This window comes from Methylobacter tundripaludum (assembly GCF_002934365.1).
GTDB classification, from domain to species: domain Bacteria; phylum Pseudomonadota; class Gammaproteobacteria; order Methylococcales; family Methylomonadaceae; genus Methylobacter_A; species Methylobacter_A tundripaludum_A.
Genome location: NZ_PTIY01000003.1, coordinates 169,868 through 283,284, shown reverse-complemented (window position 1 = coordinate 283,284; position 113,417 = coordinate 169,868). Strand labels below are relative to the sequence as shown.

General features: G+C 49.7%; 114 protein-coding genes, 1 tRNA gene and 1 CRISPR repeat array (2 of these 116 running past the window's edge). Of the genes, 62 read left to right on the top strand and 53 right to left on the bottom strand.

Annotated elements, in window-relative coordinates; genetic code table 11:
• The 6 genes from B0F88_RS05585 to B0F88_RS05565 form a co-directional block, all read left to right on the top strand.
• Positions 1-3,532, top strand: the 3' portion of a protein-coding gene (locus B0F88_RS05585) for an AAA family ATPase (RefSeq protein ID WP_104422948.1). Its footprint begins 197 nt before the window's first position; the window shows 3,532 of its 3,729 coding nt (coding positions 198-3,729); its start codon lies beyond the left edge, outside the window; its stop codon occupies positions 3,530-3,532.
• A 373-nt stretch (positions 3,533-3,905) separates the two neighbouring features.
• On the top strand, positions 3,906-4,112 hold the full coding sequence (locus B0F88_RS05580) for a 2-oxoisovalerate dehydrogenase (protein WP_104422947.1): 207 nt from the start codon (positions 3,906-3,908) through the stop codon (positions 4,110-4,112).
• Positions 4,109-4,351: a type II toxin-antitoxin system HicA family toxin gene (locus tag B0F88_RS05575; RefSeq protein WP_104422946.1), complete on the top strand. Its 243-nt coding sequence runs from the start codon at positions 4,109-4,111 to the stop codon at positions 4,349-4,351. Before B0F88_RS05580 ends, B0F88_RS05575 begins: the two co-directional genes overlap by 4 nt.
• A 140-nt stretch (positions 4,352-4,491) precedes the next feature.
• A complete protein-coding gene (locus B0F88_RS05570) occupies positions 4,492-4,866 on the top strand; it encodes a TolC family protein (protein WP_258076565.1) in 375 nt (124 codons plus the stop codon).
• Between the two features lie 138 nt (positions 4,867-5,004).
• Positions 5,005-5,130 carry a hypothetical protein gene (locus tag B0F88_RS19640; RefSeq protein WP_258076564.1) on the top strand — a complete coding sequence of 42 codons (126 nt, stop codon included), beginning with the start codon at positions 5,005-5,007 and terminating at the stop codon, positions 5,128-5,130.
• 72 nt (positions 5,131-5,202) lie between these two features.
• Positions 5,203-5,517 (top strand): helix-turn-helix domain-containing protein, encoded by a 315-nt coding sequence (locus B0F88_RS05565; RefSeq protein ID WP_104422945.1) that lies wholly within the window; start codon positions 5,203-5,205, stop codon positions 5,515-5,517.
• Here B0F88_RS05565 and B0F88_RS05560 read toward each other — a convergent pair.
• Both B0F88_RS05560 and B0F88_RS05555 read right to left on the bottom strand, forming a co-directional pair.
• Positions 5,511-5,858, bottom strand: a complete 348-nt coding sequence (locus tag B0F88_RS05560; protein ID WP_104422944.1) for a type II toxin-antitoxin system RelE/ParE family toxin — start codon at positions 5,856-5,858, stop codon at positions 5,511-5,513. The genes B0F88_RS05565 and B0F88_RS05560 overlap by 7 nt on opposite strands.
• Positions 5,855-6,070: a hypothetical protein gene (locus tag B0F88_RS05555; protein ID WP_104422943.1), complete on the bottom strand. Its 216-nt coding sequence runs from the start codon at positions 6,068-6,070 to the stop codon at positions 5,855-5,857. The genes B0F88_RS05560 and B0F88_RS05555 overlap by 4 nt, the downstream gene beginning before the upstream one ends.
• Before the next feature lie 545 nt (positions 6,071-6,615).
• On the opposite strand from B0F88_RS05555, the gene B0F88_RS05550 reads away from it, so the two are divergent.
• The 8 genes from B0F88_RS05550 (at position 6,616) to B0F88_RS05515 (ending at position 12,914) form a co-directional block, all read left to right on the top strand.
• Complete coding sequence (locus tag B0F88_RS05550) at positions 6,616-6,996, top strand: type II toxin-antitoxin system RelE/ParE family toxin (RefSeq protein ID WP_104423010.1); 381 nt, start codon at positions 6,616-6,618, stop codon at positions 6,994-6,996.
• Positions 6,993-7,292 carry a helix-turn-helix domain-containing protein gene (locus tag B0F88_RS05545; RefSeq protein WP_104422942.1) on the top strand — a complete coding sequence of 100 codons (300 nt, stop codon included), beginning with the start codon at positions 6,993-6,995 and terminating at the stop codon, positions 7,290-7,292. Before B0F88_RS05550 ends, B0F88_RS05545 begins: the two co-directional genes overlap by 4 nt.
• Before the next feature lie 211 nt (positions 7,293-7,503).
• Entirely contained in the window at positions 7,504-7,998 is a 495-nt protein-coding gene (locus B0F88_RS05540) for a HugZ family pyridoxamine 5'-phosphate oxidase (protein WP_104422941.1), read from the top strand.
• A gap of 335 nt (positions 7,999-8,333) precedes the next feature.
• Positions 8,334-9,143 carry an NAD(+)--dinitrogen-reductase ADP-D-ribosyltransferase gene (locus tag B0F88_RS05535; RefSeq protein ID WP_104422940.1) on the top strand — a complete coding sequence of 270 codons (810 nt, stop codon included), beginning with the start codon at positions 8,334-8,336 and terminating at the stop codon, positions 9,141-9,143.
• An 8-nt stretch (positions 9,144-9,151) separates the two neighbouring features.
• Positions 9,152-10,036 (top strand): ADP-ribosyl-[dinitrogen reductase] hydrolase, encoded by an 885-nt coding sequence (gene draG, locus B0F88_RS05530; protein WP_104422939.1) that lies wholly within the window; start codon positions 9,152-9,154, stop codon positions 10,034-10,036.
• Between the two features lie 197 nt (positions 10,037-10,233).
• The gene (locus B0F88_RS05525) at positions 10,234-10,956 is read left to right on the top strand and encodes a hypothetical protein (protein WP_104422938.1); all 723 of its coding nucleotides are present in this window, start codon (positions 10,234-10,236) and stop codon (positions 10,954-10,956) included.
• 15 nt (positions 10,957-10,971) lie between these two features.
• Positions 10,972-11,562: a DUF502 domain-containing protein gene (locus B0F88_RS05520; protein WP_104422937.1), complete on the top strand. Its 591-nt coding sequence runs from the start codon at positions 10,972-10,974 to the stop codon at positions 11,560-11,562.
• A 551-nt stretch (positions 11,563-12,113) separates the two neighbouring features.
• Positions 12,114-12,914, top strand: a complete 801-nt coding sequence (locus B0F88_RS05515; protein ID WP_104422936.1) for a hypothetical protein — start codon at positions 12,114-12,116, stop codon at positions 12,912-12,914.
• Positions 12,915-12,977: 63 nt separating this feature from the next.
• Here B0F88_RS05515 and B0F88_RS05510 read toward each other — a convergent pair whose 3' ends face one another.
• The 3 genes from B0F88_RS05510 to B0F88_RS05500 form a co-directional block, all read right to left on the bottom strand.
• A complete protein-coding gene (locus B0F88_RS05510) occupies positions 12,978-14,105 on the bottom strand; it encodes a sodium ion-translocating decarboxylase subunit beta (RefSeq protein WP_104422935.1) in 1,128 nt (375 codons plus the stop codon).
• A gap of 123 nt (positions 14,106-14,228) precedes the next feature.
• A complete protein-coding gene (oadA, locus tag B0F88_RS05505; protein ID WP_104422934.1) occupies positions 14,229-16,034 on the bottom strand; it encodes a sodium-extruding oxaloacetate decarboxylase subunit alpha in 1,806 nt (601 codons plus the stop codon).
• A 61-nt stretch (positions 16,035-16,095) separates the two neighbouring features.
• On the bottom strand, positions 16,096-16,329 hold the full coding sequence (locus B0F88_RS05500) for an OadG family protein (protein ID WP_104422933.1): 234 nt from the start codon (positions 16,327-16,329) through the stop codon (positions 16,096-16,098).
• A gap of 165 nt (positions 16,330-16,494) precedes the next feature.
• Here B0F88_RS05500 and msrB point away from each other — a divergent pair, with 165 nt between their 5' ends.
• From msrB to B0F88_RS05470, 7 genes are all read left to right on the top strand, one after another.
• Positions 16,495-16,893, top strand: a complete 399-nt coding sequence (msrB, locus tag B0F88_RS05495; RefSeq protein ID WP_104422932.1) for a peptide-methionine (R)-S-oxide reductase MsrB — start codon at positions 16,495-16,497, stop codon at positions 16,891-16,893.
• Positions 16,890-18,200 (top strand): M18 family aminopeptidase, encoded by a 1,311-nt coding sequence (locus tag B0F88_RS05490; RefSeq protein ID WP_104422931.1) that lies wholly within the window; start codon positions 16,890-16,892, stop codon positions 18,198-18,200. Before msrB ends, B0F88_RS05490 begins: the two co-directional genes overlap by 4 nt.
• On the top strand, positions 18,201-18,785 hold the full coding sequence (locus B0F88_RS05485; protein WP_104422930.1) for an alpha-ketoglutarate-dependent dioxygenase AlkB family protein: 585 nt from the start codon (positions 18,201-18,203) through the stop codon (positions 18,783-18,785).
• Positions 18,786-18,865: 80 nt separating this feature from the next.
• A complete protein-coding gene (locus tag B0F88_RS05480; RefSeq protein WP_104422929.1) occupies positions 18,866-19,780 on the top strand; it encodes a hypothetical protein in 915 nt (304 codons plus the stop codon).
• Positions 19,781-19,921: 141 nt separating this feature from the next.
• Entirely contained in the window at positions 19,922-20,209 is a 288-nt protein-coding gene (locus tag B0F88_RS05475; RefSeq protein WP_104422928.1) for a type II toxin-antitoxin system Phd/YefM family antitoxin, read from the top strand.
• 6 nt (positions 20,210-20,215) lie between these two features.
• Entirely contained in the window at positions 20,216-20,341 is a 126-nt protein-coding gene (locus tag B0F88_RS19520; RefSeq protein ID WP_219820788.1) for a type II toxin-antitoxin system RelE/ParE family toxin, read from the top strand.
• Between the two features lie 405 nt (positions 20,342-20,746).
• Complete coding sequence (locus tag B0F88_RS05470) at positions 20,747-21,463, top strand: hypothetical protein (RefSeq protein WP_146083318.1); 717 nt, start codon at positions 20,747-20,749, stop codon at positions 21,461-21,463.
• A 145-nt stretch (positions 21,464-21,608) separates the two neighbouring features.
• Here the strand turns inward: B0F88_RS05470 and purD are convergent, their stop codons facing one another.
• From purD to aroQ, 11 genes are all read right to left on the bottom strand, one after another.
• Complete coding sequence (gene purD, locus B0F88_RS05465) at positions 21,609-22,889, bottom strand: phosphoribosylamine--glycine ligase (protein ID WP_104422926.1); 1,281 nt, start codon at positions 22,887-22,889, stop codon at positions 21,609-21,611.
• Positions 22,890-22,996: 107 nt separating this feature from the next.
• Positions 22,997-24,577, bottom strand: a complete 1,581-nt coding sequence (gene purH / locus B0F88_RS05460) for a bifunctional phosphoribosylaminoimidazolecarboxamide formyltransferase/IMP cyclohydrolase (RefSeq protein ID WP_104422925.1) — start codon at positions 24,575-24,577, stop codon at positions 22,997-22,999.
• Between the two features lie 100 nt (positions 24,578-24,677).
• Entirely contained in the window at positions 24,678-24,962 is a 285-nt protein-coding gene (locus B0F88_RS05455; RefSeq protein ID WP_104422924.1) for a helix-turn-helix domain-containing protein, read from the bottom strand.
• 1 nt (position 24,963) lies between these two features.
• Positions 24,964-25,947 carry a tRNA dihydrouridine synthase DusB gene (gene dusB / locus B0F88_RS05450; RefSeq protein WP_104422923.1) on the bottom strand — a complete coding sequence of 328 codons (984 nt, stop codon included), beginning with the start codon at positions 25,945-25,947 and terminating at the stop codon, positions 24,964-24,966.
• Between the two features lie 90 nt (positions 25,948-26,037).
• Complete coding sequence (locus B0F88_RS05445; protein WP_104422922.1) at positions 26,038-26,565, bottom strand: hypothetical protein; 528 nt, start codon at positions 26,563-26,565, stop codon at positions 26,038-26,040.
• 13 nt (positions 26,566-26,578) lie between these two features.
• Positions 26,579-26,764 carry a heavy metal translocating P-type ATPase metal-binding domain-containing protein gene (locus tag B0F88_RS05440; protein WP_104422921.1) on the bottom strand — a complete coding sequence of 62 codons (186 nt, stop codon included), beginning with the start codon at positions 26,762-26,764 and terminating at the stop codon, positions 26,579-26,581.
• A 16-nt stretch (positions 26,765-26,780) separates the two neighbouring features.
• Complete coding sequence (locus tag B0F88_RS05435; RefSeq protein ID WP_104422920.1) at positions 26,781-27,977, bottom strand: class I SAM-dependent rRNA methyltransferase; 1,197 nt, start codon at positions 27,975-27,977, stop codon at positions 26,781-26,783.
• A 184-nt stretch (positions 27,978-28,161) separates the two neighbouring features.
• On the bottom strand, positions 28,162-29,040 hold the full coding sequence (gene prmA / locus B0F88_RS05430) for a 50S ribosomal protein L11 methyltransferase (protein WP_104422919.1): 879 nt from the start codon (positions 29,038-29,040) through the stop codon (positions 28,162-28,164).
• Between the two features lie 118 nt (positions 29,041-29,158).
• Positions 29,159-30,502 carry an acetyl-CoA carboxylase biotin carboxylase subunit gene (gene accC, locus B0F88_RS05425; RefSeq protein WP_104423009.1) on the bottom strand — a complete coding sequence of 448 codons (1,344 nt, stop codon included), beginning with the start codon at positions 30,500-30,502 and terminating at the stop codon, positions 29,159-29,161.
• 19 nt (positions 30,503-30,521) lie between these two features.
• Positions 30,522-30,959 (bottom strand): acetyl-CoA carboxylase biotin carboxyl carrier protein, encoded by a 438-nt coding sequence (gene accB / locus B0F88_RS05420; protein ID WP_104422918.1) that lies wholly within the window; start codon positions 30,957-30,959, stop codon positions 30,522-30,524.
• A gap of 5 nt (positions 30,960-30,964) precedes the next feature.
• Positions 30,965-31,411 carry a type II 3-dehydroquinate dehydratase gene (gene aroQ / locus B0F88_RS05415; protein WP_104422917.1) on the bottom strand — a complete coding sequence of 149 codons (447 nt, stop codon included), beginning with the start codon at positions 31,409-31,411 and terminating at the stop codon, positions 30,965-30,967.
• Between the two features lie 302 nt (positions 31,412-31,713).
• Between aroQ and B0F88_RS05410 the strand changes: the two genes are divergently transcribed.
• Positions 31,714-32,055 (top strand): hypothetical protein, encoded by a 342-nt coding sequence (locus B0F88_RS05410; RefSeq protein WP_104422916.1) that lies wholly within the window; start codon positions 31,714-31,716, stop codon positions 32,053-32,055.
• 40 nt (positions 32,056-32,095) lie between these two features.
• Here B0F88_RS05410 and B0F88_RS05405 read toward each other — a convergent pair whose 3' ends face one another.
• The 3 genes from B0F88_RS05405 to cutA are packed head-to-tail and all read right to left on the bottom strand — an operon-like array spanning position 32,096 to position 35,129.
• Complete coding sequence (locus B0F88_RS05405) at positions 32,096-32,611, bottom strand: TlpA family protein disulfide reductase (RefSeq protein WP_104422915.1); 516 nt, start codon at positions 32,609-32,611, stop codon at positions 32,096-32,098.
• Complete coding sequence (gene dsbD / locus B0F88_RS05400; RefSeq protein WP_104422914.1) at positions 32,608-34,809, bottom strand: protein-disulfide reductase DsbD; 2,202 nt, start codon at positions 34,807-34,809, stop codon at positions 32,608-32,610. Before dsbD ends, B0F88_RS05405 begins: the two co-directional genes overlap by 4 nt.
• Positions 34,791-35,129, bottom strand: a complete 339-nt coding sequence (cutA, locus tag B0F88_RS05395; RefSeq protein ID WP_104422913.1) for a divalent-cation tolerance protein CutA — start codon at positions 35,127-35,129, stop codon at positions 34,791-34,793. The genes dsbD and cutA overlap by 19 nt, the downstream gene beginning before the upstream one ends.
• A gap of 87 nt (positions 35,130-35,216) precedes the next feature.
• Here cutA and B0F88_RS05390 point away from each other — a divergent pair, with 87 nt between their 5' ends.
• Positions 35,217-35,654, top strand: a complete 438-nt coding sequence (locus B0F88_RS05390) for an FxsA family protein (RefSeq protein WP_104422912.1) — start codon at positions 35,217-35,219, stop codon at positions 35,652-35,654.
• A 57-nt stretch (positions 35,655-35,711) separates the two neighbouring features.
• Here the strand turns inward: B0F88_RS05390 and B0F88_RS05385 are convergent, their stop codons facing one another.
• Entirely contained in the window at positions 35,712-35,969 is a 258-nt protein-coding gene (locus B0F88_RS05385; protein ID WP_104422911.1) for a YgaP family membrane protein, read from the bottom strand.
• Positions 35,970-36,081: 112 nt separating this feature from the next.
• Here B0F88_RS05385 and uvrD point away from each other — a divergent pair, with 112 nt between their 5' ends.
• From uvrD to B0F88_RS05355, 6 genes are all read left to right on the top strand, one after another.
• On the top strand, positions 36,082-38,283 hold the full coding sequence (uvrD, locus tag B0F88_RS05380; protein WP_104422910.1) for a DNA helicase II: 2,202 nt from the start codon (positions 36,082-36,084) through the stop codon (positions 38,281-38,283).
• A gap of 264 nt (positions 38,284-38,547) precedes the next feature.
• Entirely contained in the window at positions 38,548-39,609 is a 1,062-nt protein-coding gene (locus tag B0F88_RS05375; protein WP_308471996.1) for a helix-turn-helix transcriptional regulator, read from the top strand.
• Positions 39,610-39,727: 118 nt separating this feature from the next.
• Positions 39,728-40,942, top strand: coding sequence for a type I-G CRISPR-associated RAMP protein Csb1/Cas7g (cas7g, locus tag B0F88_RS05370; RefSeq protein WP_104422909.1), 1,215 nt, complete (start codon positions 39,728-39,730; stop codon positions 40,940-40,942).
• Positions 40,943-40,945: 3 nt separating this feature from the next.
• Positions 40,946-42,391, top strand: a complete 1,446-nt coding sequence (csb2, locus tag B0F88_RS05365; RefSeq protein WP_104422908.1) for a type I-G CRISPR-associated protein Csb2 — start codon at positions 40,946-40,948, stop codon at positions 42,389-42,391.
• Positions 42,378-45,290 carry a type I-G CRISPR-associated helicase/endonuclease Cas3g gene (gene cas3g, locus B0F88_RS05360; RefSeq protein WP_104422907.1) on the top strand — a complete coding sequence of 971 codons (2,913 nt, stop codon included), beginning with the start codon at positions 42,378-42,380 and terminating at the stop codon, positions 45,288-45,290. The genes csb2 and cas3g overlap by 14 nt, the downstream gene beginning before the upstream one ends.
• Positions 45,274-46,191: a type I-G CRISPR-associated protein, Cas3-extension family gene (locus tag B0F88_RS05355; RefSeq protein WP_104422906.1), complete on the top strand. Its 918-nt coding sequence runs from the start codon at positions 45,274-45,276 to the stop codon at positions 46,189-46,191. Before cas3g ends, B0F88_RS05355 begins: the two co-directional genes overlap by 17 nt.
• 87 nt (positions 46,192-46,278) lie before the next feature.
• Here the strand turns inward: B0F88_RS05355 and B0F88_RS05350 are convergent, their stop codons facing one another.
• Positions 46,279-46,620, bottom strand: a complete 342-nt coding sequence (locus B0F88_RS05350) for a type II toxin-antitoxin system PemK/MazF family toxin (protein ID WP_181049838.1) — start codon at positions 46,618-46,620, stop codon at positions 46,279-46,281.
• Positions 46,620-46,922: a ribbon-helix-helix protein, CopG family gene (locus tag B0F88_RS05345; protein WP_104422904.1), complete on the bottom strand. Its 303-nt coding sequence runs from the start codon at positions 46,920-46,922 to the stop codon at positions 46,620-46,622. Before B0F88_RS05345 ends, B0F88_RS05350 begins: the two co-directional genes overlap by 1 nt.
• A 397-nt stretch (positions 46,923-47,319) precedes the next feature.
• Here B0F88_RS05345 and B0F88_RS05340 point away from each other — a divergent pair, with 397 nt between their 5' ends.
• The 13 genes from B0F88_RS05340 to B0F88_RS19515 all read left to right on the top strand — a co-directional run bounded on the left by B0F88_RS05340 (position 47,320) and on the right by B0F88_RS19515 (position 65,151).
• Complete coding sequence (locus tag B0F88_RS05340; RefSeq protein ID WP_104422903.1) at positions 47,320-49,038, top strand: CRISPR-associated endonuclease Cas4/Cas1; 1,719 nt, start codon at positions 47,320-47,322, stop codon at positions 49,036-49,038.
• A 94-nt stretch (positions 49,039-49,132) separates the two neighbouring features.
• Positions 49,133-49,429 carry a CRISPR-associated endonuclease Cas2 gene (cas2, locus tag B0F88_RS05335; RefSeq protein ID WP_104422902.1) on the top strand — a complete coding sequence of 99 codons (297 nt, stop codon included), beginning with the start codon at positions 49,133-49,135 and terminating at the stop codon, positions 49,427-49,429.
• A 209-nt stretch (positions 49,430-49,638) separates the two neighbouring features.
• Positions 49,639-51,403: direct repeats of the CRISPR family, unit length 36 nt; unit sequence GCATTCTCCGGCATATAGCCGGAGCCTCATTGAAGC.
• A gap of 298 nt (positions 51,404-51,701) precedes the next feature.
• Positions 51,702-52,781 (top strand): class II fructose-bisphosphate aldolase, encoded by a 1,080-nt coding sequence (gene fbaA / locus B0F88_RS05330; RefSeq protein WP_104422901.1) that lies wholly within the window; start codon positions 51,702-51,704, stop codon positions 52,779-52,781.
• A gap of 225 nt (positions 52,782-53,006) precedes the next feature.
• Entirely contained in the window at positions 53,007-53,714 is a 708-nt protein-coding gene (ubiG, locus tag B0F88_RS05325; protein WP_104423007.1) for a bifunctional 2-polyprenyl-6-hydroxyphenol methylase/3-demethylubiquinol 3-O-methyltransferase UbiG, read from the top strand.
• A gap of 3 nt (positions 53,715-53,717) precedes the next feature.
• On the top strand, positions 53,718-54,395 hold the full coding sequence (locus B0F88_RS05320) for an HAD family hydrolase (protein ID WP_104422900.1): 678 nt from the start codon (positions 53,718-53,720) through the stop codon (positions 54,393-54,395).
• Positions 54,386-55,114, top strand: a complete 729-nt coding sequence (locus B0F88_RS05315) for an SDR family NAD(P)-dependent oxidoreductase (RefSeq protein ID WP_104422899.1) — start codon at positions 54,386-54,388, stop codon at positions 55,112-55,114. The genes B0F88_RS05320 and B0F88_RS05315 overlap by 10 nt, the downstream gene beginning before the upstream one ends.
• Before the next feature lie 10 nt (positions 55,115-55,124).
• Complete coding sequence (sufT, locus tag B0F88_RS05310) at positions 55,125-55,673, top strand: putative Fe-S cluster assembly protein SufT (RefSeq protein ID WP_104422898.1); 549 nt, start codon at positions 55,125-55,127, stop codon at positions 55,671-55,673.
• 858 nt (positions 55,674-56,531) lie between these two features.
• Positions 56,532-57,185, top strand: a complete 654-nt coding sequence (locus B0F88_RS05300; protein WP_104422896.1) for a flagellar brake protein — start codon at positions 56,532-56,534, stop codon at positions 57,183-57,185.
• A gap of 769 nt (positions 57,186-57,954) precedes the next feature.
• Complete coding sequence (locus tag B0F88_RS05290; protein WP_104422894.1) at positions 57,955-59,097, top strand: efflux RND transporter periplasmic adaptor subunit; 1,143 nt, start codon at positions 57,955-57,957, stop codon at positions 59,095-59,097.
• 9 nt (positions 59,098-59,106) lie between these two features.
• Positions 59,107-62,217: an efflux RND transporter permease subunit gene (locus B0F88_RS05285; RefSeq protein ID WP_104422893.1), complete on the top strand. Its 3,111-nt coding sequence runs from the start codon at positions 59,107-59,109 to the stop codon at positions 62,215-62,217.
• A complete protein-coding gene (locus B0F88_RS05280; protein WP_258076563.1) occupies positions 62,214-63,545 on the top strand; it encodes a TolC family protein in 1,332 nt (443 codons plus the stop codon). The genes B0F88_RS05285 and B0F88_RS05280 overlap by 4 nt, the downstream gene beginning before the upstream one ends.
• Positions 63,546-63,727: 182 nt before the next feature.
• On the top strand, positions 63,728-64,597 hold the full coding sequence (locus B0F88_RS05275; protein WP_104422891.1) for a class I SAM-dependent methyltransferase: 870 nt from the start codon (positions 63,728-63,730) through the stop codon (positions 64,595-64,597).
• A 341-nt stretch (positions 64,598-64,938) separates the two neighbouring features.
• Positions 64,939-65,151, top strand: a complete 213-nt coding sequence (locus B0F88_RS19515) for a PIN domain-containing protein (RefSeq protein ID WP_219820786.1) — start codon at positions 64,939-64,941, stop codon at positions 65,149-65,151.
• 112 nt (positions 65,152-65,263) lie between these two features.
• Here B0F88_RS19515 and B0F88_RS05260 read toward each other — a convergent pair whose 3' ends face one another.
• The 14 genes from B0F88_RS05260 to B0F88_RS05195 form a co-directional block, all read right to left on the bottom strand.
• Positions 65,264-65,512, bottom strand: a complete 249-nt coding sequence (locus B0F88_RS05260; protein WP_104422889.1) for a type II toxin-antitoxin system RelE family toxin — start codon at positions 65,510-65,512, stop codon at positions 65,264-65,266.
• Positions 65,496-65,708 (bottom strand): CopG family transcriptional regulator, encoded by a 213-nt coding sequence (locus tag B0F88_RS05255; RefSeq protein ID WP_104422888.1) that lies wholly within the window; start codon positions 65,706-65,708, stop codon positions 65,496-65,498. The genes B0F88_RS05260 and B0F88_RS05255 overlap by 17 nt, the downstream gene beginning before the upstream one ends.
• 146 nt (positions 65,709-65,854) lie before the next feature.
• Positions 65,855-66,823 (bottom strand): lipoyl synthase, encoded by a 969-nt coding sequence (gene lipA, locus B0F88_RS05250; protein WP_104422887.1) that lies wholly within the window; start codon positions 66,821-66,823, stop codon positions 65,855-65,857.
• A gap of 26 nt (positions 66,824-66,849) precedes the next feature.
• Complete coding sequence (gene lipB / locus B0F88_RS05245; protein WP_104422886.1) at positions 66,850-67,527, bottom strand: lipoyl(octanoyl) transferase LipB; 678 nt, start codon at positions 67,525-67,527, stop codon at positions 66,850-66,852.
• A 256-nt stretch (positions 67,528-67,783) separates the two neighbouring features.
• Positions 67,784-68,047, bottom strand: a complete 264-nt coding sequence (locus B0F88_RS05240; protein ID WP_104422885.1) for a YbeD family protein — start codon at positions 68,045-68,047, stop codon at positions 67,784-67,786.
• On the bottom strand, positions 68,044-68,883 hold the full coding sequence (locus B0F88_RS05235; protein WP_104422884.1) for a D-amino acid aminotransferase: 840 nt from the start codon (positions 68,881-68,883) through the stop codon (positions 68,044-68,046). Before B0F88_RS05235 ends, B0F88_RS05240 begins: the two co-directional genes overlap by 4 nt.
• Positions 68,873-70,042, bottom strand: a complete 1,170-nt coding sequence (locus B0F88_RS05230) for a D-alanyl-D-alanine carboxypeptidase family protein (RefSeq protein WP_104422883.1) — start codon at positions 70,040-70,042, stop codon at positions 68,873-68,875. Before B0F88_RS05230 ends, B0F88_RS05235 begins: the two co-directional genes overlap by 11 nt.
• Before the next feature lie 35 nt (positions 70,043-70,077).
• Positions 70,078-70,794, bottom strand: a complete 717-nt coding sequence (locus B0F88_RS05225) for a septal ring lytic transglycosylase RlpA family protein (RefSeq protein ID WP_258076562.1) — start codon at positions 70,792-70,794, stop codon at positions 70,078-70,080.
• A gap of 56 nt (positions 70,795-70,850) precedes the next feature.
• Positions 70,851-71,732 carry a lytic murein transglycosylase B gene (mltB, locus tag B0F88_RS05220; protein ID WP_258076561.1) on the bottom strand — a complete coding sequence of 294 codons (882 nt, stop codon included), beginning with the start codon at positions 71,730-71,732 and terminating at the stop codon, positions 70,851-70,853.
• 293 nt (positions 71,733-72,025) lie between these two features.
• A complete protein-coding gene (gene rodA, locus B0F88_RS05215; RefSeq protein WP_104422880.1) occupies positions 72,026-73,159 on the bottom strand; it encodes a rod shape-determining protein RodA in 1,134 nt (377 codons plus the stop codon).
• Positions 73,149-74,981: a penicillin-binding protein 2 gene (mrdA, locus tag B0F88_RS05210; protein ID WP_104422879.1), complete on the bottom strand. Its 1,833-nt coding sequence runs from the start codon at positions 74,979-74,981 to the stop codon at positions 73,149-73,151. The genes rodA and mrdA overlap by 11 nt, the downstream gene beginning before the upstream one ends.
• A 17-nt stretch (positions 74,982-74,998) precedes the next feature.
• Positions 74,999-75,481 carry a rod shape-determining protein MreD gene (mreD, locus tag B0F88_RS05205; RefSeq protein WP_181049843.1) on the bottom strand — a complete coding sequence of 161 codons (483 nt, stop codon included), beginning with the start codon at positions 75,479-75,481 and terminating at the stop codon, positions 74,999-75,001.
• A complete protein-coding gene (gene mreC / locus B0F88_RS05200) occupies positions 75,474-76,466 on the bottom strand; it encodes a rod shape-determining protein MreC (protein ID WP_374953571.1) in 993 nt (330 codons plus the stop codon). The genes mreD and mreC overlap by 8 nt, the downstream gene beginning before the upstream one ends.
• Positions 76,467-76,748: 282 nt before the next feature.
• Positions 76,749-77,792: a rod shape-determining protein gene (locus B0F88_RS05195; protein WP_104422876.1), complete on the bottom strand. Its 1,044-nt coding sequence runs from the start codon at positions 77,790-77,792 to the stop codon at positions 76,749-76,751.
• Between the two features lie 129 nt (positions 77,793-77,921).
• Here B0F88_RS05195 and gatC point away from each other — a divergent pair, with 129 nt between their 5' ends.
• The 4 genes from gatC to gatB are packed head-to-tail and all read left to right on the top strand — an operon-like array spanning position 77,922 to position 81,748.
• Positions 77,922-78,209, top strand: a complete 288-nt coding sequence (gene gatC, locus B0F88_RS05190; protein WP_104422875.1) for an Asp-tRNA(Asn)/Glu-tRNA(Gln) amidotransferase subunit GatC — start codon at positions 77,922-77,924, stop codon at positions 78,207-78,209.
• An 18-nt stretch (positions 78,210-78,227) separates the two neighbouring features.
• The gene (gene gatA, locus B0F88_RS05185) at positions 78,228-79,679 is read left to right on the top strand and encodes an Asp-tRNA(Asn)/Glu-tRNA(Gln) amidotransferase subunit GatA (RefSeq protein ID WP_104422874.1); all 1,452 of its coding nucleotides are present in this window, start codon (positions 78,228-78,230) and stop codon (positions 79,677-79,679) included.
• A gap of 12 nt (positions 79,680-79,691) precedes the next feature.
• Entirely contained in the window at positions 79,692-80,297 is a 606-nt protein-coding gene (locus tag B0F88_RS05180) for a Uma2 family endonuclease (protein ID WP_104422873.1), read from the top strand.
• A gap of 14 nt (positions 80,298-80,311) precedes the next feature.
• Positions 80,312-81,748, top strand: a complete 1,437-nt coding sequence (gene gatB, locus B0F88_RS05175) for an Asp-tRNA(Asn)/Glu-tRNA(Gln) amidotransferase subunit GatB (protein ID WP_104422872.1) — start codon at positions 80,312-80,314, stop codon at positions 81,746-81,748.
• A 193-nt stretch (positions 81,749-81,941) separates the two neighbouring features.
• Here gatB and B0F88_RS05165 read toward each other — a convergent pair whose 3' ends face one another.
• Positions 81,942-82,397 (bottom strand): tetratricopeptide repeat protein, encoded by a 456-nt coding sequence (locus B0F88_RS05165; protein ID WP_104422871.1) that lies wholly within the window; start codon positions 82,395-82,397, stop codon positions 81,942-81,944.
• Between the two features lie 335 nt (positions 82,398-82,732).
• Here B0F88_RS05165 and B0F88_RS05160 point away from each other — a divergent pair, with 335 nt between their 5' ends.
• Both B0F88_RS05160 and B0F88_RS05155 read left to right on the top strand, forming a co-directional pair.
• A complete protein-coding gene (locus tag B0F88_RS05160; RefSeq protein WP_104422870.1) occupies positions 82,733-83,164 on the top strand; it encodes a pilin in 432 nt (143 codons plus the stop codon).
• Between the two features lie 288 nt (positions 83,165-83,452).
• On the top strand, positions 83,453-85,150 hold the full coding sequence (locus tag B0F88_RS05155) for a tetratricopeptide repeat protein (protein ID WP_146083317.1): 1,698 nt from the start codon (positions 83,453-83,455) through the stop codon (positions 85,148-85,150).
• 57 nt (positions 85,151-85,207) lie between these two features.
• On the opposite strand, the gene B0F88_RS05150 is transcribed toward B0F88_RS05155, so the two are convergent.
• From B0F88_RS05150 to lexA, 3 genes are all read right to left on the bottom strand, one after another.
• Positions 85,208-85,972, bottom strand: a complete 765-nt coding sequence (locus B0F88_RS05150) for an inositol monophosphatase family protein (RefSeq protein WP_104422868.1) — start codon at positions 85,970-85,972, stop codon at positions 85,208-85,210.
• Between the two features lie 526 nt (positions 85,973-86,498).
• Positions 86,499-86,651: a hypothetical protein gene (locus B0F88_RS19315; protein WP_181049837.1), complete on the bottom strand. Its 153-nt coding sequence runs from the start codon at positions 86,649-86,651 to the stop codon at positions 86,499-86,501.
• Between the two features lie 10 nt (positions 86,652-86,661).
• Positions 86,662-87,297, bottom strand: a complete 636-nt coding sequence (lexA, locus tag B0F88_RS05145; RefSeq protein ID WP_104422867.1) for a transcriptional repressor LexA — start codon at positions 87,295-87,297, stop codon at positions 86,662-86,664.
• A 173-nt stretch (positions 87,298-87,470) separates the two neighbouring features.
• On the opposite strand from lexA, the gene dhaL reads away from it, so the two are divergent.
• The gene (gene dhaL, locus B0F88_RS05140; protein ID WP_104422866.1) at positions 87,471-88,145 is read left to right on the top strand and encodes a dihydroxyacetone kinase subunit DhaL; all 675 of its coding nucleotides are present in this window, start codon (positions 87,471-87,473) and stop codon (positions 88,143-88,145) included.
• On the opposite strand, the gene dhaK is transcribed toward dhaL, so the two are convergent.
• Together dhaK and B0F88_RS05130 are read right to left on the bottom strand one after the other, a co-directional pair.
• A complete protein-coding gene (gene dhaK / locus B0F88_RS05135; RefSeq protein WP_104422865.1) occupies positions 88,128-89,117 on the bottom strand; it encodes a dihydroxyacetone kinase subunit DhaK in 990 nt (329 codons plus the stop codon). The two genes, dhaL and dhaK, sit on opposite strands and share 18 nt — an antisense overlap.
• Before the next feature lie 132 nt (positions 89,118-89,249).
• Positions 89,250-90,077 (bottom strand): HAD-IIA family hydrolase, encoded by an 828-nt coding sequence (locus tag B0F88_RS05130; RefSeq protein WP_104422864.1) that lies wholly within the window; start codon positions 90,075-90,077, stop codon positions 89,250-89,252.
• A 505-nt stretch (positions 90,078-90,582) separates the two neighbouring features.
• Between B0F88_RS05130 and hxlA the strand changes: the two genes are divergently transcribed.
• The 6 genes from hxlA (at position 90,583) to B0F88_RS05100 (ending at position 97,232) form a co-directional block, all read left to right on the top strand.
• Entirely contained in the window at positions 90,583-91,224 is a 642-nt protein-coding gene (hxlA, locus tag B0F88_RS05125) for a 3-hexulose-6-phosphate synthase (protein WP_104422863.1), read from the top strand.
• A gap of 2 nt (positions 91,225-91,226) precedes the next feature.
• A complete protein-coding gene (hxlB, locus tag B0F88_RS05120; RefSeq protein ID WP_104422862.1) occupies positions 91,227-91,760 on the top strand; it encodes a 6-phospho-3-hexuloisomerase in 534 nt (177 codons plus the stop codon).
• A 132-nt stretch (positions 91,761-91,892) separates the two neighbouring features.
• A complete protein-coding gene (gene tkt / locus B0F88_RS05115; protein WP_104422861.1) occupies positions 91,893-93,878 on the top strand; it encodes a transketolase in 1,986 nt (661 codons plus the stop codon).
• A gap of 141 nt (positions 93,879-94,019) precedes the next feature.
• On the top strand, positions 94,020-94,706 hold the full coding sequence (locus B0F88_RS05110; protein WP_104422860.1) for a hypothetical protein: 687 nt from the start codon (positions 94,020-94,022) through the stop codon (positions 94,704-94,706).
• Positions 94,707-94,709: 3 nt separating this feature from the next.
• On the top strand, positions 94,710-95,849 hold the full coding sequence (locus B0F88_RS05105; RefSeq protein ID WP_104422859.1) for a hypothetical protein: 1,140 nt from the start codon (positions 94,710-94,712) through the stop codon (positions 95,847-95,849).
• A 396-nt stretch (positions 95,850-96,245) separates the two neighbouring features.
• Entirely contained in the window at positions 96,246-97,232 is a 987-nt protein-coding gene (locus tag B0F88_RS05100; protein ID WP_104422858.1) for a transaldolase, read from the top strand.
• A 590-nt stretch (positions 97,233-97,822) separates the two neighbouring features.
• On the opposite strand, the gene B0F88_RS05090 is transcribed toward B0F88_RS05100, so the two are convergent.
• The 11 genes from B0F88_RS05090 to hemA all read right to left on the bottom strand — a co-directional run bounded on the left by B0F88_RS05090 (position 97,823) and on the right by hemA (position 108,207).
• Positions 97,823-98,890 (bottom strand): tetratricopeptide repeat protein, encoded by a 1,068-nt coding sequence (locus tag B0F88_RS05090; protein WP_104422856.1) that lies wholly within the window; start codon positions 98,888-98,890, stop codon positions 97,823-97,825.
• Positions 98,887-99,801 carry an ExeA family protein gene (locus B0F88_RS05085; protein WP_104422855.1) on the bottom strand — a complete coding sequence of 305 codons (915 nt, stop codon included), beginning with the start codon at positions 99,799-99,801 and terminating at the stop codon, positions 98,887-98,889. The genes B0F88_RS05090 and B0F88_RS05085 overlap by 4 nt, the downstream gene beginning before the upstream one ends.
• Positions 99,802-99,907: 106 nt before the next feature.
• Positions 99,908-101,578: a secretin N-terminal domain-containing protein gene (locus B0F88_RS05080; RefSeq protein ID WP_104422854.1), complete on the bottom strand. Its 1,671-nt coding sequence runs from the start codon at positions 101,576-101,578 to the stop codon at positions 99,908-99,910.
• A 19-nt stretch (positions 101,579-101,597) separates the two neighbouring features.
• Complete coding sequence (locus tag B0F88_RS05075; RefSeq protein WP_104422853.1) at positions 101,598-102,200, bottom strand: hypothetical protein; 603 nt, start codon at positions 102,198-102,200, stop codon at positions 101,598-101,600.
• On the bottom strand, positions 102,193-102,831 hold the full coding sequence (locus tag B0F88_RS05070; RefSeq protein WP_104422852.1) for a hypothetical protein: 639 nt from the start codon (positions 102,829-102,831) through the stop codon (positions 102,193-102,195). Before B0F88_RS05070 ends, B0F88_RS05075 begins: the two co-directional genes overlap by 8 nt.
• Complete coding sequence (locus tag B0F88_RS05065; protein WP_104422851.1) at positions 102,821-103,444, bottom strand: PilN domain-containing protein; 624 nt, start codon at positions 103,442-103,444, stop codon at positions 102,821-102,823. The genes B0F88_RS05070 and B0F88_RS05065 overlap by 11 nt, the downstream gene beginning before the upstream one ends.
• Positions 103,441-104,340 (bottom strand): hypothetical protein, encoded by a 900-nt coding sequence (locus tag B0F88_RS05060; RefSeq protein ID WP_146083316.1) that lies wholly within the window; start codon positions 104,338-104,340, stop codon positions 103,441-103,443. The genes B0F88_RS05065 and B0F88_RS05060 overlap by 4 nt, the downstream gene beginning before the upstream one ends.
• A 182-nt stretch (positions 104,341-104,522) precedes the next feature.
• Complete coding sequence (locus B0F88_RS05055; protein WP_104422849.1) at positions 104,523-104,945, bottom strand: Mov34/MPN/PAD-1 family protein; 423 nt, start codon at positions 104,943-104,945, stop codon at positions 104,523-104,525.
• Between the two features lie 75 nt (positions 104,946-105,020).
• A complete protein-coding gene (gene prmC / locus B0F88_RS05050; protein WP_104422848.1) occupies positions 105,021-105,860 on the bottom strand; it encodes a peptide chain release factor N(5)-glutamine methyltransferase in 840 nt (279 codons plus the stop codon).
• Between the two features lie 5 nt (positions 105,861-105,865).
• Positions 105,866-106,951 (bottom strand): peptide chain release factor 1, encoded by a 1,086-nt coding sequence (gene prfA, locus B0F88_RS05045; RefSeq protein WP_104422847.1) that lies wholly within the window; start codon positions 106,949-106,951, stop codon positions 105,866-105,868.
• Positions 106,948-108,207: a glutamyl-tRNA reductase gene (gene hemA / locus B0F88_RS05040; protein WP_104422846.1), complete on the bottom strand. Its 1,260-nt coding sequence runs from the start codon at positions 108,205-108,207 to the stop codon at positions 106,948-106,950. Before hemA ends, prfA begins: the two co-directional genes overlap by 4 nt.
• 241 nt (positions 108,208-108,448) lie before the next feature.
• Between hemA and B0F88_RS05035 the strand changes: the two genes are divergently transcribed.
• The 7 genes from B0F88_RS05035 to pth all read left to right on the top strand — a co-directional run.
• A complete protein-coding gene (locus tag B0F88_RS05035; protein WP_308471994.1) occupies positions 108,449-110,170 on the top strand; it encodes a tetratricopeptide repeat protein in 1,722 nt (573 codons plus the stop codon).
• Position 110,171: 1 nt separating this feature from the next.
• A complete protein-coding gene (gene lolB / locus B0F88_RS05030) occupies positions 110,172-110,765 on the top strand; it encodes a lipoprotein insertase outer membrane protein LolB (RefSeq protein WP_258076560.1) in 594 nt (197 codons plus the stop codon).
• Complete coding sequence (gene ispE / locus B0F88_RS05025) at positions 110,746-111,627, top strand: 4-(cytidine 5'-diphospho)-2-C-methyl-D-erythritol kinase (protein ID WP_104422844.1); 882 nt, start codon at positions 110,746-110,748, stop codon at positions 111,625-111,627. Before lolB ends, ispE begins: the two co-directional genes overlap by 20 nt.
• Positions 111,628-111,630: 3 nt before the next feature.
• Positions 111,631-111,705 (top strand) — tRNA-Gln (locus tag B0F88_RS05020).
• Positions 111,706-111,744: 39 nt separating this feature from the next.
• The gene (locus tag B0F88_RS05015) at positions 111,745-112,698 is read left to right on the top strand and encodes a ribose-phosphate diphosphokinase (protein ID WP_104422843.1); all 954 of its coding nucleotides are present in this window, start codon (positions 111,745-111,747) and stop codon (positions 112,696-112,698) included.
• A gap of 58 nt (positions 112,699-112,756) precedes the next feature.
• Positions 112,757-113,359 (top strand): 50S ribosomal protein L25/general stress protein Ctc, encoded by a 603-nt coding sequence (locus B0F88_RS05010; RefSeq protein WP_104422842.1) that lies wholly within the window; start codon positions 112,757-112,759, stop codon positions 113,357-113,359.
• 18 nt (positions 113,360-113,377) lie between these two features.
• Positions 113,378-113,417 carry the 5' portion of an aminoacyl-tRNA hydrolase gene (pth, locus tag B0F88_RS05005; RefSeq protein ID WP_104422841.1) on the top strand. The gene runs 530 nt beyond the window's last position, so the window shows 40 of its 570 coding nt (coding positions 1-40); the start codon lies at positions 113,378-113,380; the stop codon falls past the right edge of the window.

Sequence of the window (113,417 nt, the reverse complement as noted above, 5' to 3'; positions counted from 1 at the left end):
TTTTGCGGTAGGCCATAAAGATGAAGATGAAAATCTGCGCGTGACCAGTAACGACGTGCGCTCGATACTGCGCCGGGGTACCGGCAACGCGTATGCCGAAGTGGATTTCATCGGCAAGGACAAACATCACTACCGGGCGCGTTGGGAAGTCAGCAAAGCCCGCGGCAAAGCGGATGGCCGCTTGCAAGCGCAAGAAGTCACATTAAGTAAAATAGACGACGGCCAGCGCATCGGACAGGGCAAGAAAAACACCCTGGAAATAATTAGCGAATTGATCGATCTTAACTTCGACCAGTTCCGCCGCTCGGTGTTACTGGCTCAGGGCGACTTTGCCGCATTTTTAAAAGCCAAAAAAGACGAGCGTTCCAGTTTGCTGGAGCGTATCACCGGCACCGAACTTTATTCCGAGCTGTCGATGGCCGCATTCGAGCGGGCCAGACAGGAAAAAGACGCGCTAAGCCAAATTGCAAACAGGATGCAGGATCAAATCCCGCTGGATGCAGAAGCCCGTCAACTACTGGAACAGCAACGGGATCAATTCATCAGCCAGTTGGACGAGCTGGATCAGCAAATCGCAGCCAACCAAAAAATCATCGGTTGGCATGCCGAACTGAAAAAACTGCGACAAGCCGAACAGGATGCGCGTGACAATCTTGCCGGTAGTCAACAGGCGTGGGATGCGGCCGAAGCCGATCGTCAGCTGATACGGCAAGTCGAAGCCGCGCAGCCGTTAAGACCGCTGTTAAGCCATTACCAAACCGCAAACATCGAACACCGCGATGCCGAACAGAAACTTAAAGACAGCGGCAATCAGCAAATAACCGCTGAAATAAAACTGCAAAGCGCAAAGGAACAGTTAGCCGCACAGGCAGAAGCATTAGCTGAAGCCGAACAGCGGCAACAGCAGGCGCAACCACTATTAATTAAAGCGCGGGCTTTGGATACCCGCATCGATGTGATCCGGCAGGCTGTCGGTGCTTTGGCTGCTGAAGAAAGCCAATTGCTTAAAGCGTTGGACAGCGCCGAAAAAGACCATCAATCCTTATTAATTCAACAAGCCGAACAAGCTACCGCACTGCAACAGCTTGCTATCTGGCTGGAACAAAATCAGGCGATCAAACCCATTGCAACAGAATGGAGCCGATGGGATGCCGAGCTGGAACGCTACCAGACAGTGAATACTCGAAAAGCAGATGCCGAACATAATTCTGAACAGCTGCGGCTGGCGGTTACCAAGGATGAGCTTAGTTTGGCGGAATTAAAACAGGCGATTGATGACGCTCACAAAAAACTGGAACTGCATCAACAGGCACTGGCGCAACTGAAAACACAGGACAGCCAAAAATCTCTTGAAGACCTGCATCGGTCTAAAGACGAGCTTGAAATCAAGCGCGAGCAGGCCAACCTGGCATTGAGTCTGGCAAATAATGCACAGGCTTTGCAACAGGGTATCAAACAGGACACGGATAAGTTGGCCGCTACCGAGCAAGCGATTAATGATAATACGCGGCAACTGCAAATCTTAAGTCAGCAACAGATGGCTAATGGTGTCGCTCTAACTGAAGCCAAAAAAGCCTTGGAACTGATACAAGCGGCAACGCATAAAAACGCCGAGCAATTCCGTGCTTTGTTACAAGATGGTCAGCCGTGCCCGGTTTGCGGAGCGCTTGAACATCCGTGGAAAGAACATGCCGGCATCGGCAATGAACATGCCGCAGCGCAGGCAGCACGAGTCGCCGAACTGGAAAATCAAAATGAAACGCTGATTAAAACTGTCGCCGAACTGACCAAAAGCGCCAGCCAAGGCAAGGAGCAACAAACAGCGCTGGCAGACAAGCTGGCGGAGGCGCAGACAACATTGATTCAATGCGGCAACGATTGGGCCGCTTTGACTATGGACGATAAGGTCGATTTTGCTGTCACCGATGTTCAGCTTTTGCCTGTACTTAAAAACCACGGCGAACAGATCAATTCCGCATTGGCGTTAATCAAGCAGCAGGAAAAATCGGCTCTGGAATTACAAAAGCAGCTTAAAGCGGCACAGGATTTATTCGATGCGGCCAAGCTGAACAAAGATAGCTTAGCTGACCAACACGTCGTGCTGGATAAGCAGTACGCCAAAAATAAAGCCGAGCTGGAACATGTCTCAGCCGGAATTCTGGAGTTGGAAAAGCAACTGAAAGCGATTGTCGAGTTACTGGCGATACCCTTCCAACATTTGGAAAATTGGCAATTTCGCTTGCAGGCTTCTACAGTAGAGTTCAGGCAGGATTGCGCGGCAATAGCGCAACAATTCCAGCGCACCGAAGGTCAGATTGACGCCGCCGAAAAATCCCTGGAAAAAATCAACAATGATGAAAAGCTTGCCGGGCAATCGCTAAAACAATGCCTGCACCAACACGGAATTAAACAGGCCGAGTTAAAGGCCCGGACGGATGAACAGCAAAAATTATCGGTCGAGCGCGAGGCGGTATTGCCCAATGCGACTGCCGACATTTATCAGCAAACTATTAACCAAAACGTACAGACCGCAAGAGCTGGCCACCTGCTGGCCGTTAATACAGTTAACCAAGCGGAAACGGAGTTGGCAGCCCATAAGCAAAATCAGCAGCATTGGCAAGCCGAGACCGGCAGGCGCTACAGCAACCTGGAAAAAGCTCTAACTGAGTTGAACCTGTCGCTGGAAAAGCAGGCCATCGATCTTGACCAACTAAGCCGACTACTGGAAAAAGACGAGCACTGGCTATCTGAACGGAAAAACCAAATGGCAGTGCTGGAGCGCGCTTTGCAAGAGTCTGCGGCCTTATTAAAAGTTAAAATCGACGATTGCGTTAAGCACAAAAGCCACGCTGTCGAAATAGTTGAAGAAGACGCCAATAAACTCTTGGCCGAATTGCAACAGCAAAGACAGATCGCGCATAGCCAAAAAGAAGAGCAAGTCATATTGCTGCGGGAAGACGATAAAAAAATCGAAACCGGGCATGTTTTAAAAGCGGAACTGGACAGCCAACAAAACCGCTGGGAGCAATGGGAGAGCCTGAATGACTTAATCGGCTCGAAAAACGGCGCCAAGTTCCGTACCTTTGCCCAAAGCCTGACCCTGGAAGCGTTGCTGGCGCACAGCAACCAGCATCTTGAAGACTTCGCCAAACGCTACGCCCTGCAACGCGTACCGGGCAGCGACCTGGAGCTGCAAATCATCGACCGCGACATGGCCGACGACGTGCGCAGCGTACACAGCCTGTCCGGCGGCGAAAGCTTTCTGGTGTCGCTGGCGCTTGCCTTGGGCTTGGCGTCGCTGTCATCGAATAAAACCCAGGTCGAATCGCTGTTTATCGACGAAGGTTTCGGCAGCCTGGACCCGGAAACGCTGGACATCGCTATTGCCAGCCTGGACACCCTGCAAGCCTTGGGCAGGAAAGTCGGTGTTATCTCGCATGTGCCGATTTTGGTGGAGCGGATTGGGGCGAAGGTGGTGGTTGAAAAGCAGGGCGGGGGGCGGAGTAGTGTTTTTATTGTTGGGGGGTATTGAAATGCACACTCGCAAGTGGTGTGATGGATTGAGTTAATCCTAACAAAATCAGTTGGAACAAGTGAAATCCGTTCGTGCTGAGCCCTTCGGCTACACTCAGGAGAGCCTTGTCGAAGCATGAGCGGATTTCACGCTCCACCCATTTGGTGAGCATTCCAAACCCCGCTCACCCTTCGACTGGGCTCAGGGCGAACGGGGTTTGGAATGCTCAACTGATTTTTCTAGGTTAATTCATACATAGGCGGAGAAGATAACGGTCATCGCCGCGACTGAAGTCGCGGCTCCAAATGTCCTGAATGAAATTGCGATTTTTGTTGGTTTTTGCATGATTACCGATACTTTGTTAGTATCCGTAGCAGACAAAGGAGCAGATATGAACGAAATTTTCTTTATTGTAGAAGATGCCCCGGAAGGCGGTTATACGGCCAAGGCGCTCGGCGAATCGATTTATACAGACGCGGACAATCTTGAAGAACTCCATGCCAATGTCCAAGATGCGGTTCGCTGCCATTTTGATGAAGACAAAAAACCCAAGATGATCCGCCTGCATTTCGTTCGCGAAGAAGTCATCGCAGTTTGAAACTCCCCCGCGACATTAATGGAATCCAGCTTGCAAAAGCGCTTGCCGGACTCGGATACCAAATCACCCGCCAGACCGGAAGCCACATTCGCCTGACAACTTTTGAGAACGGCGAGCATCACCTAACTATTCCGGTTCATAATCCTTTAAAAATCGGTACATTGGCTTCGATTTTTAGCGGTATCGAATCGCACTTCAAGCTTACGCGAGATGAATTGTTGAAACGGCTCTTTTCTTGATTATTTATACGGCAGTTCCTACTGGCTAGAATGTGTCCGATTGGCCGTATTCATCTTTTTGCCAGTATGTTCGTTTGGGTATATTGCCCGTGGATTGGGCAGGGATTGGCAATTGTGAGTTCGGATCTGATTTGAAGTTGATGGGTTTCGCTACCGCTCTCGGCAACTGCTCCTGCGTTGCTCTACCTCCTGCATCCATCCAGTCGTACCCATCCTACGCGCTGGACGAAGAGACGCAGGTGCAGGATAAAGCGGTCGCCGCAGCCAATCAGGCGCTGGCGCTGATGATTAATCAGTATAAGGCGGGAGCCGTCAGTTACCTGAATGTGATGACAGCGCAGACGACGGCCTTGTCCAATCGGCAGACCGCCGTGCAGCTGCACAGCAACCGGATGTCAGCCTCGGTGCAGCTGGTCAAAGCCTTGGGCGGCTGGAATGTGGCAATGCTGCCCAGCCCCGACCAAGCGGGCGGCGAAGTTAAGTGGACGGATTATTTGATATTTCCGGTGGATTGATTTGTCTCGTTCCCACGCGTTGCCCTCATCGTTATGCACAAGTATTTTAAAGCACGTCATCCCGGCAGGGATTGCCGGGATCCACGACTGCAAGGATGCAGGAGGTAGAGCAATGCACGGAGCAATTACCGAGAAGCCATGGATGGCGATACCGAAACAGACGGCAAGTATCACCACAGGAGATTGCTCAGTTTGGGTGGTGTTTGCCGGAAACGCCTGTTCTCGCTATCGCTCGAACCGGCTTATTTCGGCCTACAGAGCTAATCACTTAAACGCAATTATCTAAAATTATATATAATTAAAACACAGATTCTTAGCCACTACCGGACATTGATCATGGCATTAAAATTTTATGACAGCCCGTTTCACGTTAATCACGATGCGGAAACGGCAAGCAAAATGGTCATGAAAATGGATTTATCTATCATGCTCAGCCGTTTAATCGAGAGCAAACAATGGACGCAGGCGCAGGCGGCTGAACAGCTTGGCGTCAAGCAATCGCGCATATCCGATTTGGTAAACGCCAAAATTGAAAAATTCACCATCGATGCTTTATTCGATATGCTCGATAAGCTCGGCTTTCAGGTAAGCTGGTCTATGCCATCATTGCAACAAGCCACTATGGTTATAAAAGCTAAAACGACTCAGTGAATTTTCTTTAGCTCTGCCAGCAACTCTTTTAATCGTTGCTCGGCCACGTTCATGGCTTGCCGATCAACGCCGTTCGTGGTTTTGGCAAAAGCATGTAGCACAACAACCGCATCCTGATACTTTGCCACATAGATACAACGAAAAGCCGGGCTACCGTTTTTTCTCAATTCAATAACGCCAGCTCCAATACTATCCAAATGGGTGATTGGTAATTTTGGCTCTTCGTCAAATTGAATCCGTCTTAAATCTTTACCAAACTCATCCTGAATTTTATCGGGTAGATCTTTATATTCTCTTTCGGCCGCATCGTTTACAAAGGCGAATTTCTTCGACTTTTTCATCGGTTAATTCCATTCGTAATAATCAGATTGATAATCCACCTCGCAAGGATAACCGCAAATATACTAATAATGACGAAAAATACCTGTGCCGATATACCGGCGTTTACGAACTGAATACCTCCGTATATTAGCAGCGCAGGAATAACCAGAGCAAAGATAAGAGGATCTTTCGCTAAATAAGAAATTATTGCGGTAATATTTTTATCAATCACGATTTTTTATCCAGTTGTTTATAATATTTCCGGCGAGTATAGTAGAGGCAGTGCTGTTGCAGCAAGCTTAATTATAAAAATTTATAACAAATTTAATTTTATTATATAAATCAATTTGTTGTATTTATTGAAAAAGGCGTTTTCAATGTATTTTTATCTATATATGCATCTATATATTGTCTATTTGTGATGACTGTCTAATATACATTCTACTTATAGAGAATAATCTAATGTATCTTTTTTTCCTGTATAAATATTACTCATTAATATACTAACTATGAAAGATTGTTTGCTTAAGCACTATCTACAGAAATATTGTTTACTTAAGTGCTATCTATAGAAAGATCGTTTACTTAAATTCTATCTATAGAAAGATTGTTTACTTAAATACTATCTATAGAAAGATTGTTTGCTTAAATACTAACTACAGAAAGATTGTTTACTTAAATGCTATTTATAGAAAGATTGTTTACTTAAATACTAACTACAGAAAGATTATCTTATTCAGAATGTTTCATGTACAATTCCATAGGAGTGCACCAGAAATGATACACAAACAACTAGCTGAAGCAATCAAGAGCAGCCCAAAACTTTCGGTTAAGTTTTTCCAGCAAGAAGCTTCCAGGTCTGAGCCTGTTCGTGATTGGCTTAAGTCTTTACCGGAAGATGAAAGAAAAGCTATAGGTGAAGACATTAAAGCTGCTCAATATGGTTGGCCGTTGGGTTTGCCCTTGGTAGGTCATATTGATGGCGACATTTGGGAAGTTCGCACAAAACTGGCAAACCGAATTGCTCGTGTATTGTTTGTGGTCGAGGGTGAATCGCTGGTGCTTCTGCATGGGTTTATCAAGAAAACCCAAAAAACACCGAAGCAGGAACTAGAGCTTGCCAAGGGTAGATTAAAAATATTGAGGGGTACGAAATGAACCAACATATTGGCTCTGACTTTAATGATTTTCTTCAGGAACAAGGTATTTTTGAAGAGGTGGAAGCAGCGGCAATAAAAAAAGTGATTGCCTGCATGATTGCGCAGGCGATGGCTGAAACGCATATCAGCAAAAGTGAAATGGCTAAACGCATGAAAACCAGCCGCGCTCAATTGGATAGATTACTCGATCCTAATTGCCATTCCGTTACCTTGGCAACGCTGACCAAAGCCGCCGCCGCTATCGGTAAAAAAATTTATATCAGCTTTGAAGATAGCGACACGCAAACGGTTTGATATTCTCGGAACTAACGCTGTAAGACTGATTAACTCTGTAGGGATGATTCGCCGATAGGCAATTCACCGCAACTTCGGTACGCTGTGCGTGTGCGATGATTGCTAATTTCCGCCTCGCTTGAAAAACTGTCGTTGTTCATATTCCATACAATTCGCTGGTTCACACTCTCTCCAGCTTGGGAGCTAGTACCGCGCTTGCCGGAGATTACCAATGAGCGAAATAAGCAAACAAGAGCTTGAAGACATTACCCAACGTTATCAGGAGCTGATGGCGTCGCAGCAAACGCTATTACTCTCGACGGCGTCAGCAAACGGCGTTCCAGACATCAGTTACGCGCCTTTTGTGCGGGACGATGAAGGAGTCTTTTATATCTATGTCAGCGAGATGGCTTGCCACACGGTTAATCTGCTGAATAACCCGCAGGCATCGATATTGTTTATCCGCCCGGAATCCGAATCGCCTAACCTTTTTGCCCGAGAACGGGCGGTGTTAAGTTGCAGTGTCTCGGAAATAAGCCGGGATGATGTAATTTACGCAGACCGGATACAGGCCTTGCAGGATAAGTTTGGCGAGGTTGTTAGTGTGCTGGGCTCGTTACCGGATTTTCATTTGTTTGCATTGCGACCGGAAAATGGGCGATACATTATTGGTTTCGGTCGCGCCTTCAGTATTAATATGAACGATGGTTCCTTGCGTCATATTTAGCTGAATACACAAGAAAGCTGAGAACGTGAGTATCTTGGCATATTAAACAATTGTTTTTGCTTATTAGCCGATGAGCCGGATTTAGGTGTGGCTTGTGATGAAATCCGAAAATGTTGCCGTAAGTTTGGTATTGAACGGTGGTAACTTAGGACGGGGTAAATTGGAGTACAGGCTTCGCCTGTTTCGCAAGCAAAGCTTGCACTCCTAGTGACGCAGGTAGGCCATAATGCCCCGTTTAAAATGCCCGATTTTCGAACACATTCTGGCTAAACCAACCATTTGATGCAAAAATTGTTTCACCCGCTCATAGCCAGAAGATTTTCCCTAATTAACCAATGCCCGATATTTCCCAATACGGCCACAGCACCAACTTAATCGGTTTGGCGACGGCTTGCATGGCCAGTCATGCCTTTAACGAAAATCCCATACCGTTGCATATTGCAGGCACCCGCGAATCGGCTTCAGGTTTGTTTGAGCAATTGCTCAGGCAGCCGACACGCGATGATTGCGGCCGGATATTTCAAGACTATATGTGCATCGTTTTCGGCTTTGAAACCGAGCAACGATTAGGCAACGATCATTCGGGAAGGCGGCGTTACCGTAACAGTTATCTCCGGTTAATCCAGGATTGGGGGCTGGATTCAAACAATGCTCAGGGCGCGGTTTTTAAAGGCTGGGTCGAAAGCCGCTTCGGACTGTTTCCCACTTATCATAAACAGCGCATAGCCAGTTTCATCAGCAAGGACTGGGTCATGTATATCGAAGAAAAGATGAACAGCCGTTATCACAACAACTGCATTTACATGCAGCTGGATCTTCTTTACGAATATTGCCAGTGGGTTATTGAACGTTTTCAGTTTCCGGCGGCGACGCATAAAACCCTTTATCGCGGCGTCAATTCACTGGATGATGATTGGCTGGTTCTGGATGAAGATAAAACCCATAAAATCGTGCGATTCAATAATATTGTTTCCTTTACCGACCGCCGCAGCATTGCCAGTGAATTCGGTGCTTATATTCTGGAGGTTGAAGTGCCGATGGTTAAACTGGTTTTTTTCAGTGAACTGCTGCCGCACCATGCCTTGCATGGCGAAGCCGAATATCTGGTGATCGGCGGCGATTACCGGGTTAAAGTGCGGCGTTAGGGGGAAGTATGTCTACAGAGAAGATATTAAACAAGGCCTTGGGCGCTTATTTGGGTTTTGCCTGCGGCGATGCGCTCGGGGCGACGGTCGAGTTTATGTCGCCGAAACAAATCCAAAAACGCTACGGCGTGCATCGGGATATGATCGGCGGCGGCTGGCTGGGCCTGGAAGCGGGCCAAGTTACCGACGACACGCAAATGTCGCTTGCACTAGGACAGGCCATTATCGAGCATCAGGGCTGGAACATTCGGGCTGTCGCCGATAATTTTGTCGCCTGGTTGGAAAGCGGTCCGCCGGATATAGGCGATACCTGCCAGCGCGGTATCATCCGTTATCGGGATAGCGGCGAACTGTTCGGTTTGCCTCGCGATGGCGATGCGGGAAACGGCGCGTGTATGCGTAACCTGCCGGTGGTGCTGGCGACCTTAAACCGGCCTGACTGTTTTAGCGAATGGAGTTTGCAACAAAGCCATATTACCCATAACCATCCGTTGTCCAATGCGGCCACGTTAACGCTGGGACGGATCGTCAATTGTTTAATCAACGGGCAGGAGATGGATGCTTGCAAACAGGAAGCCGAGCGGTTGATCGGTCAATACGGCGAATTTGCCTATAGTCCTTATCCGGGCAAAGCCTCGGGCTATATTGTCGATACCGTGCAGACGGTTTTGCATTATTTTTTCAGCACCGACAGTTTCGAATCTTGTCTGATTGCAACCGTTAATCAGGGCGGGGATGCCGACACCACAGGTGCGTTGGCCGGCATGCTGGCAGGCGCTAAATACGGCATTGGGCAGATTCCAGGGCGTTGGTTGCAGCAGATGGATCAACAGGTTGTCGCCCAAATACGTCAACAAACGACAGAACTTATACGGCTTGCGGGAGCGCTGTGAAACCTATTCTGTTTGATCGGCATTGCGCCGTTTAATCGCAATTAGCTTGACGGGCCTTTTGGAATCCGGGGCTGTTAAAGATTAATAAAACGGATTTTCTTAAGTTAACGTAAACGGCAATCATAAATTTGCCTGCCGGCGCTCTCGGGTATAATGAAACACCGGAATAACAACAATAATAATGAAGGAGGAGTTCAATGCCGGTCGATATTTTACTGACGGTTGTCGCCACGTCTGTCATTCAGTCTGTTTTTGGGGTAGGCGTATTATTATTCGGCACGCCCCTGCTGCTTTTACTCGGTTACGGCTTTGTCGATACGCTGGGCGTGTTGCTGCCGGTTTCTATCGCGATAAGCGCTTTGCAAGTGCTAAGGCACTATCAAGATATTGATATCGGGTTTTATAAAAATGTGCTGGTCTACAGCATTCCTTTGGTGGTGCTGTTTTTACTGGCGGTTACCACGGTCAAAATCAATCTTAGTCTGGTGATCGGCGGATTGCTGATTTTGGTGGCGTTGAAAAGTTCCTCGACGGCTATTGAAAGAGCGCTACAGTCCATAGTCAAGTACGAAAAGATTTATCTGATGGCGATGGGCCTGGTTCACGGTGTCAGCAATTTAGGCGGTTCGATGTTAACCTCGATCATTTTCAGCAAGCATTACCCAAAAAACAAAACACGCGTAACTGCTGCGGCGAGCTATGCGACGCTGGCCCTGTGCCAGTTGGCGACGTTATTGATGATCGGCAGTGAGTTTGCAGTATCGTTTGCAGATAGAATAAGTTTTATTCAGGTGGCTGTGGTGATGTTTCTATTGACGGAAGAAATGCTTTATAAAGGAATCGATAATGAAAAATACGGCAAGTTGTTTGCCTTGTTCCTGTTGGCCTCAGGTATCCTTTTAATAACAAAATCCTTATAAAAATTGGAGAGAACAATGAAAGAGTTGATTAAAAAGCTGTTGAATTATTTCCTGATCGGTGTTTTTGCGGTTATTCCTATTGTTATTATTTTGCAAATTATGATTTTTGTAAAAGACCGGGTTTCCGATCTGTTTCAATTGGTTTACGGCTATTCGGATAATTATCTCTATACGCTTCTGTTTTTTGCGCTCAGTTTTAGCATTCTGATCTATATCGGCCACAAATTAGTCCAGGAAGGCCGCTCCTGGGTTATTGCCGCGTTCGACCATGTTATCGACCGGATTCCATTAATCAATACGCTGTACCGGGTGCTTAAAAAGGTTATCAATATGTTTTCAAGCCATGACCGGACTATTGCGAAGGAAGTGGTTTATGTCGAGTATCCCAAAGACGACATGTGGATGACGGCTTATGTGACCAACCGGCACGAAGATAAATACGTGCTGTTTATTCCTACATCACCTAACCCGACTTCCGGTTTTACGGTGATCGTCGATAAATCGAAAGTCATTAAATCAACGATGAATATCGAAGAAGCCAGTAGCTTTATCATCAGTGTCGGGGTTGATTACGGCAAGGTTTCGGAAATGACTAAATTACCCTGAGTTTGATCTAGGGTGGCGCTGAACAAATCGCTTCCGCTCATGGTTCGACAAGCTCACCACGAACGGAAGCGGCAATTCACTACGAACGGAATCGACAATTCACCGCGAAAGAAATCAATAACTTACCATTCATCCTGAACTTGTCGAAGGATTTAATCAGCGTTTTCTAGGGCAAGCGGTTCGGATGCCGTTCAAGCAACAGCATTAAAAAATAGAGGACGGCGCCCAATAATTTTCATCCCACCCATACCAATCTCCTTTTCGTTGTTCCGGCACGGATTCGCTTCGTGATCTAACCGGAACCAAGAAGCCAAGGATGGCTTGCCGATACACAAGGCTGTCTTCCCATCTAAAAATTTTTAGTTGATCGGGAAATTATAGTTTGCCGGTCAATGCCGATGTCAGATGTAAACAAAATCCGGTATACAAGCGGTCGCAAGCAATTTGATTGGGTTTTGTTGACTTTAAGGAGCTTGTTTGTTATCAATGCTTTTGCCTATCGGCAAAAATAATAATAAATATAAACAATTACATGAGAGAGGAGGACGGGTATGGGATCTGATAATGGCGCTAAAACCGGCAGGTTAGCTAAATTAACCCAGTTGGAAAAAGAGGTGGCTAAGCTTTCCGAGCAGCTGAAAGAGAATAAGAAAACGATCAGTATGCTGAAAAAATCGTTAGCTGAGCGGGATTTAAGAATTCACGAATTGGAATCGAAACTGATATACGCTCAACAATCGCTGTTGAAAAAAACGATATTTACAATTCACCAGTGCAGGGATCAAATCAAGAACGGAATTGACGAAAAAATAATCAATCCGGCTTTAACGCAAATCCAGCAGCAGATTGAAGTCATTCAGGGCATCGTCTATGAGGCCAAGGATCTGATCAGCAAAAAGAAAGTATTGATTCACGAAAACATCCAAACGACTTCGAACATCGTTCACCAATGTCCCGATCACGCGATAAGGTATTTTGAAAAATGGGTCGTTGAGCCGTCCAGACGAATTGTTGAGTTGGCTGATGGCAATGTAAAAAACAGCCAGGCGCTGGTCGAGCAAAAAATCATTTATCCGGGCAAGCTGTGGTACGACAAAGCTGTTGCAACGGCATCGTCGCTGCCGACGGAGGGTCAGGTTATTTTTCAGGTTTGGGTGGCGGAACCGGCCATGCACAAACTGGAGGCTTTATTGGGCATAAGAAAGGAGCTTCGGGCCAATGCGGACGCATTGCTGAAGGGCTTGATCGGGCGGTTGAAATCCAGGGCTGAACAGGGTTTGGAAAATGCCGTCGAAGCCGTAAAAAAATCGCAGTTTTGGGACGGGAAGGGCAAGATGGAAGCTGCGCAATAGGCGGCAAAATTGCGTTTAAAAACGACGAGGCGACCGGGGCGGTCGCCTGTCTTTATCATTGCCTTACTTCACCAAGCTCAACAAAATCCCCGCCGCAACCGCGGAACCAATCACCCCGGCCACATTAGGCCCCATCGCATGCATCAGCAGGAAGTTATGCGGGTTGCTTTCCAGCCCCAGTTTATTGGCTACCCGCGCGGCCATCGGCACTGCGGAGACGCCGGCTGCGCCGATCAGCGGATTGATAGGCGTGCTGCTGAATTTATTCATGATTTTCGCCATGATGACGCCGGCCGCCGTGCCGATGCTGAACGCAATCGCTCCCAAACCCAGGATGCCCAGTGTTTTGACTTGCAAAAAGGCTTCGGCGCTGAGCTTGGAACCTACCGCTAACCCTAAGAAAATAGTAACAATATTGATCAGTTCGTTTTGTGCGGTTTGACTCAGGCGCTCAACGACGCCGCAGGCGTTCATCAGATTGCCCAGCGCGAACATGCCGATTAAAGGCGCAGCCGAGGGCAGCAGCAAGGCGCAAATAACCAGCAGCATTAACGGGAAGACGATTTTTTCGGTTTTGCCGACTACGCGCAGCTGCTGCATTTCAATTCTGCGTTCATCTTCGGTGGTTAAGGCGCGCATGATCGGCGGCTGTATCAGCGGCACTAAAGCCATGTAGGAGTAGGCGGCGACTGCGATGGCCCCCAACAGGTCGGGCGCCAGTTTCGAGGCTACATAAATCGCGGTCGGGCCGTCGGCGCCGCCGATAATGCCGATCGCGGCGGCGTCTTTTAAGCTGAATTCAAGACCCGGTATGACGTTCAGCGCCAGCGCTCCCAGCAGTGAGGCAAAGATGCCGAACTGCGCCGCAGCGCCCAGTAACAAGGTCTTGGGATTAGCCAGCATCGGCCCGAAATCGGTCATTGCACCTACGCCCATAAAGATCAGCAGGGGAAATATGCCGAGCTTAATGCCGTAATACAGGTAATACAAAATGCCGCCTTCTTCGGCGATACCGGCAACCGGGATATTGCTGAGTATAGCGCCAAAACCTATCGGCAATAACAGCAAGGGCTCAAAGCCTTTTTTGATCGCCAGGAACAGCAGCAAAAAGCCGATCAGCATCATGAAGGCCTGGCCGCCGGAAAAGTTGTAAATACCGGTGCTTTGCCAGAGTGAAATGAGATTTTCCATGAGAGGTCTCTTTATTAAATCATGTAGGGGCGGCCGGATGGCCGCCCTTGTGCAGATTTACGAAGTGTAAGGCGATCGGAACCGGGCGCCTTACGGTTATTCGTGTTCTCTGTAGTTGTCCTTTTATAAAGAAATCAATACATCGCCGCCGGCAACCGCACTACCTTCTTTGACATAGACGGCGCTGACGATACCGGTCGTTTTGGAGCGTACTTCGGTTTCCATTTTCATTGCTTCCATAATCACCACGACATCGCCTTCGGCAACGATGCTACCCACATCGACCAGGATTTTCAAGATATTACCGGCCATCGGCGATTCAATCGGAACGCCGCTGCTGGCTATCAGTGCGGTATGGGGAGCTGTGATTGCAGGCTCGATCATCATGGCTGAGGCGTTGGCGCCGACGATGACGCTGAAGTTCCTGCCATCGACGTTAACCGTGTAAGCTTCCGTCGGCGGTTGGGCGGCTGCATTGCCGACATTGGCTACGGCTACTGGAGCCGCATTGGCGGCGGCAAAGGCTTGCGCATCCGGCGCCGCTTCAAAGGCGGCCGGATTGCCCCGGTTAGCCAGGAACTTCCAGCCGACCTGCGCAAACAGGCCGTTGATCAACGCATCTTCTTCGATGTTGGCGGCCAGGGTTACGCCTTCGGCTTGAGCTTTCTCCTGTACTTCGGCAACCAGCTTATCCATCTCCGGCGCAATCAGGTCGGCCGGACGGCAGGTAATCGCTTGCTCGCCGTTCAACACCTTGTCTTGCAGCGCTTTGTTGACCGGCGCGGGCGTGGCGCCGTATTCGCCTTTTAAAACCCCGGCGGTTTCCTTGGTGATGTTTTTGTAGCGTTCGCCGTTCATCACGTTGATGACGGCTTGGGTGCCGACGATTTGCGAAGTCGGCGTGACCAGCGGAATAAAGCCCAGGTCTTCACGGACGCGGGGAATTTCCAGCATAACCTCGTCGAACTTGTCGGCGGCGCCTTGCTCTTTCAGCTGGCTTTCCATATTGGTCAGCATGCCGCCCGGCACTTGGGAAATCAGGATGCGGCTATCGACGCCTTTCAAACTGCCTTCGAATTGCGCATATTTTTTGCGTATATCTCGGAAATAGGTCGCGATATGTTCCAGTTTGACCAGATCCAGGCCGGTATCGCGCCCGGTGCCTTCCAGGCTGGAGACGATGGTTTCGGTGGGGCTGTGGCCGTAAGTCATGCTCATCGATGAAATCGCGGTATCGACATTGTCCACGCCCGCTTCGGCAGCCTTGATCAATGTGGCGACACTCAGGCCGGTGGTTGCATGGCAATGTAAATGAATCGGAATTTTGGTGCTTTTTTTCAGGCGCTTGACCAGTTCAAAGGCATCGTAAGGTTTCAGCAGTCCGGCCATGTCTTTGATGCAAATGGAATGCGCGCCCATGTCTTCGATCTGTTTGCCCAGGTCCACCCATAAATCCAGGGTGTGCACGGGGCTGGTAGTGTAGGATATGGTGCCTTGCGCATGAGCGTCGGTGCGGAGTACGGCTTTGACCGCATGCTCGATGTTGCGCATGTCATTCATCGCATCAAAAATGCGGAACACGTCGATACCGTTGACCACGCAACGCTCAACAAACTTGTCAACCACGTCGTCAGCATAATGGCGGTAGCCCAGGATATTCTGGCCGCGGAACAGCATTTGCTGCGGGGTTTTGGGCATCGCGGCTTTCAGCAGGCGCAGTCTTTCCCAGGGGTCTTCGCCCAGATAACGGATACAGGCGTCAAAGGTAGCGCCGCCCCAGGACTCAATAGACCAGTAACCGACTTGGTCCAGTTGCTCACAAATCGGCAGCAAGTCTTCAATGCGCAAGCGGGTTGCCAAAATAGATTGATGAGCATCACGCAGAACGACTTCGGTGATACCTAAGGGCTGCTTTTTAACGGTGGCCATGCTTGTTGTTTCTCCTGAAACCTTGGTAAATTGTTTAATCGTTGACCTTTGTTGGAGGCCGTTAGTTATGCTTTTTCCGATACTGATGCACGGCGGCGGTGATCGCGGCAACAACGCTTTTATCAATGTCGACGGTAATGCCGGGAACCGCTTTTGATGCGGGCGTTTCCGGGAAATAGCGTTGCACCAGCGCCGACATGATGTTGATAGCGACTACCAGCATGGCTAAAAACAGGAACACGATGCCCATCCCGACAAACATTAATTCGATTCCGCTAGTCATTTGTTCTGTCATGGTTGATCACTTATTTAAATTCAATAACTATTGCATTGTAGCATAGGCAAAATTCAGAGCTAATCGATGTTTTTCATATCGGCGCGACCGGCTGTCCTTTTGGCTATGCCGTCTTGAACGCGTACAATAAGCATCATTATAAATGGTTGTTACGGGTGTAAAAATATGACGGATAAAGAACACGACGAAAACGGGCAGTGGCAACAAAAGTTAACGCCCGAGCAATTTAATATTTGCCGCCTGAAGGCTACCGAGCCGCCTTTTACCGGCAAATACGCCGATTGCAAAAAAGACGGCGTTTATCATTGCATTTGCTGCGGCAATCCGTTGTTCGATTCGACGACTAAATACGATTCAGGCTCCGGCTGGCCGAGTTTTTGGGATGTGTCGTCCGAGCACAGCGTGGCGGCGCATGCCGACTCCAGTCACGGCATGCGCCGGGTTGAAGTGGTTTGCAAATCCTGCGATGCGCATTTAGGCCATGTCTTTGAGGACGGCCCGCAACCGACAGGGCTGCGTTACTGCATCAATTCCGCGGCATTAGACCTGAAAGAAAGATCATGAGCGCCAAGCGGCAGGTTCAAAACTTACTCGATTTTATCGACGCCAGCCCCAGCCCCTGGCATGTGGTTAAAACCGTCGAGGCCCAGCTTGCGGCGCAAACGCCGCCGTGGCAGCGCCTCGACGAAACGGCCAAATGGACATTGCAGCCGGGCGGGCGTTATTACGTGGTGCGCGACGATTCGTCCATCATCCTGTTTGTGCAGGGCCAAAAACCGCTGACTGAAACCGGGTTTAAAATTGTCGGCGCACATACCGACTCCCCCGGATTGAGAATAAAGCCGAATGCGGCCAGCAGCGCGGACGGCTTGGTAAGGCTGGGCGTCGAGGTTTATGGAGGCCCGATACTGGCGACCTTTGCCGACAGGGATTTGAGCCTTGCCGGACGTATCGCTTATAAAGACGATCAAGGCCGGATAACCGGTAAGCTGGTCAAGTTCGATCAGCCGCTGCTGCGCTTGCCCAATCTGGCAATACACATGAACAGGACGGTTAATGAAGAAGGCCTAAAGCTGCAAAAACAGACCGAATTGCCGTTGATCCTGTCGGTATTGACCGAGGAACAACTGCCGAAAGCTTATTTTTCTGCGCTGCTGCAACAGCAATCAGGCATAGCCGCAGAGCGTATCTTGTCCTGGGATTTGGCCGTGTACGACACGCAAAAAGGCGTGTTCTGGGGTAAGGACAGCGAGTTTTATGCCAACAGCCAATTGGATAATCTGGCTTCCTGCCATGCCGCGTTACAGGCGCTGCTTGATCCGGCCGCTATACAGTCGGATGCCACGCGGGTATGCGCGCTGTTCGACCATGAAGAAATCGGCAGCCAAAGCAACAAAGGCGCGGACGGCAGTTTTCTGCCCGATGTGCTCGGGCGCATCGCTTTGGCGAACGCAACCGGCAGCGAGGATTATGCCAGGGCATTGGCGAAGAGCTTCATGATCAGCGCGGACATGGCGCATGCGTATCAGCCCAATTTTCCCAATGCCTACGATCCCGGACATAAAGTTGCCGTCAACAAAGGCCCGGTGATTAAAGTAAACGCCAACCACAATTACAGCTCGGAAAGCGTCTCGGCGGCGATGTTCGCCGACTGGTGCGAACAGGCCGGAGCGCCGTACCAGAAATATTCGCACCGCTGCGATATGCCTTGCGGCAGCACCATCGGGCCGATTACGTCGGCAAAACTGGGCATACGCTCAATCGATGTCGGCAGCCCGATGTGGGCGATGCACAGCATCAGGGAAAGCGCCGGGGTGCTGGATCATGATTACATGATCAGAGTATTGAAACGGTTTTTTGCCGCGCGGTAAATGGCTCCCAATCTGGTCCCTTTTGACGGCGAGCTTTATTTAATTAAGCAGTTTTACAGCTTGCCGGAGTCCGACCGGCTGTTTGAGCAACTCAAATCTGATCTGGCCTGGCAGGAAGAGGCTATTTTCATCTACGGTCGCTGGGTTAAGGTGCCCCGCCTGATGTGCTGGTACGGCGATAGCGATGCCTGGTACCGTTACTCGGGCGTTAACCATCAGCCGATGCCGTGGACGCCGGTGTTGCAGGCAATCAGGGAGAAAGTGGAACAACAATGCCAATGCAGCTTTAACAGCGTACTGGCCAATTTGTACCGTGACAGTAACGACTCGATGGGCTGCCATGCCGACGATGAAAAAGAATTGGGGCCAAACCCGGTGATTGCGTCATTGAGCCTGGGCGATGAGCGCTTATTCAGGCTGCATCATAAAAAGACCAACGACAAACTGGATATAGTGCTAGGCCACGGCGATTTGTTGGTGATGGCCGGAACCTTGCAATACCACTGGATGCATTCAGTGCCGAAAACCAAAAAATTGAAAACGTCGCGGATCAATCTGACGTTCCGGGCAATCAGGGCGGCTTGATTAAAATCGCAATTGGCTCGTGTGGAATCGGCCAATATGATATTAAACCTTCCACCTTAGACCTATAGGGGAAACCGGTCATGAACGACGATAGACGATCGCACGAAGCCTCTACTCTTAGGGCATTTTTCGACGACCAATTACAGCATCTGCACCAGCTCGTCAGCAATCTGACTAGCCACATTCACGACACGGAGTTACAGGCGAGAGAAGACAGGCAGATCGTCGAAAGTTTCGTCGATGCCTCAAACAGCAAGATGCGGGCCGTAAGCGATTATTCCGACAAGCTAAGGGTGCATGTACGGGCGCTGTACAGGCATGTACTCCAAGTCGCCGATCAGATTCCTCCACCCGTCAACTTGAACCTGGATGCCTTTGAGATGGATCCACTCGTCAACGCTCTGTTCGTCAACAGCAAAGACATCGATAAGCTGTTTACGACCGATCACGATGTGACTGTCTATTTACGATCCCATTGTAAAACTGAAGTTCCGGTGCTGTATGCACTGTTAACGGCCGACAAGAGCGAAAAACGGACGCTGGGCATGGGTGTACAGGGAGGCATGCTGATTCGCGAAGTGCCTCAGGAAGTGGTCAATTTTTCTTCGCACAAAATCCATACGCCTTGCGCCGAGAGTGCAGAGCTAAGCACCGCACTCAAAGAGTATCTGTTCGGCCGCGTGGTGGAAGATATTAAACGTGAGATGATGTCTCAGATGACAATCGACAACCCTTTCAAGCCCGGCGGCGAATCTTACGAGGCGAGAGTAAAGAGCTTGGCCAACCCGGATGTTTACCTGGATACGTTGCTAGGGCATCTCGAAGTTCCCGCCAAGCTGTTAAGTATCGATAAAAGTCATTTTAAGCTCAGCAAACTGGGCGTTAAATTAGAGGGCGGCGACGACAGCCAGCGTGCAAACGAGTTCGACATTCATGAGCTGAGCTGGAGCGATAACACCCGAAACGTGGTATTGCAAGTTGCTTATGCCCGTTAAGCCAAATGCTTTTTGTTTTTTCGTTGGTGGGGGGGCAGAAAGGATGGGCTCTACTACGTTTAACGCATCCTAAAGTCGGCTTGTTTTTTAAAAATGGCTATAATGGCTGCCACGTAATTCTTATCCATTGGAACTATGAACATGAAAACCATCTCGGCTAAAGAAGCAAAAAATGCATTCGGCAGTTTTTTGGATTCGGCACAAAGAGAGCCGGTAATGATTACTGAAAAAGACCGCCCTATCGGGATCTTTTTTTCAATGCATGATGTTGAAGCGTTGATTCAAGTAAGCGAGGCCTTTAAAAAAGACATCCATGCTGGAATTCTTTCAGGAATCGCCGATGCCGAAGCGGGACGTGTAACTGAATGCAACCAAGACCATATAAACGAGTTGAAGACAAAATTAAGAGCTAGATTAGCCGCTAGTTAATTTTGAATGAAAGCCCATAAAGTCGTATTCACTGCAACCGCTAATGAAGGCTTGCTTAACATCGCCGAATATATAGCCTTGGATAACCCGGCGAGAGCGGAAACATTTATCGAGGAAGTTGTAGTCATGTAGGCCGGAATAAGACCACCCAAGCGTTAGCGCGAGGTGGCGTTTCCGGCAGATTCTCGCGGTGAGTGCCGGAAACACCTGTTTTTACTATCGTTCAAACAGGCTTATTCCGGCCTACAGGGCTGACAACCTTTGAAAACGGCGAGCATCACATAACCATTCCTGCTCACAATCCTTTGAAAATTGGTACATTGGCAGCGACATCGAGTCGCATTTTAAGCTTACGCGTGGCGAATTGCTGAAACAACTCTTTCCTTAATTTTTCTCCGTTTATGACGGTTTGCTAGCGCGAAACCGTCTTACGGGTTCGGTGGTGCGCCGGAAACGTCAGTTCTTGCTGTCGCTCGAACCGGCTTATTTCGGTCTACAGGCCTCGCGTTTTATAACTATATTTTAGGCATGAACAAAATGACGACAACTTTAACTACCAGAAAATCACAGTTCGCACTTCATTTGACCAACAAAGTTGGTGAGCTGAGTTATTTTCTGGAGCAGATCTCGAATATATGCGAACAGTCTAGACAGCGGTTTGAGTCAAAGGAGGGGCAAATTGATGGACAAGGACAACTGTTGAACTACCAGTTTTCCGCTTTCACAGCCCTAGCTCAGACACTCAAAGATATTCTTCCAGTATTGACAGACAACTCAGTAAGTTGGGGAGGTTTGGCGCATATTAGGCACATCGATTTCATCAAGCAGGCTCGAAACGCAATTACCCATGATGGAAATTCAATTATCACACTTTGGTCTGACGGTCGCTATTACGTTCCCTGCGACATATATAGAATAGATGACAAGGGTAATGCTCAGATTGTACGCGCACCCACTTTGGATATCGGCTTGATCTGTTCCGAATTTACATTCGATCTATCGGTAGAACTACTGAGAATCATAGAGCCATTGATTGATCAGTCGGAATTCTCAATTCCACCATTTGGTTTTGAATTTTTTGATCAGGCCATAATGCATCCGGCCGTTTCGGCTGAGGTGCGCCAGATTTATCTCTCATCCATAGCACCAAACCGACAAATACCGACTTCAAGCAGTATCAGTAATACGTGCGACGCGCTAGAAAAACTGAAAGTCGAAAGCACAACGCGAATAGCGAATCAAACGGCACATTGATGCCTGACCCGCTAATCAACCGAATTTTGCTCGGCAAGCCGGTCAAAGCCGGTTATCAGCAACGCTACCAAAATAAATTTTGCATCAGAACACCATCCGCTGTGGGCCGATTACGGGCAGTCATGTAGGGTGCGCTGTGCGTACCCTACGAGGATTTTATAGCCTTAAAGCCAATATCGGTGCGGTAATAGACATTATCCCAGTGGATGCTGTTAGCCAACGCGTAGGCTTTGCTTTGGGCTTCCTTAATATCACGCCCTAAAGCGCAAGCGCATAATACCCTGCCGCCAGCCGTAACCAAGTCGTTGCCGACTTGTTTGGTGGCTGCATGAAACACTTTGCGGTCTTCGTGTTCATCGGTAGGCAAGCCGGAAATGACATCGCCGCTTCGGGAGGCGTCGGGATAGCCGCCCGCTGCCAAAACCACGCCTAATGCGGCGCGTTCGTCCCAGTCGCTGTCGGTTTTGTCGAGATTTCCGGCCAGCGCGGCTTCGCAAAGCTCTACCAGATCGCTTTTCAGGCGCATCATGATCGGCTGGGTTTCAGGGTCGCCGAAGCGGCAGTTGTATTCCAATACTTTAACGGAGCCGTCGGCGCTGATCATCAAGCCTGCGTACAGAAAGCCGGTGTAAGGCAGTCCGTCTTCGGCCATGCCTTTTAAGGTCGGCTCGATGACTTCGCGCATGACCCGCTGGTGTATTTCAGGGGTGACGACCGGTGCGGGGGAATACGCGCCCATGCCGCCGGTGTTGGGGCCTTTGTCGCCGTTGTCGCGGGCCTTGTGATCCTGGGACGTCGCCATAGGCAACGCGTGCTTGCCGTCGGCAATCACGATAAAGCTGGCTTCTTCGCCGGTCAGGAATTCTTCGACGACGACGCGGTTGCCCGCTTCGCCGAACACATTGCCGGATAGCATGTCCTCAACGGCTGCGATGGCTTCCTGTTCGGTTTGGGCGACGATAACGCCTTTGCCTGCCGCCAAGCCGTCGGCTTTGACCACAATCGGCGCGCCTTGTTGCTTTATGTAAGCGATGGCTTGCTGCTGGTCGGTAAAGGATTTGAAAGCGGCGGTCGGAATGTTGTGGCGGATCATGAAGTCTTTGCAGAAAGTCTTCGAGCCTTCCAGTTGCGCGGCTTTCGCGGTCGGGCCAAAGCATTTGAGACCCGCTTGCTGGAAACGGTCAACGATGCCCAAAACCAGCGGCACTTCGGGGCCGATGATGGTCAGGCCGATCGCTTCTTTCTGTGCGAAGGCCAGCAGTGCGTCAATGTCGCTGACGGCGATGTCCACGTTTTCAATAGACGGTTCCAGCGCGGTACCGGCATTGCCGGGCGCGACAAACACTTTTTCGACTTTGGTTGAGTGCTTGGCTTTCCAGGCGAGGGCGTGTTCACGGCCGCCGCTGCCGACGATGAGGATTTTCATAATTAAAAGGCTAAGGGCTAAGGGCTAAGGGCTAAGGGCTAAGGGCTAAGGGCTAAGGGCTAAGGGGGAGGCTTTTTTGCCTTTCGCCCTTTGCCCTTCGTCTAAAATTAATGCCGGAAATGACGCATGCCGGTAAAGACCATCGCGATATTATGCTCGTCGGCTGCGGCGATGACTTCATTGTCCCGCATCGAGCCGCCGGGCTGGATGACTGCGGTGATGCCCGCTTCGGCGGCGGAATCGATGCCGTCCCTGAACGGGAAAAACGCGTCTGAAGCCATTGCCGAACCCGGAACATCCAAGCCCGCATCGGCGGCTTTGATACCGGCGATTTTGGCCGAATAGACCCGGCTCATCTGTCCTGCGCCGACACCGATAGTTTGGCCGTTCTTGCAGTATACAATCGCGTTGGATTTAACGAATTTGGCGACTTTCCAGGCAAACAGCAAATCGTCCATTTCCTGTTCGGTCGGAACGCGTTTGCTGACTACTTTTAGGCCTGCCCTGAGCTTGTCGAAGTGGTCGGCGGCGCTGATTTTGCCGATGTCCTTGTCCTGAACCAGCAGACCGCCGGCAACGCGTTTGAAATCGAGAGCAGCCTGGTTGTCGCTGCTCCAGCCACCGCATTCCAGTACGCGGACATTTTGTTTTTCAGCCAAAACGGTTTGTGCGGCTGCGCTGATCGACGGCGCAATAATCACTTCGACAAACTGGCGCTTGACGATTTCAGCGGCGGTTGCTTCGTCCAGTTCCCGGTTAAACGCGATAATGCCCCCGAATGCCGAAGTCGGGTCGGTTGCATAGGCCTTGTCGTAAGCGTCGAGAAGGTTGCCTGCCTGGGCTACGCCGCAAGGGTTTGCATGCTTGACGATGACGCAGGTGGGTTGGTCGTCAAACGATTTGACGCATTCCAGCGCCGCGTCGGCGTCGGCGATATTGTTGTAGGACAGTTCCTTGCCTTGCAGTTGTTTGGCCGCGGCAATCGTGCCGTTAGCCGGCGTTTTCTCACGGTAGAACGCGGCGTTTTGGTGCGGGTTTTCGCCGTAACGCATGGTCTGGTTGCGGTAAAACTGCAAGTTCAGCGTTTCGGGGAACTGGACGCCGTTAATATTGCCCAGGTAAGCCGAAATCGCGGTGTCGTAACGCGCCGTGTGTTCGAAGCTTTTTAGCGCCAGATTGAAGCGGGTTTGATGCGAAAGCCCGTTGCTGCTTTTCAGTTCGGCAATAACCGATGCGTAATCGGCCGGATCGACGATCACCGCGACATCGGCATGATTCTTGGCGGCGGCGCGGATCATGGTCGGGCCGCCGATGTCGATGTTTTCAATGGCCGTGTCCAAGTCGCAGTCGGGGTTGGCGATGGTTTGCTCGAAGGGGTACAGGTTGACCACGACCATATCGATCGCATTAATGCCGTTTGCGGCCATTACGGCATCGTCGATGCCCCGGCGCGCCAAAATGCCGCCGTGGACTTTGGGATGCAGGGTTTTAACCCGGCCGTCCATCATTTCCGGGAAACCGGTGTAATCGGAAACCTCGGTCGCAGGGATGTCATGTTCAGCCAGCGTTTTGGCGGTGCCGCCGGTAGACAGGATTTCGATGCCCAGTTGGTTCAGTTCCCGGCAAAAATCCACGATACCGGATTTATCGGATACGCTGACCAGCGCGCGAGTGACTTTTTTGTTCATGCAGATCTCGGAATGAAAGAGGTGGTTTGAGAAGAAGGTTGCGGGTGCATGGTTGCAGGCCCAGCGTAGCGGCGCGCCGAAAACCAACCTTGGTTGGGCATTAGGACAGGCCGTAATACTCCAGTTTTTTGCGTAAGGTGCTGCGGCTCAGGCCCAGCGCCTTGGCTGCTTTGGTTTGGTTATAGCCCGAATGTTCCAGCGTCGCCTGCAATAATGGTTTTTCGACTTCGCCGATGACCATTGCATGCAGGTCCACCGCATCATGTCCGTTCAGGTGCAAAAAATATTGCTCCACGGTTTGTTTGACATGCGCGGATAAGGGAATGGCCGGGTTTTTTTTGCTGTCTATGTTAATGACTTCAGCACTTTTTTGGGATGCGTTCATATTATGCAGCACGGTCGGTGGTTAAAAGATTAAAGGCCGAATTAATCAGCGCTATTTGGTGCGACGGACATTGCGCCTGATTGATATTGCTTTGCGCATCCTGCGCTACGGAGCCAAGATGTTTAAAATACCAAGCGATATGTTTTCGGGCTATTCTAACACCGCTTGCATTGCCGTAGAAGCCATATAGTTTGTCCAGATGGCTCATCAGTGTGCCGTGTATGTCTGTAACTGTAGGTTTTTCAATATGTTTACCGTGGTTGATAAAGTGACTTATTTGGCTAAACAGCCACGGATTTCCCTGAGCGGCCCGGCCGATCATAATCGCGTCGGCGCCGGTCGAATCAAGCACGAATCGGGCCTGTTCGGGGCTATCAATATCGCCGTTGGCGATAACCGGGATGCTGACGGATTGTTTCACTTTTTTAACGGTTTCATGTTCGGCCCGGCCTTCAAATTTGCAGGCGCGCGTCCGGCCGTGAACTGTCAACGCGGCAATGCCCGCATTTTCGGCTATTTGGGCTATTTCAACCGCATTACGGCTGCGCATATCCCAGCCGGTGCGGATTTTTAAGGTGACCGGAATATCGACCGCGTTAACGACGGCATCCAATATCCGCTTGACCAGCGCTTCATCCCGCAACAGCGCAGAACCTGCGGCGACCGAGCACACTTTTTTGGCCGGGCAACCCATATTAATATCGATGATCTGAGCGCCCCGTTGGGCGTTGAGTTTTGCCGCATCGGCCATAAGCCGAGGGTCGGTGCCCAGAATCTGTACCGAGCGTATGCCGGTGTCGCCGTTATGATCTGTCTTTAGCAGCGTTGTTTTATGCCGGGTTAAAGCGGGATTGGACGCGACCATTTCAGACACGGCCAAACCTGCGCCGAACTGTACGCACAATTCCCTGAACGGGCGGTCGGTGATACCGGCCATCGGCGCCAGAATCAGGTTGTTTTTAAGTTGGTAAGAACCGATTTGCATGAGAGATCAAAAGGCGAAAGACAAAAGGCGAAGGGCTAAAGGCGCAGCGGAGAGTTTTTTTCGCCCTTCGCCTTTCGCCCTTCGTCTGACTCACTTATCCCCGTCTTCATTCCAGATCGGGTTGTCGCGGTCTTCAGGTTCCAGTTTGACAATGTCTTCAGGATAGATATGCCAGAAAGACTTGTCGATCTTGGCGTTGTCGTAGCCTTCTTTTTTGTCGTGGCCGAACGGACACCACCAGTTCTCAACGATCTTGACCATATAAGCGTGCCATTCGAACAGGGCGACGCTGTAAGGGCAGTACCAGGTGCAGTTCAGGATCCAGAACAGTTTCGACTGGGATGTGCTGGCTTTGAACGAGCCTTTCATCGTGATCTGGTTTTTTAAGGTATAGCGATGGCTGGCCCGGTCAGGCAGGAAATCCGAGTAAGTCTTGAGATTTTTGGCGCCAATCATCAGCAAATGCCAGTAAGTCATATAGGCGCTGGCGAACACAAACGGAAGAGTCGCTATGGGCAGGTAAACCAAGACCATGCCGATGGCCCTTTGCACTACCGGTACTTTTTGATGGTTTTTGCCGATGTCAACGCGGCCGGAACAGGAATCGCAAGCTTTCATTGTTTATATACCCTCATTTTTTAGTTGTTATAGGTGTTATGGTTGGTTTTGTATCGTCTTGATAGAGAAGTTGGTAAATACTCAGGCAGCCGGCACAGCAAAATTTCTGCATGCCGTCATTGGTAGTCAGAGAAAATCCGCTAATTTCAACTGGTTGTCCGCAAAGAACGCAGGGTTCCTTATCTTTTCCATTGAGCATAAAAAGACCTTACATTTTACAAGCTTGAAGCGACAGAACAAAAAAAAGTTTTCAAATATTCGGTCTCGGGAGCGGCCGGGTCGATCGGGTGGTCGGGGCCTTGTCCTCCGCCCGCAAAGAACACCAGATGACGGTCGATGTGCCGTCCTGACGAACGTAAAATCTCATGCAGGTTTTCGCGGCTCAGGTGATGCGAGCAGGATGCCGAGACCAGTATGCCGTTCTTGGACAGGACCTGTAGAGCCAGATGATTCAGACGGCGATAAGCTTCATAGCCTTGTTTGAAGTCTTTTTTGCGTTTAATTAAAGCCGGTGGATCCAGTACGATAATATCATAGAGCCGGTTGTCCAGGCGGGCTTGCTTCAGGAATTCGAACACATCGTTACGCACAAAGTGCATTTTATCCTGAACCTGATTGAGCTTGGCGTTTTCTAAAGCCAGCGTCAACGCGCCTTCCGATGCGTCAACACAAGTGACCTCGGAGGCTCCGCCTATGGCGGCAGGGATGCCCCATGCCCCGGTATAGGAAAATAAATCGAGCACTCGCTGGTTTTTTGCAATACCCGCTAGCCGGGCTCGGCTGTTGCGGTGATCGTAAAACCAGCCGGTTTTTTGTCCTTCCAGGATGTCGATTTTAAATTTTGCGCCGTTTTCTTCAATGATCAGCGGGTCGGGGAGCTTGCCGTAAGCCAGTTCGGATTCCAGGCTTAGGCCTTCCAGTTGTCGTTGGCCGTTATCGTTTTTCAGGATAATGGCCTCGGGACTCAGCAATTCGTGAAGGGCGGCAAACAGGGATTCCTTGAGTTGTTCTATGCCTGCGGTGGTTATCTGCACCGACAACACCGGGCCGAAACGGTCGATAACCAAGCCCGGCAAACCGTCGCTTTCGCCGAAAACCAGGCGGTAGTAAGGTTTGTCGAACAGTTTTTCCCGTAGCGCCAGCGCGGTCGTCAGGCGTTCTTTAAAGAAGTTGGCGCCGCATTTCAGGTTGGGTTTTCTGGACAGAAGCCTGGCGCAGATCAGGGCTTGCGGGTTGATGTAGGCGGTGCCCAGCGCCTTGCCGTCGTCGCTTTTCACTTGCACCAGATCGCCCGCGTTGAACTGTTCAAGCGGCGAGCGCTTGGTGTCGACTTCGTTGCTGAAAACCCATAGATGGCCTTTGCGCAGACGTTTGTCTTCGTTCTTTTTTAAATAAATTTCTGGATGAGCCATGTTAATCAATGAGTTTAAATGTGTAACCGCCGACTTGGTTTGTAGGTTGGGTTAGCGATAGCGTAACCCGACATTCTCGGTTAAACGCGGAATAAGCGAAAGGCCTTTAATTCACCACGAAGACACGAAGATCACGAAGAAAAAAACTTCGTGATCTTCGTGGTGATGCTTTTTTATGGTTAAATCAACACCTGATGCCGTCAAGCCTGATCCAGTCTTCCTGTTGTACCGGCGCGTTGAGCATTATGTATTGCCGGTAAGCGTTCATCACCGATTCGGCCTGTTCATGCAAGATGCCGGATAAAACCAGTTGTCCGCCCGGAGCAACCAGATTGCAAATCTGCTCGGACATGTCGATCAATGGCTTCGCCAGTATATTGGCCAGCACGATGTCGGCCTGAAACGGTGTAAACTGTTCGGGCAGATAGCAGGCGATTTTGTTCTGCACCTTGTTCTTTAGCGCGTTGCTTTGTGTTGCGGTGATTGCCTGCGGGTCAATGTCCACCGCGTGAGCTTCCTTAGCGCCTAACAAAATCGCCGCAACGGCCAGTATGCCCGAACCGCAGCCGTAATCGATGACGGTTTTACCGGTCAAGTCGTGGCTTGCCAGCCATTCCAGACACAAAGCGGTGGTCGGATGAGTGCCGGTGCCGAAAGCGAGCCCCGGATCGAGAGTCAGGCAAACCGTGCCGGGTTCATATTGTTCCTGGTCGGTCGGGCAGACCCAGAGCTTATCGGCGAATTTCATCGGCTGGTAGTATTCCATCCAGGCGCGTTCCCACTCCTGATCGGCAATTTCTTCATGCAGCCAGTTGTGCAGCTGGTCCGGCTTAAACTGGGCGTAAACCATCGTCTTGATCAGCTCGGGTTCGGCGTCCAGTTCATAAAGCGCAATGACTTCGGTATTGCTCCATATTTTGGTTTCGCCGATAGCCGGTTCGTACACCGGCTCGTCTTCGGCGTCCATATAGGTGACCGACACGGCGCCCAGCTTGTCGAAAAAGTCGGCAAGGCGCGGCGCAAGGTCTTCATCGGTGATAACGGAAATTTGGTGCCAGGCCATAGTAGAAGACTTTGCAAAAGGATAAAGAGAAACCGGCCACGGATGACTGGGATTTAAACGGTAGATAGCATGTAAACTCGTTTAAACCCGCGTCATCCGTGGCCTGATTTTTGCCGGTTTAATAAATCCCCAGCTTTTTTTCCAGGTAATGGATGTTTTGTCCACCGGCTGCAAAGGCGCTGTCCATCATGATGTCGTGCTGTAGTGGGATATTGGTCTTAATGCCGTCGATGATGATTTCGCTTAACGCGGTGTTCATCCGGGCGATCGCGCTCTTGCGGTCTTCTCCGTGGGCAATCAGTTTGCCGATCATCGAGTCGTAATAAGGCGGAACTTTATAGCCGTTGTAGATGTGGGTCTCGCAACGGATGCCGGGGCCGCCGGGCATATGGAACTGGTCTATCGTGCCGGGACAGGGCATGAAGGTCTTAGGATCTTCGGCATTTAACCGGCACTCAATCGCATGGCCCTGGATTTTGACCTGATCCTGGGTAATAGACAGCCGCTCGCCCGCAGCAATGCGCAGTTGTTCCTTGACGATGTCAAAGCCGGTCACCATTTCGGTGACAGGATGTTCAACCTGCACGCGGGTGTTCATTTCAATGAAATAGAACTCGCCTTTTTCATACAAAAACTCGAACGTGCCTGCGCCTAGGTAGCCGATATCGACACAGGCTTTGGCGCAACGCTCGCCTATCATTTTGCGTTGCGCTTCGGTGATGCCGGGCGCCGGCGCTTCTTCAACCACTTTTTGATGGCGGCGTTGCATCGAGCAGTCGCGCTCGCCCAAATGGATCGCGTTGCCGTGCGAGTCGGCCATGACCTGGAATTCGATGTGCCTTGGATCTTCCAGGAATTTTTCCATGTACACCGTGGGATTGCCGAACGCAGTGCCCGCCTCGGCTTTGGTCATTGCGATAGCATTGAGTAACGCCGCTTCGGTATGCACGGTGCGCATGCCCCGGCCGCCGCCGCCGCCGGCAGCCTTGATGATAACCGGATAGCCGATTTCCTGAGCCAGCTTCAGGTTCTTTTTGTTGTCGTCCGACAGCGGGTCGTTGTTGCCGGGAACGCAGGGAATCCCGGCTGCCAGCATCGCATTCTTGGCGGAAATCTTGTCGCCCATCATGCGGATGGTTTCTGCATTCGGGCCGATAAACACAAAGCCGCTTTGCTTTACCTTTTCGGAAAAATCGGCGTTTTCAGACAAAAATCCGTAGCCGGGATGAATGGCTTCGGCATCGGTCACTTCAGCGGCGCTGATAATAGCCGGAATATTCAAATAGCTGTCAGCCGATGCGGCAGGGCCGATGCAAACAGATTCATCGGCCAAGCGGACATGTTTCAGGTCCCGATCCGCCTCGGAATGCACGGCGACAACCTTGACGCCCAGTTCCCGGCAGGCGCGCAAAATACGCAGTGCTATTTCGCCGCGATTGGCGATAACGATTTTATCGAACATGAGTTTTCCGTCCCTGGTGTTATTCAATGATGAATAATGGTTGGCCATATTCGACAGGTTCGGCGTTTTCAACCAGGACTTTAGTAATGGTGCCGCTCTTATCCGCCTCAATCTGATTAAGGATCTTCATCGCCTCAATGATGCACAAGGTATCGCCGATCTGGACGGATTGGCCGACTTCGACGAAAACCTTGGTGCCCGGCGAAGCGGAGCGGTAAAAGGTGCCGACCATCGGCGATTTAACGACATGGCCGGTAATTTTTTCTTCCGCCGGCGCGGCGGCAACGGGTGCGGCTACGGCTGCCGCGGGAGCAGGTGCGGGCGTATAAGCGACAGTAGCGGGAGCGGCCGAATAACGGTTAATGCGAATGGATTCTTCGCCTTCTTTGATTTCCAGTTCGGCAATGTCGGATTCTTCGATAATTTCGATGAGTTTTTTTATTTTTCTAATATCCATGGTTTTTAGTGTCTCTCGGCTAATATCTGATGAGCGGCCAGTAAGGCCAGTTCGTATCCTGTTGCGCCTAATCCGCAGATAACGCCTTTGGCTATATCCGAGAAATAGGAGTGTTGTCTAAAAGATTCACGTGCGTGAACGTTTGATAAATGAACCTCTATAAATGGGATCTTGGTTGCCAGCAGCGCATCGCGAATGGCGACGCTGGTATGGGTGAATGCTGCCGGGTTAATAATGATGAAATCGACATGGGCATGGTAAGCCTCATGTATCAGTTCTACAATCTGGTGCTCTGCGTTGTTTTGATGGAAGTTAAGCTGATGATTGAGTTCGCCGGCTTTTTGTTCGAGTCTATGCTTAATGTCGGCGAGAGTTTGATTTCCGTAAAGACCGGGTTCGCGTATGCCCAACAGGTTTAAATTCGGCCCATTTAAAACGGTAATAGTCGCCATCAATTTGCAAGTCAGTCAGGGTTAAAAAGCATTGTTAACGGCTAATTTTGCCCAATTTATGGGGTTTTGTCCAGATATTCTCTTTTTAGCAAAAGATAGCAGCAGGATTCGAACTATTTGAAGTCATTGTCATAAATCGGCTAATTTTGAAAGCTGTTTATGGGCTGGTTTCGGCCGGCGTTCGGGAAAGCATTATTCATCCATTTGTCAGCCGAGAACTACGCATTGACACGGTTTTTTACCGGCCTATAAAATCAGGCATCCGTAGCATGCCGTTACGGGCTAACCTAAAGAGAAAATATATGAAGATTCACAAATTTGCCGCTACGTCGATGGTCATGTTGTTGTCCGCGGGAGCAATTCTTAATAATGCGGCTGCCGCGGAATCGGAGTATTCGTTTAAAGTGACCAACAAGACCAAGGTCAAGATTACCAAGCTGCTGGTGTCCGAGGATAAGAAAGAGTGGGGTTATTTCGATATTGGAAAGGGTATCGCAGCGGGCGAGAACATGACGCTGGTTTGGGATTCAAGCACCAATAACGAGGGATGCGATCAGTATGTCAAAGCGGCTTATGCCGACGGCTCGGAATCCGAAGAGGCCAAGTTTAATTTTTGCGAAGCTAATCTGGAACTGGAGTTTTAAGGACGCTTGCCGGTAACTGTTTGTCCTTAAGCCGGTGCTGCTAATTCAGTATCGGCGTAACCACTTCCATTATTTGCTGTTTGGATAGTTCGCCCGGATGCCGGAATATGATTTGCCCCTGCGGGTCAACAATAAGGGTGTAGGGAACGGCTCCGACAGCGTTGCCCAGTTGCTGGGACAAGGCGATGCCGTTGTCGCCGCCCAATAAAATCGGATAATTGATTTGAGTTGCGGCAGTGTATTCGGCTACCGGCTCCCTATCTTCCAGCGCAATACCGATAAATTGCAGGCCTTTGTCCGCATATTGCGCCTGCAAGGCGACAAAATCGGGGATTTCCTTGAGGCAGGGCGGACACCAGGTCGCCCAGAAATTGATCACCAATGCCTTGCCCCGCCATTCGGAAATGTTGTGCTGACGGCCGGACAGATCGGGCAGGTTGAATTCGGGTAAAACGCTAATGCCGGTTTTTTCTGCGGACGGAAAAAAATACCGGGCGGAGATGCCAAGACCCAGCGCAATAATGGCGGCGACAATAATCAGGCTTGTTTGTTTCATGATTTAACGCGTTGCAGTGATTTAATAAAAGTTTCGGCATCCTGATAACCAATGACCCGGTTTGCGGTTTTTTCTTGGGCGTCCAGGCCGAAAAACAAAATGGCCGGCGGGCCGATCAGGTCGAATTTTGCCAGAAGGGCTTTATCGTCATCGGTATTGTTCGTCACATCGACTTGCAGCAGTACATAGCCTTTGAGCGTCTGTTTAACGCGCGGGTCGGCAAAGGTATACGCTTCCATTTCCTTGCACGAGATGCACCAATCGGCGTAAAAATCGACCATGACCGCTTGATGATTGGCGGCGGCCTGATTGATCCGGGCTTCCAGCGCCGCTGATGCGACACGTTCAAAAACAATGCCCGGTTCCGCGGCTTGCGTTGTGTTCACGCCGAGTCCTTGCAGCGGTTTTAGCGGATTGCTGTTGCCCAGGCTAAAGCCGATCAACAATAGCAGGCCGTAAGCCAGCATCGTCAGGCCCAAGCCTTTCCACAATTTGCGCCAGCCGGAACTGTTTTCAGGCAGCGGATCGACGGCGCTGAGATAAACGGCCGGAAATATCAGCAGCATCGCCCACAACAGCATAATCACGTTGCCGGGCAAAATGCGGCTGAGCATCCACACCGCGACCGCCAGCATGATCACGCCGAACACCGCCTTGGTGGAATTCAGCCAGTTTCCGGCTTTAGGCAACAGTTTTCCGGCGGATGCGCCGAGCAACAGTAACGGTACGCCCATGCCCAGACCTAAAGCAAACAACGCGCTGCCGCCTAACACCGCATCGCCGGTCTGGCCGATAAAAATCAATGCCCCAGCCAGTGGGGCCGCGACGCAAGGGCCGACGATCAGCGAGGACAGCGCGCCCATGATCGCAGCACCCAACAGCGAGCCGTCGCGGTGTATTTCGCTGGAATTATGCAGTTTGACCTGAAATGATTTGGGTAGCTCCAGATTATAAAAGCCGAACATGGACAGGGACAGCGCCACAAAAACGCCACTGAACAGGCCGATAATCCAAGGTTGTTGAAAAGCGCTTTGCAGGTTGCCGCCGAATAATGCGGCGAGTATGCCGAACACCGTGTAAGTCAGCGCCGAGGCGACCACGTAACTTAAGGACAGCAAAAAGGCCCTGCCTGTGGTAATCCGGTGGCCGTGGCCGACGATAATGCCCGATAAAATCGGGATCATCGGGAAAATGCACGGGGTCAGCGATAACAGCAAGCCGAAGCCGAAGAAACTGAGCAAGGTTACCGCGAAGCTGTCCTTGTGCAGGGATTGTACGATTTGATCCTGTTCGGAAAGTTGTTCCGGTGCGGAGGCAAGTTGCTGTGCGACGGGCAGGGCCAAGTCGATTTTTTTGCTCATCGGCGGATAGCACACGCCGCGGTCGGCGCAGCCCTGATATTTCGCCTGTAGGGTAACGGTTTGCGCCGACTGGGTGGAACGGCTTATCGGCAGGTCGAAGCCGAGTTCGTTGTGGAAGGTTTCAACCTGGCCGAAGGCTTCATCCTGCTTGGGGATGCCTCTGGGGATGTCATAAGTCCCCAGCGTTACGCCGTCGGCGTTAACCAGCTCAAGTTGGACTTTTTCCCGGTAAAGGTAATAGCCCTCTGCGATATTCCAGTTAACATGCAGGGTGTGATCGTCTTTGACCGAGGCGAAAAACTCGAAAGCCTGGTCCGGCGGCAGCAACTCGTCTTCAAACAGATTGAGCTTTAAGCTTTGAGTTCCTTTCAGCAGTTGCTTAACCGGGTCGGCTGTGGCGGCAGGCGCGGGCAGCTTCAGGTCGAAAGTGGTTTTTTGCGGCGGATAGCAAATGCCGCGGTCGGCGCAGCCCTGGTATTGCACCAGCAATTGCAGTGAGGACGCGCCGTTTTCTACGCTTAAAGTAACCGGGACGTTCAGGGTGTTGCGGTAAATGACCACATCGCCGAAGTTTTCATCATGGTGGGTTTCCCCGGCCGGAAAAACAGGCTCGCCTAAGCGTATTTGTCCGGTCTTGGACTCAAAGCGCATTTTATTGCGGTAAAGATAATAGCCTTCCGCGATGTCCCAGGAAATTTCAATCCGGTCGGCGGCCAGTGCTTTAGCTGAAACTTTAAAGGCTTGGTCGGGCGGCAGAACTTCGCCAGCGCCCAGGGCAAAGGCCGATTGGCCGAGAATCGACAGGAAACAGAGAAAAATTACTTTGAAGAATGGCATGAATCTATCCAATGCAGGTATTCAGGTAAGCCCCGTTCAATGGGGACGGCGATTATTTCAGGCAGTTCGTAAGGGTGATTGTCGCGCAGGGCCGTCTCGATAGCCTGATAGCGATCTTTATGGGCCTTAATCAGCAGCAGATGCTCCTGGGCGGATTCAATCCGCCCTTCCCATGAGTAAACAGACGTGATGCCGGGCAAAATGTTCACGCAGGCTGCCTTATTGTCTGCGACCAATAACCGGGCTATTTTTTCAGCGGTGTCTTTATCGGGGCAAGTGCAGAAAATTATTTGATGGTTGGCAGGCATGTTACGCGTCATAAAAACTGGATCGCGGATATTATCCTAGAAATTAACCGGAATTGCCCTTATATTGTAACGACGGTGATTACAACAAGAGTGCTTTAGATGAAAATTTTTCAAATACTATTTCTGGTCGTGCTGATTATCCCTTTTGCAGAAATTTATTTGCTGATACAGGTGGGCGGAATCATTGGCGCGTTTCCGACCATTTTGCTGGTGGTGTTTACCGCGGTGCTGGGCGCTTGGTTGTTGAGACAGCAAGGTTTCTCAACGTTTCAGCGGTTCCAGGAAAGTTTGGCGCAAGGCGTGATCCCCGCTTATGAAATGATTGAAGGCCCCATTATCCTGGTAGGGGGAGCATTATTGCTAACGCCGGGTTTTATTACCGATATAATCGGTTTTGCCTGCTTGATCCCGTCATTACGCAGAAAAATCGCCCAATATGTGATTGAAAATTATCTTATTCAGGGTGGCGCGCATTTTCAGCAAGCTAAAGCGGCTGAAAATAACGTGCTGGAAGGTGAGTTTAGTAAAGAAGAGTAAAGAAAAGGTAGGCACAAGGCTAAATCCTGGTTTTTGTCTCGTGCCTTTCTTGATGGCTTAGCCTTCTGAAGAGTCGCCCTCGCCAGCGCCGCTTTCAGTTTCGCAGGTATTCTTGTTAAGCCCTGAATAGACCGGGCACCAGCCTGAATAGCCGGTTGCAACAAGAACCAGTCCCACTAATAATAAAAGAACTTCTCCGCCTGGGACGAAAAGTGAAATAACCAGAAGGGCCGCGCCCGCGTATAAACGGTATTTCTTTTCCTTCTCGCCAACATTGTGTTCAAATTTAAGCATACGTTTAAAATCAAAATTCATCTTAAAATCCTCTGTGTGTCGTTATTATTATTAACAAAGCAACGGTTCGGTCTGTCATTATCGAACCCAAGCAATATACACAGCTTCGAAAAATGTGCAAGCGAAAAAACCAATGGATGTAACTTCAATAATAGACCCCTTAAATGATGCCCAGCGTCAGGCAGTTACCGCGCCGTCCCAAGCCATGCTGGTTTTGGCCGGCGCCGGCAGCGGCAAAACCCGTGTTTTAGTGCATCGCATCGCCTGGCAGATCCAGGTCGAGGGCGTGTCTGCGCACAGTATTCTGGCGGTCACTTTTACCAATAAAGCGGCCAAGGAAATGCGCGGCAGGATCGAGGATTTGCTTCAGATGTCCGCGCAATCGATGTGGATAGGGACTTTTCACGGCGTGGCGCACCGCTTGTTAAGACGTCACGCCAAGCAGGCCAAATTGCCGGAAACGTTTCAGGTGATGGATTCCGCCGACCAGTTGCGGCTTATCAAGCGCCTGCTGGCTACGCTGAATCTCGATGCCGACAAGTGGCCGCCGCGCCAGGCGCAATGGTTTATCAATGCGCAAAAAGACGAGGGCAAGCGGGCCCGGCATATGCTGGAGACCGGCGACCTCTATCAGCGCCAAATGGTGATCATCTATAAAGCCTACGAAGAGCTGTGCGACCGCTCCGGTCTGGTGGATTTTGCCGAATTGCTGCTGCGTGCGCATGAATTGCTGCGCGACAACCCCGATGTGTTGGAACATTATCAGCAGCGCTTCCGGCAGGTGCATGTCGACGAGTTTCAGGATACCAACACCATACAATACGCCTGGTTGCGGCTGTTGACCGACGGCAGGGACAATATTTTCGTCGTCGGCGACGACGATCAGTCCATTTACGGCTGGCGCGGCGCGAAAATCGAGAATATCTATAACTTCCAAAAGCATTACCCGAATCATCAGGTCATCAAGCTGGAGCAAAACTACCGCTCGACCGGCAATATCCTGAAAGCCGCGAACAAGGTCATCAGCGTCAATGACGGCCGAATGGGCAAGGAGCTGTGGACCGATGCCGGCGACGGCGATTTGATTTCCCTGTACGCGGCCTTCAACGAACAGGATGAAGCCCATTTCGTGGTCGAGCGGATCAGGGCTTGGGTCAACGAGGGTGGCCTGCGCAAGGATGTCGCGATACTGTACCGGTCCAACGCCCAATCTCGCCAGTTTGAAGAACGCTTGATGACCACCAACACGCCGTACCGGGTTTACGGCGGCTTGCGCTTTTTCGAGCGGGCGGAAATCAAGAACGCGCTGGCTTATTTGCGGCTGATGTCCAACCGCAATGACGACGCTTCGTTCGAGCGGGTGATCAATACCCCGACGCGCGGCATCGGCGCCAAAACCATCGACGATATTCGCGGCATTGCCAGGGATCAAGACCTTTCGTTATGGGCGGCGGCGAGCGCGCTGATTAACCAGCGCACCCCTTCGACAAACTCAGGACAGGCTCTGTCGGCAAGGGCGACCAATGCGCTGATCGGCTTTTTGGAATTGATCAAGCGGTTTGAAGCAGAGGCCGAAGGCCTTGAGCTTTATGAGAAGGTCAAACTGGTCGTCGAAAAAAGCGGCTTGATCGAACTCTATCAAAAGGACAAGGCCGACAAAGGCGAAGAAAAAGTAGAAAACCTGGAGGAGCTGGTTAACGCGGCGCGGCTGTTCGATCCCGATACGATTGGCGACCAGGAAAGCGAAGAAAACCTCGGCGAGCTGGATATGTTCCTGGCCCATGCGGCATTGGAAGCCGGCGAGATGCAAGGCGACGAGTTCGACGATTGCGTGCAGTTGATGACCCTGCACTCGGCCAAAGGCCTGGAGTTCAAGCAGGTGTTCCTGGTCGGTATGGAAGAAGGCCTGTTCCCGTCGCAGCAGTCCGTCGATGACGTCGGGCGGCTGGAAGAAGAGCGCAGGCTTTGCTATGTCGGCATTACCCGCGCGATGCGGCAATTGTATCTGACCTATGCCGAGTCCCGGCGCTTATACGGTCGGGAAAGCTACCCCAGGCCGTCGCGTTTTCTGCGAGAGATTCCGCCGGAACACTTGCAGGAAGTCAGGATGCGGGCCGCCGTGAGCCGTCCGGTGACCGCCGTCAAACCCAAAGCGCAGTCTTTGCAAACCGAAGGAAAATACAAGCTGGGGCAACGCGTCAGTCATGCCAAATTCGGCGAAGGCGTGGTGTTGCAGATGGAAGGCGAGGGCGCACAGGAGCGGGTGCAGATCAATTTCAAGCAAGTCGGCCTCAAGTGGCTGATATTGGCTTATGCACAATTGGATGTGTTGTAGCAGGCGCTTCGCCTAAAGCGCTCACTTTGGGTAGCTTGAATGATGCGAGACACAAATCTACCCAAGATTTGGTTTCGTATATTCGCCGCTACAAGCATTTTACGGAATATCGTTGTTTCGGCAGTCTCATTTTCTTGGCATTAGGCGGTAAACATGCTGGTATACAGACCTTCCAGGTTTTAAAAACCTGGAAGGTCTAGCTCGCTTGCTCTACCTCCTGCATCCGTGCAAGTCGTCCAGCAGGAGAGGGAGCTCGATATAATCATGCCCACAAACCGAGGGCATTGCATGGGGCGACAGGCCGATCGTCCTTTGACGGTTCACCCACTTACCGGCGGCACAGCAACCATGCAGCATATCGACAAAATATTTAAGCTCCACAACATTTTTCGCGACCGCAGAACGCCGATTACCGGTAAAGCAATACAAGAACAGCTGGAATGTTCAAGAGCCACCCGTGACCGCATCATCAACTACATGCGGGAGAGGTTGTACGCGCCGATTGTTTATGACAAAAACCGGAACGGCTTCTACTACGATCATGACCACGCGCAACATCCTTACGAACTGCCGGGGCTTTGGTTTAACGCCCAAGAGCTGCAAGCCTTGCTGGCTTGCCAGCACCTGCTCGCCAATGTTAGCGCCGGCATCCTGCAAGACGACATAGCCCAGCTGCAAAGCCGACTGGAAAAACTATTGAGACTTACCCCCGGCGTTGCTAAGCCGGACGTGAATAAAATTAAAATCCTCAACCAAGCCAATCGCCGCAGCAACGACCGTATTTTTCTCAACGTCGCCACCGCATTGTTCAACGGTAAACGCCTGCAAATCAGCTACCATGCCCGTAGCGACAACCGACACAGCCGGCGCGATATTTCTCCGCAAACCCTGGTGCGTTACCGCGACAACTGGTATCTGGACGCCTGGTGCCACTTACGCCAACAGCTGCGCAGTTTTGCGGTTGACCGGATAGCCTCGGTCGCGCAGTTAGAGCAAAACGCCGACATCATTCCGGTGGATCGATTGCAACAGCACTTCGCCGCCTCCTACGGCATCTTCAGCGGCAGCGCCAAGCACTTGGCCGTGCTCAACTTCAGCGCTGACCGCGCCCGTTGGGTTGCCGACGAACACTGGCATCCAGAGCAGCAAAGCCAATGGTTAAACGACGGCCGCTACCAACTCAGCATCCCTTTCAACGATCACCGGGAGTTGTTGATGGACATTCTTAAGCACGGCGGCGAAGTGGAGGTGGTTAGCCCGGCGTTTTTGATTGAGGCGGTTAAAGAGCAGATTGTCGCCATGCAAAAAATTTACCCAGGCGGATGATTTTTTTACCAGAGCCTCATGGTTTGAGGCAGGGGGTGTGTTAGATTGAAAAAAACTAACCGCAGAGCGTAAAAACTTTGTAAACATCAACATCAACAGCAATGCAAGGAAAATAGTTATGAGTCAAGAGCTAAACAAAATCGATATTGATACTTTAACCTCTGCGGTAAACTCAGGTTATTCGGCGATTAGACTACTCGCTAAATTACAACCGGCGGCTGGGCCTGGAAGCAAGGTATTTCCGCCTAGCCATTCGGAAGGTAAATATGCGTGGGAAGCTCGTCGAGTAGAAGGCGGCGAAGTGGTGAGAACCGTATTGCTGGATTCCGTGCAATCGCAGGCCAACCGTATGGAACAAGCGTTGAAGGAAGCTTACATAAGCCAACGTATTAATTTTCCTTTATTAGCTGTGGATTTCGGTTCCCACTTCGCGGACATCGGAGAAATCACCACGCTGGACGCGCCTCACCGCATCGCCGACGCCATTTTTCGCGACAGTCTTTTGGGCGATCAAAAATTTCCCGACACCAATATTGCCAAAGCTTACAGCGCCGCCAACCAGCGTAACGCTACGGCGCTGTATCAATATTGCCCTCATGCCTTGATCTTCGGGATTTGGGATTCGACGGGGTCGGCGGGTGGCTTGGGCAACAAATTTCAGCGAGCCGTCGTTTCCGAAATTGTCGGGATCAAGGCCGAGGCAGGCGTTTTAACCAGTTCTCGTCTTGATCCATTAGGAATCAAGACTGTAGACATCTACGCAATGCCGGATGGTGGATGGACTACCGATAAAACTTTAGCGGAAACTGATAAGAAAGGTGAACCCGTTAAAATCAGGCCATCTGAAGTCAACCACTCCAATATCCCGCCAACTATCAAAAAAAGCGACAAAGGCGATGAGTTTATACTTGGCGGAGTCACCATCGACTATGCCCGACAAACGACCGTTCTTTCCTTGCCTGCGCTACGCCGACTGCATTTTCCCGTCAACGGCGAAGTGTCGGCGCAAATCAATACCGCCGCCCGTACTGTTTTAGCTGCATTGGGGCTTGCGGCTATCGTCCATCAACTGGAAAACGGCTACGACTTACGTTCGCGTTGTCTATTGATCCCCGAAGGCAAGTTCAATTTCGAATTGGTGGATAACTATGGCGAAAGCAAAACATTTAGCTTGAGTGCGAGCGAAGCGGACGCCTTGTTTACTGCCGCCGTTACTAAAGCTTCCGGTCTAGGGTTAAGCTGGAACGAGGAAAAAATCCAGCTACAACCGACGCCGGACCTGTTCGAATTAGTGCGCATGAGCAGAGACACCACTGCCTTGACTGAGGAATAAACCATGCTGGCCTTGGAAGTGGAATATCTGATGGGGAGAGTCATTGCTTCCTGTCATGATGACAGAAAAATGGTGGAATGGCCGCCTCATCCAGCCAGATTGTTTGCGGCGTTGGTGGCGGCTTTTAAAGAATGCGCTCTTGGCGATACCGTGCGAGATGCGTTGGAATGGCTGGAAGCCCTGCCCGAACCCGGTATATACGCAAATCCGCCGGAACACGGCGGCTGGGTGCGGGATGTTTGCGACGTTTTTGTACCGGTGAATGACCCCAAGAAAAAAACCAAAAGCGTATTGCCAGACAAGCGTTTGCGCCAACAGCGCTGGTTTCCTGCTTATACTCCCAACGATAAAACCGTCTATTTCATCTGGAACGATGCTGCGCTAGACGAGCAAAAAGCCACGGCGTTGCAAGAAGTAGCCGAAAACGTTACCTATTTAGGCCATTCCATGTCGCCGGTTCGGGTATCGGTGCGTAAGGATTTACCTGAAAACCACGCGCCGACCTTAACGCCCCATCCTCAAGGCACCCTGTTATTAAGAACCACCGGTCAAGGCCGATTGGACTATCTGGAAACTTTGCATTTGCAACGTAGCGAAAACGCCAGCCTGCAACCCCGGCTCGGGCGAGTCAGCGAATATCGAATAGAAGGAACAAATACTACCCCGTCCCCGCGCAGCCTTTTCCAGCGCATTTATATCCTTCGTAAGGAACAGGGATGTCTATTGCCTTTGGAATCGGCTTACAGCTTGTGTTCTTTGGTGCGCAAAGCATTGCTGGAACGTTGTGCCGATCCGTTGCCGGAAAGTATTAGCGGACATTTGACCAACGGGGAACCCAGCAATCAACCGCATATGGCGGTTATGCCATTGGCTAACGTCGGTCATCGTCATGCGGACGGCCATATCATGGGTTTTGCCGTGTTGTTCCCGGAATATGCCGATACTCACGAACGCAAGCAACTGGAACAGGGCTTGCAAAAATTGCAGCGCATTACGCTAGGATTTTTGGGCGAATGGCAGGTCGGTTTATTGGATGCCGAGTCTCTGGAAACGGCAGCAAAAACATTGCAACCTGAAACCTACACAACAGCACACGAGCATTGGGCAACGGTTACACCTGTGGTGTTCGGGCATTATCCTAAAAACAAGCCCGGCAAGGATGCTTTGGCGATTATCGGCCAAGCCTGCCGGGATATTGGTCTGCCGCAGCCGGCTGCTGTGAATATTGTACCCGGCAGTTGTTTCAATGGCGTACCGCAAGCCAAAGACTTCAAGCGTAGCACCGATTTTCAACGGGTCGGCCACCTGAAAGAAAAAATGCTTGCTCACATTACCTTGAGTTTCGATCAAGCCGTGCAAGGCCCACTTCTTATTGGCGCAGGACGATTCCTCGGTTTGGGTATTTGCCGGCCCGTCATACGAAAGGAGAAAAACCATGCAGGCAAATGATTTCGATGCTTTCTTTCAGGCCTTGCATGACCGTTCGCCGTTTCCTTGGCAATCGCGTCTGGCTAAGCAACTTTGCGAACAAGGCCGCTGGCCTGATGCGTTGAACTTACCTACCTCGTCCGGAAAAACAGCAGCGCTGGATGTTGCTTTGTTCCATTTGATCTATGAAGCGACCAAACCTAGCGACCAGCGCTTCGCGCCGCGCCGGATTTATTTTGTGGTGGACAGGCGTTTGATAGTCGATGAGGCCTACGAGCGCTCCGAGCAAGTCGCAAAACACTTGAAAGACAATATGGGCAAGGACGGTATTTTGGGCGTAGCCGCTTCGCGTTTGCTTGAATTGGCAGGTACACAGCAGGCAGAAGATAAAGACAAAGAGCCTTTGCAGGTCATCAGGTTGCGCGGCGGCATGCCGCTTGAACGAACGTTCATAAGTAATCCGTTGCAACCCGCGATTATTCTTACCACGGTTGATCAATTGGGTTCGCGGCTGTTATTCAGAGGCTATGGCGTAAGCGCTAATATGCGGCCCATCCATGCGGCGCTGACGGCTATGGATAGTTTGATTCTGCTGGATGAGGCCCATTTATCCCAGCCGTTTTTGGAAACCTTGGCCGCCATTGATCGTTACCGGGCGGAGCAATGGTGCGAAAAACCAATTAAGCTGCCCAATGCCGTCGTGCAAATGACCGCCACGCCGAACGAACAGCAGCATACTTTTAGTTTACAAGAAGACGATTATCAGCACTCGTTATTGAATCAAAGGCTGGTTTGCTCTAAGCCTGCTGAGCTAGTGGAAATCAAGGCAACGGAAGATACCAATATTTTAGCCAACACGTTGGCAAAAAAGGCGCTGGATACGCTGGAAATTTTTAACAATTTGCCGTCAACCGGTGAATATCCTGTGATTGGCATCGTTGTCAATCGGGTGGCGACCGCCCGCAGCATATTCGAGTTATTGCGCAAAAAAACCGACACGATTTTGCTGACCGGCAGAATCCGGGCGACGGATCGCGATAATTTGTTGGTGCACCATTTACCGCGTATGAAGTCAGGCCGCAAGCCTCAAGATAATAGCGAACCGTTGTTTGTCGTTGCCACCCAAACCATTGAAGTCGGCGCAGATCTGGATTTCGATGCCTTGCTCACCGAAGCCGCTTCATTGGATGCCTTACGGCAACGTTTTGGCCGCCTTAACCGTTTGGGTCAAAGGCCGCATTGCCGGGCGGCAGTGTTCTACGCTAAAGCAAACAAAGACGATCCCATTTATGGCGAAGCACTACCGAAAACTTGGAAGTGGCTTAATGAGAACAGTACCAAAATTAAAGGTGAAAAAAACAAACAACTCGATTTTGGCATACAAGCCCTCAACACGTTGTTGGCGTCGGTTGATTTAAAGCCTTTTAATATGCAGCAAGCTCATGCGCCGGTATTGCTGCCTGCGCATCTTGATGCTTTGGTTCAGACTTCGCCCTGCCCATCGTTATCGCCCGATTCGGCCTTACTGCTGCATGGCCCAAACAGCCAAGAGGAAGATGTGCAACTGGTTTGGCGAGCCGACTTGCCGGAAGAAATCAGCCGGGATAACCTTTCGGCGCTAAATGCCACGCTACAAGCCATGGCGCCTGCCGCGCACGAAACCTTATCGATTCCCTTATATGCGCTGAAAGCATTTTTGCGTCATGAAGTGGATGCCGATGTCATCGATCTCGAGGGTAGTGCGGATAAGGAAGAGCGGGGGCGGGAAAACCAAAAAGGGAAGCCTGTTTATATCTGGAAAGGCAAAGACGGCGGCGCGGTTGCCGATGCCGGCGGCATCAAGCCCGGCAATATTGTGGTCTTGCCGACGAGTTACAACGGCACGGATGACTTCGGTTGGTTTCCGGCCTGCACGACTGCGGTAACAGATGTCGCCGAAGACCGATGCCAGGAACGGCGCGGCAAACATTATCTGCGGCTGCATCCTAATCTGGTAGAGGATTGGTTCGACAGTGAACAGCCGGATTTAATCGCCGAAATACAAAAGCGGATAAAGCAATGGCAGAGTCGTCTCGAAGAAGGCGAAGCGCCGTCATGCTTATACGATGAAGTTTTACAGCTTGCGCTGAACAACGAAATGCTACGCCTGACTGTTCGGGAAGCGATGACCGCATTATTGACCGGCAAGCGTAGCGAAACGCCTTACCCATCACTCGATGCGATCCGGGGCGTGGTATTAACCGAAAAGAAAAACGTAGCGCAAACCCTGGTGGATGACGACGATTCCACATCCATGAGCCGGGAAATATCGCTGGAAAGCCATTGTCGGGGAGTGGCAAAAACGGCGCGTTATTTTGCCGACGGCATCGGCCTTACGCCCACGCTGTCAACAATCATTGAACAAGCGGCATTGTTTCATGACTTGGGTAAAGCCGACCCTCGTTTTCAAGCGCTATTGCAGGGCGGCAGTTGCAAACACGAACGTCTTTTAGCCAAAAGCGCGATGAACGCTACTGACCGGCGCGCCCGGCAAACTGCGCAGAAGCAGGCAGAATATCCTCAAGGCCAACGCCACGAATGTTACAGCGTCGCTTTATTACGCCAATATCCGCAATTGCTTGCCGAGTTACATGACCCGGAATTGGCGCAATATTTGGCAGGAAGCCATCACGGACGGGGTCGGCCTTATATGCCTGCTGTCGAAGATGATGGAACCGAAATAAATTTCGTATTCAACGGCCAAAACTTTCAGTTGATCGGCGGGCATGGTCTGGAAAAACTTGATTCCGGCTGGATAGAACTGTTCTGGCGAATGGTCAGGCGTTACGGTTATTGGGGCTTGGCTTTTCTGGAAACCATTGTGCGCTTGGCCGATCAGCAACGTTCGGAATGGGAGAGTAAAAATGAGCGGAACGACTGAAATAGAACTGACCGGGCTTACCGGCAGCAGTCCAATCGGTGCATTGGCAGCCTTTGGTTTATTGCGCTTGTGCGCGGAAATCGAGGCTTTAGCCCTGGCCAAATTGGCTTGGCGGCGGCGTGACGATTGGTTTGCGGTGTTGACTGTGCCTGAAGATATAAACAAGGAAACATTGGTTGCTTTGCTGGGTGAACATCTTGGTAAACAGTCTACGGATGTTTTTGCCTGGAGCGGGGATGTGCGTATTGCTAGGGAACAGTACCAAGAAACATTACAAAAGAGTGTCGATGATGCAAGCGTTGGAGACAGACGTTTTTGCGACTATTTGGCCGCTTTCGCATCTGAAATGGCGGTAGATAACGCCAAAGGTTTAGTTAAACCCACGGCGTTTTATATGACATCCGGGCAGCAAAAGTTTTTGACTAGCGCCTTGGAGTTGGTCGAAACCTATCGCAAGGATCAGACTGAAAAGCTCAATGAAGCCTTGTTCGGGCCTTGGCTTTATCGCGATAAACAACATGCATTAGGCTGGGATCCAGCAGCAGAAAGGATGTATGCGTTGCGCCACAAAAAACCTGGAGACGAGACGCCGACAAGCGTCAGTGCCGCCATTCGTCTGGCGCTGGAAGCTCTCCCGTTATTTCCGGTATTTCCCGACAAAAACGGCCGTCTGAGCACCAGCGGATTCGTCCGCATCAAACGCGAAAACGTTTTCCAATGGCCGCTATGGCAAGTTCCAATCAGTCTGGATGTTTTAAAAACGCTGTTGACCTCGGAATTGAGTGACGATACAAACCTGTGTCAGCGCGGCGTTAATGCGTTATACAAATCAATACGTTCGGAATTTGGGCAAGGTTATGGGATTTTCCGGCCTGCTCAGCTCGTTTGGCAGAAGCATTAAGGCATGGGGAATAAACTGGTCTGTAATTCAAATGCATCAAGCTACCGATACATTACCATCGGGCGACAGCTATCGGCTCAATTGCCTTCACAACATCCCCATCACCCCCAGCAAACTCTTCTCCACCGCCGCCATTTCCTCGGCGGTCAGGGTTGCCAGCGGGCCTTCGCCGAAGCGGTTTCGATCCAGTGCTCGGGGTTGGTCGGTGACGATTTGGCAGGGTTTCAGCAGACGGCCTCGGGCATTAATGGTCACTCGCCAACGCTTAAATGCGGGATATATCTGAGTGGACAGCGGCAAAATCACCAGCATCGGCGTAATGTCTTCGCCCAACTCGTCGGACTGGATGATCAAAACCGGGCGGATTTTTCCGATTTCTCGGCCTCGCGATGGATTAAGGTTGCCGACCCAGATTTCGCCGCGTTTCATCACCGCCACCACTTTTCATCAGGGTCGATACCGGCGGCGCGTTCGCCGGCAATGATGGCATCCAGGCCGTCGTCAACCAAGTCCTCGGCTATTTCCAGTGCTTCGCGGCGAATTTCCGGGTTGGAGTAGGCTGTGCGCATTTCTGCAACCAGCTCCGCCATAAACCGCTCTTTCTCGCGGCGGGCCAGGTATTCCGTGATCGCCAGCCGGGCAATTTCGGATTGGGTTTTGCCTTCCAGTCGGGCTTCGGCTTTGAGATTGGCTTCAATGTCATTGGGTAGGCGCAGGCTGATTGCGGACATTTTAATCTCCTAATGTTTATGACTATTCAGTGCAAAGCGCAACATTCCTCGCCAGCGGGGGAGGGTAGGGCAATGCCGTTAAGTTAAGACTTGTTCCGTTCGCCCTGAGCGTGTCGAAGGGTGAGCGGAACAAGTCGTTAAGCCGCTCATGGTTCGACACGCTCACCACGAACGGCTTAACTTAACGCCATTGGAGGGTAGGGTGAGGGGGAATAAAAAGAAACGAACTGATTATATCTCCTCACCCCGGCCCTCTCGGCAACTGCTCCTGCGTTGCTCTACTGCCTACATCCATGTAGGCATCCATCAGGAGAGGGAGTAAGTTTCCAGCGATTGGCCTGATTTCCGATTCGCTGCATGGTTAGTAATGTTTCAATAAGACGGATTGTATTACAAAATGACTGACAATCAACCCTACATTCAACTCGAACTGCCGATGCCGTTCCCGGAACTCAGCGGCGATATGCCGTTACTGCCGGCGCGGATGATCAACGAATACCAATATTGCCCGCGTCTGGCCTATCTGGAATGGGTGCAGGGCGAATGGGAGGCGTCGGCGGATACCGTGGAAGGCGACCACGCCCATCGCCGCGTCGACCGGCCGGCTAAGGATTTTCCGGTCGCCGACGAACTTGAGCAGGAAAAACTTCACGGCCGCTCCATTACCTTGTCGTCCAACCGCTTGGGGCTGATCGCCAAACTGGATTTGATCGAAGCGGAGGAGGGCGAAGTCACGCCGGTCGATTACAAACGCGGCAAGCGGCCGCATGTGGCGCGCGGCGCTTACGATCCCGAACGCGTGCAATTATGCGTGCAGGGCCTGGTGTTACAAGAGCACGGCTATGTTTGCGAAGAGGGCGTGTTGTATTTTGTGCAAAGCCGCGAGCGGGTGCGGGTGGCGTTCGATGACGAACTGCGCCAACTGACCTTTAACGCCATCAACGGTTTGCGTTTGATTGCGACCGGCGGCCATATCCCGCCGCCGTTGCAGGACAGCCCGAAATGCCCCGCCTGTTCGCTGGTCGGCATTTGTCTGCCGGACGAGGTCAATTATCTGCATAATGCCGCCATCGAACCCAGGCCGCTGGCGGTGATGCGCGACGAGGCCATGCCGGTCTACGTGCAGGCCTATAAAGCCAAAGTCGCCAAAAAAGCCGAGGAGCTGGAAATCAGTATCGACGACGAAAAAGTGCAGACCGTGCGCTTGCTGGATACCTCGCAAGTCGTGGTTATGGGCAACGTTTACATCACCACGCCGTGTTTGCAGGACTTGATGAAACGCGACATTCCGGTCAGTTGGCACAGCTTCGGCGGCTGGTTTTTCGGCCACACCGTCGGCACCGGCCATAAAAACGTCGAACTGCGCACCGCCCAGTACCGCGCCAGTTTCGACGACAAATTCTGTCTGGCGGTTGCCCGCAACCTGGTGCGCGCCAAAATCCAGAATTGCCGGACGCTGCTGCGCCGCAACTGGCGGCTGGACGACAAACCGGACGAACTGCTGGATCAGCTGAAAGTCCTGGCCGATAAAACGCAACGGGCGGCGGATTTGCAGCAATTGTTAGGTTTTGAAGGTTCGGCGGCGGCCTTGTATTTCGGCGCTTTCGACCGGCTGATTAAAAAGCCGGACGACAGCCGCCAGATGAGTTTCGACTTTACCACCCGCAACCGCAGGCCGCCGACCGATCCGGTCAATGCCTTGCTGTCGTTTGCGTACTCGCTGCTGGTGCGCACCTGGACGGTCAATTTAACCGCCGTCGGCCTGGACGCCTATCGCGGCTTTTACCACCAGCCGCGTTACGGCCGTCCGGCATTGGCGCTGGATATCATGGAACCGTTCCGGCCGATAATCGCCGATTCGGTGGTGTTGCAAGCCATCAACAACGGCGAAGTGCGGCCCAGCGATTTTATCAGCGCGGCCGGCAGCGTCGCCCTGACCGATGCCGGGCGCAAGCGTTTTATCGCGGCGTTCGAACGGCGCTTGAGCCAGGAAATCACTCATCCGGTGTTCGGGTACAAGGTTAATTACCGGCGCTTGTTCGAGATTCAGGCGCGGCTGTTCGGGCGCTATCTGCTCGGCGAATTGCAGGAGTACCCTAATTTCACCACCCGCTAATTCCAGACAAATCAGTCGAAGCGTGGAAACCGTCCGTGCTAAGCCTGTCGAAGTATGAGCGGTTTCCACACGCCTACCCACGGTTTCCAGACTAATGGCTAATTACGAACATCTTTACATCGTCACTTACGACATTCACGACGCTAAACGCTGGCGGCGGGTGTTTCGGCTGATGAAAGGCTACGGCGACTGGCTGCAACTGTCGGTGTTTCAATGCCGGTTAAGCCGCAAACGCCATGCCGAACTGATCGCCTTGCTGGACGGCATCATTCATCACAGCGAAGATCATATTTTGATCATGAATATCGGTCCTGCGGAAACCGTCAAGCCGTCGGTGGTGAGTTTAGGCAAGTCGTTTGAAGTGCAGGAACGCCAGCCGGTGATCGTCTGATGCGGATTGTCTGCCGCCGGTTGACGAGCGCTGTAGTGGCGCGCAAAATGGCGTCAGCGTTCGCAGACGGATGGCTCTTTAAAAATCAGTATGTTATGAAAAACGGCTATTCGGCAGGCGGTTTTTTGTGTACAGTTGCAAGGCGCTGTAAAGCAGCTCTCGCAAACAGCCCGCGCAGGCCAGGCAAATCAAGGCCTCCAGAGCGGGCTGCATTCTCCGGCATATAGCCGGAGCCTCATTGAAGCTATGCGCGGCTCCCACTTATCCAGCGCCTCAGCGGGCATTCTCCGGCATATAGCCGGAGCCTCATTGAAGCACTGTCACTCGCTAACTTAACAAGCGATAGCACTTGGCATTCTCCGGCATATAGCCGGAGCCTCATTGAAGCCAGTTAAAACATCCATTTGGCTATCACAGAACCAAGGCATTCTCCGGCATATAGCCGGAGCCTCATTGAAGCAACAATCGATGACCTAATTAAGTTCTCTGCTCGTGGGGCATTCTCCGGCATATAGCCGGAGCCTCATTGAAGCAATACGGATCAGCCGTAATGCAGCCGCGCGTGCGGCGCATTCTCCGGCATATAGCCGGAGCCTCATTGAAGCACTTAAAGAGCTTTTCCCCTTTCAAATCTGGCACTTGCATTCTCCGGCATATAGCCGGAGCCTCATTGAAGCCGACATTTAAAAACATTAACTATATCTTTAGTTTTGGCATTCTCCGGCATATAGCCGGAGCCTCATTGAAGCGGCACCGCCTCCGACTTTCATACCGATAGCGTGTAGCATTCTCCGGCATATAGCCGGAGCCTCATTGAAGCGACATTAACGCGTTTATATCCACATGCGCCAGGGAGCATTCTCCGGCATATAGCCGGAGCCTCATTGAAGCAGTCAACCTGGGAAACTTTTGTGAAAATGGCGGTGCTGCATTCTCCGGCATATAGCCGGAGCCTCATTGAAGCAATACGGGTGTGGTTGGCCGGTCGTCTGCTGTGTCGCATTCTCCGGCATATAGCCGGAGCCTCATTGAAGCCCGGGATGAAAAAATCGGCGCCGAACAATCGACCAAGCATTCTCCGGCATATAGCCGGAGCCTCATTGAAGCATCGGAGAATGGATTTTAAAAATTAAAAACGTGTGAGCATTCTCCGGCATATAGCCGGAGCCTCATTGAAGCTCTTGCATGTCCTGGAACAGCTCGGCTTGAGCGACCGCATTCTCCGGCATATAGCCGGAGCCTCATTGAAGCTTTTCTGAAATTCAGGCTGAATTTTTGCGTCAACAATCGCATTCTCCGGCATATAGCCGGAGCCTCATTGAAGCACGTCATCTAGCAAGAAGAACTGCCTATTAAGCAGGGCATTCTCCGGCATATAGCCGGAGCCTCATTGAAGCTTGACCGCCATCATTCGCTTGCTCAGCTCGGCTGCGGCATTCTCCGGCATATAGCCGGAGCCTCATTGAAGCTCCTAAGCATCGCGTTGTGCGTGGATGGGACGGTGCAGCATTCTCCGGCATATAGCCGGAGCCTCATTGAAGCAACTCGTAGCCTAGTGGTATCGGGTCGCCGACCGTGCCGCATTCTCCGGCATATAGCCGGAGCCTCATTGAAGCTTTTGTCGCGCGGAAAACGCAACGCCAAGCGTTCCCGCATTCTCCGGCATATAGCCGGAGCCTCATTGAAGCGCCAAGCGTTTGTAGAGTTCGAGGTAGTCGGTCAGCATTCTCCGGCATATAGCCGGAGCCTCATTGAAGCAAGCTGGCCATGATCCCAATCCCAGGCTAACACGCTCGCATTCTCCGGCATATAGCCGGAGCCTCATTGAAGCCGAGCGACTAAAAGAAACTCGCAAAAACATGGGTTGCATTCTCCGGCATATAGCCGGAGCCTCATTGAAGCTTATTGCTTTGTTGTTGTCCCCGTCATAATCCGTGTGCATTCTCCGGCATATAGCCGGAGCCTCATTGAAGCAGAGCCGGTACGCGCTGCGAAGCACTCATGAGAGGGCATTCTCCGGCATATAGCCGGGCCTCATTGAAGCAAATTTCTTAAGCGCTGCAATAACAGATTCAACTCCTGCATTCTCCGGCATATAACTGGAGCCCCATTGACGCCACGGCCTGGATCACCTGGTTGGCAAGAGTAGCCTATTACATGAACACACTTTATAATACGCGGCTGGCAGCATTGGGCGGCGGATATTTTCCGCAACCGCAATGGCTCTCGGCTTGATCACCCTCAACGTAACAGATTGAAACAGGAACCCTTAATGTCTCAGAAAATTTCAGATGTAGTAAAACCCGGTGTTGTCACTGGCGATGACGTGCAAAAAATCTTTGCGATATGCAAAGAAAACCACTTTGCATTGCCGGCGGTAAATGTCATTAACACTGATTCGATTAATGCAGCGTTGGAAGCGGCCGCGAAAGTAAAATCGGCTATCGTTGTCCAGTTTTCCAATGGCGGCGCGGCGTTCGTAGCCGGTAAAGGCTTGAAAGCGGAAGGCCAGCAAGCGGCTATCCTGGGTGCTATCTCGGGCGCCAAACACGTACACAACGTGGCTGAAGCTTACGGCGTACCGGTCATTCTGCACACCGACCACGCGGCTAAAAAACTGCTGCCTTGGATTGACGGATTGCTGGATGCCGGCGAAAAACATTTCGCCGAAACCGGCAAGCCTTTATTCAGCTCGCACATGCTGGATTTGTCTGAAGAAAGCCTGCAAGAAAACATCGAGATTTGCGGCCAGTATTTGACTCGCATGTCTAAAATGGGCATGACGCTGGAAATCGAATTAGGCTGCACCGGTGGCGAAGAAGACGGCGTCGACAACAGCGATATGGATCATTCCATGCTGTACACTCAGCCTGAAGATGTGGCTTACGCTTATGAAGAGTTAAGCAAAATCAGCCCGCGTTTTACGATTGCGGCTTCATTCGGTAACGTTCACGGCGTTTATAAGCCAGGCAACGTTAAATTGACGCCTAGCATTTTGGCTAACTCACAAAAACACGTTTCCGAAAAATTCGGCGTTCCTGCAAACACGCTGAACTTTGTATTCCACGGCGGTTCAGGTTCCAGCGCCGAAGAAATCAAGGAATCGATCAGCTACGGCGTAGTTAAGATGAACATCGATACCGATACCCAATGGGCGACTTGGGAAGGCATCATGAACTACTACAAGCAAAACGAAGGTTATTTGCAAGGCCAAATCGGCAACCCGGACGGTGACGACAAGCCCAACAAAAAATACTACGATCCACGCGTTTGGCAACGTGCCGGTGAAGTCGGCATGGTGACTCGTTTGGAACAAGCTTTCCAGGAATTGAACGCGGTTAATTCCCTGTAAGCTGACAAGCTGAAAAAAAGGCCGGTGCAGTTGCCCGGCCTTTTTTTTGCCCGGCAGTCGGCGGCAGGATTGACGCCAAAAATCAAGGGATGAATGATCTGCTGTTATGATGGATAATGACCTTATTATTCAAGCGGTATACAAGACGTCTTGTGACAGAACAACACATGACGAATAACCTAGTAATATAGTAAACTATATCAACCTTAAATTATGGTCGGCACGATGACAGCAACAGATAATGTACACCCGCACGAAATCCATAAGTTTGGCTCGATGGCGGAACGCTGGTGGGATACTCAGGGCGAATTCAAAACCCTGCACGATATTAATCCGCTGCGTATCGAGTTTATCAAGCGTTATGCCGATATTGACGGCAAACGCATCGTCGATGTCGGCTGCGGCGGCGGCATTTTAACCGAAGGTTTGGCTAAACAGGGCGCGGATGCGTTGGGCATCGACTTGAGTGAAGACCTGATTGACATTGCCGATCTGCACGGGCTTGAATCCGGCGTCAGTGCGCATTATCAAAAAATCAGCGCGGAAGATTTGGCCGAACAACAGCCGGAAAGCTTCGATCATGTGACCTGTATGGAAATGCTCGAACATGTGCCCGATCCGGGCTCGATTATCTTCGCCTGCGCCAGAATGGTTAAACCCGGCGGCATGGTGTTTTTCTCGACGCTGAACCGCAAACCCAAGGCTTATTTGCTGGCTATTTTTGCCGCCGAATACGTCCTGCAAATGTTGCCCAAAGGCACGCATGATTTTAAAACCTTTATCAAGCCTTCGGAGCTGTGCCAGACAGCGCGGGCGGCCGGCCTTGAATTGCAGGGCATGGTGGGCATTGAATACAATCCGTTCACCAAGCATTTCAGGCTGGGCAAAGACATAGATGTCAATTACATCGCTGCTTTTAAGCGCCCCGCGTAAGACATGACGGCTGATTTCAAATTATCCTGCGTATTATTCGACCTCGACGGCACCCTGGTCGATACCGCGCCGGACTTGATTTCATGCCTGAACCGGGCGCTAAACGTCCACGGTTTTGATGCCGTGGCGGCTGAAATCATCAAACCGTTTATTTCGTTCGGCGCTGCGGCCATGATTAACGCCGGCCGGCCTGAACTTGACGATATGTTAAAGGCGGATATTCTGGAAACCATGCTCACGCATTACCAGAACAATATTGCCGAACACACGGTTTTTTTCTCCGGCATGGCTGACACACTGGCTGCGATTGAAGCGCAAGGATTGAAATGGGGCGTGGTCACCAACAAGCGCGAACGCTTCACCAACCCGCTGATGGACGCTTTAAAGTTGACCGGGCGCGCCGCCTGCATCGTCAGCGGCGATACCACGGCCAACCCCAAGCCGCACCCGGAACCGATGCTGCTCGCTTGCAAACAGGCGGACGTCGATCCGCAGGAATGCGTCTATATCGGCGACGCGCTGCACGACATTGCCGCCGGGAAAAATGTCCGAATGAAAACACTGGCCGCAGTATACGGCTACATTAAACCCGGCGATAACCCGGAAACCTGGGGCGCGGATGCGTTAATCGAGTCGCCCGAGCAAATATCAACCTGGATAGCATCACTACCATGCCGCTAACAAATCAAGTCATCTTAATTACCGGCGCCGGCGGCGGGCTCGGCAGTACAGCCGCCCTGGCGTTGGCTAAACACGGCGCGCATATTATTTTGCTGGATAAAAACATCGCCAAACTGGAAGCGGTTTACGATGCGATTGTGACCGTCAAGGCGCCCGAACCGATTATTTATCCGTTCGATCTGGCCGGCGCCAATGAAAACGAGTATCAGGAATTGGCCGACAAAATTGATGAAAAATACGGCTCCCTGCAAGGCATTCTGCATTCGGCGGTAGAGTTCAGCGCATTTTCTCCGGTCGCAACGCACAAGACCAAAGACTGGGGGCATACCTTAAACGTCAATTTGAACGCGCCTTTTTTGCTGTGCCGGGTTTTGCTGCCGGTGCTGCAAAAGAGCGAGCATGCATCCATTGTCTTTACGTCGGATTCTTCCGCCAGAAAAGCCCCGGCCTACGCAGGCGCCTACGGCGTTTCCAAAATAGCCTTGGAAGGCTTCGCCAACATACTGGCCGAAGAACATGAAGCATCTGGCAAAATCAGGGTCAATACCCTGATACCGGGACCGATAGACTCCCCGTTAAGAAAACGGGCCTATCCGGCGGAAGATAAAAGCAAGTTGCCGTCCATGAAATCATTGGCTCCGATTTATCTGTATTTATTCGGCTCAGAAAGCATCGGCATAACCGGCCAGGCTATCGACGCCCGAACCTTCTATCTATAACTGAACCATTATGGCTGAAAGAGAAGACGTTGTTTTAACCCGAGATGTCAACATTGTTACTATCCCCGACGGCAACACCGGGACTTTAACCAAGGGCCAGATAGTCACCATCCATCAGGCGCTGGGCGATAACTATACTGTGGTTAGCGAACACGGCCACATGGTGCGGATTGCCGGAGTGGATGCCGATGCGCTGGGCAAGGAGCCTCATCAATTACACACCTTGGTATCCGAGACCGACGCGGCAGCGGTTGAAAGAAACTGCTGGGAAGTGATGAAAACGGTCTATGACCCGGAAATACCGGTCAACATTGTCGATCTTGGCCTGGTCTACCAATGTAAAGTAACGCCGACAGATAACGGGCTGAATGACGTTCATATCATGATGACGCTGACCGCGCCGGGCTGCGGCATGGGGCCGGTTATCCAGGGCGATGTGGAAAAATGCATACGCGCATTGCCCGGCGTCGCCAGTGTTAATGTCGAAGTGGTGCTTGATCCGCCCTGGTCGCGAGACATGATGTCGGAAGTGGCTCAGTTGCAGTTGGGCTTGTATTAATCACTGATGTTACGCATAGCGCCACTGCAAGGCCAGCCTTGCACTCCAGCCGCTGGAAATACGCTGCAATTAACTTAATGGCAGTGACGTAGCGCGTGGGAACGAGAAAAAATAAACCCGCGTAACATCAGTTAATCAATTCGGCGTATAAAGGCATTTGAAACAAAGCCTTCAATAGATTTAGTCAGGCGATATAAATTTAATTCCAATGCTGCCGTGTCGTTTTTGAGTAACGCGGCTATCCCATCAAATCCACTTAAACCTTGATCCCGGCATCCCAACATGTTTTGGATGCTGCTGATCGCGCGGAATTTCGTTTTCTCATTTTAGCCCTTGCAGCTGAATCAATTGAGCCTACAGTTTTGGCAGCGGTTTTTCCCTTCTGTCCGGTTGTCATTATTCCCGATCTTTTTTGTAGGGTAATGACTATATCAATGTCAGCAATTGCCGACACTATCAAAATATTTTATCTGTTTTTTTTCAGGCCGTTTGATCTTTTTACGATTTATTAATTTTAAATATATTAATGATTTTAATGTATTAGGACTTATTGGTAAGGGTTTAGGACATTAGTCACAAAACAATGCATTAGATTATATTAATATAATAAATCAGAATGATTGACTGAAACCGGTACGGGCAATAGAATTTTTTTAAATTCTCGATCGGGTTGCAATCATCTTGACTGCTTATGAATAACCCTTGGCAAACCTGTGTCGGCCGAAGAGTAGCTTTTTTGATCTAGCCAATTGATTTAAAAACATTGGTTTTTCATGCCTTCCACTAAATTTAATTGGAAAATTCAAGTTGGCGAAGGGATTGAGGAATAACGCGTATTATAATTCGGATGAAAACAGGATGACCGCTTTTAAAGATATTAACCTGCAAGTCGGCGCACGCTTACAAATAACGCTGCAACATAGCAGCAAGCAAGCAATTTATTATACCGAGCTCATCGGTTATGTGGATGGGGAGTACCTGATAATAAAGACGCCCATGGAGAACGGGCTTTCCGTTCAAATGCAGGTAGATGATCCGCTTATCCTGCGGATATTATCAGGCGTGGATGTTGTCACGATGGCTTGCAGGGTGAAAACTATCTTTCGGGGGCCGCATTACTATATGCATCTTACTTTTCCCACCGATATTAAATCCATCGCACTACGCGGCGCCATCAGGGCCAAGGTGAATTTGCCGGTACAAGTCAATGGCGTGGACGGTGCAGGAGTTATCACCGATATCAGCGTCACCGGAGCCGGAATAGTGGCCAATCAAGCACTGGGGGAACCTAATCAGGAAGTCTCAATCTCTTTCGAGTTTCCAATAAAGCCCACCAAACAGAATGCGCATATAGACACCGGGGTGACTATTCGCAGCATTCAACAGATGCCAAGCAAGAAAAAAGATGCGCCGCCAAGGTTTGCGCACGGAATTTCCTTTCATGATATAGACCTTACCACCCAGGTGATGCTGTTAAATCTTGTTTATGAATCCATGAACAGGCTTAATTAGCGTTATTCCCCGATAATTTGAGCCGCTAAAGCGATTAACAGGCGGCTATTACTCAGGCAATCTTGTTTTTCTGCTGATAATTTAACGGTGGGAGCGGCTAAAGCCGCCCCCACATAGCCATCTCATTCGACATTATAAATTTGACTGAGCGCCGGGTTTGCCAGTCCTATTTTGTATCGGATCGATTAATATTGTATTGATTCGATACTATGGTTTAGAATCTCCCGCCCGCACTACAGATCATAGTGCGATTTAAGTGAAAAATGTTCAAGCAACGGTGTTGTATTAAGCGGCGCAGTTGATGTTGACGTTTACGGCTTACTCAAAAGTAAAAATTGACGCATACGTCTGCGCGAAACCGGCAAAGCTAACTTTACTGAGTCATATTGCGGTCATACTTGATTGTAAAGGTTCTTTTGAACCGCAACACTTATCGGAATCGGCTGTTTTGCACCATAGGCGAGGTGGTTGTGCACTGAAAAACACGCTCGGAGCGGGTGTGAGGCCATATCGTTTTGTGGCATGTGAATTGCTGTTAATTCCCGTGTTAAGCGAGGATATTGTAATCGGCGTCATGAACGATGTATTTCACGTAAGTGGATTTGCTCGGATAACGATGTTTTAAGTTTTGCCAACGCCAAGACATGGATTGTATAGAGTGAAAAAAATCTACGATAAATTACCCTCTCAAATGCAATTTCATTCAATGAAGAGTAGGCTTTTACAGCTTTATTCTATATTTATCAGTGAATCAATAGCTATAACTGTCATGCATTATTCCTCTTTCGTACTTATTTCCGTTCTTTTGTGTACCGCCTGTTCGGAGTCCGCAACTGAAAACCAAGCCGGTGAACCCTCCTCAGTTGTTAATCAACAATCTGCTTCAAAAGCAGCCGGACATGACATCGGTAAGCCCAAAGCGATTTCGATACCCGAGGCTTCCCGTTCTTACATCACCGTAGCGGAAATCAGGCCGCAAAGCTTTGCCGCGACCGTGCAAGCCCCATCGCGCGTGGAGTTCCGCGCTAAAGCGCTGTCAACCGCGGGCGCGGTTGTTTCAGGCCGCGTCGGCAAAATCAACGTACAGGTGGGCGATACGGTTAAAGCAGGTACGCCATTGGCGGTGTTGGAAAGCTCGGAGGCTGCGCAAATGCGCTCCGATGTGTCACGCACCCGCGCGGAATTGCAGCGCTCGCAAGACAGGGCTAAACGCCAGGAGAATATGCTGAAAAGCGGCGTCGGTCTTGAGATTGAACGTAGCGAAGCCAATTTTCAACTGGAAGAGGACAAAGCGGATTATGAGCGTAGCTTGCAGGCGGCGCGGTTGCTGGGTGAGGGTACAGATCAAACGGTGGTGTTACGCGCACCGATAGAAGGTGTGGTGCTGCGAGTCGACACTTCAATCGGTACGGCAGTTCAGGCGGGAACCGTGCTGTTTGAATTGGGCGAACCCGGCGCACTGTGGATTGTGGCCGATATTTTCGAGAACGATTTGCCGCTGATAGAAAAGGGCGCCAAAGTCGAGCTGCACATTACAACCCTGCCAAAACCGGTCGCCGGACATGTTGCCGCGCTCAGCGCCGCTATGCAGGCGGATCTTAGGCGGGGTGCCGTTTATATTGATCTTGACGATCATAACTTACCGATAAAGCCGGGCATGTATGCCAAATCGATGATAGAGGCGGCGGGACCCAAGCGCATTGTTTTGCCGACGACTGCGGTATTAATCAAGGACAAAAAGCAATTTGTGGTTTATGTCGAAACACAAGACGGCTTATTCGAGCCGCGTAACGTAACGATTGGGCAAGCCCACGATGGTTTTGTCCCCGTACTGGAAGGTCTTGTTGGCGGCGAGCGAGTGGTTGTTTCCGGCGCCTTGCTGCTCGATTCCGAAGCTTCGATGCTGCTGTAGGAGATCTAAATGCTACGTGCGCTCATTGAGACCTGTGTACACAGGCGGCTGGCTGTCATCACGATTACGGTTATCCTCACGATTTTTGGCGTCCATGCTTTTATGGAAACGCCGATTGAGGCGTATCCCGATGTGACCAACACACAGGTCACCGTTATCAGTTTGATGCCCGGCTACGCGCCCGAGGAAGTCGAACGGCAGGTGACCGTTCCTTTAGAGCGTGTGCTGAACGGTACGCCGGACATGATTCAGATGCGCAGCCAAAGCTTGTTTGGCTTGTCATTAATCACCGTCACCTTTGAAGACCATATCGATAGTTTTCATTCGCGCACCGAGATTTCCCAGCGCATTTCCGGCGCGGAATTGCCGCCTGAGGTTACGCCTGTTCTAGCGCCCGACTACACGCCGCTCGGTGAAATTTATAAATTTATTGTCGTCAGCGATCGCCATACCTTGTTCGAGCGGCGCTCCGAACTGGAGTGGAGTATTTCGCGCACCCTGCGCCAGATTCCGGGTGTTGCCGATGTCTTGTCTTTTGGCGGCTACTATAAAGAAATTCATATTGAGATCGATCCCGCCCGAGTCGAATCGCTAGATCTTACGTTAGAAGAAGTTGCAACCGCGATTGAAAAATCCAACCGTAACGTTGGAGCCGGGTTTCTTCGTAACGGCGACCAAGAGATGGTCGTGCGCGGTGTCGGCAATTTAGTTTCGCCCGAGGACATCAAACAAATCGTGTTAAAAAACCGCGAAGGCACGCCGATTACGGTGGGCGATGTTGCGACATTAGTGCAGGCCTACACGCCAAGACGCGGTACGGTGGGGATGGATGACCGGAAAGAAGTCGTCGAAGGGATTGCGCTGCTGCGGCGCGGACAAAACCCTACGCGCGTTCTGGACGCCTTGCATGCCAAGGTAGAGGAATTAAATGCACGCATCCTGCCGGCAGGAATGCGCATTGTCCCGTTCCTGGATCGCTCGGACCTGGTCAGTAAAACGCTGCATACCGTGTTCGACAATCTGCTGCATGGTTTTTTTCTGGTCGTAGGGGTCGTTTGGCTGTTTTTGCGCAGCATTCGTGGGTCGTTGATTGTCGCAACGGTGATTCCGCTGTCGCTGCTGGTTGCTTTCTTGGGACTGTACCAATTAAACATGCCGGCCAATCTGATTTCCATGGGAGCGATTGATTTCGGCATTATCTTGGACGGCGCCGTGGTGCTAATGGAAAACGTCATTCATCAAGCCTCGCATCAAAAGCCACGGACGCGAAAGGAGATGCTGCGTCTGATCGGCAACGCCGCCTTCGATGTGTCCAAGCCCGCTTTTTTCGCGATGTTGATCATTATTGCCGCGTTAATACCGGTGTTTACGCTGGAGCGCGTTGAAGGACGGATTTTCCGCCCGCTGGCGATGACATACAGTTTTGCCTTGGCCGGTGGACTGGCCTTTGCGTTGTTTTTAATTCCGGCCCTTTGCGCGTCATTCATTCAGCCCAAACATGCGCTGATCGCAGAGCCGCGTTTTTTGGAAAAATTGCGCCGGGTTTATGCAAAGTTGCTTGATCATACATTACGCCGCCGGTTCCCTGCACTGATGGCCGCGGGTGTTTTGCTGATTGCCGGTATCGTGGCCGGCGCCAGACTGGGTACCGAATTTTTGCCAGAACTGGATGAAGGCGATATTCATGTGTTTGTCGAAATGCCCTCCAGCGTTTCTCTGGATAAAGGGCAAGAGATTCTGCTGGATGTACGCAAACGGCTGTTGCAATATCCCGAAGTCAAAGGCGTTTTGAGCCAACAGGGCCGCTCCGAAGACGGCACGGACAATGAAGGCGTGAACATGAGCGAAACCTTCGTGCATCTTAAGCCGCGCGATGAATGGCGCGAAGGCCTGCATAAAAACCATCTGGTCGATGCGATGCGCGTGTCGCTGGAGCAAATACCGGGAGTGCGCTTTAACTTTTCACAACCGATTAAAGATAATGTCGAGGAAGCCGTCAGCGGCGTGCGCGGTAAAGTGGTGCTGAAAATTTACGGGCCTGACCTTGAAAAAATGCGGGAAACGCTGGAAGAAATAAAAACAGCATTAGCCAATGTGCCGGGAGTGATTGACCTGGATATTTACCGCGAATCGCAGGTGCCGCAGCTGCGCGTGAACCTGGACCGGTCGGCGCTGGCGCGTAACGGTTTAAATGTCGATACCGTGCAGGATACCGTCGAAATAGCGATGGCTGGACGCGTGGTGTCGCAATTGTGGCAGGGCGAACGGCCTGTGCCCGTTCGCTTGAGATTCCCGGAAAAGGATCGTAACGATCAGGAAAAGATCGGCGATTTAAGTATCGTTACGCCGGCCGAAACCCGCATTCCGTTACGCGATCTCGCCAACATGGAAATTGCACGCGGACGGACGTCTATTGAGCGAGAAGCCAACAGCCGTTACATGGCGATTAAATTCAATGTCGAAGGCCGCGATTTGGGATCGGTTGTTCATGAGGCGATTGCTTTGGTCGATGCCAAAGTGAAGATTCCCGAAGGGCATTTTATCGCCTGGGGCGGCGAGTTTGAAAATCAGCAACGGGCGATGGCGCGCCTAGGCATTGTCGTGCCGATTGCGATACTGATCGTTTTAGGCTTGCTGTACACGGCGCTGCAATCCGGGCGTAGCGCGGCGGCGATTCTGATTGCAACGCCGTTTGCGATGACCGGCGGGGTATTCGCGCTTTTTCTTACCGGCATCCCTTTATCGGTGAGCGCCGCTATCGGCTTTATCGCCTTGTTGGGACAAGTCTGTTTGATGGGGCTGTTGGTATTAAGCGCGACCGAGGAAATGCGCCGCAACAGCGTTGAATTATTTGAAGCCGTGCGCGAAGGCGCAACCCTGAGGTTGCGTGCGGTGCTGATGGCCTCGTTGCTGGCGTTGCTCGGCTTAATGCCGATGGCGTTGTCGACCGGCATCGGCAGCGAGACGCAGCGGCCCTTTGCCGTGGTGATTGTCGGCGGAATGCTGACCACCTTTTTTGTCGCCATGTTTGTATTGCCTGTCATTTACAGCCTGGTGACTTCGAGATATTTATTAACACCCGAACAAGAGGATGAACTCGCAGAGGATGCAAAACTATGAACCATGAGTCTTTGAAAATTAATCGTCGTAGTGCGCTGGCAATAGCAGGATTAATGACCTGGCTGATGATGCGGCAGAATGCTTTTGCCGCCGAACCCGAGCAGGCAAACGCTCTGCCTAAGGCCGTCACCATTCAACAGCTGTTGCAAATTGTCCGGGAAAAAAGTCCAAGGTATGCAGTAGCGCGCAGCCAAATTGAAGCGGCTGAAGCGGAGGTCGTCGCGGCCAGTGTGTTGCCTAATCCGAAAGTAAGCTACGGCCGCTACGACCAAGCCGGAGGGCGGGTGGGAACGCAGTTCGACGGCATGTCGCAGCAAAATGTTACGGTGGAGTTGCCGGTACTGTTGGCGGGACAGCGGGGCGCGCGTCAAGAAGCGGCCGAGCGTAAAGTTGATGTCAGCGAAACCGATGTTCAAGTCGAATACAACCAGCTGGTTCGCGATACCTGGGGTTTGTTTGTGCAACTGTTGGCAGGGCAGCAACGGGTCGTCGTGCTGAAAGAAGCGCAACAGGAACTGGAACGCTTAAAAACCATTATCAGCGGCAAAGAAAGCGCCGGCACCGCCAGCCGTTACGATGTGTTGCGCATCACCCAAGAGATGCAAAACTTACAGGCGCGCCTGGAAAATGCGCAAACCGACATAGCCGGCACGGTTGGAAAAATCGGCGTTTTGCTGGGATTTGCCGATTGGCAATTGCAGGCGTCCGGCACCCTGGCGCCGATAGGCGCTCCTGCCGATGCGAATACCCTTTGGCAACAAGTTGAAAATAATAACCCCGCGCTTGAAAGTGCGCGCCGGGAAACCGTTGCCGCCGATGCCGGACTTGAACGCGCCCGGCGTGAACGATTTCCTGTTCCCTCTTTGTTTGCGGGCACCGCGTTTACCGACAATCCTTACGGCAACGCGATTTTTTCAGGAGTTTCAGTAGATTTGCCGCTGTTCGACCGCAATCAAGGCGGCATGGCGAAAGCCGCGGCGGAAAAGAATGCCGCGTTACTGAAGCACGATCTACTGCTGGCGTCAACAAAACAGGAGTTGGAGCGTAGTTTGGATGTGCTGGCGCGCCGCCGCGACACCCTCGTAAAGTTTGAGCATGATGTACTCCAGCCTTTACCGGCATTAAAGCAAATGGCTGAAGACGCTTACCGCTTGGGTAAATCCGGGCTGCTGGAATTGCTGGATTCCTCGCGTTCCCGAATCGAAATCAAGCTGAACCATTTGGATTTATTAACCGGCGAAATTGAAGCGGAACTGGATGCGATGATGGTTTCCGGCCTGCTGGTAGCCACCTTGGAGCAGCCGAAACATATACAGCAGCAAGATTAATAATATGATGCTAAAAGACAACATAAAGTTCAAAATATGTAGGCTACCAATGTAAGCGCTAAGCCGTCCGTAGTGAGCTTGTCGAACCATGAACGGCTTAACCGTCTTAAATTTATAGTCAATATCCGCAACAAAAACGCTTAAAAATAAATCCCGTTACCGATTATGCAGGAGGAAGAATAATGCAAGGAGCACAAACCGAAAAAGTCCCGCGCGAATACGGTCTGCCTTGGCCCGATTATGAGCTGCTTGATGCGGGCGACGGCAAAAAGCTGGAGCGGTGGGGAGCGGTCATTACCATCCGCCCGGAAATCCAGGCCGATTTCAAACCGGGCTGGCCCTACGACCAATGGCTGGAAATGGCGCATTGGGAATTTGAAGAACAATCCACATTGCAGGGCAGCTGGAAAAGCATCAAAGCGCATGCTCCTGAGCAATGGCTTATTTCCTACGGAAACCTGAACTTCGGCTTGAAGCTGACTAAATTCAAGCATATAGGCCTGTTTCCCGAGCAGCAGGCAAACTGGCGTTTTATTAAAGAACGGGTTAGAGCCGGTCAAAAAGTTTTGAACCTATTTGCCTACACCGGCGCGGCATCGCTGGTTGCCCGTGACAACGGAGCGGAAGTCACGCATGTGGATTCGGTCAAACAGCTGATCACTTGGGCTAACGAAAACCAGGAACGCAGCCACCTTTCCGGCATCAAATGGGTGCATGAGGATGCGTTAAAATTCGCTCAGCGCGAATTGAAGCGGGGCAAACAATACGACGGCATCATCATGGACCCGCCCGCCTGGGGCTTAGGCGCAAAAGGCGAAAAATGGAAGCTGGAAAACCACCTGTCCGGCTTGATAGAAACAGCGTATGGATTGATGAATCCGGGTGCGTTTTTAATCCTTAACACCTACTCGCCCAAAATAGAGCGGGCCGATTTGGCGGCGTCCGCCGGGCGGTATTTTTCCGCAAAGCAACTGGAAATAAAACAGCTGTGGCTACCGGCAAAGACCGGCAAGGAGCTGTATTGCGGGAATCTGTTGCGGGCGATTAAGTAATGCGGTTTTTGGGGGGGGCTCGCCAAATGGGCGGGAATGTGGAAGCCTCTGGCATCTGGAGTGCAGGCTTCGCCTGCAAGCACAAGCGAAGCTTGCACTCCTGTTGCAATGAATTGTCTTCAATACTTAACGATGACATGAATGCACAAAAAAGCTCCATTTTATCAGTCAAATTCGTGTGGGCTGCTTTGGGTGCCTGTGTGGTATTTTTTAACTGCTGAATAGTTACAATCAAAACCGGCACAGCCCCTGAATTATTAGCAATAAAATATCAATAAAAACAATATATTGGCATGCTTCTACGATCGGCGGAAAAGCCGGCAAAATTCAAAATAAACAGTATGCTTAGCCTTATAAAAACAATGCCTTATATACAGGCGCTCTGCAAACAGACTTCAGTATCCCTGATGGAGTTCCTGGACGGTTTCGCAGCAGTCCGCACAGCCATTGATGCGAGCTATCTGTGGAGGCCCAATTTAAAGGACGAAGCAGACAATCATTTGGTAGAACTGGCAATTGCCGCTCGTGCCGCCTATATCATCATTATCGAATAGCAGAATGTCGGGCAACGATAAAGTTGTTGTCCGACCATACATTATGGAACTACATCTTGAGTTAAGGGCGGCAATGTCCCGTAGCGATAAAGTTCCGCTCACCGATAAACCACTACGATGCCCGATTTTTCATAACGATCAAAGTGAGTTTACCATGATCAGCTTCAATCACGATGCGCCAATCGCCCAGGCGCTTTTTCCAGAGGCCTGCCATGATTGCTTTGTAGGGAATGAGTAGCTTGAAAGGGTCTGCTTCAGTTTCAAGTTTTTGTAGAAAGGTGTAAATCCGCTTTTGAGTGGGTTTGTCCAGGCTGGTTATTTGTTTAGCAGTGTGGGCGGATATTTCAACTTTCCAGGCCAAGCGCTTTGCCTAATTCATTCAGGGAGACGGTTTCCCCGCCTTGCTTTTTGATTTCTACAACATCCAGACAATCCTCAAGCTCTTCCAGGTAGAGGTCTAGTGCGGTTTGGGTGATGGCGTCGGGTGATTTGCCGGTTCTAGCTGAGAGCTCGACAAGACGTGTTTCAATTCTTTCAGGTAGGTTGACGTTTAGCATGGTTTTCTCCGGGGCTGACAGCTGAATCATACGCCGCTAAAGGGTGACTGTCTAAAGCGAATTAAAAAGAAATGTCCTGGTTGGGCGCGCTACGTCCGACAGTGTCATCTTTTAACAGAGCGACTATTTTTGATTTTTCCTCCGCATCATAAAGAGATAGGCATTACCCCTTTAGCCTGAAGATCAGCATGGTATGAAGACCTAACCATTGGCGCGCTGGCGACTTGTTTAAATCCCAAAGCTTTGGCAAATTCGCCATATTCTGCGAATTGTTCAGGCGTGATGTAGCTTTGCACCGGCAAATGGGCTTTGCTGGGTTGCAGGTATTGGCCTATGGTCAGCATTGAGCAGCCGTGGGCTAATAAGTCTTTCATGACTTGATGCACTTCTTCCGGCTGTTCGCCTACGCCGAGCATCAGGCCGGATTTGGTGGGTACTTGCGGCTGGGCTTGATGGAATTGGTGCAGTAAGTCTAGCGAGCCTTGGTAGTCGGAACCGGGGCGCACTTGTTTGTATAGCCGGGGGACGGTTTCCAGGTTGTGGTTGAATACGTCGCAGGGTTGTTCGGCTAATAGGGCTACGGCTTTTTCGATGCGTCCGCGAAAGTCGGGTACCAGGATTTCTATTTTGGTCGCGGGCGTTTGCAGGCGGATTTTTTCGATGCACTCGGCAAAATGGCCTGCACCACCGTCTCTTAAGTCGTCACGGTCTACCGAGGTGATGACGACGTATTTCAAGGCCATGGCTTGTATCGCATCGGCCAGGTGCTGGGGTTCGTCTTTGTCCAGCGCCAGCGGTTTGCCGTGTGCGACATCGCAAAAAGGGCAGCGGCGGGTGCATAGGTCGCCCATGATCATGAAGGTGGCGGTGCCGTGCTGGAAACATTCGCCCAGATTGGGGCAGGCGGCCTCTTCGCAAACGGTATGCAGGTTGTTTTCGCGCAGCAGCTGCTTGATACGGGTGACTTCGTCGCTGGCCGATATTTTGATGCGTATCCATTCCGGTTTGCGCAACGTGGTTTCGGCAGGCTCCACCTTGATCGGGATTTTCGCCAGTTTTTCGGTGCTGCGCTGGTGGGAGTCGGGTGTGGATCGGGAGGGCGCTTGATAAGTCATTTTGCTAATGCCGTGAGATTTTGTGTTTACAGATCAAAACTCGGTTTTTTAAAACTCCTCTCCCTAACCCTCTCCAACAGGAGAGGGGATAAAGGCGCCGAATTTTGCAGAGCGGTAATTATAGCCTGGGTAACAAGGGTGGCGAGTTCAGCGTTGCTGACGGTTACGCCCAGGTCGGCCAGTTGGGTCACTTCAAGGCCCGAATAGCCGCAGGTGTTGATATGATCGAAAGGATGCAAATCCATCCGGTTGTTGATGCTCAGGCCGTGATAGCTGCAATTTCTTTTGATGCGCAGGCCGATGGAACCGATTTTCTTGTCGTTGACATAAACGCCGGGGGCGTCGGCTCGGGCGACCGCGATAATGCCGTATTGCGCCAAGGCGGAGATCATGGCTTGTTCCAGCGTTGTGACCAGCGAGCGGACGCCGAGATTCAGCCGTTTAATATCGATCAGGGTGTAAATAACCAGCTGGCCGGGGCCGTGATAGGTGACCTGTCCGCCCCGGTCGGAATTGATGACCGGGATGTCGCCGGTATCCAGCAGATGTTCAGGCTTGCCGTTTAGGCCCAGTGTATAAACGGGCGGGTGTTCGGTGATCCAGATTTCATCGGGGGTTTCGGCGTCGCGATTTTGGGTGAACCGCTGCATGTCTTGCCAGACGGATTCATAATCCTGCAAGCTTAAGTTGCGTATCGTTACCATTAAGATGACTTATGTTTGTGCAGAGTTGGTAACTTCTCAAGTAGGAGCTTGTGAAAGCCGTTCACTCATTTTGCCGCTCATTCTAAAATTCCGCTCACCCTTCGACAGGCTCAGGGCGAACGGGATTTTAGAATGAGCAGCTGTTTTTTAACCTTAACTATCAAAAAGACACGAAGAAATAACTTCGTGTCCTTTGTGTCTTCATGGTGATCTATCAATAAAAGCGTTGCAGATGTTGTGCGGCTCCGTTTATATCCTACAACGCCATCAAAACATGCGGATGATCGGTCAAATCCTGGTAAATAGCATCCAGTTGTTGCTTGCTGGTTGCTTCTACAATAACGGTTACGGCCATGTAATTGCCGTCTTTGCTGGGCCGTGTGCTTACCGCGCCTTCGTTAATGTCGACAACATGGCGGCGCACGATTTCAACAACCAGCAGGTCGAGCTCGATATTGGTTTTGCCCATTGCCTTGATCGGAAACTGGCAGGGAAATTCTAAAAGGGTTTCTTCACTCATTGGGATCGTTTGTAAGCCTGGAATAATTGATTCATTGCTTCCCATATGGGGCCGGGTTTGCCGTTTGCAATGGGTTCATTATCAAGTTGCACAACCGGTACGATTTCCCGTGTCGAGCTGGTTAGCCAGATTTCGCTGGCTGTTTGCAAGGCATCCAATGAAATGATCTCTTCGCTGTAGGGGATGCCGTTTTGCCGGGCAATGTCCAGAATGACATTGCGGGTAATGCCGGGCAATATTTCGGTGCCTTGCGGCGGCGTAATCAAGATGCCGTCGATGACGGCAAATATATTGCTGGCGGCGCCCTCGGTCACATAACCGTCTTTGACCAGGACGGCTTCGGCGCAACCTTTTTCTACGGCTTGTTGCCTGAGCAAGATATTGGCCAGCAGCGTGGTGGCTTTAATATTGCACAGTTCCCAGCGGCTGTCGTCGATGCTGATGGCTTTGACACCGGATTCCAAATTTGCCAAAGGCACGATGTCTGAGCACATCGCGAATACGGTCGGAGTGACTTTTTCCGGGAAAGCGTGATCCCTTTTGTCGGAGACGCCACGGGTGATTTGCAGGTAAACGGATTGATCCCGGCCTGCATCCAGCAAAGGCGTCAGAATCTCCAGCCATTGCGCCCGTTCATGCGGGTTAACCAAGCGAATGGAGGACAGGCTGTTTTCCAGCCGCTCCATATGGTCTTCAAAGTGGAACAATTTGCCCGAGTAAGCCGGGATAACCTCATAGATCCCGTCGCCGAACAGGAAGCCGCGATCCAGAACCGATACTTTGGCTTCGGTTAGAGGTAAGTACTGACCGTTTAAATAGACGGTCTTATTGTCCATCGGATTTCTCCAGCAGCATCATTGCGCTGTCATAGATGCGCTGAAGAATGTTGCCTTGCTCTACCGATTTCAGGGCGATCAAGTCTTTGTTGGCGACAACTTCATCTTTAAGGGTGACGTTGACGGTGCCCAGTTTTGTGCCTTCCTTAACGGGGGCGGTAATTTTTTTGTCGATGTTAATGACGGCTTTAAGGTCGTTGTAATGGCGACGGGGAATAGAAACATAAAGATCTTCGGCCAAGCCAAGTTGCACATTTTTAGTGTCGCCCTTCCAGATTCTCGCCTCGGCCAGGGAGGTTTTTCCTGAATACAGTTTATGCGCTTCAAAAAAGCGAAAGCCGTAGTTGAGCAGGTTCTGGTTTTCGTTGGCTCTGGCGTTAGGGCTGCTTGCGCCCATCACGACGGAAATCAGGCGCATGTTGTTTCTTAACGCGGAGGCGACTAGGCAATAGCCCGCTGCATCGGTAAATCCGGTTTTAACGCCGTCCACGGTTTCATCGCGCGACAGCAACTGGTTGCGGTTGTGCTGAACGATGTTGTTGAAAGTGAATTCTTTTTGTGAAAACCAGCGGTAATAGTCGGGAAATTCTTTGATTAAAGCCCGGGTCAGTATGGCCAGATCGCGTGCGGTGGTGTAATGGTTGTCGATCGGCAGCCCGTTGCTATCCTGGAAGTGGCTGTTTTTCATGCCCAGACGTTCGGCATGTTGATTCATCATGTCGGCAAAAGTGCTTTCGTCGCCGGCGATATGTTCGGCCAAAGCAACGCTGGCGTCGTTGCCGGATTGAATGATGACGCCTTTTAACAAGTCTTCAACCTTAACCTGATTGCCGACTTCGACAAACATGCGCGAGCCGGGCGTTTCCCAGGCTTTTTGGCTGATGGTGACCAGATCGTCTAAATGCAAGTGGCCGTTGCTGATTTCCCGAAACACCACATAAACAGACATGATTTTGGTCAGACTGGCGGGGGCGAGCTTAACGTCGGCGTTGTTTTCCGCCAGTACCTTGCCGGAATCGTAGTTCATTAAGATGTAGGCGCTGGCAGCAATAGTCGGTGCTGCCGGGGTGCTGAGTTCGGCGTCTTCTGCGTTTGCCGCGTTTGCGGCAATTAATAAACTAAAAAATAAAAAAACGGGGAATTTTTTAAAAGGGATCATTGCTCTCTAAACGGTAGACTCAGTAAAACATGAGTTTATTGTATCATGGAGATTTGCTTTTGATCGGTTTCACTAACAAATTGAGTCGCGGTTATGCCCAGCTTTGCCAGTTGTATATTCAGCTTGTGGGCGTTTTCCGGTGATTTAATGGGGCCCATTTGAACCTTGTACAGAGTGGAGCCTTTGTGCGTTGACGGTAGTATTTCCGGCTGTGGCAAATGATGAGCGACAATCTTGTTTTTCAGGTTCATGGCCTTCTTTTTGTTGCCGAATGTACCTACTTGAAGATAGACGTTTTTCTCTTGCGTTTTTGCAGCGTTTTGCATTTGCGCTAAAGCCTGTTCAGGCGCTATCGCCTTGATTTCAACAGCCGCTGATCCGGCCTGGTGCAAATCGAGTTTTTTGGCGGCCGCGTATGACAGGTCCATCAAGCGGTTGCCTTGAAAGGGGCCTCGGTCATTGATGCGGACAATAACGCTGCGCTGATTTTCCAGATTGGTGACGCGCGCGTAAGATGAAATCGGCAGGGTTTTGTGCGCGGCCGTCATCGCGTACATGTCGTATATTTCGCCGGATGCGGTTTTTTTGCCGTGAAACTTGGGGCCGTACCATGAAGCTATACCTTGTTTCAGGTAGCGGGTAAGGCGGGGTAATAGATTTTCTTCGTCGGCGTTCGCAGTATCGGCGTTGCTGTGGGGCGCTTTTGATGAGTGGGGGCTTAATGTTTGGCTTGAAAGGTCGTTAGTTTTCATTTGTTGGCTGCTGCAACTGCATAAAACAAACATTAAAAGTAACGGGATGATCTTATTCATGGGAATGAGCCTTTTTTATTTAAAATAGATAGGCTTAACTGATAAACGGCCATGGCGTATAAAGGACTGTGGTTGTAGCGGGTAATGACATAAAAATTGTCTAGTGCCGCCCAGAGTTCTTTGCCTTGTCCTTGCTGTTCAAAGCTAAGCAGTTTCACTTTACTGTCTAAAGGTAATTGCCTCGAAATAATTAAGTTGAGCGATTCTAACTCGGCAACCCTTAAATCAGGCTTAAGGTCATTATTGAGAGCTGGTTCATAGTTTTTATACTTGGCTGTAACCGGAACGGCGATAGTTTGTCCTTTTTGCCAGTGATGTTTGGCGAAATAATTGGCGACGCTGGCTATGACATCGTTATTGTTGCGCCAGATGTCGCGGCGGTTGTCATTATCGAAATCGACGGCATAGTTTCTGAAGCTGCTGGGCATAAATTGCGGCATACCCATGGCGCCGGCGTAGGAGCCTAGTGGATCGGCGGGATTGATGTGTTCATCGCGGCACAGCAGCAGGAAGTTTTCCAGTTCGCTAAGAAAGAATTTACTGCGCGGCGGATAGGCAAAGGCCAGGGTAGACAATGCATCGATGACGCGGTGGTTGCCGGTGTTTTTCCCAAATAGTGTTTCAACGCCGATAATGGCGACAATAATCTCGGGCGGGACGCCGTATTGTTGTTCGGCGGCGGCCAGGGCAGGCGCATTGTCTTTCCAGAATTGCACGCCGGCGTCGATACGGGCTTCGGTCAGGAATATTTTGCGATATTTATACCAAGGCAAGGCTTCCGAGGGGGAGGCAATTCTTTTGAGTATGTCTTGCTTGATCTCGACCGTTTCAAACAAATCCTCAAGTTCGGATTCGTCAAACTGGTGCTTGGCAGACATTTGTTCGATAAAGCTATGGACCGATTCGGTGTCTTTTATGTTGCCGGTGCAGGAGATGAGCAAAAGGCAAAAGGCGAAGGGCGAAAGGCGAAGAGCGCAAGGGATGCTTCTGAGCCGGGATATAAGGTTGTATTTGAGCATCTTTTTAGCCTTGTGTTAGAGCTTGTTTGAGATTTATAAGTGAGGCGGAAATTTTAAGGTATCAATCGAAGATTTAAAGGTCCACAATTTTTAGCCTTTAGCCTTTAGCCTTTAGCCTTTAGCCTTTAGCCTTTAGCCTTTAGCCTTTAGCCTCACGAGTGCGGCAGGAATTTTTTATGCGTATGAATCGACATAAGAATGCCGAATCCGGCCAGCAAGGTTACGATGGAGGTGCCGCCGTAACTGATTAATGGCAATGGAACGCCGACAACAGGAAGTACGCCGATGACCATGCCGATGTTAACAAAAACATAAACAAAAAAGGTGAAGGCCAAGCTGCCCGCCAATAAACGGCTGTAAGTATCCTGGGCTTGCGAGGCGATATACAGGCAGCGGCTGATGATAAGCAGGTACAAGGTCAGCAGACTTACGCAGCCGAACAGTCCGAATTCTTCGGCAAAGACTGCGAAAATAAAGTCGGTGGAGCTTTCCGGTAAAAAGTCCAGTTCCGACTGGGTGCTGCCCAGCCAGCCTTTGCCGTAGATGCCGCCGGAGCCGATTGCGATTTTCGATTGGATAATATGATAGCCCCTGCCTAGAGGATCGGCTTCAGGATTCAAGAAGGTGAGCACCCGGTCGCGTTGATAGGGACGCATAAAATGCCAGAGTATCGGTGTCAGTCCCGCCAGTATGGTGCAGATTGCCAGCATGAACCGCCAGGACAGGCCGGCAAAAAACAGTACCGCAGCGCCGGAGCTGGCGACCAGTAATGCGGTGCCCAGATCAGGTTGTTTGGCGATCAACAAGGTTGGAATAATGATCAGTATGCCGGCGATCAGCAATTGCTTTGGTTTTGGCGGCAAAGCGTGTTCGGCCAAATACCAAGCGATCATCATCGGTGTGGTGATTTTGATCATTTCCGATGGCTGGAAGCGAAAAACGCCAAGGTCCAGCCAGCGTTGCGCGCCTTTACCGAATTGCCCCAGAATCAGCACCGCAATCAACAATAAGATGCCAAAGCTAAACAGCAGCGCTGAATAGCGCTTAAATTGGTAAGGATCGACATGAGCCAGCGCCGTCATTAAAAGGAAAGCCAGTCCGACGCGCGCCGCCTGGCGCATCAGTACATCCATATCCTGGCTGCCCGCGCTGTAAAGGATCACAAAGCTCAACAGCGAGATCAGCAACAAGCCGATAAATAAAGGAATATCGATATGCAGTTTTCTGAGGACATTGCCGATCAGTGACGGCGGGTGAAATTGTTCGCTACGGGTTTCAGTTTTCATTGTTGCCCTCTAAATATTGCTTGATAACCTGCCCCGCCATGGGCGCTGCGACAGAGCCGCCGTGACCGCCGTTCTCAACGACGACCGCAACTGCAATTTTGGGATCGTCAGCCGGGGCGAAAGAAATAAATAAGGCGTGATCGCGCAATTTGAAGTCGATGTCGTTTTCGTTGTATTTTGCATCCTGCTTAATGTTGAAAACCTGCGCCGTTCCTGTTTTTCCGGCTATTTGATAGCTGATGTTTTTACCGATGCTTTTTGCTGTGCCGTGTGCGTCGTGAATAACATTGACCATAGCTGCGGTAATCGTATTGATATTTTCAGGGTTCAGTTCAAGGTTTTCTATAACCGGGGCGGTGGCGTCGGGATCCGGGGTATGCCTGACCAGAAAAGGGCTTACAACCTTGCCTTTATTCGCCAATGTCGCAGTGGCCCTCGCCAGCTGTATCGGTGTAACTTGAAGAAATCCCTGGCCTATCCCGGTGATCAGTGTTTCTCCCGGATACCAGGACTGATTGCGTTGATTGCGTTTCCACTCGCGTGACGGCAATAACCCTTGCTTCTCGCCGACCAGATCAATGCCGGATTTTTCACCAAAACCAAAGTGCTGTAAAAAACTGTGCATACGGTCTATGCCCAGCGTGGACGCCAGGCTGTAAAAATACACGTCGCAGGATTGGGTGATCGCTTCGGACATATTAACCGAGCCATGCCCGCCTTTTTTCCAATCCCGATAATGATGGCTGACATTGGGCAGCTGATAATAGCCGGGACAGAAAATCTTGTGTTCGGGGCTTATCGCATTGTATTCAAGCCCCGCCAATGCGACAAACGGCTTGGCGGTTGATCCCGGCGGATACAAGCCACGCAATGCGCGGTTATAGAGCGGCTGATTTTCGGAGGATTGCAGAGCTTGGTACGCGTCATTGGCGATGCCGATAACAAACGGGTTGGGGTCGAAGCCGGGACGGCTCGCGAAGACTAACACGCCGCCGGTTTTAACCTCAATGGCGACTATCGCGCCGTTGTAGTCGCCTAGGGTGTCATAAGCGGTTTTCTGCAAATCTATATCCAGCGTCAGATATAGATTTTCGCCCGGTACCGGCGGGACCGAGTTCACCGTGTTGATCGCGCGCGCCTGTACATTTGTTTCTATTTCCGCATAGCCGGTCTTGCCGTGCAGTTCTGTCTCGTAAGTGCTTTCTATACCTATCTTGCCGACATGAGTCGACCCCCGATATTCCGCGACGGGCAGGGATTTCATTTCCGTCTCGTTGATGCGGGCCACGTAACCGACAACATGGGAGGCTAATTCGGCGTAGGGGTAATGCCGGACCAGGCGCGTTTGAATGTCGACGCCGGGGAAATAAGGCCGGACTACGGCAAATTTGGCGATTTCTTCATCGGTCATACTTATTAATAAAGGCGTACTGACGAAGCGTTTTTGCCGTTTGCGTTGTTTCTGGTATTGGTCGATTTTTTCGTCTGAGATATTGAGCAGTTTTTGTAAACGCTGTAGCGTGTCATCAAGATCCTTGATTTGCTCCGGGATCAGCTCCAGGCTGAAAGACTGGGTGTTGTCGGCCAGGACTTTGCCGTGCCGGTCATAAATAATGCCCCGCGTCGGTACCAGCGGTTCGATCTTGATGCTGTTGTCTTTTGCCAGTGTTGCGTAATGTTCGTGCCCGACAATTTGCAGATAAACCAGACGGACAATCAAGCCGGATGTTAACAGCAGCATGACAACAAAGGCTGCAATAATGCGGTTGAGAAATAGACGGCTCTCTTCCAGCTTATTTTTAATCGTATAGATACGAGACATGGCGACTACAGGGGGGGTTATTTAGTGCGTCGTGACAAGCGGACGCGACGTAGTGCGGTATAGAGCAGTGGCCAGCAGAATGTGCCGGTAAAAACAGGCAGCCAGAAAGAAGCATGCAGTTGAGTGGGATGCTGAATATTCTTTAGCCAAAACAGCAGTATTTGGGAAAACAGCAGGCAAGAGAAAATAAATAGGCTCTGCTGGGGCAAGGGAAATTGGCGCAAACGTTTGTGCATTATCAGGCACAAATAAATGATCAACGAATAGGCCAGTGCGTATTGGCCGAATACTCTTCCGGTCAACACATCGGTCAGTAATCCGATGATCCAGGCATGAAAGATACCGACGCGCTCCGGTACGGCAATTGCCCAGTAGATAAGCGCCAGCAGCACCCAGTCAGGATTGATGCCGGACAGGAAGCCGGGCCAAGGTGTAATTCTTAGGCACATCGCCATGACAATCGTCAGGAAAATGCGGCCAAAACCTGCGTAGCTATTCATCATTGTCTGTATCTGCCTGTTCCGCTACGGGCGTTTTATGTGTCAATCCGCTCCCGGCGGATTTGTCGTCACGGTTTATTCCAGCTGGCGTGTTCCGCGCCGATCCACTTGCGGCGGGTAGGGAGTTACCGACTGTTCCGGTCCCAGCGGGTTGGTCATGGGGGGGAGATTCGGTGGGCTTTTCGCTCAATGGTGTGGTCAGCGAAACCGGGGACGAGTCGCTCCAGACGATCAGCAACTCCCTGTTCCGGTCCAGCATGGCTTTGGGAGTGGCGGTAATGTTGACGAAAGGTTTGTTAGACATCGGAGTAAAATCATCGACAATAGCAACCGGATAACCTGACGGAAAAGTGCCGCCTAAACCCGATGTGATCAGTAAGTCGCCGGGGCGAATATCCGCATTATTCGGCAGGAAGGGCAAATTAAGGCGGTTCAGTTGGCCGCTGCCTACCGCAATGGTCAGCAGGCCGTTACGATTGACCTGTACCGGTATGGCATGGTTCGGGTCGGTAATTAACATGATTTCGGAGCTGAACGGTAATGCGCGAAAAACCTGGCCGACAACGCCGTTCGCATCGAGCACCGGCTGTTGCGGGTGAACGCCGAAACGAGTGCCTTTGTTGACGACGACTATATTTTCGTAAGGCGCCGTATTGATCGACAGTAATTCTGCGATCAGCAGCTGTTCACCGAGTTTAAACGAGTTTTCCAATAACGCACGCAGACGAATGTTTTCTTTTTCCAACGACTCAAATTTAAGCAAGCGGGTTTTATCGATGAATTGTTCGTCGCGTAATTGGGCGTTTTCTTTTTTTAGAGTTGAGTATGAACGGACAGATTCGGTAGTTTGCTCGATCAGAACTGTCGGCAAATCGACCAGATATTTTAACGGGTCGACAAGAACGGATAACGTGGCTCGAAGCGAGTCCAATCGATGGCTACGGTGTTCAGTGATCAGTAAAGCGACTGAAGCAATTATTGCCACAAGCAGGCGGGTGTTGATGGAAGGACCGGTAGCAAATAAAAGTTTTATAGCGGGATGCCTCTCTATGTAGGTTGGATTAAGCGCGTTTCTTTGCTCCGCAACCCAGCGGGTACGGCGTTGGTTTGCGGGTTACACTACGCCCGGCAATTGCCTATGCATTGCTCTGCCGCCTGCATAAGTCACATGGATGTGATTATACAGGCATTGCAGGAGCGAATATCCGCGTAACCCGACAAACTGCACGCTGTCCAAATAAACGATTTAAAGGATGATTACGCTTGATTACTCCAGAGAAAAAGTCGAAACCCCTTTTTTATCCAGCATTTCCAGAACCATGCCTCCGCCTCTGGCGACACAGGTTAGCGGGTCTTCCGCTATGTAAACGGGCAGACCCGTTTCTTCGGCGATGAGCCGATCTATATCTTTCAATAATGCACCGCCGCCGGTCAAGAATATGCCGCGGGTTGCTACGTCCGAACCGAGTTCAGGCGGAGTTTGCTCCAAGGCTAATTTTACCGCGCCGACTATGCCTGATAGCGGTTCCTGCAAAGCTTCAAGGATTTCATTGCTGTTCAGGGAAAAGCTGCGCGGCACACCTTCCGCCAGATTGCGGCCTTTCACTTCGATTTCCCTGACTTCACTGCCGGGGTAAGCCGTGCCGATTTCTTGTTTGATTCTCTCCGCAGTGGCCTCGCCGATTAAGGTGCCGTAGTTTCTGCGGACATAATTGATGATGGCTTCATCAAAACGGTCGCCGCCGATACGGACAGACGAGGAATAAACGATGCCGTTAATTGAGATGACCGCCACTTCAGAGGTGCCGCCGCCGATGTCCAACACCATAGAGCCGCAGGCTTCTTCGACCGGCAAGCCTGCGCCGATAGCCGCAGACATGGGTTCTTCAATCAGATAAACTTCGCGCGCCCCGGCCATTGCCGCAGATTCGCGAATGGCGCGGCGTTCAACTTGCGTTGAACCGCAAGGAACGCAGATTAAAATGCGAGGACTGGGGCGCAGCATTTTGCTTTGATGGACTTTTTCGATAAAAAACCGCAGCATCCGTTCGGTGACCGCAAAATCGGCGATGACGCCGTCCTTTAACGGACGGATTGCAGTAATATTGCCCGGTGTGCGGCCCAACATCAGTTTTGCATCAAGACCGACAGCGGCAATTGTTTTAGCGCCGCGGATTCTGTCTTCTTTGATGGCGACAACCGAGGGTTCATTAAGCACAATTCCCTGTCCGGGAATGTAGATCAATGTATTGGCGGTTCCTAAGTCAATAGCGAGATCGTTGGAGAAAAGGCCGCGAATTCTTTTGAACATTTTTACCTGTATCCTTATGGGGAATAATTGTATGTTACTTTATCAATCAAGCGAGTATTTGAGCAAGATATAACGTATTATAAACATAATAGTAATAGAGTCTCTGAAAATTTTTATTGGGAGTTAATTGTGTCTTTAACGGCGGATGATGTGAAGAAAATAGCGCATTTGGCGCGTCTGGGGATCGAGGAACAAGATGTTGCCTCGTATGCAAAGGATTTATCAGGAATGCTGGATTTGATGACGCGGATGAGCGATCTTGACACCGATGGCGTCGAGCCTATGGCCCACCCGATGGACCAGGCGCAACGCTTGCGAGCCGATCGGGTAACCGAACAGGACAATCGCGAAAAATTCCAGGCTATCGCGCCGCAAGTAGAAGCGGGACTTTATCTAGTACCCAAAGTGATTGAGTAAAAGGGAAGAGTAACAACTATGCATAACAAAACAATTGCAGAATTAGCCAAGGGCCTGCGTTCCGGTGAGTTTTCCAGCGTGGAATTGACCTCTGCTTTTTTGGACAGGATCAAACAATATAGCTCGCTTAACGCTTATATTACCGTCACTGAAGATCCGGCCTTGCAGCAAGCCAAGGCAGCCGACGCCAGGCTGGCGAAGGGCGATGCGGAACTGCTGACCGGCATTCCGGTTGCGCAAAAAGACATTTTTTGCACCGAGGGCGTTAAAACCAGCTGCGGCTCAAAAATGCTGGATAATTTTATTGCGCCCTACAATGCGACGGTGGTGGATAAATTCAATAACGCCGGTGCGGTGATGCTGGGCAAACTGAACATGGACGAGTTTGCGATGGGTTCATCCAACGAAACCAGTTATTACGGCGCGGTCAAAAACCCCTGGGACACTAATACAGTCCCAGGCGGTTCATCAGGCGGCTCGGCTGCGGCTGTGGCGGCGCGTCTTGCGGTTTGTGTGACAGGCACCGATACCGGAGGTTCGATACGCCAACCTGCCGCTCTTTGCGGCATTACCGGATTAAAACCCACCTACGGACGGGTCTCCCGTTACGGCATGATTGCTTATGCCTCCAGTTTGGATCAGGGCGGGCCGATGACCCGTAGCGCCGAGGATGCGGCGATCATGCTGCAAACCATGGCCGGTTTCGATGAAAAAGATTCAACCAGCGTCGATGTGTCCGTACCCGATTATATGGCCGGGTTAAACAACAGGCTCGAAGGGTTGAAAATCGGTCTGCCCAAAGAATTTTTCGGCGAAGGCTTAAACAGCGATGTGGCGGCGGCGATTGAAGCCGCGGTTAACGAATACAAAAAATTGGGCGCGACAGTAACGGAAGTATCGATGCCCACTCTGGAGCTAGCCATTCCCGCTTATTATGTGATTGCGCCCGCCGAATGCTCCGCCAACCTGTCGCGTTTTGACGGCGTGCGTTTCGGCCATCGCTGCGAAAATCCGCTGGATCTAACCGATCTTTACACCCGCTCGCGCGGTGAAGGCTTCGGCAAAGAAGTCAAACGCCGCATTTTGATGGGGACTTATGCGCTGTCGGCAGGTTATTACGACGCTTATTATATTAAGGCGCAAAAAATCCGCCGCCTGATCAGCGAGGACTTCAAAAGAGCGCTGTCGGAAGTCGACGTGATTATGGGGCCGGTCACGCCATCCACCGCGTTCGGCATCGGCGAGAAAATCGGCAACCCGATTGAAATGTATTTATCCGATATTTACACGATTGCGATTAATCTTGCCGGCTTGCCGGCTATGTCGGTTCCCGCCGGGTTTGCCGGGGGCAAACCCGTGGGTTTGCAGATCATCGGCAATTATTTTGCCGAAGACCGGCTGTTGAATATTGCCCATCAGTATCAGCAAGTCACCGATTGGCATCAACAAACGCCAAAAGGTTTTGAATAAGGAGAAGCAGACATGACTAAAATCACAGAGCTCTCGCAATTGGATTTAAACGCCACCTACAGTTATGCCGATTATTTGACTTGGCAGCTGGAGGAAACCGTTGAACTGATCAAGGGCAAGATCATGGCGATGTCGCCAGCGCCTAGTCTGAAACATCAGAGCGTTATTACCAACCTGGGCGGCAGTCTTTATCAGTATTTCCACAAAAAAACCTGCAAACTTTTTTACGCGCCATTCGACATCAAGCTCTATAACAGTAAAAAATCCAGGCTGACCGATCAGCAAGTTTTCAGCGTCGTCCAGCCCGATTTATGCGTTATCTGCGACAAAGACAAGCTCACTGAACAAGGCTGCAACGGCGCGCCGGACTGGATTATCGAAGTGCTCTCGCCCGGTAACACCAAGAAAGAAATGCGCCTTAAATACGATATTTATCAGGAAAACGGCGTCATCGAGTACTGGTTGGTTTATCCCTACGAACAAGCGGTCTATCAGTTTGTGCTGGATCAAGACACTGAAAAATACCAACTTTTCGCCATGTATGCCGGCGACGATTTGGCAAAACCTTATCTTTTTCCTGAGCTGCACATTGATCTAGCTGACGTTTTTGCCGAATAAAAGGAACTATCAAAATGAATTCACAATGGGAAACAGTAATCGGCTTGGAAATTCACGCCCAACTCGCTACTCAATCAAAAATCTTTTCCGGCGCTTCAACCGCTTACGGCGCCGAACCCAACACCCAAGCCTGCGCAGTCGATTTAGGCTTTCCGGGCGTATTGCCGGTATTGAATGAAGAGGCCGTGCGCATGGCTGTCGTCTTCGGTATGGCGATAGAGGCGCATATTGCGCCGTACTCCGTGTTCGCCAGGAAAAACTATTTTTACCCGGACTTGCCCAAAGGCTACCAAATCAGCCAGATGGATCTGCCTATCGTCGGTAACGGGCATTTGGATATCGACGTTGACGGCGTAACTAAACGTATCGGCGTCACCCGCGCACATTTGGAGGAAGACGCCGGCAAATCGCTGCATGCAAATTTTCACGGCTTGACCGGAATCGATTTAAACCGCGCCGGTACGCCGTTGCTGGAAATCGTTTCCGAGCCGGAAATGAGTTCGGCCAAGGAAGCCGTGGCTTACATGAGAAAAATGCACGAACTGGTGCGCTATCTGGGTATTTGCGACGGCAATATGCAGGAAGGTTCGTTCCGTTGCGATGCCAACGTATCGGTACGTCCAAAAGGCCAACAAGAATTCGGCACGCGGACAGAGCTTAAAAACATCAATTCATTTAAGTTTGTCGAAAAAGCCATCAACCACGAAGTCGAGCGGCAAATAGAGCTGATAGAAAGCGGCGGCGTCGTGGTTCAGGAAACCCGGTTGTATGATTCCGACAAGGATGAAACCCGTTCGATGCGCAGCAAGGAAGAGGCCAACGATTACCGGTATTTTCCCGATCCCGACCTGTTGCCGGTGCTGATTGATGAGGACTTTAAGGCGCAGATAAAAGCCCAGTTGCCGGAATTGCCTCAGGCAAAAAAGCAGCGCTTTAAAGCTGATTACAGCTTGGATGAAGAAAGCGCAACCATTCTGACTTCTTCGCGTCAGCTGGCCGATTATTTCGAAGCCGTGGTTAAAGAATCGGGCTGCGAAGCGAGAATTTGCGCCAACTGGGTGACCGGCGATCTGCTGGCCGCGTTGAACAAAGCCGGTCTGGAAATTACCGATTCGCCGGTCAGTCACGAACGTCTGGCAGGATTGTTAAAGCGCATCAGCGACGACACCATTTCCGGCAAGATCGGCAAGCAGGTGTTCGAAGAACTGTGGCAGGGTACCGCGACAGCCGACGAAATCATCGAAGCCAAAGGCCTGAAGCAAATCACCGACACCGGCGCGATAGAAGCCATTATCGACAAAATTATCGCCGACAACCAGGATCAGGTTGAGCAATACCGTAGCGGTAAGGATAAAGTCTTCGGATTTTTTGTCGGGCAGGTGATGAAAGAAATGCAGGGCAAGGCAAATCCCGGCGAAGTGAATAAAATGCTTAAGGCCAAGTTGCAGTAAGCCGGTAAAAAGTCTTTTACCAAACAACCGTCTATTTTAGTCGACGGTTGTTTGGTATTCACACGTCTCAGAATCCCTGAAATAGAAAATCCAGTGCCGCAGTAATTTCAAACTGCCTGGATGCAAGCGATGCGATTGGCGTTTTAATCGCTCCTAATCGTAAAGTACCTGAATTGGCTTGTCTGGCGGGCTTTTAAGTCAGGCGCATCGATTGAATTTGCGTAAGCGCAATCGAATGACCCAGTGAAGCCGCTTTGGCAATCCACATAATGGCAAGGCTGTCGTCTTTAGGTAAGCCGTTACCCTCCAAATAGCAACGCCCCAGCAAGTGCATGGCGTCGGTAAAATTTTGCTTTGCCGACAATTCCAGCCAGTACACAGCGCTTTTTAATTTGTTTTTTTCTAAAAAAAGCAATGCCAAGTCATTTTGTGCTTTTGCATCGCCGGAGTCGGCGGTTTTGAGAAGTTCAATATCGTCGGCTTCAAGCGCAATGCAAATATCCTGTTTGATCGAATCGAAGCAGATCATGGTTTTGTAATTGGCTCCGTTATCGGAGCACTTTACACTGCCGTCGGCGATGCGGCGTCTTATGGTGCGTTCGCTCCATTCGGTTAATGTAGAGGCTGCTTGAAGGCTGATGTGCTGCATGTTACATCCCCGATTTCAAATGAGTGTAATGTGTTGGCAAGGCTTTTGGGTCGGCATTGTTGTCGTGGCAGGGTTTTTTGACCGGCATTTTATCATGGCAGCGTTTTTTGTCGGGCATTTCTATTTTGACGGGTCTTTTCGGCTTGCACTATTGGCGGGTTCTTAACAGAGCCTGTGATTGCTTGAGTAAGACTATTTGCCTGTTTTATAAAGAATATAGGTCTGTGGTAGAAAATTGAACGCGAGTTCTTAGAAAGCTTGGCATAACTTATGCATATGCTTTAAGTGTTGTTTATTTTTAACTTTAAGAGGATTAACTGATGAATTCATTATCAATGAAAAAAGCACAACAAGGTTTCACCCTGATCGAATTAATGATCGTGGTTGCGATCATCGGTATTTTAGCGGCTGTTGCGATTCCTGCTTATCAGGATTACACAATTAAAGCCAAAATCGGGAATGCTCTTACTTCAGTGGACGCATTAAAGACCGCTGTCGGTGTTTGCGCGCAGGAAGCAGGTGGTATATTGACTAACTGTAGTACCGGTAGTAACGGTGTTCCTGTCTTTACTGCAACTAAAGAAATGGCTTCAGCCACTGTTGCCGCCGGCGTAATAACAGCTACTTTAGCTACAGGTATAGGCACTGGCGTAGACGGTCTAGCGATCACCTTTACACCAACCGTTGGTACCAGCGCCATAACATGGGCAAACACTACGACTGTAACTCACCCTGCTGCTCTGGCTGCAATTACAAAGAATAACTAATTTATCCAGTTAGCAAGTAAAGCCACGGCTATCTTGCAGGATAATTAGAATACAACCCAAGGGCATCTCCGGATGCCCTTTTTTGTTACTCATTTGAATCAACTAAATCAAACGCTTATTGTGGGTGGTGTGTTGCATATCATTGTTGATTCCACAGAAAGCTGCGATGGTGATAATACGCGAGTGGCTTGCTGAATTGATCGCGAGCCTAGACGCTTACTGGTGGACTACCACGATCACCTTGTTTTGGGCAGTCAAAATTTCGAACTACTCCAGGAAATACCGATTATGAGTCAATCTACCCCCCCTCGTTTCCCTTGCAGAACTTTTTTATCATCACTGGTTTTATGCTTGCCGGTTGCTTTGCTTTACAGCCAGTTTCTCTGGAATCCTGTGGTTTTCGATGATGAATATTTTTTCGATGGTACGATTCATAATCAATACTTGGATAAAGTATTCAGTTTTGATTTACGCTGGTTGCCATACGCTACCCTTGAATGGACTCGTTCACTATTCGGTTTGGACCTGATCTGGTTTCGCGTCGGTAACCTAGCGCTGCATCTTGCAACGACTGTTGCACTATTTATATTTTTGCGCCGATTGTTTGAACGGATTATTCCCGATAATGACGAAAGTAAAGAGACTCTGTCGCCACATTGGTTGGCTTTTTTTGGGGCATTGATCTTCGCTTTGCATCCTGTCTCCGTTTATGCGGCAGCCTATTTAGTTCAGCGTTCCACTCTGATGGCGACGTTGTTCGCCTTATTAACCTGGCGTTTGTTTCTTGAGGGGCTAATCAGAGACAACTACCGCTGGCTGCTGGCTTCCGTCGTCACTTATTTTCTGGCTGTACTCTCGAAAGAGCATGCGATTATGGTGCCTGCGGTAACGATAGTTCTATTCCTGTTGATCAACAATCAACCTATCCGCCAACGATTGATGCTGGTTTGGCCGACCTTTGTGCTCTATGGTTTGATAGGCGGATTTGTCGTTTTCCAGATCAAGGCAAGGCATATATTGGGACAGGCTTATGAACCAATAGCCGCAAATCTAATGTCTTCGCTGGGTTCGGGTTTCGATGAGCGATTAGCTTATCCTTTGTCGATGCTGACGCAGTCTTTCTTGTTTTTTAAATATCTATGGGTATGGATTGCCCCAAGCCCTGCGTGGATGTCAGTTGATATTTACCAGACCTTCGCTTTGCGACTATGGTCGTGGCCGGAAATTGCCGGTTTAATTGGTTTTGTGTTTTACCCTATCATAGCAGCTCGCCTGTTGGGGCAGAGAGGAATAAATGGCTTGCTGGGATTTTCTTTACTTTGTCCTTGGTTATTATTTGCTACTGAGCTTTCAACCATAAGGATTCAAGAATCTTTTGTTCTTTATCGCAGTTACCTGTGGATGGCAGGTGCCATGGCTGCCTTACCTTTTTTGTGTCAAAAATTAAACGCCAAGCAAGCGATATATGCGCTCTTGTTTGTCGTATTGTTTATGATGCCTTTATCCTGGCTCCGGCTGAGAACCTTTTCGCATCCTTTATTATTGTGGGATGACGCTGCACGACTGGTCGAGCATAATGAAGAATACTATCCAGGTATGGAAAGAATTTTTTATAATCGCGGAAATGCTTTCAATCATCAAAAACAGTATTTTGAAGCTATTGAAGACTATACTAAAGCAATCAGATTGGGGAGGGATTCAGGTTACCTTGCTCCCTATGCCTATAATAATAGAGGTTCAGCCTATTTGGAAAGTCACCAGTATTTGCAAGCGTTAGGTGATTTTAATAAAACTATCGAACTCGAACCAAAACATACAACTGCTTATCTCGGTAAAGCGCGGGCGTTAGAAGCGCTTAATCAATATGTGGCAGCGGCACAAGCCTATCAACAAGCTTGTTCAATGGGAGCTTCATCGGCCTGTCAAAAAACCGGGCAGCCTGCGGTTCCGGGCAAGACGTTAAGCGAGTACCTTTTACAGCCATAGGCAAAAGGCACTTTTTGGGGAATGGAATGTGTTTTCCTAAAGCTGTAAATAAAGTTTTTACATCAGCGGAAGTATCTGGTTAAAAATCTTCCCGTTGGTTGCCAGGATATTTTTCGGAAAGAGTCCTTTATTACCTTGAAAGTCGGTAATCGTAGCGCCTGCTTCCTCTGCAATCAATGCGCCGGCGGCAACGTCATACAGGTTTAGTTCCTGCTCCCAAAACGCATCAACTTGACCATCCGCAACCAGGCACAGGTCGATTGCCGCAGAACCGAAACGGCGCTGCCCGGTTGTTATCTCGGCGATCCGGCAGAAGCGCTGAAGATTGTTTTCTTTTAAGTAAGAGCGCAAGCAGGCGAACCCGGTCGCGATCATTGCGTCGGCAAGGTTGTTTTCGTTGGATACGGTAATGGGCCGGCCGTTTTTCCAGGCTCCTTTGCCTTTTTCGGCGGCATAGTAATCATCCAGTGCGGGCGCATAGACGGCCCCGAAAACTAGCTCCTGATCGATTTCCAGTGCGACGCTGATGCCCCAAAAATACTGGCCTCTCGAGAATGAATGCGTTCCATCAATCGGGTCGACGATCCAGCGGCTGGTTTGATTGGCGCTTTGACCGCTTTCTTCGCCCCAGAAACCGAATTGCGGGTAATGCTTGGCCAGGGCTTCTTGTAAAAAAGCTTCAACAGCGACGTCGGCAGCGGTGACCAGGTCGCGGGGACTTTTTTTAGTCACTTCTAAATTCTTCAGGTCTTTAAAATGAGTCATGGCGATCGATCCGGCTTCACGGATCACGTTTTCAACAACGGCAAGCGAAATGGGCATTTATAGTAACCTTGCAGGTAAGGGGGAGGGTGGCGTTTGATAGGAGCAGGGTATAACCGGCTCAACGCTGTGAATGGTTTTGTGCGCCAGAAAGTCGGTCATCTAAATCAGGTATGTTCTGGATAAGGCAATTAAATGGAGCGCACTGTTATTTCCGCGCGAACCATATCTTTTGTCGATGATTTTTTCAAGGCATATTAGCCAAACGGATGAATAAAAGCGGTAATGCAACAGGCTGCTTGGTAGTTGTCTGTTGTAAAAGCCGAGGTTAATAGCTCTGCGCCATTAAGTTAAGGTTCCGGCAGGGAATACCGGAATTTACGGCCTTATAAATCGCAGCCGTGGCTGGATGCCGGTGCAAATTTACCTCTGGCAGATTTGCATTAACCCGGTGGGCTTCAGCCGGGATAATTCGAGGTGGCCTGTCAGAACACCCGGCATGGCAAACTCAACTTAATGGGGCTGAGTTTGGTTGCCATGCCGGGGGAATGCTGTTTCATAGCAGCGATTGGTTTATTCAGGGTTCTTATATACGAACAAGAAAGATAATAATGACCACAAACAACAGGGTCGTTGCAAATTCCTCGATTCGTTCAGCGAACGGCGGTTTGCCGTCCCCCATAATCAGTTCAACTCGATTGGTCACTTGGTCGCGCATGTGTATTCGTTGTTGCAACATGGTATTTCTCCTAATGATTTTTAGTATAGCTGCGCATTTGGCCTACTAATACGCCTTGAATTTCAACTTGCTCGGGGTTGTAGTGCATCGCTTCCATCGCTGAGTTAGCGGGGATAAGTAATGTTTCGTGGGGGTATTGCTCAATAAATTTCAGCGTGGCCTCGGCTTTGTTGATCAAGGCCACCACAATTTCACCATTACGGGCATAGCTGCGTTGTTCAATGATCACCCAGTCGCCATCATAGATGCCTTGCTCAATCATTGAGTCGCCCTTCACTTTAAGGATATAGCAGGGCTTTTGCGTTTTCAGCTGCTCAGGAATAGCCATATAAGTGATATTTTCGACGGCTTCGATCGGTTTTCCGGCGGCAATAATGCCGACAAACGGCAGCGAGCTTTGATCGTCGGAATGATTGATCATTTCTTTTGCGTAGTTCGTCAGGCGAATACCGCGCTGTTTGCGTTCGGGAGCTTCGATCAGGTTTTCGTTAATCAAGGCCTTAATATGGTTATGCAAGGAGCCGCGAGACTTTAAGCCCATGCACGCACAAAGCTCTTCCAGCGTTGGCGGATGGGGAAACTTATCCTGATTTTGCAATAAGAAATCGAAGACTTCTTGTTGCTTTCTAGTGAGTGATTTAATCATAGTCTGTTCTTTGTTTGTTTTTAAAAAATATAGCACGAGAACAAATAAAGAACAAGGAAGAATTGAAGCTATCTTTTTAGCTTAACTAACTGATGGTGTGCAGCTTGGGGTATGATTGGCGCTAAGGGGGATTAAAGATTACCCAGATTACTTTTTTTGAATTGGAGGATGCCATGCAATTTGTTCCTGCACTATTACCCCGCCTGATTCAGGCAATTGATAATGTAATCGAAGCAAACGCCGAAGAAGTGACTGCGTTGGATCAGGCTATCGGCGATGGCGATCATGTGACTAATCTACAGCGCGGAATCAAGGCGCTGACAGCTCAAAGCGATGAATTGGCGGCTCAGCTTGATTGGGCGGCGACCTGGCAGAAAATCGGTATGACTATGATGACGGCGGTGGGCGGTGCATCAGGTTCTTTATACGGTACGCTGTTTGTTGCGATGAGCAAGGCGGCTCGCGAACGGCCTGTCGTGAGCGGAGTCGAACGGGCTTTGGATTTGCAAACTTTTGCAGAGATATTCAGTAGCGGTGTGGATGCGGTAAAGCTGCGAGGCAAGGCGGATGCAGGCGAGAAAACAATGTTGGATGTGTTGATTCCTGTGGCGGCAAGTTTGCGGCAGGCTGCAACCGATTCTGTGGCGTTATCTGACGTTCTGAAAAATGTTGTGCAGGCGGCGATAACAGGAATGGAGTCTACCCGGGACATGGTGGCCACCAAAGGCCGCGCTTCTTTTCTGGAGGAGCGCAGCCGAGGGCATATCGATGCGGGCGCTAAAACCAGTCAGTTAATGATTTGCGCGCTGGTCGGTGTGTTGACAGAAAATTTAACAACCCCATCGTAAGGTTGCAGTATGGACGGGGGCGTCCCACAGGCGGAGCAGTTCATCATCAAGCAAGCTCAGGGTGATAGAGCAGCCCGCCATATCGAGTGAAGTGGTGTAGTTGCCGACCAGGGAGCGGCAGATGTTAACGCCGCGTTTTTCCCAGAACCGGGATGCCAATTCATAAATCAGGTGCAATTCCATCAAAGGCGTCGCACCGAAACCGTTTATATGCAACAACGCCGATTGGCCCTTTTGCGGTTTCAGATCGTCATCAATACTGCCTGCCAGGTAGTCGACAATTTCGGTAGCGCTGCTCATGGCTCTGCGCTCGCGTCCGCGCTCGCCGTGAATGCCTACGCCCATTTCTATTTCGTTGTCGCCGATGTCGAAAGTGGGCTTGCCCAGTGCGGGGACGGTGCAGCTGCTTAATGCCACACCCATTGATGCTGTGACAAGGTTGACCCTATCGCCTAATGCCTTGCAGGTAGCTAAGTCCGCCCCCGATTCCGCCGCCGCGCCGACGATTTTTTCAACAATCAGGGTGCCTGCAACGCCGCGCCGTCCTGTGCTATGGGTTTTGGGGAAGGAGACGTCGTCGCTGACCAATAGGGTTTCGTGCGGACAATCCAGCATTTCAGCCGCGATTTCGAAATTCATCACATCGCCTGCATAGTTTTTGACGATGAATAAAACGCCGCCGCCGTTTTCTACGGCTTGTGCAGCCGCCAGCATTTGATCGGGAGTGGGGGAGGTGAATATTTGACCAGGGCAGGCGGCGTCGAGCATACCCGAACCGACAAAGCCTGTATGCAAAGGCTCATGGCCTGAGCCGCCGCCGGAAATCAGTGCAACTTTGCCGGGTGCTGTGGGTTTTATGCGCTTGACGAAATGAGGTTGGGCGTTGAATTGAATTATATCTGCATGGGCTTTGGCAAAACCTGAAAGGCTCTCGTCAAGCAGGGTATCAATGTTATTGATGAGTTTTTTCATTAAAGCGGCTCCGGGTTGTTTTCATAATGGCGACAGTGAGTCTGATTGCGTAGTAAAGGCAATATGGCCGTCAAGGCATATATTTATAGTGGTGTTTATGCCTATTGCCTGCATCCATGTAGGCAAGAATAGTTAGTTTTGCAAGGCTTGTGTCACGGCGCGGATGTCCGGCATAACCCAGGTGGGGCGGTAATCCGATGTCTTAAAATCTTCTTCGGTGGATACGCCCGATAAAACCATAAGGCTGCGTATGCCGGTGCGAACGGCGCCAAGAATGTCAGTTTCCAGCCGGTCACCGATAGCGACTGTTTGAGCAGGGTCAACGCCCAGCAACGCGAGGGCTTGCTGATAGATGATGGGCTCGGGTTTGCCGATGATGGTTGGCGTTACGCCGGTGGCGGCCGTTAATGCGGCCAGAATTGCGCCGTTGCCGTGGGTGAGGCCGCGTTCTGTGGGTAACGTGGTATCGGCATTGGTGCCAATGAATTTGGCGCCGGCGCGAATATTCAGCGTAGCGGTTGCCAGTTTGTCCCATGACAAGTTTTTATCCATGCCGCAGACAACAATATCAGCCCCCATGTCGGGATTGTCTTTGTCGTCATTCAATTCATAGAGATCGGTCAGGGTAAAGCCGCGTTCAATAAGCGGTTGCCTGGCGCCATCTTCGCCGATTACAAATACGCGGCTTTCTGCGGGATTGTTATGTTCGCTCAGGTACAGTGCTGTCGCCATGCTGGAGGTCAGGATTTCATTGTGGGTAACTTCCACGCCCATCTGCGCCAGTTTGATTACATACTGTTCTTGAGTCAGCCGGGCGTTGTTGGTCGCCAAAATAAAGCGGATTTGTTGATTGCGCAGGGTTTGAAAAAAGTCAGTCAGTCCGGGCATTGGTTGATCGCCATGCCATAAAACGCCATCCATATCGATAATGAGTGCGCGAATATTGGTAAAAGGTTCCATCAGGTTGTTTCTCTCTAATAATTGGTTTTTGTTTGAAGCTTGACATAAAGCGCTTGATTTTGTCCAGGCTCACGTCGTAACGGCTGGAAATCGGATCAGTAGTGCGAGTTATGCGATATTTATAGATGATGTTAGCTGTAGGCTGATTGCTGGCCTGTCGAAATACTTGCAATTAATCATGCTCTTATCTACGGTTCTGCGGTGGTATGGGTGGGTTTCGGGGTAAAGAATCTCTCATATTGATGAGTCCGGGTTTAAGGGGCATTCTACCGGGCTGAATGAGATAATTATGAAGGGCAAGTTGACTTGATCTCAGGCATATAAATTTAAAGCCCATAACATTCCGTTTGTATCTTTCGTTCATCCGGCTGTTATTCATGCGCCAACGTAGAACATTGGGCATTGGGCATTGACATCGATCCCCTTTCTACTTTAAAGTTACGTTCGCATAAAGAGTAAGTAACTAAAATTATAACTATTACTATAACCCATCGGAGCACGCATCATGGCAAAACCATTAATACAAATGGCATTAGATTCATTAGATTTCGATCAAACAGTAGGCCTTGCTACCTTAGTAGCTCCTTACGTTGATATCTTTGAAATCGGAACTCCATGCATTAAATATAACGGCCTTAACCTGGTTAAAGAATTAAGAGCAAGATTCCCAGAGAAACTGCTTTTGGTTGACCTTAAAACTATGGACGCAGGCGAATACGAAGCAACACCTTTCTATGCAGCAGGTGCTGATATTTGTACAGTTCTAGGCGTATCCGGCCTTGCAACTTGTGCAGGCGTTATCAAAGCAGCAAATGCATACGGTGCAGAAGCCCAAATCGATTTAATTAATGTTGAAGATAAAGTGGCGTGTGCACGCGCAACTGCTGAAATGGGTGCTCATATCATGGGTATTCACACAGGTCTGGACGCGCAAGCAGCAGGTCATACGCCTTTCGCTGATTTGAACGACATCGCAAGATTAGGCTTAAACGTCAGAATTTCTGTTGCCGGTGGTATTAAACCGTCAACTGTACAAGATGTAGTTCGCGCAGGCGCAAACATCATCGTTGTTGGCGCTGCAATCTATGGCGCGGCTTCACCTGCTGATGCAGCGCGTGAAATTCGCGAATTGGTTGACGCGGTATAATTATGCATCAGCAACTTATCATAGAAAAGATTTCAGGTGTTCTTGAAGCTACAGATGATACCTATGATGTAAAGTTGACCCAATTGCTCGATAGCGCCAAGCGCATATTTATCGCAGGTGCTGGGCGTTCCAAGCTTGTTGGAAATTTCTTTGCAATGAGACTGGTTCATGGCGGTTACGATGTCAGCGTCGTCGGTGAAATTGTCACGCCTAGCATTAAAAACGGTGACTTGTTGATCATTATTTCCGGTTCTGGAGAGACTGAGCAACTAATAGCATTCACTAAAAGTGCAAAAAAAATAGGTGCTAAGATAGTCTTAATATCTGCAAAAAACAGTTCGACCATTGGCGACTTGGCAGATGCGGTATTTCAAATCGGTAACGCGGAGCAGTATGGTAAGGTGTTAGGAATGCCTATGGGGACTGTGTTTGAACTATCTACCTTGTTTTTCTTGGAAGCAACCATTTCTCATATTATCCATGAAAAGGGAATTCCAGAAGAAATCATGAGAGAAAGGCACGCTAATTTAGAATAGCTGCACAGGAACGAGTGGTTATGACCACTCGTTCTAATCCTTGTGGGTAACCGCCGAAAGAACATTTCGTGGCAGAGTCGAATAGACTGAAAAGTCACCATTTAGTAATCTAATAATAGTAAGGAGAAGAATATGACTTCGCGTCGAGAATTAGCGAACGCCATACGCGCTTTGAGCATGGATGCCGTGCAGAAAGCAAACTCTGGACATCCAGGCGCACCTATGGGCATGGCGGACATTGCCGAGGTTTTATGGAATGATCACCTGCGCCATAATCCGTCCAACCCAAAGTGGTCAGATCGTGACCGTTTTGTACTTTCCAACGGTCACGGATCAATGCTGATTTATTCGTTATTGCATCTGAGTGGCTATGATTTGCCCATGAGTGAATTAGCCACTTTCCGTCAACTACATTCAAAATGTGCGGGACACCCTGAATACGGTTATGCGCCAGGTGTTGAAACAACGACTGGTCCGTTAGGACAGGGCATTGCCAATGGTGTTGGTTTTGCGATGGCTGAAAAACTGCTTGCAGACCAATTCAATCGACCAGGTCATAAAATTGTTGATCACCATACCTATGTGTTCATGGGTGATGGCTGTTTGATGGAAGGTATTTCTCATGAGGCCTGTTCATTAGCAGGTACTTGGGGTTTAGGCAATCTAATCGCTTTCTGGGATGACAACGGTATTTCTATTGATGGTCATATTGAAGGCTGGTATACGGACGATACGGCAAAACGTTTTGAGGCGTATGGCTGGCATGTTCAGTCAGTAGATGGGCATAATCCAGAAGAGATTAATAAGGCAATTGCCACGGCTAAAGCGGTAACTGATATGCCTTCATTGATCTGCTGCAAAACAACTATTGGTTTTGGTTCGCCAAACAAAGCAGGTACCCATGAATGTCATGGTGCGGCTTTAGGCGAAGCAGAGGTCAATCTGACTAAAGCTGCTCTAGGTTGGGATCATGGTCCGTTTGAGATTCCTGCCGATGTCTATGCTGGATGGGATGCTAAAGCAAAAGGTGCGAAAGCTGAGGAAGCGTGGGATGCTAAATTCTCTGCCTACGCGGCGGAGTATCCAGAATTAGCAGAAGAATTCAAACGTCGTATGGCTGGTGAGTTGCCTGCTAATTGGAAGACTGCGACTGATGCATTGATTGCTGAGACCAACGCAAAAGCAGAAAACCTGGCTTCGCGTCAATCTTCACAAAAAGTGATCGGCGGATTAGCCCCTACATTACCTGAATTTTTAGGTGGTTCTGCGGATTTGACAGGCTCTAACTTAACCAGTTGCAGCAGCTTTAAACATGTCAGCGGTAAAGAGCCAGGTAATTACATATCCTACGGTGTGCGTGAGTTCGGTATGTACACTATTATGAACGGTATGGCGTTACATGGTGGCTTATTACCTTACGGCGGAACATTCCACATGTTCTCCGATTATGCAAAAAGTGCTTTGCGTATGTCAGCGTTAATGAAAATTCGCACCATTGCTGTTTTAACCCATGATTCTATTGGGCAAGGCGAAGACGGTCCAACACATCAGCCGATTGAGAACACTTCTGCTATGCGTTACATTCCAAATATGGATGTCTGGCGGCCTGCCGATACCACGGAAACGGCCGTTTCTTGGGTCATGGCGGTTGAACGTATGACAGGACCTACAAGCTTGGTGTTAAGTCGACAAGGATTACCTTTCATAGCGCGTACTGATGATCAAATCGCAGCTATCCGCAAAGGGGCTTATGTCATTTCTGAAGCGGCGGGTAAAGCCCAGGTTATCCTGATTGCAACCGGTTCAGAAGTCGACTTAGCGATAAAATCGCAAGCAGCCTTAGCAGAAAAAGGAATTCAAGCGCGTGTTGTTTCGATGCCTTCAACAAATGTATTTGACCGTCAAGATCAAGCTTATAAAGACAGCATATTAACACCGGGGGTGAAACGTGTTGCGATTGAAGCAGGTATTACTGATTTTTGGCGTAAATATGTTGGCTTAGATGGCGCAGTTGTCGGTATTGATACTTTCGGCGAATCTGCACCGGGCGGCGTATTGATGAAGCACTTCGGCTTTACTGTTGAAAACGTTGTTAAAAACGTAGAAGCGGTACTTTAATTTTAAAAGCCATATCTGTGTTGGTTGTTACTCATTGAGTAGACTTAGAAATGATTGAATTGAGTGCTAATTCATCGATAAGTCAAAGGTACAACGCAGATATGGCTATTCCAAAAACAATGCAGAGAGGGGGATACACGCGTGAAAATAAATAATTTGACGAATGGTTTAGTTGCTACGCTGTTATTAGCCAGTCCTATCGTAGGAGCGGAAACGGAATATCCGGCAGCAGATTTCAAACCAAAAGTGATTTACCAAGATCCGGCATACAGCCAAACCAAGTCTACGCCTGCGCCTGCGGCGGCAGTTAAGGAAGAAACATCGGCTGAGTCCGATTCAAAATATCCGGCGGCGGACTTTGAACCCAAAGTCTTATATAAGGATGCTGGCTATAAGCCAAGTCAGCTTCCGGAAACATCGCCTATAACCGAACGCGCTACAGCAGCGGATTCAACAGCAGTAAGCGCGCCGTTAAAAGCCGAACAAGACTCCAAGATGAGTTACCTGTTGGGGTTGGTTGTTTTTGCAGTGGTTGGATATATCTTCCTAGGAAAACGCGAGAAAAAAGCTACAGTTAGCCATTCTCCAGTTTATTCTGGACATGTTAGCGGGCTTTCAGGGGTTGCTCGATACTTGAGAAAGCATAATATGATTGCCGCCACTGGCGTTGCAAGATATTTGGAAAGCCAAGTCGTGGTTGAAAAAGAAACAGCCGCTGCGGCTGTAAGTGGAGTTGAAAAGTATCTGGAGAAGCAGGCTACATCTGCAAAAGAAAAAGCAGAACAAGCGGGAACTGGAGTTGAAAAGTACATGCGCAACCGGGGGTGATAAGTGGATCAAAATTACTTGATCGATTTAGTGTCTGGGTTATTTGGGAACAAAAAGAAAAATGAGTCCCTGCCCAGTGCCCGCGTGTATATTAGTGATCCTAGTGGACTTACTGGGGTTGCTAGGTATTTGAAAAGCCAAGAAATTGTGCCGGTGTTAAGCGGAGTTGCTAGATATCTGAAAAACATGGAAGAGTTGTCACCAGCAAATGTAGTTGCTGGTGACTTAGATAGTCAGGAAATAGCACAGGGAGGTGTGTTGGAAGCAATAGCAAATGAAGTTGATCAGAATCTTGAAACACAGGAAGAAGTTGTATCCCCGAGCAGTGTTGCCAGATATTTGGCTAGACTGGAACAGTTTCCTGTAAGCACTGTGGCCAAGTACATGGCGAGACAGGCTATACTCGCAAAAAAAGCGCCGAAAATAAGCGGTGTTGCCAAGTATATGGCTAAACATACGGATGTTACCAACAAAACGCCCTTGACAAGCGGCGTTGCTAAGTATTTGGAAAATAAAGATAAAATGCCGGGTATGAGCGGTGTTTCTAAGTATTTAATTAAGCGATCTATATCTGCCAAAAGCACAGCCGCAACTGGTGTTGCTAAATACTTGGAAGACGAATCTATCGCGGCGAGAAAAGCTGCTGCTGCTGCAATAGTCGCCAGATACTTGGAAGAACAGCGCATAGTCGCTATAGAGCAAGAAAAAGAAAAAGAAAAACAGCGATTGTTAGCTATAGAAAAAGAGATGGAAAAAGCAAAGGAAAGGGAAGCTGCCGCTGCCGCAGCAACTGGTGTGGCTAGATATTTGGAAGAGCAAGCAATTTTGGCGAATAAAAAACCACCGGTAAGCGGTGTTTCAAAGTATGTGGCAAAACAAATTTTATCTAGAAAAGAAGTCCCTGTTTTAAGTAGCGTTGAAAAGTACATTGCAAACCAAGCAAGAAATGCAAAAGCGGTGCCGATTGTGAGTCGAGTTGCCAAGTATGTTGAAAGAGAAGCAATGGCGGCAAGAAAAATGCCTAAAGCAAGCGGGGTTGCAAAATATCTGGAAAGACAGTCTGTATTACCGATTGCAAGTGGTGTCTCTAAATATATGGTCAGACAAATAATTGCTGCAAGAGCAAATCAGGAAAAGGTGTAGTTGAGCGTTCTCGGTAAAGTGTTGGTGTCTTGGTCAAGCGTGACTCGGCAGGTTTGCAACTAAAATAGTCATTCAGGGTTGTGTTCAAGCGCTAGTTATAATTTATCTACCGGGTTCCGATAATGTTGTACGGATGGATTCGCTGGCGGCATCGATAATTAGCTCCAAAATGAGATGAATTCAATTTTGGAGCTCTGCGAAAATTACTCATTAAAAATAAAAGTTCACCTCAAATTGGGCATAGTATTGATGTTTCCATTTTGATGGTGAACTCTTGTCACTACGGTATAATCCCGCCCTGTAATTATATTGGATGACATGCGTCTATATTCTGAATGTATTGAATATGACGAGTGTATGTTCTGTTTTTTAATTTTAAAATAAAAGGAGCCCCTAATGGCCAAGACTTTACTCGAACAATTGAGAGAAATGACGGTGGTTGTAGCCGATACTGGTGATATTCAGGCTATTGAAACTTTCAAACCACGCGATGCGACAACTAATCCTTCGTTGATTACAGCGGCTGCTCAAATGCCGCAGTATCAAGGAATCGTCGACGACACATTGACAGGTGCAAGAGAGACTTTGGGTAAAGATGCATCTGCTGCGCAAGTAGCTACCCTCGCTTTTGAACGCCTAGCCGTTTCTTTTGGAAAGAAGATCCTTGAAGTCATTCCAGGGCGGGTTTCAACTGAGGTAGATGCTCGACTTTCATACGACACCGATGCCAGCGTCCGTGTTGGCCGTGAATTGATCGCTATGTACGAAGCCTTAGGAGTCTCGCGCGAACGCGTTCTAATCAAAATTGCTGCGACTTGGGAAGGTATACAGGCTGCTGCAGTTCTTGAAAAGGAAGGCATTCATACCAACCTGACTTTATTATTTGGCCTGCATCAAGCGATTGCTTGTGCGGAGAACGGAATTACCCTGATTTCACCCTTTGTTGGCCGTATCCTGGATTGGTACAAAAAAGATACCGGCCGGGATTCTTATGCGCCTGCTGAAGATCCAGGTGTCCTGTCAGTCACGGAAGTTTATAACTACTACAAAAAATTCGGCTATAAAACCGAAGTTATGGGAGCTAGCTTCCGTAATATTGGCGAGATTGTTGAGTTAGCGGGGTGTGATTTATTGACTATTGCCCCATCCCTATTGGCTGAACTTCAGTCTACCGAAGGCAATTTGGAGCGTAAGCTGGATCCTAAAGACGCGGCTAACGCTTCAATTGAAAAACTGACTATTGATAAGGCGACTTTCGATAGAATGCATGCTGAAAATCGTATGGCTTCTGAGAAACTTGCAGAAGGTATTGATGGATTTACCAAGGCGTTAGAGTCGTTAGAAGAATTTCTCGCAGCACGCTTGGCGAGTTTGGAAGGGTAAAACGCATTTTAAATGCGGAGATGATTGTCTGTATTTAAGTATCAGAGCAAGGCGGCATGCTAATCTTGTTACGACATGTTACATGCTGCTTTTTTCTAAAAGATTAAAAACTTGCCTATTCTATAGAGGTACAAACGCCGACAGTACCCCGTTATGCTGGAAATGGCTTTATATTTAACAAAATAAATGATGAATTGTTGGTAGACGTATAGGCCTAAGGTTTTATCAACGATGTTCATGCGTAGATGATTGATTATTCGATAGTCTTCCGGATTATCTGCAAACAAATTTCCCAAGTATCGGATAGGTACGATTCTCGAACATAATATTAAAACCGGTTTAGAACGTTTCCAGTTCTTTAGTGCGGTAACATCGTTCATTCTCGGCTGATATTCTTCAGCGTCAAGTAAAACAACTCCAGCGCTTCCTCATCGCTGGGAAACACTGCCTTTTCCGCTTCGGCTGCGTCATTAGACGATGGAGGAATTTCCATTCAGTTTGATTTTGGCTTCTTCAATCTTGTTAAGCTGCGGCTGTCTCCTGCTAAATATCGTTGAAACAAAATTTACACTTGCTTACTCCAAATTGGGCTACCTGAGCTCAATTAACCGCTGCTTGATATAGTTCGCAATGGATTCTTTCAAAGTGTTTTTACTGAGCGCTTGCTGATAGGCCTCGCGGGCAATTCTTGAATTGCCGAGTTTTTCTTGGGATAGAGCAAGGCCTAGCCAGTTTTCGGCTTTTTCCGGGTTGATCGTTATTAGTCTTTGATAAGTTTTAGCTGCGTTATTAAATGATTGCAGTTGCTGATAGGATGCCGCCAATAGGGATAAATAGGTTTCGTCATTAGAATCGCTTGTTAAATCAATGCGCTGAAGTGTTTTAAGTGCACTGCCTGGATTTTTTTGTTGAAGGAATAGCTGTGCGCGGGTGTTGATAAATTGCAGGTTGTCAGGAAATAAAATCAGACTTTGATCCAGGAAATCGGCTGTTTTATTAATTTGTCCCTGATTATGCAGTTTTTTAGCCAGTAATAATCGAGCCTTAAGGTGTCGCGGATCGAGCTTAAGGATTTCTTCCAGTTTGTTGATCGTTGAATAGTCATCAAAACTATTTTCTGCCTGGCGATAAAGTAAATCGGCCTGTTGTTTATCGGTTATTTGTTTGATCAGGGCCGGTTTAGGAGGAATGGGAGTATTTTTAATAGGTTGGGCAGGAATAGTTTCTGGCGCGGCTTGACTGGGTGCTGCTGGAGTCGGTTGAGCTGGCGGCGGAGGTTGCAGTGCTGGTGTGGGTTGGATTGTCGGAACCGGCTGAGTTGCCGCATTATTTTCCGGTAGTTTCGGTTCGATTTGGGGTACAGTGTCGGATACGGCGTTTGGTGTAGCCAGTACCTGTTCATAGGGAGCAATAGGTGTGGGATCTTTTTGATTGTTTTCCGCAATGATTACTGGGGGTGTTTTAGTCAGTGTATTGCTGTGTAGATAAGCCCAATAAGTGCCGCCTGTCGCAATAATAGCCAATAAAGTCCAGATCAAGAAAGGGCGTTTTGACGATGGAGCGTGTGTTACCTGAATATTATGTTGCAGAGTCGGGGGAGTATTATTAATTGTGTTGCGATTTTCAAGATCGCGTAACATTTGGTTGATCAGACTCATAATATAACTTTACTGGTCAACCACAGATAAAGGCTGGCAACAATTGCGAGTAACAGCAGTAGCAAGTAGCGTTTGCGGGCGTCCAAGAAACTAAGTTTGGTGTCAGCGTCCTCGGTATCCAGTGCGGCCAGATAAACCTGCTTTACGCCAATTGACGAGAGGCCTTTGCCATAAGCCGCGAGCATCGCTTTATTGGCTAATATATTAATCAGTCTGGGAATGCCGCGACTATAGCGATGCATGGCTTTAATGGCCAATCTGGAGAAGATGTTTAAACTGCCCATGCCGGCGATGCGTAGCCGGTGTTTAATGTAATCGGCAACATTTTGCTGCGTGAGCGGTTTAAGCATGTAACTAAAGGTAATGCGCTGCCTGAGTTGCCGGATAGCTTTGTCGCGCAGTTGCTCATCAAGTTCAGGCTGGCCAAATAACACAATTTGCAAAAGTTTTTGTTTTTCGGTTTCCAGATTGGTGATAAGTCGCAACGTTTCTAATGTTTCAATCGACATGGACTGGGCTTCATCGATAATCAATACCGGTTTTTTTCCGTTAGCGGCGCTATTGATTAGAAAATCGTTAATCAGATTCATCAGGCCGTTTTGTCCGGTATGACGGGGGTATTCAATACCCATTTCATTGGCAATTGCCATCAGCAGACCCACTGGCGGCAGGCGGGGGTTAGGAATATACGCCGTTTCGAAAGGTTCCGGTAATTCATTCAGCAATTTTCTGCACAGCATGGTTTTGCCGGTACCGACGTCACCGGTAATTTTGATAAATCCTTCCCCGTTGTGTAGAGCAATCAGTAATACGTTGAGTGCTTCTAAATGAGAGGGCAGGTCACAAAAAAACTGGGTGTCGGGTGTTAAACCGAATGGCTGAGCATTGAGACCAAAGTGTGTTTTATACATAAATAACTTCAAAAGTGTTTTTCATGATGATGTTGCTATTATCGCAACTACGCGCGTGCTTTTGTCGGCAATACAGATTTTGCGGTCGTAGCCGGACTTTTGCAAATTATTTCCAGCGGGGCTGGGAATCAAGTTTTTCGAAGCGTCGTTTACTGGAATTTATGTCATTTTGCCAGTCGGCATCGCTGCCGATAAATGTGGCTTTAAGCAATATAATCAATTCGGATTTTTTGGTTTCACCAGTGTTGATTCTAAATAGATTGCCGATATACGGAATTCCTGCCAACCCGGTAATACCTTGTTTGTTTTCAGTATCAGTCTCCTGCATCAGGCCGCCCAGAACAATTATTTGACCGTTTTTGGCCTTGACTATGCTGTCCGATTCCCTGACCGTGGTTAATGCCAGCGGTAAAGTTATGTCAAGACCGAAATCCTTGGTATCTTTTTTTACTTGGCTAATCGAAGGGTGGATATGCAGGGTAATATCATCATTGTCATCGATTTGGGGCGTAACAGCTAGCGATATGCCGGAAAAGAAAACATCGATAAGGATAGTCGGTCCGGTGGAGGCAGTGGTCGATGTGCCTGGCGTTCCACCGGTAAAACCGGTAGCGAAATATTCGTCCGCTCCAACTTTAATGATGGCTGTCTGGTTATTCAAAGTCGAAATCCTCGGGCTGGACAACACATTGGTTTTTCCTTGGCTTTCCATCAGTTCGACAAAGGCGCGAAAATCACCGGAGTTGGCCCCCAAGGTAAAAATAGAAGTAAATGTAGCTGGATTCATCGCACCAACGCCCGTTAACAGTGGCGCTTTGTTGATGCCTTCTTTGACGATGCTTTCCCAGTTGACGCCATCCTGGTGACTATCGTCAAGGTCGACTTCCAGTATTTTAGCCTCAAGGATGACCTGCCGGCTGATTTGGGACTGGGTATCAGATAGGAAGCTTTCTATTTCACGTAGCTGCATGGGTTTTGCGCGGACAATCACAATACCTGATTGCTGGTTAATATCGACTGTCGCTTGTGGATCGACGGCAATAATGTGGTTTAAAGTATCTTTCAGTTCTTGCCAGAAGTCTGTTTTTGTAATAGTGCGCACGGAACTGCTTGAAGAACCGGTGGCGGTTCCCTGCGGGTTGTTTCCCTGGGGATTGCTTCCTTGCTGGCCGCCACCGCTGCCGCCGCCACTCCCTCCCTGTGAGCCGCTTCCTTGCGAGCTGCCGCTTCCCTGTGGGTTGCCGCTTTGACCGCCTTGTCTGCCGGACGATACGCTGGTATTTGAGTTACCTATCCTGAGCAAATCCAGCCGGTCTATTTTAAAGGTTTTAGTCTGCAAGGTTGCAGGGTAGATGATGTAACCCATATCGTTTTTTTTGTAATCATAACCATAGAGTTTTTGCACGGCGTCAAGAACCTGGGGAATGGTTACGTTTTTTAGATCCAGCGAAATAGTGCCGGTTACCTCGGGATGGACCAGCATGTTTTCTTCGCTATCTACCACCAGCCCCATAAAAAATTCACGGGCATCAGCCTCATTAACCGAAATATTGAGACGTGCTTGCTGTGTCGTGCTTTGTGATGCGGACAGCGTTTGATTGAAATCAGGAACCAGGGCATCGGTAACGGCGGCCGGTGTTTGAGCATTGCTATGGGGTCGGGATGATGCATCGGAAAAGGTATCGGCAATATTCGATGACTTTTGGGGATGGAGGGTGGCGCAGGATACCAATAGCAATGTCAGTGTCATGGTAATGAAGGAATGGGGGGTATTCATTTTAGTGTGTATTGGGTATTTATTGTGTTTTGTATGGACGTTGCACCAATTGCAAGGTCCTACGTTCGCCGTTTTGCTCAATGATGACCGAATTTTTCTGAATGCTGATAACTTTAATAGTCATCGGACGTGTCAGAAGATGGGGGATTTTCGGCCGTTGATCGGTTTTCGTTTGTTCTGGGGCATTGGCGGTCGTGTTCATGGAACCTGATTCCAGAAGTTGGGTAATATTACTGCCCCCGGTTACTGCCGACATCAGGGGGGCTAATACGTTTCCCGGTGATAAGCGATTCGCTTCCGCGCTCGTAAATTCGGCTACTTTATTGAGCAGATCATTTGGGTTGACCCCGGCGCCGGCGGTAGTTGTCGGAACTGTCGGTTCAGGCGTTACCGGCGGAGCTTGTTTGATTTCGACGGTTTCGCCTTGTTTGACCGAGATGCCGTTAATCGTTGCCCGTTTGGATTTTGACGAAATTAAGATCGCCGATAAGACTAATTCCTTGTCGGTCGCCACAACATCGGCGGCCGTGGTCGGAACGGGATAGCCCGGCTGCGTCGGATCACGGAATTCCGCATGGCATGGCGTAGAAGCAAGCCAAATAAGCAATATTATTTTAAACACCCAGCCAGCTCTCCTTAAAACTGAGCGTGTACGCTTTAATTGTAGTCTCCGCGGTTGGATGTTCTACCACCCGGTAGTCGATGCTTTCCCAGATAAAGTGCCAAGGTAGTGACTCCAGTGCTGCTAAGTAATTGAGCGTGTCTAAATAACTGCCGAAAAAAGTGATTGCCAGCCCGTGTTTGTATATTGGAAGTCGTTGCGGCTGCTTGGATTCCAGCAAGGTGGTTACCGGCAACGTGTCCAGCTTTATCAAGGTTAGCTGATTATTCTTGGTGAGAATATCGCTTAATGCGGAGGCCATTAAATGCGGAGGGACAAAGCTTTTGCTGCCCTGTAGCATAAGTTCCTGCAAACGGTTGTATTCGGCCTTGAGTTCGGCCAGTTTGTTCCGGTTATTAAGGTTAGGGTCGATATGGGAGCCGCTTTCAAGTTTGATTATTGTCAGTTGCTGTTCGGTTATCTGTTGTTTTAGGCTGGTTAGTTCTTTGTCAAGTGTCTGTTGCTTTTTTTGGCTCGGTTGATAGAAAAAATTGTCCCATCCGACCCATATGCCGATTAATATAGCGGCGATAACAATGATTTTTTCCCGTTGGGTCAGGGCTTCAAATTTTTCTTGAAGATTATTGAGCATGGTCTTTTTTATTCGGGGCTTCCCAAGACGTGCTTAGCTTAAAATCCATTTGGCCTTCTACGGACTCTGATTTTTGCATACTCAGTTTGGCGAAAGTGTGTCCGTTAAATATAGGTTCTTTTTGCAGCTGTTGTAGAAAAAAAGGGATTTTTTCGGGGTTAAAGGTGCTGCCTTCAATGTTGATAATCTGCTTTTGCCCATCAAGATACAGCGAACTCAACCATACCTCAGGAATCGACTGATTGGCCAGCCCCTGAAAATAGCTTGAAAATCCGGGGGATTGATCCGCGTGCTTGTCTGTCAACAGTTGCATGGTTTGCGTGATTTCGTCGAGCATGGTTTGCCATTGCGCGACTTCCGCGCTAAGTTGTGTGTCGACTTCCTGCTTGGGGATATGGGCGGAGAGGAGATTGACCCGTGCTAGTTCCGCTTCCAGGTTTTGGTGGGATTGTCGTACTTGAGTCTCCATGTTTTTTAAATTCCAGATTGTATGTGCGCTGAAACCTATAAACAGCAAGGCTATACCCGACAGGCCAAGCCAATACGGGTTAATACCGGATTTGTTCTGTTCTTGTCTAAGGATGTCCTGATATAAATTGACTTGCTGTATCATGCTGCTTCTAATGAATAACGTAATGTTGCCCCGATAACTGGAGCGCAAAGCGATTGAGTTTGTGCATCGACTAAAATGTCGCAATCGATCATGGTGGACAGGTCTAACATGCGGGCTTCAATGCCAAGGTTGCGGCTCAGGCTGTCGAGCAAGTTATGCGTGTTTTCTGCCAAAGGAATGACCGCTAAAACTGAAATAGGCGGAATTCCGTAGTAACTTTCTACATAATCCAGCGACCGCTGGATTTCCAGAGCCAGATTGTTATGCACATTTGCGCTCGGGCTATCACTGGAAAATTGATCATCTAATTGCAGTTTTTTATAACCGATTTCAAATTTACGGGAGACATAAATAGTCGTTTCTTTTTGTATCAGCAGGGTTCCGGAAAATTCCAGCAGGTATAAAAGGGCAATGCCTCGTTGATTTTCCGGCAGCTGTACGGCTAAGTTACGCAGGGTTGTTTCCTGAATATCAATGACCTTGAGTTGCAGGCCGGCGTCGGCACATTTTTTGACCTGTTCCCTGATGATGTCAATAGGCCCGGCAATGACTTCCAGTATTTTACTGCTGTTAGCGCGAATGGGCGTGGGAGTCTGGTAGTAATCGATGACGGCTTTATCAACGGGAAAATCAATAAGTTCATTTATTTTCCAGCGTATGGCCTCGATGATTTCGCTTTCGTCGACTGTGGGGGCTTCAACGTTGACACGGCGGTAGTTATCACTGGTCAATACCAGATGGCAATCATATTCGGCAAGATTATATTGGCGCGCAAGTTCACCGAGCATGTGTTGTTGATCTATCGGTTTTCCAGTATCAATGCATTCGCAGTGTATAAGCGTTAGTTCATTGTTTTCTGTGAACTTCGATATAGCAACTGCAATGCTGTTCTGCAAAAAACTGACGCCAACAATGCCTTTGCAAACAGTTTTTTTTCTAAAGAGCTGTTTTAACAGTTGCACGATAGTGGATCCAAATCGATTTATGGGCAAAATGTTATTAACCTCACAGTTTACAGAAAATTAGCGGATATTTCTTATTTTATTTTTAAGTCGGCAGTCTTATTGTCAGTAAAAGACTACATATTCTCGGTCAAAGACAGTGTTAATTCCTGGGCCGATTTATGGTCTATCTTAAAACCGCGCATTTCTAAAACACCTTTGGTGTTTAGTGAAATAATCAGGTAAAGCGCTTCAGGGTAAGATGCCTGCTCTAAATCGGTAAGCGAGGGCGTAGCCGGTGCAGTCGGATGGGAATGATAGATCGCAAATAACTCTTCTCCCTGGTCACGCATTTTAGCCATAGCGGAAATTTGCTGGGCGGGATCAAGCTGGAATCGCTGTTGAGGATGTTCGGCGGTATTTTTGATCGGATAACAGCCGCTCGGCAGGCCGTTCTTGCTGCCGATAAGTCCGCATACTTCAAAATCCGGCGAGATTTGCGCAAGATGCAGCAGTTGATTGGTTATTTTGCGGGGAATTTGGATGTGTTCTTGGGGCATAATCTTAGGTCTCGGTTTGGTAAATCTGTGTGAGGCGGTGTTGTATTAACTCGATGGCTACGGAATGACCCTGCATTAATTCCATTGTCCATGGGTTACCCGCGGTTGCCCTGATAAATCTTTGTAGGTTTGTACATTATCATAATGCAAATCTTTAAACAGAGTCTGAGCTTGTTGTTGCTGATTGTAGCCATGTTCAATCAGCAAGTGGCCGCCGGGTTTCAGATAGTTGCGGGCAGCCCCGGCTATGGTTCTGATATCGGCAAGTCCTTGTTCCGGTGCGGATAACGCGGATTGCGGTTCGAACCGGACATCGCCTTGTTGCAGATGGACGTCATCTTCCGCGATATAAGGCGGATTGCTGATAATCAAGTCAAATTGGGTGTCGGGTACGTCGGCAAACCAGTTGCTATGGTAAAACTGGATGTTGTTGATACGGTGCTTCTCGGCATTGACTTGGGCGATGCGTAATGCGGCTAAACTAAAATCGGTGGCGCTGATGTGCGCATGCGGTCGTTCGGCGGCCAAGGTAATGGCAATAATGCCTGAACCGGTACCCAGATCGATGACCTTGACGGGTTCATCTGCCGGGATCAATTTTAAGCTGAGCTCGATCAGCAGTTCTGTGTCGGGTCTCGGAATCAATACGTCAGGGCTGACCTGGAAATCCCGCGACCAGAATTCCCGGTTGCCGGTGATATAGGCGATGGGTGTTCCTTGTCGGCGTTGTGCAAGCAACGCCTTAAAAGCCTTTATTTGCTCGGGTTGTAGTTGTTTGTCCGGCCATGCGCGAAGATGGGAGCGCGACTGATTAAGCGCTTGGCATAGCAAAATTTCTGCATCCAACAAGGCTGAGCCGGAGATTAAGGCTAACGAGTCGGCAGCGTCGCGGAGTACGGATTTAATGCTGTGCATTTAACTTAGTCTTCGCCCAATTGGGTCAACAATTCGGCCTGGTGTTCGCTGATCAGCGGCATAATGACCTGCTCCAGTCCGCCCTGCATGATGTCGTCCAGTTTATACAAGGTCAGGTTGATGCGGTGATCGGTTAAGCGTCCTTGCGGATAGTTGTAGGTGCGGATGCGCTCGGAACGGTCGCCGCTGCCGACTTGCAGTTTGCGGGTGGCCGATTGTTCCGCTTGGTGTTTTTCCTGTTCGGCGGATAACAGGCGTGATGCCAATAAGGACATGGCTCGGGCGCGGTTTTTGTGTTGCGAGCGCTCGTCCTGGCATTCGACGACAACGCCGGTCGGGATGTGGGTAATGCGTATCGCCGATTCCGTTTTGTTGATGTGTTGACCGCCCGCTCCCGATGAACGGAAGGTATCGACTTTAAGGTCGGCGGGGTTGATGTCGATCGCATCGACTTCTTCGACTTCCGGCATGATAGCGACGGTGCAGGCCGAGGTGTGGATACGGCCTTGCGACTCGGTTTCGGGCACGCGTTGCACACGGTGCGCGCCGGATTCGAACTTTAACTGGGAATAAACGTCCTTGCCGGTAACGCGGAGGATGACTTCTTTGTAACCGCCGTGGTCGCCGGGGCTTTCGCTGATCATTTCAGTTTGCCAGCCTTTGCGTTCGGCATAGCGCTGATACATGCGGGCAAGATCGCCGGAGAAAATAGCCGCTTCGTCGCCGCCTGTTCCGGCGCGGATTTCGATAAAGATGTTGCGATTATCGTTGGGGTCTTTGGGCAGTAACAACACTTGCAATTCATGCTCGATTGCGTCCAGCTGGATTTGGGCGTCACTGACTTCTTCTTTGGCCATTTCCCTTAATTCCGGGTCGCTGTCGTTGGCCATTTCTTTGGCTGAAGCCAGGTTTTCCAGGGTTTGTTGGTAACGCTTGTAGCAATCGACCAGCGGGTTGATCTGAGCGTATTCCTGGCTTAAAGAGCGGAATTTGTTTTGATTACCTTGCACCTCGGGTTCGGAAAGTAAGGCGGCAATTTCGTCATAGCGTTCGCACAGGTTTTCGAGTTTGTGTTGTATGGATTGTTTCATTGAGAGTTGGATAATTTAAAAATTTCGCGGGCGGCGGCAATCAAGTCGTGGCGTTCGTTTTCGGCGGCGGCCCTGATTTGGGTGCTGGGCGTATGGATGAGTTTGTTGGTCAGGCTGTGGGCTAGACGGTTAAGGGCTTGTTCGGCTGGAATGCCGCTTTTTAGCAGGCTTAAGGCTTTCTGCAGGGCTTCATCCCGGGTTTGTTCGGCCTGATGGCGATAATCCTGAATGGTCGATTGAGCGCCCTGAGCGCGCAGCCAGGCTAAGAAATAATCCACTTGCGTGTCGATTATTTCCTCGGCCTGTTCTGCGGCCAGGCGGCGGGAATTCATGTTTTGATCGATGGTGTTTTGCAGGTCGTCGATGGTGTAAAGATACACATCCCGGAGCTGCTCGACTTCCGCTTCAATATCGCGAGGCACCGCAAGGTCTACCATGAACATCGGTTTGTGTTTGCGTTTTTTGAGCGCGCTTTCGACACGGCCTTTGCCGAGTATCGGTAGTTGGCTGGCGGTAGACGAGATAACGATGTCGGCTTCGGCCAGATGCGCGGGCAATTCGGATAAGGCGATCGCATAGCCGTTAAACTGCATGGCCAGTGAGTGAGCTTTATCATAGGTGCGGTTGGCGATAATGATGCGGCCTATCCCTTGTTGCGACAAATGCCGGGCAGCCAGTTCTATGGTTTCGCCGGCGCCTATTAGAAGGGCGGTTTGTTCGCTGAGTTTGTCGAAGATTTGTTGCGCCAGTTGCACGGCGGCAAAGGCTACCGATACCGGGCTGGAGCCGATCGCGGTGTCGGTGCGTACTTTTTTGGCGGCAGTAAAGGTATGCTGAAACAGTTTGCCTAGGCGTTTGCCTAAAGTCCCCGCTTCATAGGCGGCCTGATAAGCCGTTTTCATTTGCCCTAGAATTTGCGGCTCGCCCAGGATCATCGAGTCCAGGCCGCAAGCTACACGGAACATGTGACGGATCAGCTCGCTATCGGTATGACAGTACAGATAAGGCGTAAAATCGGCGGCGCTTATTTGTTTGCTTTGCGCTACCCAGTCAATCAGGATTTGTTTGTTGGCCGTTGTTGAAGTGCAGTAAAACTCGGTGCGGTTGCAGGTCGACAGTATCGCGGCTTCGCTGATTTCTTTAATGCGCCACAACTCCTGCAACGAGGTTTCCAGGATTTCGGCAGGGAACGACAAGCGCTCGCGGATCGAAACCGGCGCGGTGTTGTAATTAATTCCAACTGCAAGAAGTGTCATGTATTTAAGTTCAGGGTGGAAGGTTCAAGGATCAATGTGTAAGGCCGGTTTTTTAAATTGCGAACCTTTTACCTTGAGCCTTAACGTCTGTATTATGTGAGTGTATTCTAAGAAATATAATGGCTTTATCCAAATCGAATAAATCAGCTGACTGACTCAACTGGTTTTTCTGCTAATCTATAGCAAAATATATGTAGGAAATAAATAGGACGATTGTGTGTTAATTTTTAGATTGATTTCAGTGGCAATCCTTGTTTTTCTTAATGGTTGCGCCAGTTCGCCCGAAAAACCGGGTGCGCAGGAGGAGGTAGTTGAGCCTGTAAAAATAGCAGAGCCCAAGGAAAAAGTGCGACAAAGCGAAGCGAAGACGGCGATAGATCCTGATGTGATGTATATGCTGATGGCGGCGGAGCTTGCGGGGCAAAGAGGGCAATATGCAATTGCTCTGGAAGGTTATATGGAAGCGGCCAAGCGTGTTAACGATCCCCGGTTTGCAGAAAGGGCTGCAAAGATCGCTATGTATATGAAAGATGGCGGTAAGACGGATGAGGCTGTTTCTTTATGGTTGAAGCAAGATCCCAATAATCTGATGGCAAGAAAAATTGCCGCATTGTCGGCATTGCGAACCGGTAATAAATCGGCGGCAGTTGATCATTTGAACGCGATGTTGAGAGTTGATCCTGCCGGATTTGAAAAAACGGCAATGGAATTAGCCAATGTTCTGCAAAGAGATGGTAAGTCGGATTTTTTTTATGATGCATTGGATGCGGTGGCAGTGAAAAATCCTAAGCAGGCAGCGGTCTATTTTGTGCAGGCATTGCTGGCAATGGAAATGAAAAATAATGCTATGGCTGAAAATAAAGTTCAGCAGGCTTTGGATATTCAACCGGACTGGGATAAGGCATTAATATTTCAGGCCCAGATAGCGGTATTTTCGGGAGATTTGAACAAAGCAAAAATTTTGTTAAGAAATGCGTCGGTTAAATATCCTGAAAATGACAAGCTTAAAAAGCTGCTGGCGCAGGTGTTAATAAAGTCGGCGGAATATGAGGCGGCGGGTGAGGTTTATCAAAGCATTGTTCTGGCTAATCCAAAAGACGGAGAGAGTCAGATTTCGCTGGCATTGGTGCATTTGCAGTTGGAACGCGACGGGAAGGCGGAGGACATCTTTAACCGACTGCTCGATCAACCCGAATGGCAAAATCAGGCCAGCTTTTATTTGGGGAAAATAGAGGAAAAACGTGGGCATGTGCAACAGGCCTTGGCGTGGTTTGATAAGGTGGCGGACGGGCCGTTTGTTTTTGAGTCGGCAATTTCAGCGGTTTCATTGCTGGTAAAAGACAAGAAATTTGATGAGGCCGATTCGCGGTTGGATCTGTTATCGGCTCGGTTTCCAAAACAAAGGCCGCGGATTGTTTTGATGCAGGCTGGGTTATATGGTCAACAAGGTCAATATGAGAAGGGCTTTAGGCTGTTGACTGATGCGTTGGCGGGTCAACCGGAACAGAGGGATTTGTTATATGCGCGAGCACTGATGGCGGAACGACTTAAGAAGTTGGATGTGCTGGAAGTTGATCTGAAAAAGATATTAGCCAAGTATCCTGATGACGCTGAGGCGTTGAACGCATTGGGCTATAGTCTGCTGGGTAACGCCAATCGTTATGCCGAGGCGGAAAAATATCTGCAACAGGCGCTCAAATTACAGCCGAACGAAGCGGTGATCATGGATAGTTTTGGCTGGCTACAATTTAAACAGGGAAAACTTGAACAAGCCTTAGGTTATCTTGAGAGGGCTTATGCAAAGCAACAAGAGAGTGAAATAGCCGCTCATCTTGCCGAGGTGTTGTGGAGCTTGGGTAGAAAGGAGGAAGCCAGAAAGATATTTAATGCGGCGATTAAAAAAGCGCCGGAAGACGAATATTTATTGGATTTTCAAAAGAGAATATTGAGCGGCGAAAAATAGCGTGTTACGTTTTAAAATAGGGTTGTTGATTGGAAGTGGGTTGATGTTTTTGCTGTCAGCTTGTTCGTCTGTTTCCGTTAAGCCGGATGGAAATTATTCGAGAGCTGCAATGCTTCGTCTTTACGAGGTAGGTCATTGGTCGTTTGAAGGCCGATTGGCATTAACCGGACAAAATGACTCCTGGTCAGCTAATATAAGTTGGGAACACAGTCCTGAGACAGAGAAAATAAAGTTGTCCGGTCCGATGGGGCAGGGTGCGGTTGTTATTTCGTTAACAGGAAATGTCGTGACCATAGACAGGGGTGGGGATGATGTTCGGTCATCGGCGCAACCGGAAGAGTTTATTAATCAACAATTGGGTATGTTTGTTCCTGTGCGGTCACTCCGGTATTGGGTGGTGGGTTTGCCGGAGCCGTCTCTCGCCTATAACGATACTGATGCCGGCTTTAATCAGGCAGGATGGTTGAATGAATACAAGCAAATGCAGATTGTTGGCGATGGGGCTATGCCGCATAAAATCACGGTTATGAATAATAAGGTCAAATTAAAGTTAATTATCGATCACTGGGTTTTAAATGATACAAAAACAAATTAATCGGTCTGCGTGGGCCGAAAGGTGGCCGGCGCCAGCAAAATTGAATTTAATGCTAAGGATTACAGGGCAAAGAAGTGATGGGTATCATTTACTGCAAACGGTATTTCAATTTATAGATTTATGTGACTGGATAACATTTCACCCTGTTGATGATGGGAGGGTTAGTTTGCTGAAACCTATGCCGGGGGTGCCTGAAGAGGATGATCTGACGATTAGGGCTGCAAAGCTGCTAAAGATGGAGGCAGGCTGTGAGCATGGGGTATGCATTGAGGTCGAAAAGAATCTGCCGATGGGAGGGGGGCTGGGTGGTGGCAGCTCTGATGCGGCAACGACACTGGTTGTGCTGAATCAGCTATGGAATTTGCGGCTGCCGATGGAAAAATTGATGGAATTAGGGCTGAGTTTGGGTGCGGATGTGCCGGTTTTTATCTATGGATATTCAGCCTGGGCGGAAGGCGTTGGTGAAAAACTGGAGAAAATAAATATCCCAGAGCAATGGATTGTAGTGATAAAGCCGGACTGTCATGTAGATACAAAAGAAATATTTTTAGCTAAAAATTTGACACGGGACAGCAAATCAATCACAATAGCCGACTTTATAGCTGGCCAGAACCAAAACGACTGTCTTGGGGTGGTTAGTGAGCGTTACCAGTTTGTTAAAGATGCTTTGGTTGATTTGTCGGAATTCTCTGAGGCTAGGCTGACTGGAACAGGGGCATGTGTGTTTGCGCAGTTCGATTCGGAAGAGGTTGCAGCCAGTGCGTATCGGTCACTTCAAGGAAAGTGGCGGGTTTATCTGGTCAGGGGTGTAAATGAATCGCCTTTGTTTTCAAAGCTAAGAAACGGTAGCTATATATCTTAATATTGGGTCGTCGCCAAGCGGTAAGGCACGGGGTTTTGATCTCCGCATACCAAGGTTCGAATCCTTGCGACCCAGCCATTTATCTCCGCTAAGTTGAATTCTATTCGGGAGTGCTTGATGAGTGACACCTCTATGATGGTGTTTTCTGGAAATGCTAACTTGGCTTTGTCAGAGGGTATAGTAAAGAAGCTCAATATGCGCCTTGGAATGGCGACCGTCGGCAGATTTAGCGATGGGGAGATTGCTGTAGAAATTGAAGAAAATGTCCGTGGTAAGGATGTTTTCGTCATTCAGCCGACTTGCTCGCCAACAAATGAGAATCTAATGGAGTTGCTGGTGATGATTGATGCTCTTCATCGGGCTTCGGCATCGCGAATAACTGCGGTAATGCCATATTATGGTTATGCAAGACAGGACAGGAGGTCGCGATCGGCGCGCGTGCCAATAAGTGCAAAGCTGGTTGCAAAAATGATTGAGCAGGCGGGTGCGGATCGGATTTTAACTGTTGACTTGCACGCTGACCAAATTCAAGGCTTTTTTGATATACCTGTTGATAATGTTTATTCGTCGCCAATTCTTCTTGGTGATGTGTGGCGGCAAAAGTATAAGGACTTGATTGTTGTTTCGCCGGATGTTGGTGGGGTTGTCAGGGCTAGGGCTCTCGCAAAACGCTTGGATGATGCTGATCTTGCAATTATAGATAAGCGGCGACCAAAAGCTAACGTTGCGGAGATTATGCATATAATTGGTGATGTTGATGGGCGCAGCTGTGTATTAATTGATGATTTGGTTGATACGGCGGGAACATTGTGTCATGCGGCGGAAGCATTAAAGAAGCATGGTGCTATCAAGGTTGTCGCATATTGTACGCATGCGGTGCTATCGGGCTCTGCTTTAAAAAATATCAGTAATTCGGCGCTTGATGAGCTAGTTGTTACGGATACTATTCCATTGAGCCATGAGGCTGCTGAGTTAGGTAGGATAAGGCAGTTAAGTGTTGCGGAAATGCTGGCCGAAACCATAAGGCGAATAGCGGTTGGTGAGTCAGTTAGTTCGCTCTATGTAGATTGACGACTGTAGATTGTAAAATTAAATTTGTTGTGCTTGATAGCACGGGGTTGAGAGGATAATGTCTAACGTATTTGAGTTTGTTGCCGAAAGTCGTGGGCAATCAGGTAAAAACGCCGCCAGAAGAGTGCGTCGTACAGGTAGCGTTCCTGCGGTAATATACGGTGGGCATGCTGAGCCTCAAATGCTTGTATTAAGTCATAATGAGGTTATTAAGCATCTTGCGCATGAAGCTGTTTATTCTCATGTTTTAGATATTAAAGTTGATGGGAAAACAGAGAAGGCAATTCTGAAGGGTGTTCAGCGTCATCCTGCTAAGTTTCAAATTTTGCACATGGATTTTCTTCGGGTAAATATGTCAGAACTTGTAAAGGTGCATGTTCCGTTGCATTTTATCAATGAGCAGGCGTCTGTTGGTGGGAAGAAGGGGGGTATTGTAACTCACGGAATGATTGATGTTGAGGTTTCATGTTTACCGACTGATTTGCCTGATTATATTGAAGTGGATTTAAGTGGTCTGGATGTTGGTGAGTCCGTTCATCTTTCCGATATTAAATTGCCGGCTAGAGTAGAAATTGTAGCTTTGGCACAGGGTTCAGAGCATGATCATCCTGTTGCGTCAATGATGGCTTCAAAAGCAAGTAAAGATGATGCGGCGGCCTAATATACCGTAAGATAGTATATGATTAAGCTTATAGTTGGCCTGGGAAATCCGGGGCGGC

Excerpts from the sequence above, each read along its gene's own strand:
- B0F88_RS19640 (WP_258076564.1), top strand. The coding sequence starts at position 5,005 with ATGGATGGCGATACCGAAACAGACGGCAAGTATCACCACAGGAGATTG.
- B0F88_RS05320 (WP_104422900.1), top strand. The coding sequence starts at position 53,718 with ATGACGGCTGATTTCAAATTATCCTGCGTATTATTCGACCTCGACGGC.
- prmC (WP_104422848.1), bottom strand. The coding sequence starts at position 105,860 with ATGCACAGCATTAAATCCGTACTCCGCGACGCTGCCGACTCGTTAGCC.
- B0F88_RS05290 (WP_104422894.1), top strand. The coding sequence starts at position 57,955 with ATGCATTATTCCTCTTTCGTACTTATTTCCGTTCTTTTGTGTACCGCC.
- hxlB (WP_104422862.1), top strand. The coding sequence starts at position 91,227 with ATGCATCAGCAACTTATCATAGAAAAGATTTCAGGTGTTCTTGAAGCT.
- B0F88_RS05070 (WP_104422852.1), bottom strand. The coding sequence starts at position 102,831 with ATGCTCAATAATCTTCAAGAAAAATTTGAAGCCCTGACCCAACGGGAA.
- B0F88_RS05570 (WP_258076565.1), top strand. The coding sequence starts at position 4,492 with ATGGGTTTCGCTACCGCTCTCGGCAACTGCTCCTGCGTTGCTCTACCT.
- B0F88_RS05180 (WP_104422873.1), top strand. The coding sequence starts at position 79,692 with ATGACTAAAATCACAGAGCTCTCGCAATTGGATTTAAACGCCACCTAC.
- dhaL (WP_104422866.1), top strand. The coding sequence starts at position 87,471 with ATGCAATTTGTTCCTGCACTATTACCCCGCCTGATTCAGGCAATTGAT.
- B0F88_RS05485 (WP_104422930.1), top strand. The coding sequence starts at position 18,201 with ATGGCTCCCAATCTGGTCCCTTTTGACGGCGAGCTTTATTTAATTAAG.
- B0F88_RS05015 (WP_104422843.1), top strand. The coding sequence starts at position 111,745 with ATGAGTGACACCTCTATGATGGTGTTTTCTGGAAATGCTAACTTGGCT.
- B0F88_RS05230 (WP_104422883.1), bottom strand. The coding sequence starts at position 70,042 with ATGATCCCTTTTAAAAAATTCCCCGTTTTTTTATTTTTTAGTTTATTA.
- B0F88_RS05150 (WP_104422868.1), bottom strand. The coding sequence starts at position 85,972 with ATGCCCATTTCGCTTGCCGTTGTTGAAAACGTGATCCGTGAAGCCGGA.
- csb2 (WP_104422908.1), top strand. The coding sequence starts at position 40,946 with ATGCTGGCCTTGGAAGTGGAATATCTGATGGGGAGAGTCATTGCTTCC.
- B0F88_RS05490 (WP_104422931.1), top strand. The coding sequence starts at position 16,890 with ATGAGCGCCAAGCGGCAGGTTCAAAACTTACTCGATTTTATCGACGCC.
- B0F88_RS05565 (WP_104422945.1), top strand. The coding sequence starts at position 5,203 with ATGGCATTAAAATTTTATGACAGCCCGTTTCACGTTAATCACGATGCG.
- B0F88_RS05480 (WP_104422929.1), top strand. The coding sequence starts at position 18,866 with ATGAACGACGATAGACGATCGCACGAAGCCTCTACTCTTAGGGCATTT.
- B0F88_RS05355 (WP_104422906.1), top strand. The coding sequence starts at position 45,274 with ATGAGCGGAACGACTGAAATAGAACTGACCGGGCTTACCGGCAGCAGT.
- B0F88_RS05165 (WP_104422871.1), bottom strand. The coding sequence starts at position 82,397 with ATGCAGCACATCAGCCTTCAAGCAGCCTCTACATTAACCGAATGGAGC.
- dusB (WP_104422923.1), bottom strand. The coding sequence starts at position 25,947 with ATGCAAATCGGTTCTTACCAACTTAAAAACAACCTGATTCTGGCGCCG.
- B0F88_RS05160 (WP_104422870.1), top strand. The coding sequence starts at position 82,733 with ATGAAAAAAGCACAACAAGGTTTCACCCTGATCGAATTAATGATCGTG.
- purD (WP_104422926.1), bottom strand. The coding sequence starts at position 22,889 with ATGAAAATCCTCATCGTCGGCAGCGGCGGCCGTGAACACGCCCTCGCC.
- B0F88_RS05470 (WP_146083318.1), top strand. The coding sequence starts at position 20,747 with ATGACGACAACTTTAACTACCAGAAAATCACAGTTCGCACTTCATTTG.
- B0F88_RS05580 (WP_104422947.1), top strand. The coding sequence starts at position 3,906 with ATGAACGAAATTTTCTTTATTGTAGAAGATGCCCCGGAAGGCGGTTAT.
- B0F88_RS05515 (WP_104422936.1), top strand. The coding sequence starts at position 12,114 with ATGGGATCTGATAATGGCGCTAAAACCGGCAGGTTAGCTAAATTAACC.
- sufT (WP_104422898.1), top strand. The coding sequence starts at position 55,125 with ATGGCTGAAAGAGAAGACGTTGTTTTAACCCGAGATGTCAACATTGTT.
- B0F88_RS05275 (WP_104422891.1), top strand. The coding sequence starts at position 63,728 with ATGCAAGGAGCACAAACCGAAAAAGTCCCGCGCGAATACGGTCTGCCT.
- B0F88_RS05510 (WP_104422935.1), bottom strand. The coding sequence starts at position 14,105 with ATGGAAAATCTCATTTCACTCTGGCAAAGCACCGGTATTTACAACTTT.
- hxlA (WP_104422863.1), top strand. The coding sequence starts at position 90,583 with ATGGCAAAACCATTAATACAAATGGCATTAGATTCATTAGATTTCGAT.
- B0F88_RS05155 (WP_146083317.1), top strand. The coding sequence starts at position 83,453 with ATGAGTCAATCTACCCCCCCTCGTTTCCCTTGCAGAACTTTTTTATCA.
- uvrD (WP_104422910.1), top strand. The coding sequence starts at position 36,082 with ATGGATGTAACTTCAATAATAGACCCCTTAAATGATGCCCAGCGTCAG.
- cutA (WP_104422913.1), bottom strand. The coding sequence starts at position 35,129 with ATGACGCGTAACATGCCTGCCAACCATCAAATAATTTTCTGCACTTGC.
- lipB (WP_104422886.1), bottom strand. The coding sequence starts at position 67,527 with ATGGTAACGATACGCAACTTAAGCTTGCAGGATTATGAATCCGTCTGG.
- cas2 (WP_104422902.1), top strand. The coding sequence starts at position 49,133 with ATGGCTAATTACGAACATCTTTACATCGTCACTTACGACATTCACGAC.
- prfA (WP_104422847.1), bottom strand. The coding sequence starts at position 106,951 with ATGAAACAATCCATACAACACAAACTCGAAAACCTGTGCGAACGCTAT.
- gatA (WP_104422874.1), top strand. The coding sequence starts at position 78,228 with ATGCATAACAAAACAATTGCAGAATTAGCCAAGGGCCTGCGTTCCGGT.
- B0F88_RS05535 (WP_104422940.1), top strand. The coding sequence starts at position 8,334 with ATGCCCGATATTTCCCAATACGGCCACAGCACCAACTTAATCGGTTTG.
- B0F88_RS05375 (WP_308471996.1), top strand. The coding sequence starts at position 38,548 with ATGCCCACAAACCGAGGGCATTGCATGGGGCGACAGGCCGATCGTCCT.
- cas7g (WP_104422909.1), top strand. The coding sequence starts at position 39,728 with ATGAGTCAAGAGCTAAACAAAATCGATATTGATACTTTAACCTCTGCG.
- mreD (WP_181049843.1), bottom strand. The coding sequence starts at position 75,481 with ATGAATAGCTACGCAGGTTTTGGCCGCATTTTCCTGACGATTGTCATG.
- accB (WP_104422918.1), bottom strand. The coding sequence starts at position 30,959 with ATGGATATTAGAAAAATAAAAAAACTCATCGAAATTATCGAAGAATCC.
- B0F88_RS05340 (WP_104422903.1), top strand. The coding sequence starts at position 47,320 with ATGACTGACAATCAACCCTACATTCAACTCGAACTGCCGATGCCGTTC.
- B0F88_RS05235 (WP_104422884.1), bottom strand. The coding sequence starts at position 68,883 with ATGGACAATAAGACCGTCTATTTAAACGGTCAGTACTTACCTCTAACC.
- B0F88_RS05545 (WP_104422942.1), top strand. The coding sequence starts at position 6,993 with ATGAACCAACATATTGGCTCTGACTTTAATGATTTTCTTCAGGAACAA.
- B0F88_RS05445 (WP_104422922.1), bottom strand. The coding sequence starts at position 26,565 with ATGAAAGCTTGCGATTCCTGTTCCGGCCGCGTTGACATCGGCAAAAAC.
- accC (WP_104423009.1), bottom strand. The coding sequence starts at position 30,502 with ATGTTCGATAAAATCGTTATCGCCAATCGCGGCGAAATAGCACTGCGT.
- dsbD (WP_104422914.1), bottom strand. The coding sequence starts at position 34,809 with ATGCCATTCTTCAAAGTAATTTTTCTCTGTTTCCTGTCGATTCTCGGC.
- purH (WP_104422925.1), bottom strand. The coding sequence starts at position 24,577 with ATGAACAAAAAAGTCACTCGCGCGCTGGTCAGCGTATCCGATAAATCC.
- B0F88_RS19515 (WP_219820786.1), top strand. The coding sequence starts at position 64,939 with ATGCTTAGCCTTATAAAAACAATGCCTTATATACAGGCGCTCTGCAAA.
- prmA (WP_104422919.1), bottom strand. The coding sequence starts at position 29,040 with ATGGCCTGGCACCAAATTTCCGTTATCACCGATGAAGACCTTGCGCCG.
- hemA (WP_104422846.1), bottom strand. The coding sequence starts at position 108,207 with ATGACACTTCTTGCAGTTGGAATTAATTACAACACCGCGCCGGTTTCG.
- B0F88_RS05540 (WP_104422941.1), top strand. The coding sequence starts at position 7,504 with ATGAGCGAAATAAGCAAACAAGAGCTTGAAGACATTACCCAACGTTAT.
- B0F88_RS05440 (WP_104422921.1), bottom strand. The coding sequence starts at position 26,764 with ATGCTCAATGGAAAAGATAAGGAACCCTGCGTTCTTTGCGGACAACCA.
- B0F88_RS05065 (WP_104422851.1), bottom strand. The coding sequence starts at position 103,444 with ATGATACAGCAAGTCAATTTATATCAGGACATCCTTAGACAAGAACAG.
- dhaK (WP_104422865.1), bottom strand. The coding sequence starts at position 89,117 with ATGAAAAAACTCATCAATAACATTGATACCCTGCTTGACGAGAGCCTT.
- B0F88_RS05315 (WP_104422899.1), top strand. The coding sequence starts at position 54,386 with ATGCCGCTAACAAATCAAGTCATCTTAATTACCGGCGCCGGCGGCGGG.
- B0F88_RS05455 (WP_104422924.1), bottom strand. The coding sequence starts at position 24,962 with ATGAACGCATCCCAAAAAAGTGCTGAAGTCATTAACATAGACAGCAAA.
- B0F88_RS05475 (WP_104422928.1), top strand. The coding sequence starts at position 19,922 with ATGAAAACCATCTCGGCTAAAGAAGCAAAAAATGCATTCGGCAGTTTT.
- B0F88_RS05080 (WP_104422854.1), bottom strand. The coding sequence starts at position 101,578 with ATGAATACCCCCCATTCCTTCATTACCATGACACTGACATTGCTATTG.
- B0F88_RS19315 (WP_181049837.1), bottom strand. The coding sequence starts at position 86,651 with ATGTTGCAACAACGAATACACATGCGCGACCAAGTGACCAATCGAGTT.
- B0F88_RS05085 (WP_104422855.1), bottom strand. The coding sequence starts at position 99,801 with ATGTATAAAACACACTTTGGTCTCAATGCTCAGCCATTCGGTTTAACA.
- B0F88_RS05055 (WP_104422849.1), bottom strand. The coding sequence starts at position 104,945 with ATGCCCCAAGAACACATCCAAATTCCCCGCAAAATAACCAATCAACTG.
- mltB (WP_258076561.1), bottom strand. The coding sequence starts at position 71,732 with ATGTCTGCCAAGCACCAGTTTGACGAATCCGAACTTGAGGATTTGTTT.
- B0F88_RS19520 (WP_219820788.1), top strand. The coding sequence starts at position 20,216 with ATGAAAGCCCATAAAGTCGTATTCACTGCAACCGCTAATGAAGGCTTG.
- ubiG (WP_104423007.1), top strand. The coding sequence starts at position 53,007 with ATGACAGCAACAGATAATGTACACCCGCACGAAATCCATAAGTTTGGC.
- B0F88_RS05300 (WP_104422896.1), top strand. The coding sequence starts at position 56,532 with ATGACCGCTTTTAAAGATATTAACCTGCAAGTCGGCGCACGCTTACAA.
- lipA (WP_104422887.1), bottom strand. The coding sequence starts at position 66,823 with ATGACTTATCAAGCGCCCTCCCGATCCACACCCGACTCCCACCAGCGC.
- lexA (WP_104422867.1), bottom strand. The coding sequence starts at position 87,297 with ATGATTAAATCACTCACTAGAAAGCAACAAGAAGTCTTCGATTTCTTA.
- oadA (WP_104422934.1), bottom strand. The coding sequence starts at position 16,034 with ATGGCCACCGTTAAAAAGCAGCCCTTAGGTATCACCGAAGTCGTTCTG.
- gatB (WP_104422872.1), top strand. The coding sequence starts at position 80,312 with ATGAATTCACAATGGGAAACAGTAATCGGCTTGGAAATTCACGCCCAA.
- B0F88_RS05195 (WP_104422876.1), bottom strand. The coding sequence starts at position 77,792 with ATGTTCAAAAGAATTCGCGGCCTTTTCTCCAACGATCTCGCTATTGAC.
- ispE (WP_104422844.1), top strand. The coding sequence starts at position 110,746 with ATGATACAAAAACAAATTAATCGGTCTGCGTGGGCCGAAAGGTGGCCG.
- B0F88_RS05520 (WP_104422937.1), top strand. The coding sequence starts at position 10,972 with ATGAAAGAGTTGATTAAAAAGCTGTTGAATTATTTCCTGATCGGTGTT.
- rodA (WP_104422880.1), bottom strand. The coding sequence starts at position 73,159 with ATGAAAACTGAAACCCGTAGCGAACAATTTCACCCGCCGTCACTGATC.
- B0F88_RS05525 (WP_104422938.1), top strand. The coding sequence starts at position 10,234 with ATGCCGGTCGATATTTTACTGACGGTTGTCGCCACGTCTGTCATTCAG.
- aroQ (WP_104422917.1), bottom strand. The coding sequence starts at position 31,411 with ATGGCGACTATTACCGTTTTAAATGGGCCGAATTTAAACCTGTTGGGC.
- B0F88_RS05345 (WP_104422904.1), bottom strand. The coding sequence starts at position 46,922 with ATGTCCGCAATCAGCCTGCGCCTACCCAATGACATTGAAGCCAATCTC.
- B0F88_RS05225 (WP_258076562.1), bottom strand. The coding sequence starts at position 70,794 with ATGAAAACTAACGACCTTTCAAGCCAAACATTAAGCCCCCACTCATCA.
- B0F88_RS05090 (WP_104422856.1), bottom strand. The coding sequence starts at position 98,890 with ATGAGTCTGATCAACCAAATGTTACGCGATCTTGAAAATCGCAACACA.
- B0F88_RS05560 (WP_104422944.1), bottom strand. The coding sequence starts at position 5,858 with ATGAAAAAGTCGAAGAAATTCGCCTTTGTAAACGATGCGGCCGAAAGA.
- B0F88_RS05350 (WP_181049838.1), bottom strand. The coding sequence starts at position 46,620 with ATGAAACGCGGCGAAATCTGGGTCGGCAACCTTAATCCATCGCGAGGC.
- B0F88_RS05100 (WP_104422858.1), top strand. The coding sequence starts at position 96,246 with ATGGCCAAGACTTTACTCGAACAATTGAGAGAAATGACGGTGGTTGTA.
- B0F88_RS05285 (WP_104422893.1), top strand. The coding sequence starts at position 59,107 with ATGCTACGTGCGCTCATTGAGACCTGTGTACACAGGCGGCTGGCTGTC.
- draG (WP_104422939.1), top strand. The coding sequence starts at position 9,152 with ATGTCTACAGAGAAGATATTAAACAAGGCCTTGGGCGCTTATTTGGGT.
- B0F88_RS05010 (WP_104422842.1), top strand. The coding sequence starts at position 112,757 with ATGTCTAACGTATTTGAGTTTGTTGCCGAAAGTCGTGGGCAATCAGGT.
- msrB (WP_104422932.1), top strand. The coding sequence starts at position 16,495 with ATGACGGATAAAGAACACGACGAAAACGGGCAGTGGCAACAAAAGTTA.
- B0F88_RS05500 (WP_104422933.1), bottom strand. The coding sequence starts at position 16,329 with ATGACAGAACAAATGACTAGCGGAATCGAATTAATGTTTGTCGGGATG.
- B0F88_RS05390 (WP_104422912.1), top strand. The coding sequence starts at position 35,217 with ATGAAAATTTTTCAAATACTATTTCTGGTCGTGCTGATTATCCCTTTT.
- B0F88_RS05410 (WP_104422916.1), top strand. The coding sequence starts at position 31,714 with ATGAAGATTCACAAATTTGCCGCTACGTCGATGGTCATGTTGTTGTCC.
- B0F88_RS05255 (WP_104422888.1), bottom strand. The coding sequence starts at position 65,708 with ATGCTAAACGTCAACCTACCTGAAAGAATTGAAACACGTCTTGTCGAG.
- B0F88_RS05280 (WP_258076563.1), top strand. The coding sequence starts at position 62,214 with ATGAACCATGAGTCTTTGAAAATTAATCGTCGTAGTGCGCTGGCAATA.
- tkt (WP_104422861.1), top strand. The coding sequence starts at position 91,893 with ATGACTTCGCGTCGAGAATTAGCGAACGCCATACGCGCTTTGAGCATG.
- B0F88_RS05385 (WP_104422911.1), bottom strand. The coding sequence starts at position 35,969 with ATGAATTTTGATTTTAAACGTATGCTTAAATTTGAACACAATGTTGGC.
- B0F88_RS05550 (WP_104423010.1), top strand. The coding sequence starts at position 6,616 with ATGATACACAAACAACTAGCTGAAGCAATCAAGAGCAGCCCAAAACTT.
- B0F88_RS05405 (WP_104422915.1), bottom strand. The coding sequence starts at position 32,611 with ATGAAACAAACAAGCCTGATTATTGTCGCCGCCATTATTGCGCTGGGT.
- B0F88_RS05435 (WP_104422920.1), bottom strand. The coding sequence starts at position 27,977 with ATGGCTCATCCAGAAATTTATTTAAAAAAGAACGAAGACAAACGTCTG.
- cas3g (WP_104422907.1), top strand. The coding sequence starts at position 42,378 with ATGCAGGCAAATGATTTCGATGCTTTCTTTCAGGCCTTGCATGACCGT.
- B0F88_RS05130 (WP_104422864.1), bottom strand. The coding sequence starts at position 90,077 with ATGGAACCTTTTACCAATATTCGCGCACTCATTATCGATATGGATGGC.
- mrdA (WP_104422879.1), bottom strand. The coding sequence starts at position 74,981 with ATGTCTCGTATCTATACGATTAAAAATAAGCTGGAAGAGAGCCGTCTA.
- B0F88_RS05240 (WP_104422885.1), bottom strand. The coding sequence starts at position 68,047 with ATGAGTGAAGAAACCCTTTTAGAATTTCCCTGCCAGTTTCCGATCAAG.
- fbaA (WP_104422901.1), top strand. The coding sequence starts at position 51,702 with ATGTCTCAGAAAATTTCAGATGTAGTAAAACCCGGTGTTGTCACTGGC.